97 protein-coding genes, 1 tRNA gene and 1 pseudogene are annotated in these 105423 nt (G+C 71.9%); 34 read left to right on the top strand and 65 right to left on the bottom strand.

Annotated features, from left to right (window positions below):
* Window positions 1–823 precede the first annotated feature (823 nt).
* Window positions 824–1120 (top strand): DUF1540 domain-containing protein, encoded by a 297-nt coding sequence (locus ABZ272_RS27815; protein WP_355052875.1) that lies wholly within the window; start codon window positions 824–826, stop codon window positions 1118–1120.
* 18 nt (window positions 1121–1138) lie between these two features.
* Here ABZ272_RS27815 and ABZ272_RS27810 read toward each other — a convergent pair whose 3' ends face one another.
* Window positions 1139–3139 carry a protein meaA gene (locus ABZ272_RS27810; protein ID WP_355052874.1) on the bottom strand — a complete coding sequence of 667 codons (2001 nt, stop codon included), beginning with the start codon at window positions 3137–3139 and terminating at the stop codon, window positions 1139–1141.
* A gap of 151 nt (window positions 3140–3290) precedes the next feature.
* Between ABZ272_RS27810 and ABZ272_RS27805 the strand changes: the two genes are divergently transcribed.
* Window positions 3291–4142, top strand: a complete 852-nt coding sequence (locus tag ABZ272_RS27805) for an ABC transporter ATP-binding protein (RefSeq protein WP_355052873.1) — start codon at window positions 3291–3293, stop codon at window positions 4140–4142.
* Entirely contained in the window at window positions 4139–4984 is an 846-nt protein-coding gene (locus ABZ272_RS27800) for an ABC transporter permease (RefSeq protein WP_355052872.1), read from the top strand. The genes ABZ272_RS27805 and ABZ272_RS27800 overlap by 4 nt, the downstream gene beginning before the upstream one ends.
* A 44-nt stretch (window positions 4985–5028) precedes the next feature.
* On the opposite strand, the gene ABZ272_RS27795 is transcribed toward ABZ272_RS27800, so the two are convergent.
* The gene (locus ABZ272_RS27795; RefSeq protein ID WP_355052871.1) at window positions 5029–5877 is read right to left on the bottom strand and encodes a 3-hydroxyacyl-CoA dehydrogenase family protein; all 849 of its coding nucleotides are present in this window, start codon (window positions 5875–5877) and stop codon (window positions 5029–5031) included.
* Window positions 5878–6044: 167 nt separating this feature from the next.
* On the opposite strand from ABZ272_RS27795, the gene ABZ272_RS27790 reads away from it, so the two are divergent.
* The gene (locus ABZ272_RS27790; RefSeq protein ID WP_355052870.1) at window positions 6045–6671 is read left to right on the top strand and encodes a hypothetical protein; all 627 of its coding nucleotides are present in this window, start codon (window positions 6045–6047) and stop codon (window positions 6669–6671) included.
* Here the strand turns inward: ABZ272_RS27790 and ABZ272_RS27785 are convergent.
* Window positions 6662–8107, bottom strand: coding sequence for a serine/threonine-protein kinase (locus ABZ272_RS27785; protein ID WP_355052869.1), 1446 nt, complete (start codon window positions 8105–8107; stop codon window positions 6662–6664). The two genes, ABZ272_RS27790 and ABZ272_RS27785, sit on opposite strands and share 10 nt — an antisense overlap.
* 44 nt (window positions 8108–8151) lie before the next feature.
* On the opposite strand from ABZ272_RS27785, the gene ABZ272_RS27780 reads away from it, so the two are divergent.
* A complete protein-coding gene (locus tag ABZ272_RS27780; protein ID WP_355052868.1) occupies window positions 8152–8700 on the top strand; it encodes an RNA polymerase sigma factor in 549 nt (182 codons plus the stop codon).
* 24 nt (window positions 8701–8724) lie between these two features.
* Here ABZ272_RS27780 and murA read toward each other — a convergent pair whose 3' ends face one another.
* Window positions 8725–10167, bottom strand: a complete 1443-nt coding sequence (gene murA / locus ABZ272_RS27775; protein ID WP_355052867.1) for a UDP-N-acetylglucosamine 1-carboxyvinyltransferase — start codon at window positions 10165–10167, stop codon at window positions 8725–8727.
* On the opposite strand from murA, the gene ABZ272_RS27770 reads away from it, so the two are divergent.
* Window positions 10166–10738, top strand: coding sequence for a cob(I)yrinic acid a,c-diamide adenosyltransferase (locus ABZ272_RS27770; RefSeq protein ID WP_355052866.1), 573 nt, complete (start codon window positions 10166–10168; stop codon window positions 10736–10738). The two genes, murA and ABZ272_RS27770, sit on opposite strands and share 2 nt — an antisense overlap.
* A gap of 370 nt (window positions 10739–11108) precedes the next feature.
* On the opposite strand, the gene ABZ272_RS27765 is transcribed toward ABZ272_RS27770, so the two are convergent.
* The 13 genes from ABZ272_RS27765 to glyA form a co-directional block, all read right to left on the bottom strand.
* Window positions 11109–11564 (bottom strand): DUF2550 domain-containing protein, encoded by a 456-nt coding sequence (locus tag ABZ272_RS27765; RefSeq protein ID WP_355052865.1) that lies wholly within the window; start codon window positions 11562–11564, stop codon window positions 11109–11111.
* A 12-nt stretch (window positions 11565–11576) separates the two neighbouring features.
* Window positions 11577–11858 (bottom strand): F0F1 ATP synthase subunit epsilon, encoded by a 282-nt coding sequence (locus ABZ272_RS27760; RefSeq protein ID WP_355052864.1) that lies wholly within the window; start codon window positions 11856–11858, stop codon window positions 11577–11579.
* An 89-nt stretch (window positions 11859–11947) separates the two neighbouring features.
* Complete coding sequence (locus tag ABZ272_RS27755) at window positions 11948–13048, bottom strand: LCP family protein (protein ID WP_355052884.1); 1101 nt, start codon at window positions 13046–13048, stop codon at window positions 11948–11950.
* Window positions 13049–13312: 264 nt separating this feature from the next.
* On the bottom strand, window positions 13313–14749 hold the full coding sequence (gene atpD, locus ABZ272_RS27750) for a F0F1 ATP synthase subunit beta (RefSeq protein ID WP_355052863.1): 1437 nt from the start codon (window positions 14747–14749) through the stop codon (window positions 13313–13315).
* The gene (locus tag ABZ272_RS27745; protein WP_355052862.1) at window positions 14749–15678 is read right to left on the bottom strand and encodes a F0F1 ATP synthase subunit gamma; all 930 of its coding nucleotides are present in this window, start codon (window positions 15676–15678) and stop codon (window positions 14749–14751) included. The genes atpD and ABZ272_RS27745 overlap by 1 nt, the downstream gene beginning before the upstream one ends.
* A 4-nt stretch (window positions 15679–15682) precedes the next feature.
* A complete protein-coding gene (gene atpA / locus ABZ272_RS27740) occupies window positions 15683–17335 on the bottom strand; it encodes a F0F1 ATP synthase subunit alpha (RefSeq protein ID WP_355052861.1) in 1653 nt (550 codons plus the stop codon).
* A 142-nt stretch (window positions 17336–17477) separates the two neighbouring features.
* The gene (locus ABZ272_RS27735; protein WP_355052860.1) at window positions 17478–18299 is read right to left on the bottom strand and encodes a F0F1 ATP synthase subunit delta; all 822 of its coding nucleotides are present in this window, start codon (window positions 18297–18299) and stop codon (window positions 17478–17480) included.
* Window positions 18299–18838 carry a F0F1 ATP synthase subunit B gene (locus ABZ272_RS27730; protein ID WP_112584053.1) on the bottom strand — a complete coding sequence of 180 codons (540 nt, stop codon included), beginning with the start codon at window positions 18836–18838 and terminating at the stop codon, window positions 18299–18301. The genes ABZ272_RS27735 and ABZ272_RS27730 overlap by 1 nt, the downstream gene beginning before the upstream one ends.
* Before the next feature lie 32 nt (window positions 18839–18870).
* A complete protein-coding gene (locus ABZ272_RS27725; RefSeq protein WP_074314047.1) occupies window positions 18871–19098 on the bottom strand; it encodes an ATP synthase F0 subunit C in 228 nt (75 codons plus the stop codon).
* 63 nt (window positions 19099–19161) lie between these two features.
* Window positions 19162–19959: a F0F1 ATP synthase subunit A gene (gene atpB / locus ABZ272_RS27720; RefSeq protein ID WP_355052859.1), complete on the bottom strand. Its 798-nt coding sequence runs from the start codon at window positions 19957–19959 to the stop codon at window positions 19162–19164.
* A gap of 11 nt (window positions 19960–19970) precedes the next feature.
* Window positions 19971–20207: a hypothetical protein gene (locus ABZ272_RS27715; RefSeq protein ID WP_355052858.1), complete on the bottom strand. Its 237-nt coding sequence runs from the start codon at window positions 20205–20207 to the stop codon at window positions 19971–19973.
* Between the two features lie 190 nt (window positions 20208–20397).
* Window positions 20398–20820 carry a hypothetical protein gene (locus ABZ272_RS27710; RefSeq protein WP_355052857.1) on the bottom strand — a complete coding sequence of 141 codons (423 nt, stop codon included), beginning with the start codon at window positions 20818–20820 and terminating at the stop codon, window positions 20398–20400.
* On the bottom strand, window positions 20813–22102 hold the full coding sequence (gene glyA, locus ABZ272_RS27705; protein ID WP_355052856.1) for a serine hydroxymethyltransferase: 1290 nt from the start codon (window positions 22100–22102) through the stop codon (window positions 20813–20815). Before glyA ends, ABZ272_RS27710 begins: the two co-directional genes overlap by 8 nt.
* A 35-nt stretch (window positions 22103–22137) precedes the next feature.
* Between glyA and ABZ272_RS27700 the strand changes: the two genes are divergently transcribed.
* Window positions 22138–23601, top strand: coding sequence for an SDR family oxidoreductase (locus tag ABZ272_RS27700; RefSeq protein ID WP_355052855.1), 1464 nt, complete (start codon window positions 22138–22140; stop codon window positions 23599–23601).
* A 274-nt stretch (window positions 23602–23875) separates the two neighbouring features.
* Here the strand turns inward: ABZ272_RS27700 and ABZ272_RS27695 are convergent, their stop codons facing one another.
* The 4 genes from ABZ272_RS27695 to prmC form a co-directional block, all read right to left on the bottom strand.
* Window positions 23876–25990 carry a transglycosylase domain-containing protein gene (locus ABZ272_RS27695; protein WP_355052854.1) on the bottom strand — a complete coding sequence of 705 codons (2115 nt, stop codon included), beginning with the start codon at window positions 25988–25990 and terminating at the stop codon, window positions 23876–23878.
* A gap of 106 nt (window positions 25991–26096) precedes the next feature.
* Window positions 26097–26708, bottom strand: coding sequence for a phosphotyrosine protein phosphatase (locus tag ABZ272_RS27690; RefSeq protein WP_355052853.1), 612 nt, complete (start codon window positions 26706–26708; stop codon window positions 26097–26099).
* Window positions 26709–27359: an L-threonylcarbamoyladenylate synthase gene (locus tag ABZ272_RS27685; protein ID WP_355052883.1), complete on the bottom strand. Its 651-nt coding sequence runs from the start codon at window positions 27357–27359 to the stop codon at window positions 26709–26711.
* Entirely contained in the window at window positions 27359–28306 is a 948-nt protein-coding gene (prmC, locus tag ABZ272_RS27680; RefSeq protein ID WP_355052852.1) for a peptide chain release factor N(5)-glutamine methyltransferase, read from the bottom strand. Before prmC ends, ABZ272_RS27685 begins: the two co-directional genes overlap by 1 nt.
* Before the next feature lie 73 nt (window positions 28307–28379).
* Here prmC and ABZ272_RS27675 point away from each other — a divergent pair, with 73 nt between their 5' ends.
* Window positions 28380–29927 carry a GGDEF domain-containing protein gene (locus tag ABZ272_RS27675; RefSeq protein ID WP_355052851.1) on the top strand — a complete coding sequence of 516 codons (1548 nt, stop codon included), beginning with the start codon at window positions 28380–28382 and terminating at the stop codon, window positions 29925–29927.
* Window positions 29928–30066: 139 nt separating this feature from the next.
* Here the strand turns inward: ABZ272_RS27675 and prfA are convergent, their stop codons facing one another.
* The 11 genes from prfA to argS all read right to left on the bottom strand — a co-directional run bounded on the left by prfA (window position 30067) and on the right by argS (window position 46582).
* Window positions 30067–31155, bottom strand: coding sequence for a peptide chain release factor 1 (gene prfA, locus ABZ272_RS27670; RefSeq protein WP_355052850.1), 1089 nt, complete (start codon window positions 31153–31155; stop codon window positions 30067–30069).
* Window positions 31156–31269: 114 nt separating this feature from the next.
* Window positions 31270–31494 carry a 50S ribosomal protein L31 gene (gene rpmE / locus ABZ272_RS27665; protein ID WP_007464546.1) on the bottom strand — a complete coding sequence of 75 codons (225 nt, stop codon included), beginning with the start codon at window positions 31492–31494 and terminating at the stop codon, window positions 31270–31272.
* Window positions 31495–31959: 465 nt separating this feature from the next.
* Complete coding sequence (rho, locus tag ABZ272_RS27660; protein WP_355052849.1) at window positions 31960–34095, bottom strand: transcription termination factor Rho; 2136 nt, start codon at window positions 34093–34095, stop codon at window positions 31960–31962.
* A gap of 295 nt (window positions 34096–34390) precedes the next feature.
* Window positions 34391–35335 (bottom strand): homoserine kinase, encoded by a 945-nt coding sequence (gene thrB / locus ABZ272_RS27655; protein WP_355052848.1) that lies wholly within the window; start codon window positions 35333–35335, stop codon window positions 34391–34393.
* Between the two features lie 66 nt (window positions 35336–35401).
* The gene (locus ABZ272_RS27650; RefSeq protein ID WP_355052847.1) at window positions 35402–36646 is read right to left on the bottom strand and encodes an MFS transporter; all 1245 of its coding nucleotides are present in this window, start codon (window positions 36644–36646) and stop codon (window positions 35402–35404) included.
* 11 nt (window positions 36647–36657) lie between these two features.
* Window positions 36658–37473 (bottom strand): polysaccharide deacetylase family protein, encoded by an 816-nt coding sequence (locus ABZ272_RS27645; protein ID WP_355052846.1) that lies wholly within the window; start codon window positions 37471–37473, stop codon window positions 36658–36660.
* Window positions 37474–37624: 151 nt separating this feature from the next.
* Window positions 37625–40906: an efflux RND transporter permease subunit gene (locus ABZ272_RS27640; RefSeq protein ID WP_355052845.1), complete on the bottom strand. Its 3282-nt coding sequence runs from the start codon at window positions 40904–40906 to the stop codon at window positions 37625–37627.
* A gap of 118 nt (window positions 40907–41024) precedes the next feature.
* Window positions 41025–42074 carry a threonine synthase gene (thrC, locus tag ABZ272_RS27635; protein WP_355052844.1) on the bottom strand — a complete coding sequence of 350 codons (1050 nt, stop codon included), beginning with the start codon at window positions 42072–42074 and terminating at the stop codon, window positions 41025–41027.
* 134 nt (window positions 42075–42208) lie between these two features.
* The gene (locus tag ABZ272_RS27630; RefSeq protein ID WP_355052882.1) at window positions 42209–43519 is read right to left on the bottom strand and encodes a homoserine dehydrogenase; all 1311 of its coding nucleotides are present in this window, start codon (window positions 43517–43519) and stop codon (window positions 42209–42211) included.
* A gap of 8 nt (window positions 43520–43527) precedes the next feature.
* The gene (gene lysA / locus ABZ272_RS27625) at window positions 43528–44913 is read right to left on the bottom strand and encodes a diaminopimelate decarboxylase (RefSeq protein ID WP_355052843.1); all 1386 of its coding nucleotides are present in this window, start codon (window positions 44911–44913) and stop codon (window positions 43528–43530) included.
* A 1-nt stretch (window position 44914) separates the two neighbouring features.
* Entirely contained in the window at window positions 44915–46582 is a 1668-nt protein-coding gene (gene argS / locus ABZ272_RS27620; RefSeq protein ID WP_355052842.1) for an arginine--tRNA ligase, read from the bottom strand.
* Between the two features lie 98 nt (window positions 46583–46680).
* Between argS and ABZ272_RS27615 the strand changes: the two genes are divergently transcribed.
* The 5 genes from ABZ272_RS27615 (at window position 46681) to ABZ272_RS27595 (ending at window position 49670) form a co-directional block, all read left to right on the top strand.
* Window positions 46681–47481 carry a DUF3105 domain-containing protein gene (locus ABZ272_RS27615; RefSeq protein ID WP_355052841.1) on the top strand — a complete coding sequence of 267 codons (801 nt, stop codon included), beginning with the start codon at window positions 46681–46683 and terminating at the stop codon, window positions 47479–47481.
* Window positions 47482–47489: 8 nt separating this feature from the next.
* Window positions 47490–48158, top strand: coding sequence for a DUF305 domain-containing protein (locus tag ABZ272_RS27610; protein ID WP_355052840.1), 669 nt, complete (start codon window positions 47490–47492; stop codon window positions 48156–48158).
* Window positions 48159–48458: 300 nt separating this feature from the next.
* Complete coding sequence (locus tag ABZ272_RS27605) at window positions 48459–48782, top strand: hypothetical protein (protein WP_355052839.1); 324 nt, start codon at window positions 48459–48461, stop codon at window positions 48780–48782.
* 31 nt (window positions 48783–48813) lie between these two features.
* Window positions 48814–49506 (top strand): winged helix-turn-helix domain-containing protein, encoded by a 693-nt coding sequence (locus ABZ272_RS27600; protein ID WP_355052838.1) that lies wholly within the window; start codon window positions 48814–48816, stop codon window positions 49504–49506.
* Between the two features lie 92 nt (window positions 49507–49598).
* Window positions 49599–49670, top strand: a tRNA-Arg gene (locus ABZ272_RS27595).
* Window positions 49671–50184: 514 nt separating this feature from the next.
* On the opposite strand, the gene ABZ272_RS27590 is transcribed toward ABZ272_RS27595, so the two are convergent.
* The 4 genes from ABZ272_RS27590 to ABZ272_RS27575 form a co-directional block, all read right to left on the bottom strand.
* A complete protein-coding gene (locus ABZ272_RS27590) occupies window positions 50185–52566 on the bottom strand; it encodes an excinuclease ABC subunit UvrA (protein WP_355052837.1) in 2382 nt (793 codons plus the stop codon).
* A 35-nt stretch (window positions 52567–52601) separates the two neighbouring features.
* Complete coding sequence (locus ABZ272_RS27585; protein ID WP_355052836.1) at window positions 52602–53051, bottom strand: helix-turn-helix transcriptional regulator; 450 nt, start codon at window positions 53049–53051, stop codon at window positions 52602–52604.
* Between the two features lie 103 nt (window positions 53052–53154).
* A complete protein-coding gene (locus tag ABZ272_RS27580) occupies window positions 53155–54114 on the bottom strand; it encodes an ATP-dependent DNA ligase (RefSeq protein ID WP_355052835.1) in 960 nt (319 codons plus the stop codon).
* Window positions 54111–55607 carry an MFS transporter gene (locus ABZ272_RS27575; RefSeq protein WP_355052834.1) on the bottom strand — a complete coding sequence of 499 codons (1497 nt, stop codon included), beginning with the start codon at window positions 55605–55607 and terminating at the stop codon, window positions 54111–54113. The genes ABZ272_RS27580 and ABZ272_RS27575 overlap by 4 nt, the downstream gene beginning before the upstream one ends.
* A gap of 122 nt (window positions 55608–55729) precedes the next feature.
* Between ABZ272_RS27575 and ABZ272_RS27570 the strand changes: the two genes are divergently transcribed.
* From ABZ272_RS27570 to ABZ272_RS27560, 3 genes are all read left to right on the top strand, one after another.
* Window positions 55730–56116, top strand: a complete 387-nt coding sequence (locus tag ABZ272_RS27570; RefSeq protein WP_355052881.1) for a helix-turn-helix domain-containing protein — start codon at window positions 55730–55732, stop codon at window positions 56114–56116.
* Window positions 56117–56216: 100 nt separating this feature from the next.
* A complete protein-coding gene (locus tag ABZ272_RS27565; protein WP_355052833.1) occupies window positions 56217–56774 on the top strand; it encodes a helix-turn-helix domain-containing protein in 558 nt (185 codons plus the stop codon).
* A gap of 29 nt (window positions 56775–56803) precedes the next feature.
* A complete protein-coding gene (locus ABZ272_RS27560) occupies window positions 56804–59008 on the top strand; it encodes an MMPL family transporter (RefSeq protein ID WP_355052832.1) in 2205 nt (734 codons plus the stop codon).
* A 96-nt stretch (window positions 59009–59104) separates the two neighbouring features.
* Here ABZ272_RS27560 and ABZ272_RS27555 read toward each other — a convergent pair whose 3' ends face one another.
* On the bottom strand, window positions 59105–60361 hold the full coding sequence (locus ABZ272_RS27555; RefSeq protein ID WP_355052831.1) for an erythromycin esterase family protein: 1257 nt from the start codon (window positions 60359–60361) through the stop codon (window positions 59105–59107).
* A 100-nt stretch (window positions 60362–60461) separates the two neighbouring features.
* On the opposite strand from ABZ272_RS27555, the gene ABZ272_RS27550 reads away from it, so the two are divergent.
* Window positions 60462–60653, top strand: a complete 192-nt coding sequence (locus ABZ272_RS27550) for a DUF2795 domain-containing protein (protein WP_355052830.1) — start codon at window positions 60462–60464, stop codon at window positions 60651–60653.
* 65 nt (window positions 60654–60718) lie between these two features.
* On the opposite strand, the gene ABZ272_RS27545 is transcribed toward ABZ272_RS27550, so the two are convergent.
* Entirely contained in the window at window positions 60719–61621 is a 903-nt protein-coding gene (locus ABZ272_RS27545; protein WP_355052880.1) for a Gfo/Idh/MocA family oxidoreductase, read from the bottom strand.
* A 380-nt stretch (window positions 61622–62001) separates the two neighbouring features.
* Between ABZ272_RS27545 and ABZ272_RS27540 the strand changes: the two are divergent.
* Window positions 62002–62429: pseudogene (locus ABZ272_RS27540) on the top strand (hypothetical protein).
* Complete coding sequence (locus ABZ272_RS27535) at window positions 62422–62838, top strand: hypothetical protein (RefSeq protein ID WP_355052829.1); 417 nt, start codon at window positions 62422–62424, stop codon at window positions 62836–62838. The pseudogene ABZ272_RS27540 and the gene ABZ272_RS27535 overlap by 8 nt, the downstream one beginning before the upstream one ends.
* A gap of 31 nt (window positions 62839–62869) precedes the next feature.
* Here ABZ272_RS27535 and fabG read toward each other — a convergent pair whose 3' ends face one another.
* Entirely contained in the window at window positions 62870–63628 is a 759-nt protein-coding gene (gene fabG / locus ABZ272_RS27530; RefSeq protein WP_355052828.1) for a 3-oxoacyl-ACP reductase FabG, read from the bottom strand.
* A gap of 43 nt (window positions 63629–63671) precedes the next feature.
* Window positions 63672–65324, bottom strand: a complete 1653-nt coding sequence (locus tag ABZ272_RS27525; protein WP_355052827.1) for an alpha-amylase family protein — start codon at window positions 65322–65324, stop codon at window positions 63672–63674.
* 71 nt (window positions 65325–65395) lie between these two features.
* On the opposite strand from ABZ272_RS27525, the gene ABZ272_RS27520 reads away from it, so the two are divergent.
* Entirely contained in the window at window positions 65396–66010 is a 615-nt protein-coding gene (locus ABZ272_RS27520; protein WP_355052826.1) for a DUF1349 domain-containing protein, read from the top strand.
* Window positions 66011–66104: 94 nt separating this feature from the next.
* Window positions 66105–66776 (top strand): DedA family protein, encoded by a 672-nt coding sequence (locus ABZ272_RS27515; protein ID WP_355052825.1) that lies wholly within the window; start codon window positions 66105–66107, stop codon window positions 66774–66776.
* An 18-nt stretch (window positions 66777–66794) separates the two neighbouring features.
* Here ABZ272_RS27515 and yidC read toward each other — a convergent pair whose 3' ends face one another.
* Complete coding sequence (yidC, locus tag ABZ272_RS27510) at window positions 66795–67553, bottom strand: membrane protein insertase YidC (protein ID WP_355052824.1); 759 nt, start codon at window positions 67551–67553, stop codon at window positions 66795–66797.
* Between the two features lie 96 nt (window positions 67554–67649).
* The gene (locus ABZ272_RS27505) at window positions 67650–67943 is read right to left on the bottom strand and encodes a DUF6412 domain-containing protein (protein WP_355052823.1); all 294 of its coding nucleotides are present in this window, start codon (window positions 67941–67943) and stop codon (window positions 67650–67652) included.
* A 170-nt stretch (window positions 67944–68113) separates the two neighbouring features.
* Here ABZ272_RS27505 and ABZ272_RS27500 point away from each other — a divergent pair, with 170 nt between their 5' ends.
* From ABZ272_RS27500 to ABZ272_RS27490, 3 genes are all read left to right on the top strand, one after another.
* Window positions 68114–69247, top strand: a complete 1134-nt coding sequence (locus ABZ272_RS27500; RefSeq protein WP_355052822.1) for a glutamate--cysteine ligase — start codon at window positions 68114–68116, stop codon at window positions 69245–69247.
* Between the two features lie 23 nt (window positions 69248–69270).
* Window positions 69271–70650, top strand: a complete 1380-nt coding sequence (locus tag ABZ272_RS27495; protein ID WP_355052821.1) for an FAD-dependent oxidoreductase — start codon at window positions 69271–69273, stop codon at window positions 70648–70650.
* A 72-nt stretch (window positions 70651–70722) separates the two neighbouring features.
* Window positions 70723–71691: a LacI family DNA-binding transcriptional regulator gene (locus tag ABZ272_RS27490; protein WP_355052879.1), complete on the top strand. Its 969-nt coding sequence runs from the start codon at window positions 70723–70725 to the stop codon at window positions 71689–71691.
* Window positions 71692–71983: 292 nt separating this feature from the next.
* On the opposite strand, the gene ABZ272_RS27485 is transcribed toward ABZ272_RS27490, so the two are convergent.
* The 4 genes from ABZ272_RS27485 to ABZ272_RS27470 form a co-directional block, all read right to left on the bottom strand.
* Window positions 71984–72937 (bottom strand): carbohydrate kinase, encoded by a 954-nt coding sequence (locus tag ABZ272_RS27485; RefSeq protein WP_355052820.1) that lies wholly within the window; start codon window positions 72935–72937, stop codon window positions 71984–71986.
* Window positions 72934–74199, bottom strand: coding sequence for an AGE family epimerase/isomerase (locus ABZ272_RS27480; RefSeq protein ID WP_355052819.1), 1266 nt, complete (start codon window positions 74197–74199; stop codon window positions 72934–72936). Before ABZ272_RS27480 ends, ABZ272_RS27485 begins: the two co-directional genes overlap by 4 nt.
* A gap of 225 nt (window positions 74200–74424) precedes the next feature.
* Entirely contained in the window at window positions 74425–74850 is a 426-nt protein-coding gene (locus ABZ272_RS27475) for a nucleoside deaminase (protein WP_355052818.1), read from the bottom strand.
* 13 nt (window positions 74851–74863) lie between these two features.
* Window positions 74864–75700 (bottom strand): fructosamine kinase family protein, encoded by an 837-nt coding sequence (locus ABZ272_RS27470; RefSeq protein WP_355052817.1) that lies wholly within the window; start codon window positions 75698–75700, stop codon window positions 74864–74866.
* A 121-nt stretch (window positions 75701–75821) separates the two neighbouring features.
* Between ABZ272_RS27470 and ABZ272_RS27465 the strand changes: the two genes are divergently transcribed.
* Window positions 75822–76688, top strand: coding sequence for an aminoglycoside phosphotransferase family protein (locus ABZ272_RS27465; protein ID WP_355052816.1), 867 nt, complete (start codon window positions 75822–75824; stop codon window positions 76686–76688).
* Between the two features lie 9 nt (window positions 76689–76697).
* On the opposite strand, the gene ABZ272_RS27460 is transcribed toward ABZ272_RS27465, so the two are convergent.
* From ABZ272_RS27460 to ABZ272_RS27450, 3 genes are read right to left on the bottom strand one after another with little or no spacing between them, the layout of a single operon-like run.
* Window positions 76698–77507 carry a DNA-formamidopyrimidine glycosylase family protein gene (locus tag ABZ272_RS27460; RefSeq protein WP_355052815.1) on the bottom strand — a complete coding sequence of 270 codons (810 nt, stop codon included), beginning with the start codon at window positions 77505–77507 and terminating at the stop codon, window positions 76698–76700.
* 39 nt (window positions 77508–77546) lie between these two features.
* The gene (locus tag ABZ272_RS27455; protein WP_355052814.1) at window positions 77547–77747 is read right to left on the bottom strand and encodes a DUF397 domain-containing protein; all 201 of its coding nucleotides are present in this window, start codon (window positions 77745–77747) and stop codon (window positions 77547–77549) included.
* The gene (locus ABZ272_RS27450; RefSeq protein ID WP_355052813.1) at window positions 77740–78627 is read right to left on the bottom strand and encodes a helix-turn-helix transcriptional regulator; all 888 of its coding nucleotides are present in this window, start codon (window positions 78625–78627) and stop codon (window positions 77740–77742) included. The genes ABZ272_RS27455 and ABZ272_RS27450 overlap by 8 nt, the downstream gene beginning before the upstream one ends.
* Window positions 78628–78817: 190 nt before the next feature.
* Between ABZ272_RS27450 and ABZ272_RS27445 the strand changes: the two genes are divergently transcribed.
* The 5 genes from ABZ272_RS27445 (at window position 78818) to rocD (ending at window position 82955) form a co-directional block, all read left to right on the top strand.
* A complete protein-coding gene (locus ABZ272_RS27445; RefSeq protein WP_355052812.1) occupies window positions 78818–78982 on the top strand; it encodes a hypothetical protein in 165 nt (54 codons plus the stop codon).
* Entirely contained in the window at window positions 78979–79224 is a 246-nt protein-coding gene (locus tag ABZ272_RS27440; RefSeq protein WP_355052811.1) for a hypothetical protein, read from the top strand. The genes ABZ272_RS27445 and ABZ272_RS27440 overlap by 4 nt, the downstream gene beginning before the upstream one ends.
* 118 nt (window positions 79225–79342) lie before the next feature.
* Entirely contained in the window at window positions 79343–80188 is an 846-nt protein-coding gene (locus ABZ272_RS27435) for a DUF4190 domain-containing protein (RefSeq protein WP_355052810.1), read from the top strand.
* Window positions 80189–80925: 737 nt separating this feature from the next.
* Window positions 80926–81741 carry a dimethylargininase gene (gene ddaH, locus ABZ272_RS27430; protein WP_355052878.1) on the top strand — a complete coding sequence of 272 codons (816 nt, stop codon included), beginning with the start codon at window positions 80926–80928 and terminating at the stop codon, window positions 81739–81741.
* Window positions 81741–82955, top strand: a complete 1215-nt coding sequence (gene rocD / locus ABZ272_RS27425) for an ornithine--oxo-acid transaminase (protein ID WP_355052877.1) — start codon at window positions 81741–81743, stop codon at window positions 82953–82955. Before ddaH ends, rocD begins: the two co-directional genes overlap by 1 nt.
* A gap of 49 nt (window positions 82956–83004) precedes the next feature.
* Here rocD and ABZ272_RS27420 read toward each other — a convergent pair whose 3' ends face one another.
* The 7 genes from ABZ272_RS27420 to ABZ272_RS27390 form a co-directional block, all read right to left on the bottom strand.
* Window positions 83005–84159, bottom strand: a complete 1155-nt coding sequence (locus ABZ272_RS27420; RefSeq protein ID WP_355052809.1) for an FHA domain-containing protein — start codon at window positions 84157–84159, stop codon at window positions 83005–83007.
* Window positions 84156–84449, bottom strand: a complete 294-nt coding sequence (locus ABZ272_RS27415) for a 4a-hydroxytetrahydrobiopterin dehydratase (RefSeq protein WP_355052808.1) — start codon at window positions 84447–84449, stop codon at window positions 84156–84158. The genes ABZ272_RS27420 and ABZ272_RS27415 overlap by 4 nt, the downstream gene beginning before the upstream one ends.
* Window positions 84450–84476: 27 nt before the next feature.
* On the bottom strand, window positions 84477–85529 hold the full coding sequence (locus tag ABZ272_RS27410) for an acyl-CoA desaturase (protein WP_355052807.1): 1053 nt from the start codon (window positions 85527–85529) through the stop codon (window positions 84477–84479).
* Between the two features lie 134 nt (window positions 85530–85663).
* Complete coding sequence (locus ABZ272_RS27405; protein ID WP_355052806.1) at window positions 85664–89140, bottom strand: hypothetical protein; 3477 nt, start codon at window positions 89138–89140, stop codon at window positions 85664–85666.
* Between the two features lie 48 nt (window positions 89141–89188).
* Complete coding sequence (gene cutA, locus ABZ272_RS27400) at window positions 89189–89509, bottom strand: divalent-cation tolerance protein CutA (RefSeq protein ID WP_355052805.1); 321 nt, start codon at window positions 89507–89509, stop codon at window positions 89189–89191.
* 9 nt (window positions 89510–89518) lie between these two features.
* Window positions 89519–90535: a 1-acyl-sn-glycerol-3-phosphate acyltransferase gene (locus ABZ272_RS27395; RefSeq protein ID WP_355052804.1), complete on the bottom strand. Its 1017-nt coding sequence runs from the start codon at window positions 90533–90535 to the stop codon at window positions 89519–89521.
* Window positions 90535–91368 (bottom strand): patatin-like phospholipase family protein, encoded by an 834-nt coding sequence (locus ABZ272_RS27390; RefSeq protein ID WP_355052803.1) that lies wholly within the window; start codon window positions 91366–91368, stop codon window positions 90535–90537. The genes ABZ272_RS27395 and ABZ272_RS27390 overlap by 1 nt, the downstream gene beginning before the upstream one ends.
* Before the next feature lie 164 nt (window positions 91369–91532).
* Here ABZ272_RS27390 and ABZ272_RS27385 point away from each other — a divergent pair, with 164 nt between their 5' ends.
* The gene (locus tag ABZ272_RS27385) at window positions 91533–93032 is read left to right on the top strand and encodes a protein kinase (RefSeq protein WP_355052802.1); all 1500 of its coding nucleotides are present in this window, start codon (window positions 91533–91535) and stop codon (window positions 93030–93032) included.
* Window positions 93033–93047: 15 nt separating this feature from the next.
* On the opposite strand, the gene ABZ272_RS27380 is transcribed toward ABZ272_RS27385, so the two are convergent.
* The 9 genes from ABZ272_RS27380 to ABZ272_RS27340 all read right to left on the bottom strand — a co-directional run bounded on the left by ABZ272_RS27380 (window position 93048) and on the right by ABZ272_RS27340 (window position 102615).
* Window positions 93048–94103, bottom strand: a complete 1056-nt coding sequence (locus ABZ272_RS27380) for a glycosyltransferase family 4 protein (protein WP_355052876.1) — start codon at window positions 94101–94103, stop codon at window positions 93048–93050.
* Window positions 94104–94244: 141 nt separating this feature from the next.
* Window positions 94245–94913 carry a BON domain-containing protein gene (locus ABZ272_RS27375; protein WP_355052801.1) on the bottom strand — a complete coding sequence of 223 codons (669 nt, stop codon included), beginning with the start codon at window positions 94911–94913 and terminating at the stop codon, window positions 94245–94247.
* A gap of 170 nt (window positions 94914–95083) precedes the next feature.
* Window positions 95084–96760 (bottom strand): trypsin-like peptidase domain-containing protein, encoded by a 1677-nt coding sequence (locus ABZ272_RS27370; protein WP_355052800.1) that lies wholly within the window; start codon window positions 96758–96760, stop codon window positions 95084–95086.
* Window positions 96761–96822: 62 nt separating this feature from the next.
* Complete coding sequence (locus ABZ272_RS27365) at window positions 96823–98379, bottom strand: ATP-binding protein (RefSeq protein WP_355052799.1); 1557 nt, start codon at window positions 98377–98379, stop codon at window positions 96823–96825.
* Window positions 98376–99077, bottom strand: coding sequence for a response regulator transcription factor (locus ABZ272_RS27360; protein WP_355052798.1), 702 nt, complete (start codon window positions 99075–99077; stop codon window positions 98376–98378). The genes ABZ272_RS27365 and ABZ272_RS27360 overlap by 4 nt, the downstream gene beginning before the upstream one ends.
* 74 nt (window positions 99078–99151) lie before the next feature.
* Complete coding sequence (locus ABZ272_RS27355) at window positions 99152–99763, bottom strand: PadR family transcriptional regulator (RefSeq protein WP_355052797.1); 612 nt, start codon at window positions 99761–99763, stop codon at window positions 99152–99154.
* Window positions 99760–100584, bottom strand: a complete 825-nt coding sequence (locus ABZ272_RS27350) for a DUF4097 family beta strand repeat-containing protein (RefSeq protein WP_355052796.1) — start codon at window positions 100582–100584, stop codon at window positions 99760–99762. Before ABZ272_RS27350 ends, ABZ272_RS27355 begins: the two co-directional genes overlap by 4 nt.
* 328 nt (window positions 100585–100912) lie before the next feature.
* On the bottom strand, window positions 100913–101845 hold the full coding sequence (locus ABZ272_RS27345) for a lysophospholipid acyltransferase family protein (RefSeq protein ID WP_355052795.1): 933 nt from the start codon (window positions 101843–101845) through the stop codon (window positions 100913–100915).
* Window positions 101842–102615, bottom strand: coding sequence for a GNAT family N-acyltransferase (locus ABZ272_RS27340; RefSeq protein WP_355052794.1), 774 nt, complete (start codon window positions 102613–102615; stop codon window positions 101842–101844). Before ABZ272_RS27340 ends, ABZ272_RS27345 begins: the two co-directional genes overlap by 4 nt.
* A 151-nt stretch (window positions 102616–102766) precedes the next feature.
* Between ABZ272_RS27340 and ABZ272_RS27335 the strand changes: the two genes are divergently transcribed.
* The 3 genes from ABZ272_RS27335 to ABZ272_RS27325 all read left to right on the top strand — a co-directional run bounded on the left by ABZ272_RS27335 (window position 102767) and on the right by ABZ272_RS27325 (window position 105294).
* Complete coding sequence (locus ABZ272_RS27335) at window positions 102767–103411, top strand: hypothetical protein (protein WP_355052793.1); 645 nt, start codon at window positions 102767–102769, stop codon at window positions 103409–103411.
* A 129-nt stretch (window positions 103412–103540) separates the two neighbouring features.
* Window positions 103541–104476 carry an ABC transporter ATP-binding protein gene (locus tag ABZ272_RS27330; protein ID WP_355052792.1) on the top strand — a complete coding sequence of 312 codons (936 nt, stop codon included), beginning with the start codon at window positions 103541–103543 and terminating at the stop codon, window positions 104474–104476.
* On the top strand, window positions 104473–105294 hold the full coding sequence (locus ABZ272_RS27325) for an ABC transporter permease (protein WP_355052791.1): 822 nt from the start codon (window positions 104473–104475) through the stop codon (window positions 105292–105294). Before ABZ272_RS27330 ends, ABZ272_RS27325 begins: the two co-directional genes overlap by 4 nt.
* Window positions 105295–105423 lie beyond the last annotated feature (129 nt).

The following is a 105423-nucleotide window of genomic DNA, read 5'->3' as shown; positions in this document are numbered from 1 at the left end:
GGGTGTCAGCACCTCGTCCGGGCGCTCAAAGTCTTTGGGGGGCGGCCTGCGAGCGGGGGGCTCGTGGCGGCCGGTCCGTGTGTAACGACCCGGGGCTCGAGGCCATTCCCGGGGGGCTTGGCGCCTGCGGGCGGGTTGCTCGTGGCGGCCGGTCCCTGTGTAACGACCCGGGGGGCGGGGTCATTCCCGGGGGCTGACGATCCGCGGTGAGCGGGGCTCGTCGCGCCGGGACCGTGTGTAACGACCGGCGGTGCGGGGTCATTCCCGGGGGCTGGCGATCCGCGGTGAGCGGGGCTCGTCGCGCCGGGACCGTGTGTAACGACCGGCGGTGCGGGGTCATTCCCGGGGGCCGGGGGGCGGTGACCCGCCTTTGCTCTGCTTCAACCGAGGAAACACCTGCCGTCCGATAATCGGACACCGGGTGTTTCCTGGGTTGAAGCAGAGCAAAGGACGCGAGGTGATGGGGCCCGACCCGACGGGCGGCGGGCGGCGGGCGGTGACCTGAGCTTCTGGCGATCGTCCGGGGGCCACGACCGCCGACGCGCCACCGACTCCCCGCCCACGGGGCACCGGGTCACCTCGTGAAGACACCCATAGCCGGACATACCACCGGGCGGCGCGATCGACGGGGGCGCAACCGAGGGATGATCCGACTCGACATCGCCGAAGTTGGGGTGTCCGGGGTCGGTTGACGGCGCGGTATCGGCGATCTCGTGTCGATCGCGCCGGCATGGCCGGTAGGGCTGATGGCCAGACGGGCGTATCGGGTCAGCGCAGGCTGGCAAATGCCTAATATCGGGGCAGGAGCCTAGAGGAGGTTGGCATGACCACGGCAATGGAGATGCCCCGAGTCCAGGAATGTGTCGTCGCGGCATGCGCGTACAACCAAGGCGGCGACTGCCACGCCTTCGCGATCACCATCGGCAGCATGGACCACGCGCACTGCCACACCTTCGTCGAGTCACCCGTCCGGGGCGGGGTGGACGGCCTCACGGCGCAGGTCGGCGCCTGCCAGCGTTCCGACTGCCGGCACAACGAGCAGCTGGAGTGCCACGCCTCGTCGATCAAGGTGGGGCCGGACAACGACCTGGCCGACTGCATGACGTACGCCGGCCGCTGATCCCTCCGACGGAACCGGTCATGGCAGGTCGTTGGCCTGCCGGATGACCGTCACCAGGTCGTCGACGATCCCGGTGAGGGCGAAGTCCTTCGGGGTGAAGACCCGGGCCACCCCGGCGGCGAGCAGGGTGTCGGCGTCATTGGCGGGGATGATGCCGCCCACCACCACGGGCAGGTCCGCCCGGCCGGCGGCACGCAGCCCGTCGAGCACCGCGGGCACGGCCGCCAGGTGTGAGCCGGACAGCACGGACAGCCCGACCAGGTCGACGTCCTCCTCGACGGCGGCGGCGATGATCTGGCCGGCGGTCAGCCGGATGCCCTGGTAGACGACCTCGAAGCCGGCGTCGCGGGCGCGTACCGCGATCTGCTCCGCGCCGTTCGAGTGCCCGTCCAGGCCGGGCTTGCCAACGAGCAACCGCAGCCGTCCGCTGCCCAGCTCGCGGGCGGTGGCGGCAACCCGCTCGCGGACCGCCGCGAGACCCGCGTCGCCGCCGCTGCCGGTGGCGCCGGACAGGCCGGTCGGCGCCCGGTACTCACCGAAGACCCCGCGCAGCACGCCGGCCCACTCCCCGGTGGTCACCCCGACCCGCACACACTCCAGGGTCGCCGGCATCAGGTTGGCGGTGGTCGCGGCGTCCGCGCGGAGCCGGGCCAGTGCCGCGTCGACCGCCGCGCCGTCCCGCCCGGCACGCCACTCGCGTACGGAGGCCACGGCTGCCGCCTCGACCAGGGGATCGACCTGTTCGACGGCCTCGGCGCCCGCCGCCGTCAACGGGGATGATTCGGTCTCGGCGAAGCGGTTGACGCCGACCACCACGTCGAGTCCGGACTCCATCCGGCGGCGGCGCTCGGCCAGCGAGGCGACCAGCGCGCTCTTGAGATAGCCCGTCTCCACGGCGGCCACCACACCGCCCATCTCCAACACGGCGTCCAGCTCGACGCGCGCCCCGACGCCGATCTCCTCGACGAGTGCGGTCATCACGTGCGAACCGGCGAAGAGGTCGGGGTATTCGAGCAGGTCCGACTCGTACGCCAGAACCTGCTGCATCCGGAGCGACCACTGCTGGTCCCAGGGCCGGGGAAGACCGAGCGCCTCGTTCCAGGCCGGCAGTTGCACGGCACGGGCGCGCGCGTCGCGGGACATCGTCACGCCGAGCATCTCCAGCACGATGCGCTGGATGTTGTTCTCCGGCTGCGCCTCGGTGAGGCCGAGCGAGTTGACCTGTACGCCGTAGCGGAACCGCCGCTGCCGGGCCTCGGTGACGCCGTACCGCTCCCGGGTGATCTCGTCCCACAGCACGCCAAACGCGCGCATCTTGGCGGTCTCCTCGACGAAACGCACCCCGGCGTTGACGAAGAACGAGACGCGCTGCACCACGTCACCCATCCGCTCGGCGGGCACCTGACCGGAGTCGCGGACCGCGTCGAGGACGGCGACGGCGGTGGCCAGCGCGAAGCCGACCTCCTGCACGGGCGTCGCGCCAGCCTCCTGGAGGTGGTACGAGCAGATGTTGACCGGGTTCCACCTCGGCATCGTCGTCAGGGTGTGCGCGATGACGTCCGCCGTCAGCCGCAGCGAGGCCGCCGGCGGAAAGATGTAGGTCCCCCGGGACAGGTACTCCTTGATGATGTCGTTCTGGGTGGTGCCGGAGAGCAGGTCGGCGCTCGATCCCTGCTCGGTGGCCACGGCCGCGTAGAGGGCGAGCAGCCACATCGCCGGGGCGTTGATGGTCATCGAGGTGTTCATCCCGGCGAGCGGGATGCCGTCGAAGAGAGCCCGCATGTCGCCGAGGTGGGCCACCGGCACGCCGACCCGGCCCACCTCACCGGCGGCCAGCTCGTGGTCGGGGTCGTAGCCGGTCTGGGTGGGCAGGTCGAAGGCGACCGACAGGCCGGTCTGCCCCTTGGCGAGGTTGCGGCGGAAGAGCGCGTTGGTCGCGGCGGCCGACGAGTGGCCGGCGTACGTGCGCATGACCCACGGGCGGTCCCGCTCGGGCAGCCGGCTCGGCGTCTCATCCATGGCCGGAGTCTAAGTTACCGTTCAGTAGAAGAGGTTGTGGAAAACCACACAGGTCCATGTCGAGGACGGCCGGGTGCGAAGCGCCCGCTGTGTCGCGGACCGCCACACCCCGGGCACCCGCGGATCGCCGCCAGGACGCACACTGGACGGCATGGATGACGAGCTGGCCATCTCCGTCCGAGGGCTGCGCAAGGCGTACGGCGACAACGTGGCGGTGGCGGGCGTGGACCTCGACGTCCACCGGGGCGAGGTTTTCGCGTTGCTCGGCCCGAACGGCGCGGGCAAGACCACGACCGTGGAGATCCTGGAGGGCTACCGGCACCGGGACGCCGGCGAGGTGACCGTGCTCGGCGCGGACCCGGCCCGACCGGACGCCGGCTGGCGCTCCCGGGTCGGCATCGTGCTCCAGGGCACCGGCGAGTTCGACGAGCTGACCGTGGCCGAGGTGGTTCGGCACTTCTCCGGGTTCTATCCCGACGCGGACGACCCCGCCAAGGTGATCGAACGGGTCGGGCTGGCGGCGAAGGCGAAGGCTCGTACGCACACCCTCTCCGGCGGGCAGAAGCGCCGCCTCGACGTGGCGCTGGGCATCATCGGCCGCCCCGAGCTGCTCTTCCTCGACGAGCCGACCACCGGCTTCGACCCGGAGGCCCGCCGGGAGTTCTGGGAGCTGATCCGCGACCTCGCCGCGGCCGGCACCACGATCGTGCTCACCACCCATTACCTGGACGAGGCGGAGGCGCTCGCCGACCGGGTCGGCGTGATCGCCGGCGGCCGGCTGGTCGAGGTGGCCGCGCCCAACCGGCTGGGCAACCGCCAGGATGCGCTCGCGACGGTCTCCTGGCGTACCCCGGAAGGGACGTGGGAGAGGGCGCAGAGCGCGACGCCGACGGCCCTCGTGGCCGACCTGGCCGCGCGCTACGGCGGCGAGGTCCCCGGGCTCACGGTGACCCGGCCGACCCTGGAGGACGTCTACCTCACGATGATCGGACACGCGCGATGACGACCACGACGAAGCCGGCGACGCCGGTCGCCGCGACCTCGGGCCGACGGCCGGGCGTCGGCACGCTCGCCCTACGACAGGGCCGACTGGAGATCACCCAGTTCCTGCGCAGCCGGGAGTCCGTGGTGTTCACGATGGGCTTCCCCATCATCATGATCCTGATCTTCGCGTCGATCTTCGACGGGACGATCGGCGGCGGCGTCAAGTTCACCCAGTACTTCATCACCGGCATGATCGCGACCGGCCTGATGACGGTGAGCTTCCAGAACCTCGGCATCTGGATCCCGATCGAGCGGGACCGGGGGGTGCTCAAGCGCTACCGGGGCACGCCGATGCCGAAGTGGGTCTGGTTCGCCGGCAAGGTGATCATGGTGGTGGCGATCGGGATCGCCGAGACCGCGCTGCTGCTGGCCGTCGCGGTGGCGCTGTTCGATCTCGACCTGCCCGGCACCGCCGCGAAGTGGTTCACCTTCGGCTGGGTGTCCGTGCTCGGGGTGACCGCCTGCACCCTGTGCGGCATCGCCATCTCGTCGCTGGCCCGCACCGCCCGCAGCGGTTCGGCCGTGGTGACCCCGGTCGCGCTGGTGCTCCAGTTCATCTCCGGGGTGTTCTTCGTCTTCACCGACCTGCCCACCTGGATGCAGCAGGTGGCGGCGTTCTTCCCGCTCAAGTGGATGTGCCAGGGGCTGCGGGCGGTCTTCCTGCCCGAGAGCTTCGGGGCGCAGGAACCGGGCGGCTCCTTCGAGCTGGGGCGGGTCGCGCTGGTACTGGCCCTGTGGTGCGTGATCGGGCTCGTGCTCTGCCTGACCACCTTCCGCTGGACCACCAAGCGCGACGGCTGACCGGACGACCGGGGCGGGCATCCCGCCCCGGTCGCGCCACCAAGTCAGTACGTGTAGAAGCCCTTGCCGGTCTTACGGCCCAGGTCACCGGCGGTGACCATGCGCTGGAGCAGCTCCGGCGGGAAGAACTTCTCGTCGGCCGTGTCGGTGTAGATGTTCTTCGAGGCGTGCAGCAGCACGTCCACGCCGGTCAGGTCGGTGGTGGCCAGCGGACCCATGGCGTGCCCGAAGCCGAGCCGGCAGGCGGTGTCCAGGTCCTCGGCGGACACCACGCCCGACTCGACCAGCTTGACCGCCTCCATGACCAGGGCGGAGATCAGCCGCGTGGTGACGAAGCCGGCGATGTCCCGGTTGACCACGACGACGGTCTTGCCGATCTCCTCGGCGAAGGCGCGCGCCGTGTCGAGCGTGGCGTCGCTGGTCTTGTAGCCGCGTACCAGTTCACAGAGCTGCATCATCGGCACCGGGGAGAAGAAGTGGGTGCCGACGACGGCCTCCGGCCGCTCGGTGACCGCCGCGATCTGGGTGACCGGAATGGCCGACGTGTTGGTGGCGAGCACCGCGTCGGACCGGCAGATCTTGTCCAGCGCCCGGAACACCTCGTGCTTGATCTCCAGCCGTTCGAAGACCGCCTCGACCACGATGTCCGCGTCCGCCGCGGCCTCCAGGTCGGTGGTCGGCGTGATCCGCGCGAGGGTCGCCTCGACGTCGGACGCCTCGATCTTGCCCTTCTCGGCGAACTTCTCCAGCGACTTCCGGATGCCGCCGAGCCCCCGGGTGGTGGCCGCGTCGTCCAGGTCGCGCAGCGTCACCTGCCAGCCCTCCTGCGCCGCCACCTGGGCGATGCCGGAGCCCATCAGCCCGGCCCCGACGACCGCGAGTCGACCCGCCATCTGCTTCTCCCTCGCTGCGATTGAGTGCCTGCCTGCACCCTAGTCGGCGAGCTGAACGACGACTAAGGGCAGGTGACGGATCCACGACTCGCCGGAGCGAACAAACTCCCGAGTGGGTGCATCGAACCCTACGACAACCAACAAGTGGCAACAGCCAGGAGCTCATGATGCGCGCAACGTCCATGGTCGGAACCCTCACCTGCCTCCTGCTCGTAGCGGCGTGCTCGTCGCCCGCGCACCAGGACGGCAACGCCGCGCCGGCCGGCTCGCCCGACCCGACCACCAGCGCGGCCGCCACCGGCAGCCCCACTTTTCCGACCCCTTCCGCCTCGTCGACGCCGTCCGCCCGGCCGTCCAGCGACGCGACCCGCCCCACGTCGCTCGTCCTGGGTCCGAACGGCATCGGTTCACTCAAGCTCGGCATGACCCGTCAGCAGGCCACCGGGACGGGACTGCTACGGGCGTTCGGAAACAACGGGGGCGGCTGCGCGCCGGCGCAGCTGCGCGCCGCTCCGAGCGATGATGCTGTCGTCCTCCTCTCGCCGACGCTGGGTATCGCCACCATCGACGCGTACGAGGGGATCAAGACGCCCGAGGGTGTGCGCATCGGCATGTCGAGCGCCGAGATGCTGCGGATCTACCCGGACTGGACGAGGGCCGACGGAGACGCGACGAACGGCCGCGGTTTCGCGAAGACCCCCGGCAACAGCAAGGCCGTCTACCGCATCGAGATGAACAAGGGCAAGGTCAGGCAGCTGACCCTCCAGTACGCGAACCAGGACTGCTACGAGTAGACGGACCCGAAACGGCCGGCCTGCGGCGCCAGCGCGCTGGACAACCGCAGGCCGGCCAGGATCTCGTCGGTCAGGTCCGCGTCGCCGACCTGCTTGATCTGCAGGTAGACGCCGTAGCGACGCTGCGGCACGGCGATCACGACCTCGCTGAACGAGACGGAGGCGGCACACGAGGTCCACCGCCGTACCAACGCCCGGTCGCCGCCCACGTCCACGGTCCGGTCGGGCTGCTGGACGCAGGAGGCGTGGCTGGGTAACGCCGGCGCCGGGTCGCCGCCGAGCAGGGCCCTGCTCACCCCGACGAACACACCGGGCATCCCACTCGCCGGATCCGGCCAGACGGCGAGATCCGGGGCGACCACGAGGCCCGGCGCCTGGCCGGCCGCGAGGCGCAGCACCGAAGGGTCCCAGCCGGCGTCCTTCACCTGGCCGGCCCAGTTCGCCGGCACCGCGACCGAGAGGGCGCCGGAGACATCGTGTACGCGAACCCACCCGGACCGTTCCGACAAGGTGGAGCTGGAACCGGTCGTCGCCAGCAGGGCGCCCAGGGCGACCCCGACGCCGACGACCCTCCCCAACTGCCGCACGAACCGACCACGGCCGGCCTCCCGCTCCGTCGACGCGATGACCCGCTGGAGTTCCTCGAGCATCACCGCGGCGGACGCCCAGCGTTGCCGCGGGTCGGGATGCAGCGCACGCCGCACCAGCTCGTCCACTTCGGAGGGGACTCCGGGCCGAAGCTGGGACGGACGGGGGAGAGCGCGCCCGGCCCGGCCCGATCGGCTGCCGCCGGACCGTGCCGGGTCGGGCGGCCGGCCGGTCAACATGTGGTAGGTCGTCGCGCCGATCGCGTACACGTCCGCGCGGATGTCCAGACCGCCACCGGCGGTGGCCTGCTCGGGCGGCATGTAGCCGGGCGTGCCGGCCGCGATCGTGAAACCGGACGCGTTGGCGAGCGCCTTGGCCAGGCCGAGGTCGGCGACGAGCACCCGATCCCGGCCCGCGGCCGGCTGAAACAACACATTGGACGGCTTGAGATCCCGGTGCAGCACGCCGGCCTCGTGCAGCACCATGACGGCGCGGGTGATGTCGGCCGCGACGAGCAGCGCCTCCCGGACCGGCATCGGTCCCGAGGCGAGTCGATCCGCGAGAGTGCCACCGGCCGCGTACGGCATCACCAGGTACGGGCGTCCGTCCGGCAGCTCACCGACGTCGAGCACCCGCACGAGCAGGCTCGAATCCGTCCGCCGCATGATCCGCGCCTCCTGCTCGAACCGCTCCCGCAGATCGGAGTGGTACGACCAGTTGTCGGCCAGCACCTTGATCGCGACTGAGGCGTCCAGAGCATCGTCGGCGCCGAGCCACACGGTGGCGAACGCTCCGGATCCGATACGCCCTACAACGCGGTATCGGCCGATCTTGCCGGGTACTGACACGCCCGTATTATGGCCGACTAAACGCTGAGGAACGGGGCCTGAGCATGCCAGACGATCTTGATATCGAGGAGCTGGCGGATCGTGCCGCCAAGGGGGACGCCGCCGCACTCGACGCGTTGCTGATCAGGATCGGCCCGCAGGTCATGCGGCAGTGCCTACGCCTCCTGCCCTGCCGGCAGGACGCCGAGGAGGCGTGCCAGGACGCCCTTCTGCAGGTCGCCCGCAAGATTGACAGCTTCGCCGGCCGGTCGAAGTTCTCCACCTGGCTGCACATCGTCACCGCCAACTGCGCCCGACAGACGTATCGGAGCCTCAAGCGCCGGGCCGAGGAGCAGTCCATGCCCGTGCTCCCGCTCGACACCGCTGACCCCCGCACCACGAGCGTGATCGCCGGTTCCCGGCTCGACCTGCTCGACGCGCTGGAACGGCTGGAGGCGCACCGACCCGAACTGGTCGCCCCGCTCGTACTGCGTGACCTGTGCCAGTTGACCTACGACCAGATCGCCGACCACCTCTCCATCCCGGTCGGCACCCTGAAGTCACGCATCCACGACGCACGACGGCACGTGCGCGCCTCCCTGCAAGCCACCTGAGACCGGGAGAGGCGCAGCGGCGCCTCAGATCTCCAGCGACGGCTCCTCGGGCGCGGTCCCCCGCTCCACCGCCACGCCGAGCGCACGCAGGTCGGCCACGAAGTCCGGGTACCCCCGGTCGACGTGGTGGACGTGCGAGACCTCAGTGGGTCCGTCCGCACAGAGCGCGGCGATGATCAGTCCGGCGCCGGCGCGGATGTCGGTGGCGCGTACCGGCGCCCCGGACAGCCGCTCCCGGCCCCGGACCACGGCGTGGTGCCCGTCGGTCTTGATGTCCGCGCCGAGCCGCATCATCTCGTTCGCGAACATGAACCGGCCGTCGAAGATGTTCTCCGTGATCAGGGATGCTCCGTCGCTGACCGAGGCCAGCCCGATCGCCATCGGCAGCAGATCGGTGGCGAAGCCGGGGTACGGCAGGGTCACCACGTCCACCGCGCGGGGCCGGTCGTCCATGCGTACCCGGAAGCCGTCGCCCCGCGTCTCGACCAGGCCGCCGGCCGCGACGACCTTGTCCAGCGCGACCTCCAGGTAGGCCGGGTCGAGGCCGGTGACCGTCACGTCGCCGCGCGTCATCGCGGCGCCGAACGCCCAGGTGCCGGCGACGATCCGGTCCCCCACGGTGGCGTGCCGCACCGGCCGCAGACCAGGCACGCCGGTGATCCGCAGGGTGGACGTGCCCGCGCCGGAGATCCGCGCGCCCATCTGGTTGAGCATCGTGCAGATGTCGACGATCTCCGGCTCCCGGGCCGCGTTGTCGATCGTCGTGGCGCCCTGGGCCAGCACCGCTGCCATGACCAGGTTCTCGGTCGCGCCCACGCTGGGGAAGTCCAGCACGATGTCGGCGCCGCGCAGCCCGTGCGGGGCCTCGGCGATGACGAACCCGTGCTCACCGGAGATCTCCGCACCCATCCGGGTCAGCCCGGAGATGTGCATGTCCAGGCCACGTGAGCCGATCGCGTCACCGCCCGGGTGGGCCACCCGCACGTAGCCCCGACGGGCCAGCAGGGGGCCGAGCACGCAGATCGACGCGCGCAGCCGCCGGACCAGGTCATAGTCGGCCTCCGCGCCCGGCTGCTCGGGTACGTCGATGGTGACCGAGCGGGACCGGGCGACGCCGCCCCGCGCCACCATCGGATCGACGGGGTCGTCCGCGTCGAACCGGACGTCACAGCCCAGCCGCCGCAGCACCTCCCCCATGATCGCGATATCGGTGATCCGCGGAACGTTGGTGATCACGCTGCGTCCGGGAGCGAGAAGCGCGGCGGCCATCAACTTCAGCGCCGAGTTCTTGGCGCCGACGACGTGCACGGTGCCCGCCAGTCGGGCCGCACCGCAGACCCGGATGACGTCGACGTCGTTGACCGCCGTGTCACCGGCGTCCCCCGGACCCACCACCGCAGGCCAGCCGGCAGTCGTGTCCGGCCGAGCGGGGATCGTCAGTTCCGGTATCCGTAGGCTGTGCGTCATGGCCGTCCACCTCACGCGCATCTACACCAAGGCCGGCGACGCCGGCATGACCAGGCTGAGCAACAACGAGCAGGTCCCGAAGACCGATCCAAGGATCGCCGCGTACGCGGACGTCGACGAGTGCAACGCGGCGATCGGTGTCGCACTCGCCCTGGGCCAGCTCGACGAGGAGCTGCGAGTCGTCCTGGCGTCGGTGCAGAACGACCTGTTCGATGTCGGCGCCGACCTGTCCACGCCCGTCGAGCCGGAGCCGAAGTACCCGCCGCTGCGGGTGACCGAGGAGTACGTCGAGCGCCTGGAGGGCTGGTGCGACGAGTACAACGCGCGCCTGAGCAAGCTCGACTCCTTCATCCTCCCGGGCGGCACCGCGGGCGCGGCGCTGCTGCACGTGGCGCGGACCATCGCCCGGCGAGCCGAGCGGGCGGCGTGGGCGCTGGTCAGCCACGATCCGGACCGGACCAGCTCGCTCCCGGCAAAGTATCTCAACCGGCTCTCCGATCTGCTCTTTATCCTGTCAAGAACGGCAAATCCGGCAGGCGATGTGCTATGGGTCCCCGGCGGCAAGCGCTGACGATGGGCGAGTTCCCGCTCTAGCCGCCCTCACGCGTCCCGGCGGCCGGCACCTCGCCCAGTCAGCCTCGATCGACTCGAGTTCCATGAAGTCGGGTCATTAGCGTCGCCCGAACACCCGGAGTTCAAGGAAGCCGAGTCGATCACCCCCCGGGCGACGCATGAAGGCGAGACCCAGCGAACCCGGTAACGGCAGGTGGTCAAAGAACCGGACCGGACCGACGCACCGAGCCGCGGACGGGTTTCCGGGGCAGCCCGCCCGGCGCAGGGATCAAGCCTGACCGCCCGGAGCCGGGCGGGCTGCCCCGGAAACCCCGAAGAGCAACCACCGACGGCCGACAGGGAAACCCCGAAGGCACCAGGAGCAGCCCTCAGGCGGCCGGCCAGTCCTGGGAGGCCAGACGCGGCGAGACCGCCCCCGGAGGGGCGGCCTCGAGCCAGGAGAGGAAACCGGTAACGGTCGATCGCGCCATGGCGATCTCCACCGGTGCGTGGTGACTCGTACAGCGGAGGATCACCCAGTCGGCCGGCATGGAGAGCCGTTCCTGCCCTTCGGGCAACCGCCGGCGCTCGACCGCGAGATCCTTGCGGGAGAGAACCCGCTTGGGGCGGATCGCGAAGCTGAACATTCGATACCAGCGCAGCTCGTCAGCGGCGAACCGGCCGAAGCCGGGTGACCAGCCACGCCCGTCGAGCACGGTGGTGACCCGGACGCTGAGCCGGATGATGCCACCGCTGCGGGTCACGAGAGCCCGCCGGACGAAGAGTACGAGAAGTGCGACGAGGATGACGGCGACGCCGATCCCGATCCCTTCGACGATCTCCATCCCCGGTGTGACTCAGCGGCTCTGCGCGGAAACCGGGGTCGCGCTCTCGGCCAGCACGGTGACGCCCTCGGCGCTCACCGAGAGGAAACCGCCGGCCACCTCGTACGAGACCTGCTCGCCGCCGGCCAGCTTGATGCGGACCTGGCCGGGCTCGGCGAGCTGGCCGAGCAGCGGCGCGTGACCCGGCAGGACACCGAGCTCGCCCTCGGTGGTCCGGGCGACGACCATCTCGGCCTCACCGGACCAGACCTTCTCCTCGACGGCGACGAGCTCGACGTGAAGCTGCTTTGCCACGCTGTCTCCTTGCTGCGGCGGCGGATTGCCGAAAGTCTAGTCGTGCCGCCGCGCCGCCCCCAACGCGGGTGGCGAGAGCTGCGCCACGGCTACTTGGTCTTGTTCTGGAATTCCGGGTGCTCGAGAAGGAACGGGTCCAGTTGTTCATTCTGCAGGGCGGTGAAGAAGTCCGGGACGCCTGCCTGGAACTGCTCACCCAGGTATTTCTTACCCTCGTAGACCCCGCCACCGGGGAGCTTGATCATCTGGATGGTGTTCGGGCGGATGTTCTTCAGGGCGAGCCCGAAGTCGACAACGCTGTTGCCGCGGCCGTTGAAGATCAGCGACTGGCCGGCGGCGCGCAGCACCTTGTCCAGCTTGATCGGGTTGGCCACCACGTCGGCGCTGAACGCCTGACCGACCATCGCCTTGACGAACTGCTGCTGGTGGCGCTGCCGGCCATAGTCCGAGTCGGGGACGCCGTTCTTCGGGTACCGCTGCCGGACGTAGTCCAGCGCCTGCCACCCCTTGAGGTGGTGGGTGCCCTTCGTGTAGACCGCCTGCGGCCCGACGTAACCCTCTCCGTAGGTCTTGCCCGGCCGCGGGGTGCCGTCCGGCTGCTTGTGCTCGGACCGCACCTCCCGCTCGACGTACATGTCGACGCCGCCCATCGCGTCGACGATCTTCTGGAAGCCGGTGAAGTTGATGATCGCTCCGCCGTCGAACCGCTTGATGCCTGTCACGTTCTGCACGGTGGTGGCCAGCAACTCGAACCCCCGCGCCGCGTCGGGATTCTTGCCGGGCACCTGACTACCGAACGACATCGCAGCGTTGATCTTGGTCTTCTCGCCGGAGAAGTTGGCCTTCTTGAAGGCCGGGATCTGCACGTAGAGGTCCCGCGGCACCGAGAACAGGTAGGCCCGGTCCATCGAGGCGGGCACGTGCAGCACCATGATCGAGTCGGCCAGCGGCGCCGCCGTCGGCGTGCGCGGGTCGATGCCCACCAGCAGGAGGTTGAGCGGGCCCTTGATGTCGCTCTTCTTCTCCTTGGCGCCCGCCGCCTGGTCACCGAAGAGGTCGGCCTTGCCGACGGCGCCCTCGTAGCGGGCCATCAGCACCTCGGTGCCGACCAGCACCCCGCCGCTGAGCATGGTCAGCACCAGGCCGAACACGGTGCACACCTTGGCCCAGCGCGGCACGCCCCGCCACATGGACGACTTGCGGCCCTTCTTGCCGGCCTTACCCACGTCATCTCCGTTCGCTACGCCCACGCAGAGGAGACGGGCTCACGTCGTCGAAAGGTTGCACTCGTCCGCGCTCGTGAAGGTGAACGCGCGGACCGACCGTATCTCGGCTGCCACGTGAGTGACGACCACGAGTAACGGACCGCGACGATGGTAAGACGTGAAGATGAACAAAAGACTGCCCCGACATTGCCGGGGCAGTCTTTTGCGGTACGGGTACGACAAAGGCTGTCAGGCCTTCATCAGCTCCTCAGCCTTGGCTTCCAGGTCCTCGAGTCCGCCGCACATGAAGAACGCCTGCTCGGGGAAGTGATCGTACTCACCCTCGCTGATCTTGCGGAACGCCTCGATGGTCTCCTTGATCGGGACCGTCGAGCCCGGCACGCCGGTGAACTGCTCTGCCGCGTAGGTGTTCTGCGAGAGGAAGCGCTCGATCCGCCGGGCCCGGGCCACGGTGATCTTGTCTTCCTCGGAGAGCTCCTCGATACCGAGGATGGCGATGATGTCCTGCAGGTCCTTGTAGCGCTGCAGGATCCGCTTCACCTCGGTGGCGACCTGGAAGTGCTCCTGGCCGACGAACTCCGGGGCGAGGATCCGGGACGAGGACGCCAGCGGGTCCACGGCCGGGTAGATGCCCTTGTCGGAGATCGACCGCTCCAGGTTGGTGGTCGCGTCGAGGTGGGCGAACGTGGTGGCCGGGGCGGGGTCGGTGTAGTCGTCCGCCGGCACGTAGATCGCCTGCATCGAGGTGATGGCCTGGCCCCGGACGGAGGTGATCCGCTCCTGGAGCTCGCCCATCTCGTCGGCCAGGGTCGGCTGGTAACCCACCGCGCTCGGCATCCGGCCGAGCAGGGTGGAGACCTCGGACCCGGCCTGGGTGAAGCGGAAGATGTTGTCGATGAAGAGCAGCACCTCCTGCTTCTTCACGTCGCGGAAGTACTCCGCCATGGTCAGCGCGGAGAGCGCCACCCGCAGACGCGTGCCCGGCGGCTCGTCCATCTGGCCGTAGACCAGCGCGGTCTTGTCGATGACGCCGGACTCGGTCATCTCGGCGATCAGGTCGTTGCCCTCACGGGTGCGCTCACCCACGCCGGCGAAGACCGAGGTACCACCGAAGTTACGGGCGACCCGGGTGATCATCTCCTGGATGAGCACCGTCTTGCCCACGCCCGCGCCGCCGAACAGACCGATCTTGCCGCCCTTGACGTACGGGGCGAGCAGGTCGATGACCTTGATGCCGGTCTCCAGCATCTCGGTCTTCGGCTCCAGGTCCGCGAAGGCCGGAGCCTTGCGGTGGATACCCCAGTGGTCGTCCGGGGTGAGGGTCTCGCCCTCCTTGAGGTTGAGCACCTCGCCGATCGCGTTGAACACGTGGCCCTTGACCGCGTCGCCCACCGGAACGGTGATCGGCTTACCGGAGTCACGAACCTCGGCGCCGCGAACCAGACCGTCCGTCGGCTGCATCGAGATCGCACGGACCAGGTTGTCACCCAGGTGCTGGGCGACCTCCAGGGTCAGCGTCTTCTCACCGCCGGACAGGCTCACGTTGACGTTCAGGGCGTTGAACAGGGCCGGCATGCCGTCGCGCGGGAACTCGGCGTCGACGACCGGGCCGATGACCCGGACCACGCGACCCGTGGCCGTCTTGGTCTCTACTGGTGCAGTCATCACACTTCACTTCCCGACGCGGCCAGCGCGTTGGCGCCGCCGACGATCTCGCTGATCTCCTGGGTGATCCCGGCCTGACGGGCCGAGTTCATCTCACGCGTGTACTTCTCGATCATCTCTTCGGCGTTGTCGGTGGCGCTCTTCATCGCCCGCCGCCGTGCCGCCGACTCACTCGCCGCCGACTCGAGCAACGCCGCGTAGATCCGCGTGTTGATGTACCTCGGCAGGAGCGCGTCGAGCAGCGCCTCCGCCTCCGGCTCGAACTCGTACGCCGGCAGCAGCCCCTCGGAGCGCGGCCGGTCCTCCACCTGCATCGGACCGATGACCTTGGTGACCGGGTTCTGCGTCATCAGCGAGTGGAACTCGGTGTAGACGATGTGCAACTCGTCGACGCCGAGTACCCCGTCCGCGCCAGCGTTACCGTCGACGTCGTCCGCACCGGCGGTGAACGCCTTGATCAGCGTCTCGCCGACGGTGCGGGCGTCCTCGAACGACGGCTGCTCGCTGAACCCGGTCCAGTTCGCCTCGATCGGCCGGTCACGGAACCGGTAGAACCCGACGCCCTTACGCCCGATGACGTAGAGCACCGGCTCCTTGCCGTCCGCCCTGAGCCGCGCGATGAGCGACTCGGCCATCCTGATCGCGTTGGAGCTGTAGCCGCCGGCCAGGCCGCGGTCGCTGGTGACCAACAGGACGCCGGCCCGCCGCACCCGCTCGCGCGGGGTGAGCAGCGGGTGGTCGATCCGCGCGTTGGACGCCAGCGCCGTGAGCACACCGGTGATGGCCTGGGCGTACGGCAGGGACGCCTGCACCCGGGCCTGGGCCTTGGCGATCCGGCTCGTCGCCACGAGCTCCATCGCCTTGGTGATCTTCTTCATCGACTTCGCCGAGCGGATTCGTTGACGAAGAACGCGAACCTGGGCCGCCATGGGATCAGCTCTCGGCCGGGCGGTCGGTCGCGCTGTCGCGGAAGCGGGTCACCGTCTCGCGGTTCTCGTCGCCCTCGAGCGGAGCGGCGGGCGCGTCGTTGACGGTGCGCTCGTCGTCCTTGTTGAGGAAGACCTGCTTGAACTCGGCGATCGCCGAGTCGAGCGAGCCGGTGATGTCGTCGTTCCACTGGTTGTCGGCGATGCCGGCCAGCACACCCTCGTGCTTGTGCCGCAGGTACTGGAGGAACTCCGCCTCGAAGCGCCGGATGTCGCCCACCGGGACGTCGTCCAGCTTGCCCTCGGTGCCGGCCCAGACCGAGACGACCTCCTCCTGCACCGGGAACGGCGAGTAGTTGGCCTGCTTGAGCAGCTCGACCAGCCGGACGCCACGGTTGAGCTGGTTCTGCGAGGCCCGGTCCAGGTCGGAGGCGAAGGCGGCGAACGCCTCCAGCTCGCGGTACTGGGCCAGGTTGAGCCGCAGCGAACCAGAGACCTTCTTCATCGGCTTCACCTGGGCGGCGCCGCCGACCCGGGAGACCGAGGTGCCGACGTTGATCGCCGGACGAACGCCCTGGTTGAACAGGTCGGTCTCCAGGAAGATCTGGCCGTCGGTGATCGAGATGACGTTCGTCGGGATGAAGGCCGAGATGTCGTTCGCCTTCGTCTCGATGATCGGCAGACCGGTCATCGAACCGCCACCCAGCTCGTCGGAGAGCTTCGCGCAGCGCTCCAGCAGGCGGGAGTGCAGGTAGAAGACGTCACCCGGGTACGCCTCACGGCCCGGCGGGCGACGCAGCAGCAGCGACACGGCCCGGTACGCCTCGGCCTGCTTGCTCAGGTCGTCGAAGACGATCAGGACGTGCTTGCCGCCGTACATCCAGTGCTGCCCGATGGACGAGCCGGTGTACGGGGCCAGGTACTTGAAGCCGGCCGGGTCGGACGCCGGCGAGGCGACGATGGTGGTGTACTCCATCGCGCCCGCCTCCTCCAGCTGCCCCTTGATCGAGGCGATGGTGGAGGCCTTCTGGCCGATGGCGACGTAGATGCAGCGGACCTGCTTCTTCGGGTCGCCGGTGCGCCAGTTGTCCCGCTGGTTGAGGATGGCGTCCAGGGCGACGGTGGTCTTGCCCGTCTTGCGGTCGCCGATGATCAGCTGGCGCTGGCCACGGCCGATCGGGGTCATCGCGTCGATGGCCTTGATGCCGGTCTGCAGCGGCTCGAACACCGACTGCCGGGCCATCACGTTCGGAGCCTGCAGCTCCAGCTCGCGGTAACCCTCCTCGGCGATGTCGCCGAGGCCGTCGATCGGCTGGGCGAGCGCGTTGACCACGCGGCCGAGGAACGCGTCGCCGACCGGAACCGAGAGCACCCGGTCGGTGCGCTTGACGCGCTGCCCCTCCTCCAGCTTGGCGGAGTCACCCAGCACGACGACGCCGATCTCCCGGACGTCGAGGTTCAATGCCACGCCGAGCGTGCCGTCCTCGAACTCCAGGAGCTCGTTGGTCTTGGTCGAGGGCAGGCCCTCGACGTGGGCGATGCCGTCGCCGGTGTCGGCGACGGTGCCGACCTCCTCGCGGGAGACGTCGGACGAGTAGGAGGAGACGTAGCGCTCCAGAGCGCCGCGGATCTCCTCCGTCGAGATGGTCAGCTCGGCCATCCTCTGCTTCCTTAAAATTCAGGGGCCCGGGATACCTAGTACCAACCGGTCCGAATGGCGTCTGTCAATCCGGGCGCTGCGGCGGCGGAGCCGCCCCAACGGTGAGGCGGCGGAACCACCGCATTGCTGGCGGCGAAGCCGTTCAGCGCTTCGCGAGCGCGTTGCGGGTCTCGTTGAGGCGGCGCAGGATCGTGCCGTCGTACAGGTCTGAACCGACCCGGACGCTCACGCCACCGAGAACGGCGGGGTCGACCGTCTGCTTGACGGACACCTCCCGACCGTATATCGCGGCGAGGCTCGCACCCAGTCGACGCTCGTCCTCGTCACTCAACGGGGCCGCGACGGTCACGTACGCCACCTGCCGGTCCCGCCGGTCGGCGGCCAGCTCGACCAGCCGGGTGAGCGCTCCGGTGAAGGAACGCCCGCCGAACCCAGCGAGCGCGGCCTCGACGAGGCTGACGGTGACCGGCCGGGCCTTGCCGGCGAGCAGCTCGCGAGCCAGGGTGGCCCGCTGCTCGACCGGGGCGACCGGGTCGGCGAGAGCGTTGCTCAGCGCCGACTGACCGGACACGACCTGACCGAAGCGGAACAGCTCGTCCTCCACCTCGCCCAGCTCACCGGCGGAGTCGGCGCTGGCCAGCAGCGCCTCCACGCCGAGGCGCTCGGTGCCGTCGAGCAACTCCGACGGTGCCGACCAGCGGCCCGAGACCAGCGTGACGAGCAGGTCGAGCGCGTCCGCGCCGATCCGCCCACCCAGCATGTCACCGAGCAGCGCGCCGCGGTCCGCGCCGGGACGAGCCGGGTCGGAGAGCGCCCGACGCAGCCGCGGCTCACGCCGCAGCAGGGTCGCCACGGAGAGGATGGCGTCGGCGGTGGCGGCCACCGCCGACGGCTCCGCGCCGCGGACGTACGCGTCGAGGCCTTCGGCCGCGACCTTGTACGACTCCCGGCTGGCGGCCTGCATCAGCGGGCCCCCGTGCTCTCGAGACCGCTCAGGAACCGGTCGACGGTGCCCTTGCGCCGCGCCTCGTCGGCCAGCGACTCGCCGACGATCTTGCTGGCCAGGTCCACCGCGATGGTGCCGACCTCCGCGCGCAGCTCGCGCACGATGGTGGCCCGCTCGGCGGCGAGTGCGTCCTTGCCGGCCTGGATGACCCGGTCGGACTCCTCGCGCGCCTTGGCGAGGATGTCCTGGCGGATCCCCTCGGCGTCGGCCCGCGCGTCGTCACGGATCTTGGCGGCGTCGGTCCGCGCCTCGGCGAGCTGGGCGCGGTACTGCTCGAGCAGCTGGTTCGCCTCGGCCTGGGCGGCCTCGGCGCGCTTGATGCCGCCCTCGATCGCGTCGACCCGGGCCTGGAACGTCTGCTCCATCCGCGGGAAGACGAACTTCATCAGAACGAAGCACAGTACGGCGAAGGCGACCGTGCCGACCACGATCTCCTGCCAGATCGGAATGATCGGGTTGTGGTCTGACTCACCACCCTCGGCGGCGAGGAGGAACAACATGGGTGACCTCCCGGTCGGAAGGGGCGGAATCAGCCGGCCCAGATGAAGCCGAAGGCGATGCCGAACAGCGCGAGCGCCTCGATGACGGCGAAGCCGATCCAGACGTACGGCAGGGTCATGCGCGACGACTCGGGCTGCCGGGCGGTCGACTGGATGTAGGCGGCGAAGACCAGGCCAACGCCGATGCCCGGGCCGATGGCCGCGAGGCCGTAGCCGATGGCGGCGGTGCTGCCCTCTACCGCGGCGACGTAATCCATTAGTGGTTCCTCCTGGTTATCACGCGTGACTCTCACGCGGGACGACAACGGTTGGTGCGTGGATCAGTGCTCTTCGGCGAGCGCGCCCTGGATGTAGCTGGCGCTCAGGACCGTGAAGACGTAGGCCTGCAGGACGATGACCAGCGCCTCGAGGAGGGTCAGCGCCACGGTCATCACCCAGGAGACCACCGAGACCGGCGCCAACCAGGCGTTGGCGTTGAGCATCGCGAAGCCGCCGAGCGTGAAGACCAGCAGGAGCATGTGGCCGGCGAACATGTTCGCGAAGAGACGAACGGCCAGTGAGAACGGCCGGATGATGAAGGTCGAGAACGCCTCGATCGGGATCAGCAGCGGCAGGATGTACCAGGGTGCCGGCGGGATCAGGGCGTGCTTGAAGTACTTGCCGAAGCCGTGGTGCCGGATTCCGATGTAGTTGAACAGCACGTAGCTGATCACCGCGAGGATCGCCGGGAAGGCGATGTGCGAGTTCGGCGAGATCTGGAAGAACGGGATGATCGCGAAGGCGTTCGTCACCAGCACGAAGCAGAACAGCGTCGTGAAGTACGGGGCGAACCGCACGCCCTGGTGCCCGATCATGTCGACCGAGATGTTGTTGCGCACGAAGCCGTAGATCGACTCGGCGAACCACTGCTTCTTGGTCGGCACCAGCTGCGGGTTCCGATAGGTCGCCAGGAAGAAGATGATCAAGGCGCCGACCGCGATCCAGATCATCAAGGTGAACTTGGTGAACCACGGCGCGTTCTCCGCGCCCCAGGGCACGATCGCGGGCAGGTAGAAGTCGTCCACGCTGGGTGGGAATGCCGCCTGGCCCGCTGCCAGGACGTTCGCCTGTCCGAACACCGCGTCCCTTCCTAAGTAGGCGTGCCGAGTCGGCGGATGACCAGGATGACGCCCCCAGCCATGCCGAGCACGAAGCCGATCCCGGTGGCGACGCCACCGGTGTCGAGCCACTGGTCGACCAGCCAGCCGATGAAACCCCACACGAGCATGCCTCCGATGAGGTAGCTGAGCGCGGTCCAACCCTGACCGGCACCGGACGGATAGTCGTCCGGTTGACCGGCGGGACGGGGGGTTTGGTCATCAGCCATGACGGGGCGAACGATATCAGCCGGGAAGACGAGGCTGTGCCTCACCCCCCGCACAACCGTCGTTGTGTGGGCTTCTCGTGGGCGCCGTCGTCTGTGGGCACGCTACTCCCCTTCCGCCCGTCGGAAAATGACCGGAGGCCGACACATTGCCGCGCGTCCGATAGGTGGGACACCCGTGTCGACGACCAGGTCAGCCGGAGCGGCGGGCGTGCACCGTGGTCAGCCACCAGAGGTGCGCCGCTGTCCACACTGCCACCCCGGCGACGATGCCGAGGCAGAGCGGAATTAACCCCGCCCAACCGGTCGACGCCACCGCCACCAGGACGACACCCAGAAGGGTGAACTTCAGCACGTACAGCCCCAGACCGAGCGGCAGCAGCAACTGCGGGTTGACCTGATCGGCCCGCGCCAGCACCACCGTCGTAAGGGTGTAGCTGAGCACCGTCACGCCCACCCCGGCCGCCGCGCCGAGCGCGGCGGCCGCACCACCGGTCACCCCGCCCACCACGGCCGCGACCACGGCCAGCGCCGCCGACGCGGCAAGCAGCACCGGCAGGTGCCGCAGCCGCCACCGTCCGTCGCTCGCGGGTTCGACCACCCCGGGCTCAGCCACGGGGGTACGCCGGGAAGGCCGCGACCAGGTCGGCCACCTCGGCGCCGATCGTGCTCAGCGCGTCGGCGCCACCCGGTTCACCCGGGTTCGTGCGTACCGCGCGGGCGATCAGGGCGGCCACCTGCCGCAGCTCACCCTCGCGCATGCCCTGCGTGGTGACGCTCGGCGTGCCCACCCGGATACCCGAGGCCACCAGCGGCGGCTGCGGGTCGTACGGAATGGCGTTCTTGTTCAGCGTGATCGACGCGGCGTCGCAGCGACGCTCGGCCTCGGTGCCGGTCACCCCCAGCTCACGCAGGTCGATGAGCGCGAGGTGGGTGTCGGTGCCACCGGACACCGGGCGCATGCCCTCGTCGGCCAGCCCGGCGGCGAGCGCCTGCGCGTTGCGCACCACCTGGGCGGCGTACGTCTGGAACTCGGGCTGGGCCGCCTCGCGCAGCGCGACCGCCTTGGCCGCGACCGCGTGCATCAGCGGGCCGCCCTGGGTGAACGGGAAGACCGCCTTGTCGATCCGCTGGGCCAGCGACTCGCGGCAGAGGATCATGCCGCCTCGGGGACCGCGCAGCACCTTGTGGGTGGTGGCGCAGACGACGTCGGCGTACGGCACCGGCGACGGGATCGCCCGACCGGCCACCAGGCCGATGAAGTGCGCGGCGTCCACCATCAGGTACGCCCCGACCTCGTCGGCGATCTCCCGGAACCGCGCGAAGTCGATCAGCCGGGGGTACGCGGTGGCCCCACAGATGATCAGCTTGGGCCGGTGCGCGCGGGCCAGGTCGCGTACCTCGTCGTAGTCGATCAGCTCGGTGTCCGGCCGGACCGGGTAGCCCACCGGGTGGAACCACTTGCCGGAGAAGTTCACCCGGCTGCCGTGGGTGAGGTGCCCGCCGTGCGGCAGGTCCATCGCCAGCACCGTGTCCCCCGGCTGCACCAGCGCGGCGTACGCGGCCAGGTTGGCGCTCGCCCCGGAGTGCGGCTGGAGGTTGGCGTGCTCGGCCCCGAACAGCTCCTTGGCCCGGGCGATGCCGATCTCCTCGGCCCGGTCCACCTCGGCGCAGCCGCCGTAGTAACGCCGGCCCGGGTACCCCTCGGCGTACTTGTTGGTCAACGTCGAGCCGAGCGCGGCCAGCACCGCCGGTGAGGTCAGGTTCTCGCTCGCGATCAGTTGCAGGCCACCCCGCAGCCGGTCCAGCTCGCCGAGGACCACCCCGGCGATCTCCGGATCGGTGGCCCTGAGCTGGGCGAAATCCGGCCCCCAGAAGGTGCTCGTCTCGGTCTCCACAGCGAACGAGTCTAGGGGGCCGCACACTGGGACTCGTGAGATGCCTCGTCACCGGAGCCACCGGATACATCGGCGGGCGACTGACGCCGCTGCTGCTCGCCGACGGGCACACCGTGCGCTGCCTCGCCCGCAAGGCAGGACGCCTGCGCGATGTGCCGTGGGCGGCGGCGGCCGAGATCGTCGAGGGTGACCTGAGCCGGCCGGAGACACTGCCCGCCGCCTTCGCCGACGTGGACGTCGCGTACTTCCTGGTGCACTCGCTGGGCCGGGCGGACTTCGAGGCGGCCGACCGGACGGCGGCGACGAACTTCGCGGCGGCGGCCCGCGCGGCCGGCGTACGCCGGATCGTCTACCTCGGTGGTCCGGAGCCGGCGGCCGACGCGGAGGTCCCGTCGCCGCACCTGCGGTCCCGGGCCGAAGTGGGCCGGATCCTGCTCGCCAGCGGCGTGCCCACGGCGGTGCTCCGCGCTGCGGTGATCATCGGCTCCGGCTCGGCGTCGTTCGAGATGCTGCGCTACCTGACCGAGCGGCTGCCGGCCATGGTCACGCCACGGTGGGTCCGCAACCGGATCCAGCCGATCGCGGTCCGCGACGTGCTGCGCTACCTGGCCGGCTGCGCCACCCTGCCGCCCGACGTCAACCGCGGCTTCGACATCGGCGGACCGGACGTGCTGACCTTCCGCGACATGATGAACCGCTACGCCCGGGTGGCCGGGTTACGACGACGGATCATCGTGCCGGTCCGGCCCCTCACCCCGTCGCTCTCGTCGCACTGGGTCGGCCTCATCACCCCGGTACCGAACAAGATCGCCCGGCCGCTGGTGGAGAGCCTGATCCACGAGGCCGTGGCCCACGAACACGACATCGCCCGGTACGTGCCCGATCCGCCCGGCGGCCTCACCGGCTTCGACGAGGCCGTGCGGTTGGCGCTGGCCAAGGTGCGCGACGCCCAGGTGGAGACGCGCTGGTCCACCGCGAGCGGCACCGACGCGCCCGCCGAGCCGCTGCCCAGCGACCCGGACTGGTCCGGTGGAACGGTGTACACGGACGTACGGGAACGGGCGGTGGACGCGTCGCCGGCCGCGCTCTGGCGGGTCATCGAGGGCGTGGGCGGCGAGCACGGCTGGTACTCGTTCCCCCTCGCCTGGTCGGTACGCGGCTGGCTGGACCGGCTGGTCGGCGGCGTGGGGCTGCGCCGGGGCCGGCGCGACCCGCACCGCCTCCAGGTCGGCGAGGCGCTGGATTTCTGGCGGGTCGAGGAGATCGTTCCGGGCGAGCTGTTGCGGCTGCGCGCGGAGATGCGGCTGCCCGGCCGCGCCTGGCTGGAGATGCGGGCGCTGCCGGCCGAGAACGGCCACAGCCGTTACCAGCAACGTGCCGTCTTCCTCCCCCGCGGCCTCGCCGGGCACGCCTACTGGGGCTCCGTGACCCCGTTCCACGCCGTGATCTTCGGCGGAATGGCCCGCAACATAGCCCGCAACGCCGAACAAACCCCCTAACCCACCCCCACCCCCCACCGGCCCCGCCCCGCCCCGCCCCGCCCCGCCCCGCCCCGCCCCGCCCCGCCGATCTTGCACTTCCTGCTGCCGTTTTGCCGTCTTGGCACCTTAAGTCGCCACCGAAAATGCAAGATCGCCGAGCCCTCACGCGCCCACCCACCTGACCACGTCGATCATGGAGTTGTGGTGGCCCACAAAAGGGGCACTGGCGGCTCTAACGTCCACCACAACTCCGTGATCGGCGCGGTCAGGGCCGGGCGGGGGGCCGCGGGGGTTAGTTTGTGGTGCGGGCGCCGGTTACCTGGAAGGCGGCGCGTTCGCTTGGCGGGACGAAGTCGCGTACCGGCTGGTCGTGCAGGGCACGGGAGAGGATCTCGCCCACCCCGGTCACCATCCGGGCCTGCACGGCCTGACCGACCGCGTCGCGTGGGTCGTCGGGGTTGGCCGCCATCGAGGCGACCACCAACTGCGGGGTGAAGGCCACCACCGTCTCCGTCTCGTACCGCTCGGAACTGCCGGTCTTGCCGGCCACCGGGCGGCCCAGCCGGGATCGCAGATCGGGAGCCGTGGCGCCGTCGCACCGCCCGTACATCGACTGGTCGCCCACCGGGCAGCGGGCCGCGTCCGCCGCCGCCCGGGCCACGTCGGTGTCGAGTACCTGCCGACAGTCCGGCTTCGCGGCATCCACCGGCCGGCCGGCCGAGTCGTTGATCGAGACCACCGGCAGCGGTGCGCACCACGTCCCCTCCGCGGCCACCGTGGCGTACGCCGTCGCCAGGTCCAGCGGGGTCGTCGCGGCAACGCCAAGCGTGAACGGGCCCCAGTCCTTCGCGCCGTAGCGCGCCAGCCGCTCGTCGGAGTCGGCCCGCAGCACGATGCCCAGCCGCTCGGCCATCTCGACCACCCGGTCGGCGCCGACCCGTTCGGTGAGCCAGGCGAAGTAGGTGTTCACCGACCGGCCGAACCCGGTCCACATCGTGCGGGGGCCGTCCATCGCCGACGGACTGGCGTTCGCCGGGCACCAGCGGCCGTCACAGCTACCCGCACCGGTCGCCGGGAAGCGGGTGAGCAATTGCGTCGGCGCCGTGAACTCGGTCGACAGCGGCATGCCGGATTCCAGCGCGGCCAGCATGGTGAAGAGCTTGAACGTCGAACCGGCCTGATACCCGTCGATGGCCCCACCACCGGCCACGAGCTGGTTGACCGTGTTCGGGTGGTTCTTTTGCCCGACCGGGTTGTCCTCGACGCTGTAGTTACGGTTCACCGACATCGCCAGCACCCGGCCGGTGCCGGGCTGCACCACGGCGGTGGGTACGGCCCGCGCCTCGGTGGGTCGGTAGATGCGCAGGACCTGCTCGGTGGTGGCCTGCTGCACGGCCGGATCCAGCGACGAGACGATGGAGAACCCGCCCCGGCGCAGCGTGCGCTGTCGCTCGTCGGCGCTCGAACCGAACGCCGACTGGCTGCTCCACCAGCGGGTGAACCAGTCGCAGAAGAAACCCCAGTCCGAGTGCCCGTCGGGCACCCCCGTGCAGTCGTTCGGCGTCTCGCTGGGCCGCAACTGCAACGGCTCGGCCTGTGCCGCCGCCGCCGCGTCGGCGGGAACCTGATCCGTCTCGACCAGGCGTTCCAACACGTACGTCCGCCGGTGCAGGGCGCTGTCGGCGTCCCCGTTGATCGGGTCGTCACTGTCCGGCGACCGGACCAGACCGGCCAACAGCGCGGCCTGGGGCAGGGTCAACTCAGCCGGCGAGACCGAGAAGTAGCGTTTGCTGGCCGCCCCGATCCCGTACGCCCCGGCGCCGAAGTAGGCGATGTTGAGGTAGCGGGTGAGGATGTCCTCCTTGCTGAGCTCCCGCTCCAGCGCCAGCGCGTACCGCATCTCCTGGAGCTTGCGGGCGGTGGTGATCTCGGTGGCCGCCTGGCGCTGCCGCTCGGTGAGCCGGGGGTCGCTGCCGAGCACGTTGCGGACGTACTGCATGGTCAGGGTGGAGGCGCCCTGCCGGGTCTTGCCGTCGCGCTTGTTCACCGTGAAGGCGCGCACCACACCGCGCAGGTCCACCCCGCTGTGCTGGTAGAACCGGACGTCCTCGGCGGCCACGATGGCCTGGCGCATCACCGGGGCGACCTCGTGCAGCGGAACGTCCACCCGGTCCTCCTGGTAGAAGGAGGTGATCAGGGTGGTGCCGTCGTTGGCGTAGAGGTTGGAGCGCTGCGCGGTGGGCGGCGTGCGGAGCGTGTTGGGCAGCTCCGAGTACGGCGTGCTGAGGGCGCTGAAGCCGATCCCGAAGACCAGGGCGGCGGGCAGGGCGGCCCCGGCCAGCACCAGTCCGGCCAGCACGCCGGCGATCACCACGGTCAGCAGTTTGTCGAGTCGGGCCCGGATCATCAGCTCTCCCCGCAGGAGCCGGTCACACTAGGACCCGTTCAGAATGACCCTGAACACCCCTTTCGCCCCTGCTTTTCCCCAAACCCGGAGAAAACTCGCACGGCGCTCAGGGCAGCAGCGCGGCGGCCAGCGGGTGGACCGTCTCCTCGATCTCGTCCGCGACCCGGGTGAAACACTGGTCGCCGCGACCCCAGGGATCGTCGAGATCGTCGGTGGGCAGCGCCGAGGCGCCCAGTCGTTCGTCGTGCGCCGCCGCCACGAGGGCCACGCCACGCGCGTACACCGCCTCCGGGGTCGCCTCGGCCGCCGGCAGCGCGGTGCCGTCCACCGCGGCCAGCAGCCGGCCGAACTCACCCAGCACGAAGGTACGGGCCGCCGCGTCCGGGCGGAGCGCCACCACGTACTCCTGCTGGTCGGCCGTCGCCGTCAGGACCAGGTCGGCGGCGTCGATGTGGTCCGAGCGCAGCTTGCGCGCCGCGAACCCGTCGACGTCACCGCCACGGTCGATGACCTGCCGCGCCGCCGGCGGGTTCATCTCCTCGCCCGCGTGCCAGCCGCCGGTGCCGGCGCTGTGGCTGTGCAGCAGCTCCTCGGCGCCGGCCGGATCCTGCGAACGCCGCGCCAACCGCTCCCGTACCGCGAGGGCCAGCAGTCGCTCGGCCATCGGTGAGCGGCAGATGTTGCCCATGCAGACGTGCAGGACGGTGAACGGGGGCACTCAGGCCCCCTGGTGGACGTCGAGGAGGTCCGGTACGACGTCGCGCAGCTTCTCCAGCGGGATCGCCCCGGCCCGCAGCAACTGCGGCACCTCGCCGGTCAGGTCGACGATCGTGCTCGGCACCGGGTCGGGACAGGGCCCGGCCTCCAGGTACGCACGCACCGAGTAGCTGAGCTGGTCGCGCGCCTCCTCGGCGGTCACCGCCGCCGGCTGGCCCGTCTTGTTGGCCGAGGAGACCGCCATCGGGCCGGTCTCGCGCAGCACCTCCAGGGCCACCGGGTGCAGCGGCATCCGCACCGCCACCGTGCCGGTCTTGTCGCCCAGGTCCCACTGGAGGCTCGGCGAGTGCTCGACCACGATCGTCAGCGCACCCGGCCAGAACGCCTCCACCAGGTCCCGCGCCGCCGAGGGCAGCGAGAAGACCAGGCCATCCAGGGTGTGCCGCGAACCGATCAGCACCGGCGGGGGCATCTGCCGACCCCGGCCCTTCGCGTCCAGCAGCGCCTTGACCGCGTACGGCGTGAACGCGTCCGCGCCGATCCCGTAGACGGTGTCCGTCGGAAGGACGACCAGTTCGCCGTTCTTGACCGCCTCGATGGCCGCAGCGATGCCGCGGTCCCGATCGGCGGGCGATCGGCAGTCGTAGAGCATCACGAGGAGTCAGTCTGCCACGCCCGCCCGGGCACGGTGTGCTGGCCGTCCGCCCGTCGGGACGCGGTGGCGTACCGGGGGCGGCCGGTGAGGTCCGGATGCTCCGTGACGGCATCGAACCGGCCGTCGCGGGCGAACAACTCCGGCACCGCCACGCCGTGCGTGTCGTCGTGCTCGACCCCGATCACGCCCCCGGGTCGCAGCAGCGCCGCTGCCCGGTCGATCACCGGTCGGATCACCGCCAGGCCATCGGCGCCCCCGAAGACCGCCTCCGCCGGATCGTGCGCGGCCACCTCCGGCGGCACCACCACGTCGACCGGCACGTACGGCGGATTGCAGAGCAGCACGTCCACCCGACCCACCAGGTCGCTGAGCAGGTCGGGCGCGGTCACGTCGGCCTCGACCACCTCGATCGGCCGGTCCCCCGCCGCCGCCCGCTCGGCCGCGTTGCGGCGTAACCACGCCAGCGCCGCCAACGACCGCTCCACCGCGACCACCCGCGCCCCGGGCAGCTCCTGCGCCACCGCCAACGCGATGGCGCCGGTGCCGCTGCACAGGTCCACCACGAGCGGTTCGGATCTGCCCCGGCCCTGCTCGACACCCCATCCGGCCAGCAACTCCGTCTCCGGGCGGGGCACGAAGACACCCGGACCGACCGCCAGCTCCAGGTGCCGGAAACCCGCCCGACCGGTCAGATGCTGCAGCGGCTCCCGGCCGGCGCGACGCCCGACCAGCTCGTCCAGGCGGGCCAGTTGGGCGTCGTCCAGATCGTCGGCGAGGGCCAGCCGACCCCGGGGGACGTCCAGCACGTACGCCGTCAGCAGTTCGGCCTCCACGCGCGCCGGGCCCACACCGGCCGCGGCGAGTACGCGGGCCGCGCGGGCAACCGCGGCGGACAGACGGGTGCGGCCTGTCCCTTCGGGGGGGTGTTGCGGCAGAGTGGTCACACGATAATCATGGGGCGTCGCGGGGCGACGCCATGAACGGGTGCGTCGAGGCGCACACGACAGGAGGTTGTGGGTGGGCTGGCTCGACCGGGTCCATGACCAGGTTGACACTCTCTCGCACGCCCGCGCTTTGCAGGAAGCAAGTCGCTCCGCGGAGTCGTACACCCTTCTGGAGCGTGTGATCCGCACCACGTCGGACCCGGCGGCTCGCGCGGACGCCATGGTCCAGCGCCTCTCCGCCTTGATCAATCTCGGTCGGACGGCGGAGTTCACCCGCGCCATCGAGGAGGCGTCGGCGGCCGTCCGCGACCTCGCCGAGCCCTACCTGCACGGGCACCTCAACGCGCTGGCCGCGCTCGCCGCCCACCACCAGGGCGCGCTGGACCGGTGCGTCACCCACCTCGTCAAGGCAGCGCGGGCCCTGAACGCCGTGGACGACCCGGACCGGGACACCGCCTGGGGCTGGCACGACCTGGCGATGGCCTACAGCTACCTCAGCTTCCACGGGTACGCCCTGGGCGCGATCGAACGCGCACGGCAGCTCGGGTTGACCGCCGGGATCCCGGAGGAGACGTTCGCCGCGCCGGGCATCCGGCTGCGCAACGCCGTGGCGCTGGACCACAACGGTGACAGCGACGGTTGCCTGCGCGTGCTGCGGGACGTGGCGACCGACCTGGCCCAGTTCGTCCAGACCGGGCGGGCCGGGCGGCTCCGTCCCAGCAGCCTCGCCGCGTACGGGTACTCGGCGGCCCGGCAGGCCGCGCTCGGCGACACCCTGGAACCGACCGGGGATGCCGTCCCGTCCCGGCTGCTCACCCACGGCGGTGACAGCGCCCGCGCGCGTGACCTGCGGCAACTCGGCATGGTCTGCCTCGCCGTCGCGGACGGTCGGCCCATCGAGGCGGTCGCCCGACTGGACACCATCCGGGTGTCCACCGAGACGCTCGGGGCGGCCGAGCCGGCCCGGCTACGCAGCATCGCGCTCGCCCGCGCCGGCGACCATTCCGCGGCCCACCGGGCGGACCGGCTGGCGTTCCGACTCGCCGCCCAGCGCAACGACCGGCTGCGCGACGTCTACATCGACGGCATCGCCGCCCGGATCGACCACGAGGAGATGCGTCGCGAGGCGGCACGGTACGAGGGTGAGGCGTTGACCGACCCGCTCACCGGCCTGCCGAACCGGCGTCGCCTGGAGCGGTACATCACCGCCGTCGTGACCCGGGGCGAGCGGGTCGTCATCGGCGTCTGCGACCTGGACGGCTTCAAGGCGGTCAACACCCGGCACGGCCACCACTCCGGTGACCTGGTCCTGCAACGGATCGCCGGGGTGATCAACCGGGTGATGCGCCGGGGAGACTTCGTGGCCCGCTACGGCGGCGACGAGTTCGTCGTGGTGCTCCCGGACACGGGCATGACCGAGGCCGCCGAGGTGGCCCGCCGGATCGAGGCGGCGGTACGCAACGAGGACTGGGAGTCGCTGGTGCCCGGCACCCCCGTCGGGGTGAGCATCGGCTTCGCCGAGGTCTCCGGCGGTAGTGGGCTGCGGGACGCGCTCAGCGTCGCCTTCGAGCAGGCCGACCGGGAGATGCTGCGCGCGAAATCCCGCCCCCGAGCGAGCTGACGACCCCACCCCCACCCCCGCTCCCTCCCCCTCCCCCTCCGTCGGGGTCGATCAAGGACTTGTGGTGCCCCACAAAAGGCTCGCGACGGAATGATCCGCCCACCACGACTCCATGATCGGCGGGGCGGGGCGGGGGCAGTTAGCGGCGGGTCAGTTCCGTGTCGCCGGCCAGGCGGGCGGCGCGGTCGGCCTCGGCCAGGGCGTCCAGGACGCCGTCGAGGTCGCCGGCGAGCGCCAGGTCCAGGTTGTACGCGGTGTAGCCGATCCGGTGGTCGGTGATCCGGTTCTGCGGGAAGTTGTAGGTGCGGATGCGCTCCGAGCGGTCCACGGTGCGTACCTGCGCCTTCCGGGCGTCCGAAGCGGCGGCGTCGGCCTGCTCCTGAGCGGCGGCGAGCAGCCGGGCCCGCAGGATCCGCATGGCCTGCTCCCGGTTCTGCAACTGGGACTTCTCGTTCTGGCAGGACACGACGATGCCGGTCGGCACGTGCGTGATCCGTACCGCCGAGTCGGTCGTGTTCACCGACTGGCCGCCCGGGCCGGACGAACGGAACACGTCGATGCGCAGGTCGTTCTGGTCGATGGTGACGTCGACGTCCTCGGCCTCCGGCAGCACCAGCACCCCGGCCGCGCTGGTGTGGATCCGGCCCTGCGACTCGGTCACCGGGACGCGCTGCACCCGGTGCACGCCGCCCTCCCACTTGAGCCGCGACCAGACACCGTTGCCGCCGTCCGGCACACCCTTGGTCTTGATCGACAGCGAGACGTCCTTGACCCCGCCGAGGTCGGAATCCTGAGCGTCGATCACCTCGGTGATCCAGCCGTGCCGCTCGGCGTACCGGGTGTACATCCGCAGCAGGTCGCCGGCGAACAGTGCCGACTCCTCGCCGCCCTCACCGGCCTTGATCTCGACGATCACGTCCTTGGCGTCGTGCGGGTCGCGCGGGATGAGCAACTCGGCGAGGCGCTCCTCCAGGGCCGGCAGGGACGCCGCGATGGAGTCCGCCTCAGCGGCGAAGGACGGGTCCTCGTCGACCAGCTCACGGGCCGCGGCCAGGTCGGAGCGGGCCTGCTCCAGCTCGCTGGCGGCCTTGTGCAGCGGCACCAGCTCGGCGTACCGGCGACCCACCCGGCGCGCGGTGGCCTGGTCGGCGTGGATGGCCGGGTCGGCCAGCCGCTTCTCCAGCTCCGCGTACTCGTCGAGGAGTCCGGCCAGACGCTCGCTGCTCATGCTGCGGATGCTCCTTCGACGATGCGGCACCGGGAGGGCCAAGGGTGTTGACGGGCGAAACGCGGACGGCGCCCGTGTCCGGTACAAAACCGGACACGGGCGCCGAACGGGGAGTTACTTGGCCTTCTTGGCCTGAACCTTGGCGTACTTCTGCTGGAACTTCGCGACCCGACCGGCGGTGTCGAGAACGCGCTGCTTACCGGTGTAGAACGGGTGGCAGGCGCTGCAGGTCTCGACGTGGATCGCCCCGCCCTTGGCGGTGCTGCGGGTCGTGAACGTGTTACCGCAGGAGCAGCTGACCTCGGTGGTCACGTACTCCGGGTGGATGTTTGCCTTCATCTCGCCTCGGTCCTCTCGTTGGTGGTCGCCGGGTCGCCGTCATCACTCGTCGCGCCGTACGCGACGGGCTCGGGCGTGAACCGGAACCGGTGTGGCCGATTGACCAGTGTGCCATGGGCCTGAGCCAGCCCGGCAAGCGGGCCGCACACCTCGTCCGGGATCGTCAACACGTGCCTCCCCGTCCGCATTCCCGCCGCCCGGCCGGGCATTCGCTCCGCCGTCGGGTACCCCGCCGGGGGTACGGCGCCGCCCCTCACCCGCCCCCTCCGGCGTCCCCCTCCGCCACCTTTGCTCTGCTTCAGCGGACGCAACAGTTAGCGGCGCTAACTGTTGCGTCCGCTGAAGCAGAGCAAAGGACGTGTGGAGCACAGGTGGGGTCGAACGGCGTGACTTGAGGCGGGAACGAAGAGAGGCGCGGCCATTACGGCCCGCGCCTCTCTTCGTCGGTCGGTCACCGAGGGAGGGTCACTCCCCCGGCGTCGACTTCGCGATCTGCATCAGGAACTCGATGTTGGTGCGGGACTGCTTGAGACGGTCCAGCAGCAGGTCCATCGCCGCCTGCGAGTCCAGCGAGTGCAGCACCTTGCGGAGCTTGTGGATGATGGCCAGCTCCTCGGGCGCGAGCAGAACCTCTTCCTTACGGGTGCCGGACGGGTTGATGTCGATGGCCGGGAAGGTCCGCTTGTCGGCGATCTTCCGGTCCAGCTTCAGCTCCGCGTTACCGGTGCCCTTGAACTCCTCGAAGATGACCGTGTCCGCCATCGAACCGGTCTCCACCAGCGCCGTGGCGATGATGGTCAGGGAGCCGCCGTTCTCGATGTTGCGGGCCGCGCCGAGGAAACGCTTCGGCGGGTAGAGCGCGGTGGAGTCGATACCACCCGACATGATCCGGCCGCTGGCCGGCGCCGCCAGGTTGTACGACCGACCGAGCCGGGTCACCGAGTCGAGCAGCACGACGACGTCGTGCCCCAGCTCGACCAGACGCTTGGCCCGCTCGATGGCCAGCTCCGCCACCGTGGTGTGGTCCTGCGGCGGACGGTCGAACGTGGCCGCGATGACCTCGCCCTTGATCGACCGCTGCATGTCGGTGACCTCTTCGGGCCGCTCGTCGACCAGCACCACCATGAGGTGGCACTCCGGGTTGTTGCGGGTGATCGCGTTGGCGATCGCCTGCAGCACCATCGTCTTACCCGCCTTGGGCGGAGACTGGATGAGTGCCCGCTGGCCCTTGCCGATCGGCATGACCAGGTCGATGACCCGGGTGGTCAGGATGTGCGGCTCGGTCTCCAGCCGCAGGCGCTCCTGCGGGTAGAGCGGCGTGAGCTTGTAGAACTCGGGCCGACGCCGCGCCTCCTCCGGCTCCATCCCGTTGATCGTGTCCAGCCGCATCAGCGGGTTGTACTTGTCCCGCCGCTGGTCGCCGCTGTTGCCGCCCTCGCGGGCCGCCCGCACGGCGCCGGTGATCGCGTCACCACGACGCAGGCCGTACTTCTTGATCTGGGACATCGACACGTACACGTCGTTCGGGCCGGCCAGGTAGCCGGTCGTCCGTACGAAGGCGTAGTTGTCGAGCACGTCGATGATGCCGGCCACGGGGACGAGCACCTCGTCCTCGCCGACCTGCGGCTCACGGCCGCCGCCGGTGTCCCCGCCGGTCTCGCCGCGCTCGCCACGACCACGCCGACGGTCCCGGAAGCGGCTGCGCCGGCCACGCCGACCGCCGCCCTCGCCGTCGTCGTCGTCGCTGTCGCGCTCGACGCGCTGACCACGGTCGTTGCGGTCGGCGCGCTCCGAACGGTCGTTGCGCTCGCCCCGATCGTTGCGCTCGTTGCGCTCGCCCCGCTCGGCACGATCGCTGCGGTCGTTGCGCTCGGCACGCTCACCCCGATCGGAGCGCTCGCCCCGATCGTTGCGCTCGGCACGCTCGCCCCGATCGTTACGGTCGCCCCGCTCAGCACGGTCGCCCCGCTCAGCACGCTCGCCCCGATCGTTGCGGTCGCCCCGCTCGGCACGGTCGCCCCGGTCGTTGCGCTCGGCACGCTCGCCCCGCTCGGCACGCTCGCCCCGGTCGGAGCGGTCGTTGCGCTCGGCACGGTCACGGCGGTTCTCGCCACGCTCGGAACGCTCGCCGCTCTCGACCTCGTCGGTGCGCGCCTCGGCGCCACGCGGCTCGGAGGTGCCGACCTCGGAGGTACGGGCCTCCGCGGCAGCGGTCCGGCTGCGCCGCGAACGACTGCGGCTCTCGGTCTCGGTGGCCGGCTCGGCCGGCGCCTGGTCGGTGCTGCGACCCTCGGCCGCCGGGCGGTCCACGGTCTCCCGCACCTCCTCACGGGCCGGAGCGGCCGCCGCGGCGACCTCGGCCCGCGGTCGAGGGGTTCCGGCGGCGTTGCCGCCCTGCCGCTCGGAGATCGCGGCGATCAGCTCACCCTTGCGCATGCGAGCAGTGCCGGAGATGCCGAGCGACGCGGCCAGGCTCTGCAGCTCTGGCAGCAGCATCGCCGACAGACCGGTACCGCTGCGCCGACGACGGGCGGGAGCGGCAGCGGTGGCATCGCCAGCGACGTTGGAAACATCCGACGTCACGTCGGTGGTGTCGCTCAATGGATTCCTTCCCTCGATAAGGCCGGGACTGCCCGGAGTCGGAGCTCAGGTGGCCGGGCGGCCTCGGTTCACCCGCCTCGCAAGGACGCGTCGCGGGAGTCTGTGACACAGCAGCCGGTGGTTTCCCGACCCACCAAACGTCGGTGGGTAGGTCTCGCCGTCTGCGGCGACCTGTGGAAACTGCGGTGCGGCGTGGGCCTTGGCAGGGGTGACGGGCTGACCGCCGAGAGCTTCGGGGGTGCGCCGCCCCGCAGGAGATCGCGTGCTTCGCGGCTGTGCTAGGTCTAGAGCGTAATCAACTCTTCCGACCTGCGGCAACAGGGTCCCGCTCGGCGTGTCCAAGTCTACCCCGGGCGACCCGGGCGCCGCTGACGTCTATCGGTAACTTCCAGATCTGCCAGTCTGTTCCCGCGTCGAAGCCCACTGGCGGCTCGCCGAACGCCAGCACGCTGGGCCCGGCCCCGGAGACCACAGCCGCCACACCCGCCTCTCGCAGCGCGCTGACCAGCGACGACGTGCCCGGCATCCCGGCCGCGCGGTAATCCTGGTGCAGCCGGTCGACGGTCGCCGGCATCAGCAGCGCCGGGTCCGTGGTGAGCGCGTGCACCAGCAACGCCGCCCGTCCCGCGTTCAACGCGGCGTCGGCGTGGGGCACGGTGGCCGGCAGGGCCGCCCGCGCGGTCGCGGTCAGGCCGCGCTCGGAGGGCACGAAGACAGTCGGTCGTACGGCGTCGGCGACCGGGAGGGACACCGCACGAGCGCCGTCCGTCCCGGTCCAGGCCAGCGTGAAGCCGCCGAGCAGGCACGGCGCGACATTGTCCGGATGGCCCTCGATCTCGGCGGCCAGCCGGAGGAGAGCGGGCTCGTCCAGCCGCTCTCCGCCGTCGGCGACCAGGGCACGGGCCAGCAGCACCCCGGCCACGATGGCGGCCGACGACGAGCCGAGGCCGCGCGCCTGCGGTATCCGGTTGACGCACTCCACGCTCAGGCCCGTGGGCTGCGCGCCGAGGACGTCGAACGTGGCACGCATGGCCCGCACCACCAGGTGCTGGTCGTCGGCCGGCAGCTCACCGGCGCCCTGACCGGTCACCGTCACCTGGACCCCGCCCGACGACACCTCGGCGGCCAGGTCGTCGTAGAGCCCGAGGGCGAGCCCCAGCGCGTCGAAGCCCGGACCCAGGTTGGCACTCGTCGCGGGAACCCGGACCCGGACCGGCCCAGCGATGAAGTTCGTCGGCACGCGCTCATGCTAGGACCCGACACCGACGATCCGGCCGCTCGCCCGCACCGTGGGACCGGCCGGGTGTCAGCCGGCGGCGTCGGAGACGGGTTCGGCGGACGGGTCGGTCAACGAGAGACGGCGGGTGGCGATCCGCCAGCCGACCGCGTACACGACGGTGACCAGCCCGCAGCCGGCCAGCACCACCCGCTCGTCCACCACGTCCACGACCAGGGCCACCGCCAGTTGACTCACCGAGATGGCCAGCGTCGCGAGCATCATGTCGGTGGCGAACACCCGTCCGCGCAGCCGGTCCGGCACCTCGCCCTGGAGTGCGAAGTTCGACATCACCCAGTTGCTGCCGCCCGCGAAGTGCGCCACGAACACCAGCAGCAGCACCAGCGGGAACCAGCGGACGACCGACACCCCCAGATAGGACAGACCGTAGAGCGACATGGACAGCGCGAGCCCGGGCAGCAGCCAGGCCCGGTTGGTCAACACCCGACGCATCAGGATGGGCCCGACCAACGCTCCCGCGCCGCGTACCGCGAAGAGCAGACCGGCACCCAACGAACCGACCCCGTACACGCCGGCGAGCAGCGGAAACACGGTCAGCACCCCGTTGCCCAGGCCGACCGCCGACTTGACCGTCACCAGCGCCAGCACCCGAGGTCGGTGCCCGATGTAGCCGAGCGCCTCGCGGACCGCCGACCAGGTCCGCTGCGCCGGCAACAACGGGTCGCGGGCCACCTGCAACGGCCGGCGGATCCGCGTGGCGAGGCCCGCGGCAACGGCCAGGCCCGCCGCCGCCACCCAGAAGCAGGCGTACGGGCCGGCGGCCGAGCTGAGCACTCCACCCAGCGAGGCGCCCACCACCGTCATGGTGCCCCAGGCCGAGCCGGCCACGGCGTTACCGGCGGCCAGCTCGTGCGGCTCCAGCACGTTGGGCAGCGCGGCCTGTGCGGCGGGCGAGTAGAACGCCTTGGCGACCGCGACGGCCCCGATCGCCACCAGCGCCAACCAGGCCGTGCCACGGTCTCGGACACCGAGCAGCAGCAACACGCCGGCCAGCGCGGCCACGTTGGCGACAATCATGATCTTGCGTCGGTCGAACCGGTCGGCGATGGTGCCGGTGTACGGCAGCAGCAGCGCCACGATGCCGGTGTCCACCGCCAGCACCAGGGCGCCCCAGACGCCGCTTCCCGTCAGGTGGGGCAGCAGCACCAGCAGCGGCACCATGACGAACCAGTCGGCCCCGAAGACCACCAGCTCGGCGAGGAAGAGGTTGCGGAAACTCCGATTGCCGGTAAGGACCGAAAGGGTGGACGCCACGGACCGGCACCCTACCCGGTGGGCGTGGGGGCTACACCCGCTCCCAGCAGCGACGAGACGGTGACGAAGGTGTATCCGCGCTCCCGGAGCCCGCGAATCATGTCGGGGAGGCCGCGCAGCGCGACCAGCCGCCGCCGCTGACCGACGTCGTGCCCGAGCAGAATCGTCCCGGGCCGGACGCCGTCCACGATCCGACGGGCATGACCGGCCGGGTCGTCGGGAAACTCCCGCTCCACCATCTGCGACGACCAGAGCACCAGCCGGTAGTTCAACCGGGCGGCCGCGTGCAGCACCGCCCCGCCCAGGTGACCGTACGGCGGGCGGACCAGGCGGGGGGCCCGGCCCGTCACGTCGGTGATCACGTCGTGGGTGCGGCTCAGGTCGTCGTACGCCTCGGCGGCGTCCAGCTGGGCGAGGTCCCGGTGCGCCCAACTGTGATTGCCGACCTCGTGCTCGCCGAGCCGGTCGCGTACGAGATCGGGGTGCTTACGGACCTGGCTGCCGACCAGGAAGAACGTGGCGGGCACCCGGTGCTGGGCGAGGGTGTCCAGCACCATGGGCGTCCACTGTGGCGCCGGGCCGTCGTCGAAGGTGAGCGCGACCAGCCGCTGGGTGGTCGATCCCGACCAGACGACCGGCAGGACGCCCGCGCCGACGTCCTGCGCCCCGTTGCCGACGGTGGCGCTGGCCGGGCCGCCGCCGAGCGGCAGCCGCCGGTGGGTCAACCAGACGTCCGTGACACCCGCCCCGGCGGCCGCTCCGGTCACCACCAGGGCGCTTCGGCGCAGCAGGTCGCGCCGGGACCACCCGCGCGCGCCCTCGGTCATCCGCCTGCCCCGCTCGTCACCGCCGACATCTACCAGGAGTATGCAAGAAGTGACGCAAGGCTGAGGTCAGGTCGTTCGATCGGTGTGCGCACAACGAGCAGCGCCCCCGACAGGAAATCCTGCCGGGGGCGCTGCCCGCGATGTCGGTCGACTACTCGGTCGGCTCCGACGGGGGCAGCGGCGACCTGCGGCTGCGGGGCAGCCGCAGCACCTCGAACTGGTCCGTGCCGTCCACCAGCGCACCGGACGGCGCGGGGCGCGCCGCCGACGGCTGCGCGCTCTCGTCCGACGCCGCCGCCGGTGCGCCCGTCGGCACCGCCACCTGGTTCGGGCCGTCCGGCTCGACGGTCTCCGGCCCGCTCGGCACGGCGTCGCCGGAGCGCCGCCGTTGACGCCGCTCCCGCAGCGACTCCTTGGTGTGCTCCACCATCGAGTAGAGCGTCGGCACCAGGACCAGCGTCAGCAGCGTCGAGCTGAGCAGGCCGCCGATCACCACGACCGCCAGCGGCTGGGAGATGAAGCCGCCCTCGCCGGTCAACCCGAAGGCCATCGGCAGCAGCGCGAAGATCGTCGCGACCGCGGTCATCAGGATCGGTCGCAGCCGACGCCGGCCGCCCTCGACCACCGCCTCCTGGACTCCCATGCCCCGCGCCCGGTACTGGTTGATCAGGTCGAGCAGCACGATCGCGTTGGTCACCACGATGCCGACCAGCATCAGCACACCGATCAAAGCCGGCACGCCCAGCGGCGTACCGGTGATCAGCAGCAGACCGATCGCGCCGGTGGACGCGAACGGGATGGAGATCAGCAGGATCAACGCCTGGGTGAGGCTGCGGAACGTGGCCACCATGATCAGGAACACGATCGCGATGGCGACGAGCACCGCCAGGCCCAGGTCGCCGAAGGCGTCCGACTGGTCGGCGCTGACTCCACCGATGGTGAAGGTCGCTCCCGGGACGTCGATGCCGTCGAGCCGCTTCTGCAGCTCTTTCGTGGTCGCGCCCAGGTTGGATCCGGTCGCCGCGCCGGTCACCGAGACGCTGCGCTCACCGTCGATCCGGGTCACCTGCTGCGGCCCCTCGGCCTGCGTGACGTCCGCGATGTCGTCGAGCTTCACCGGCCCGACCGGAAGGGCACGCAGCTCCTCCACCGACACCGGAGCGGTCGCGCTCAGCCGCAGCACCACGTCCTGCTGACGCCCGTCGAGCGCCACCTGACCCAGCGGAGCGCCACGGAACGCCTGCGACACGAGCTGGCCCACGGCGGCCTCGGTGAGGCCGACCCGACCGGCCGCGACCCGGTCGACGGTCACGTCCACCCGCGGCACGCGCGCGGCGAGGCTCGTGGTGACGTCCTCGACGTCCGGGACGTCGTCCATCGCCGTACGGGCCGCCTCGGTGGCGCGGGTCAGCACCTCCGGGTCGCTGGCCTGGACGATCACCTCCAGCTGACTGGTCGACGCGTCCTGGCCACCCCCGAAGCTGACCTCGCCCACGCTGGTGCCGAGCTTGTCGAACTCCCGGCGCAGCTCCTCGCGTACCTGCTTGGCGTCCTTGTCGCCGCCGAGCGCCAACGACCAGTTCGCGACGTTGTTGCCGCCGCCGCCCGCCCACGGGTTGTCGCCGCCACCGGCGGTCACCTGGTACGTCTCGACCCCGTCGATCCGGCCGAGGACCGCCTCGACCTGCTTGGCCGCCGCGTCGGTCGCGGCCAGACCGCTGCCCGCCGGCAGCTCCTGCCGGAAGCTGAGCGTGTCCTGGCCGGAGTCGTCCAGGAAGTTCGTCTCCAGCTTCTGCGCCAGCCCGAAGGTGGCGAAGAGCACCAGCAGGCCGAGCCCGACGGTGATCCAGCGGGTCGACCGCTTACGGGTGGCGAAGCCGATCACCGGCAGGTACGCCCGCTGCAACGGGTTGTGCAGCTCCTTCTCCTCCGCGTCACGACGCACCGCCTCGTCGTCGACGGTGCCGCCACGCGGCTTGAGGAACCAGTACGCCAGCACCGGGATCACCGTCAGCGAGACCAGCAGCGAGGCGAGCAGGGCCACCGTCACGGTGATCGCGAACGGCGCGAAGAGCTGCCCCACGAACCCACCGACCAGCGCGATCGGGGCGAACACCGCGACCGTGGTGAGGGTGGACGCGGTCACCGCGCCGGCCACCTCACGGACGCCGGTGATGATCGCGTGCTGCTTCTCCTCGCCGTACTCCAGATGGCGTTTGATGTTTTCCAGCACGACGATCGAGTCGTCCACCACCCGGCCCACCGCGATCGTCAGCGCGCCGAGGGTGAGCAGGTTGAGCGAGTAGTCGCCGATCCAGAGGGCGATCAGCGCGACCAGCACGGAGAGCGGGATGGAGACCGCGGTGACCACGGTCGAGCGCACCGACAGCAGGAAGACCAGGATGACGATGACCGCCATCACGAGGCCCAGCAGACCCTCGGTGGTCAACGACTCGATCGACTTCTCCACGAATGGCGCCTGGTCGAACACCACCGTCAGGTCCGCGCCGGAGGCGTCCTTCAGGTCGGCCAGCCGGTCGCGGATCTCGTGGGAGATCTCCACCGCGTTGCCGTCCGGCGAAGCGGTGACGGCGATACCGAGGCTGTCCTTGCCGTTGGTCCGGGTGATCGCGGTGGCCGGGGCGAGCTGCTGCTCGACCGTTGCCACGTCACCGAGGCGCACCGGCGCCGCGCCGGGCGCGACGACGATGCCGCGTAGGTCGTCCACGGTGGCGACCGGCGTTCCGACCTGCACGGGCAGGGCCAGCCCCCCGGAGGTCACCGCGCCGGCCGGGATGGAGACGCCGTTGGTCTTCAGGGCGGCGCCGATCGCGGTCGGCGCGAGCTTCGCCGCAGCCAGTTTCGCCGGGTCCGGGGTGACCACCACGACGTCGTCGCGGGTGCCGGTCACCTCGACCGTACGGACGCCCTCGATGCCCTCCAGCTCCGGCACCACCGTCGCGCGCAGCTTCTCGGCGAGCGCCCGCTCGTCCGCGCCGCCGGCCGCGGCCAGCACCACCGCCGGCAGGTCGTCGGTGCTGCCCGCGATGACCTGCGGGTCGACGCTGTCCGGCAACTGGGCGTCGATCCGGCTCAGCGCGGTCTGCATCTTGTTGACCACGTCGTCCAGGTCGGTGCCGAACTCGTACTCGACCTGGACCGTGGCCGACCCCTCGCGGGACGTGGAGGTGACCTTGTCCAGCCCCGGAATGCCCTGCAGGGCGTTCTCGATCGGCTCGGTCACCTGCGACTCGACGATCTCGGGTCCGGCGCCGGGGTAGGCGGCCACGATGAACGCGGCCGGGAACTCGAGCGACGGCAGCAGTTGCTGCTTCAGCGACGGCACGGCGAACGCTCCGAACGCCGTGGTCACCACCGCGATGAGGGCAACCAGCCCTCGGTTGGCGAGGCTGAATCTGGCGAGCAGCGACATCGGCCTGGCTCACTCCTGAAAGAGAATGCGGGCGGGGATACCTGAAAGTGTGCCGGACTCGATCACCGGAACCCCCGCCGCCCCCGGGGGCGGCCCACCGCCGGCGGCGGCGACGCTCTCAGGCCAGGTCGAGGGCCCGGGCCGCGGCCATCGGATCGTTGCCGATGGTGAGCGGGGCGGGCGCGGTGGAGATCGCCCACTCGGGGTCCTTCAGACCGTGACCGGTCACCGTGCAGACCACCGTCGAACCGGCCGGCACCGCGCCCGCCGCGGCCTGCTGGAGCAGGCCGGCCACGCTGGCCGCGCTGCCCAGCTCGACGAACACGCCCACCTCACGGGCGAGCAGTCGGTACGCCGACAGGATCTCCCGGTCGGTCACCGCCGCGATGAGGCCGCCGGAGGCTTCCCGCGCGTCGAGCGCCTTCGTCCAGCTCGCCGGGTTGCCGATCCGGATCGCGGTGGCGATGGTGGACGGCTCCGGCACCACCTGGCCGGTCACGATCGGCGCCGCGCCGGACGCCTGGAAGCCGTACATCTTGGGCGCGCGGGTGGTGACCCCGGCGGCCTGCTCCTCCGAATACCCCATCCAGTACGCGGAGATGTTGCCGGCGTTGCCGACCGGCAGGCAGTGGATGTCCGGCGCGTCGCCGAGCGCCTCGACGATCTCGAACGCGGCCGTCTTCTGCCCGTGCAGGCGGTCGATGTTGACCGAGTTGACCAGCGCGACCGGGTGGTCCTGGGCGAGCTTGGCGGCGAGCGCCAGGCAGTCGTCGAAGTTGCCGCTGACCTGGAGCAGCTTCGCCCCGTGCACCAGCGCCTGGGCCAGCTTGCCCAGCGCGATCTTGCCCTGCGGCACCAGCACCGCGCAGGTGAGGCCGGCCCGGGCCGCGTACGCCGCGGCGGAGGCGCTGGTGTTGCCGGTGGAGGCGCAGATGATCGCCTTGTTGCCGGCCTCGACCGCCTTGGACACCGCGAGGGTCATCCCCCGGTCCTTGAAGGAGCCGGTCGGATTGGCCCCCTCCACCTTCAGGTAGACGTCACAACCCAGCCGGGCCGAGAGCACGGGCGCCGGCAGCAGCGGGGTGTTCCCCTCGTGCAACGTGACGACCGGCGTGGCCGCGGTGACGGGCAGCCGATCCCGGTACGCCTCGATCAGACCCCGCCACATGTCAATCTCCTCGCTTTACCGCAGCTCCGACCCGAGCACCAGGTCACCCTGGACCACCCTGCCGGAGCCATCGATGGCACACCCCGGGTTACCCACCTGGCGGGACGCCCGAGCCGCCCTGATGGTCCAACGAGTCAGGCGCCGCCCTCGACCCGCAGCACACTCGTCACCGACCGGACGATGTCCAGACCGCGCAGCTCGCCGACGGTCGCGGCGAGCGCGGCGTCCGGTGCCACGTGGGTGACGATCACCAGCTCGGCGTCGCCGTCGCGGCCGGGAGCGCCACCGGCCGAGCCCTGGCGTACGGTCGCGATCGACACATCGTGCCGGGCGAACACGCTCGCCACGGCGGCCAGCACACCCGACCGGTCCGCCACGTCCAGGCTGACGTGGTAGCGGGTCAGCGCCTCGCCCATCGGCCGCACCGACAGGTCGGCGTACGCGCTCTCGCTGGCCGCGCGGACACCGGCGAGCCGGTTGCGGGACACCGCCACCACGTCGCCGAGCACCGCGCTGGCGGTCGGCGCGCCGCCCGCGCCCCGGCCGTAGAACATGAGCTGACCGGCCGCGTCCGCCTCGACGAATACCGCGTTGAACGCGTCGCCGACGCTGGCCAGCGGGTGGCTACGCGGGATCATCGCCGGGTGCACCCGGACGCTGACCGTCTCCTGACCGGTCGTGTCGACGCCCCGGGCCGCGATGCAGAGCAGCTTGATCGTGCAGCCCATCGCCTGGGCGCTGGCCATGTCCGCGGCGGTCACCTCGGTGATGCCCTCGCGGTGCACGTCGGCGGCGCCGACCCGGGTGTGGAACGCCAGCGAGGCGAGGATCGCGGCCTTCGCCGCGGCGTCGAAGCCCTCCACGTCGGCGGTGGGGTCGGCCTCGGCGTACCCCAGCTCGGTGGCCTCTTCCAGGGCCTCGGCGAAGCCGGCGCCGGTGGCGTCCATCGCGGAGAGGATGAAGTTGGTCGTGCCGTTGACGATGCCGGTGACCCGGTTGATCCGGTCGCCGTGCAGCGACTCGCGCAGCGGGCGCAGCAACGGGATGGCGCCGGCCACGGACGCCTCGTAGTAGAGGTCCCCGCCGCCCTCGGCGGCCGCCTCGTGCAGCGCGACGCCGTCCTCGGCGAGCAGCGCCTTGTTGGCGGTGACCACGCTCTTGCCGGCGCGCAGCGCCTCGACCAGCCAGGTCCGGGCCGGCTCGATCCCGCCGACCACCTCGATGACCACGTCCACGTCGTCGCGCTTGATCAGCCCGAGCGCGTCGGTGGTGAACAGGCTCTCGTCGATCGGCAGGTCACCGCGGTCGCGGCCGAGTCGGCGGACGGCGATGCCGGCGATCTCCAGTGGAGCGCCGATGCGGGCGGCCAGGTCGGCCGACTGCTCGTGCAGCAGCCGGACCACCTCCTGGCCGACCGTGCCGCAGCCGAGCAGAGCCAAGCGCACAGGTGACGTCATCCCACATCCAATGCCAGCAGGTCCTCTTCGGTCTCCCGCCGGACGATCAGGCGCGCCTGGCCGTCACGTACCGCGACGACCGGCGGCCGGGGCACATGGTTGTAGTTGCTGGCCATGCTCCGGCAGTACGCGCCGGTGCCGGGCACCGCGACAAGATCTCCGGGCTGCACGTCGGCGGGCAGGAATTCATCCTTCACCACGATGTCCCCGGACTCACAGTGCTTTCCCACCACGCGGGCGAGCAACGGCGCCGCGTCCGAGGCGCGCGAGGCCAGGGTCGCCGAGTACGAGGCGTCGTAGAGCGCGGTACGGATGTTGTCGCTCATCCCGCCGTCCACGCTCACGTACGTCCGGATGCCGTCGAGGTCCTTGACCGTGCCGACCTCGTAGAGGGTGAACACGGCCGGCCCGACGATGGCCCGGCCCGGCTCGATCGAGAGGTGCGGGACGGCCAGGTTCTCGGCCGCGCACTCCGAGTCGACGATCTTGCGCAGCCGCTTGGCCAGGTCCTGTGGGGCCGCCGGGTCGTCCTGGGTGGTGTACGCGATACCGAAGCCGCCGCCCAGGTCCAGCTCGGGAAGCTCCACCCCCCGGGCGTCACGGATCTGCGCCTGCAGGGCGAGCACCCGACGGGCCGACACCTCGAAGCCGCTGGCGTCGAAGATCTGCGACCCGATGTGCGAGTGCAGGCCGCGCAGCTCCAGCACGTCCTCGTCGAGGATCTTGAACGCGGCGTTGGCCGCCGCTCCCCCGGCCAGGGAGAAGCCGAACTTCTGGTCCTCGTGGGCGGTCGCGATGAACTCGTGGGTGTGCGCCTCGACGCCGACCGTCACCCGGACCAGCACCCGGGGCCGGACGCCGCGCTCGCGGGCCAGCGCGGTCAGCCGGTCGATCTCGGTGAACGAGTCGACGATGATGCGGCCCACCCCGGCGTCGAGCGCCCGGTCCAGCTCGGCGACCGACTTGTTGTTGCCGTGGAAGCCGATGCGCTCCGGCGGCATCCCGGCCGACAGCGCGGTGGCCAGCTCGCCGCCGGTGCAGACGTCCAGGTGCAGGCCCTCCTCGGCGATCATCCGGACCACCGCCCGGCAGAGGAACGCCTTGCCCGCGTAGTAGACGTCCTCGGTCGGGAAGGCCGCCCGGAAGTCGCGGCAGCGCGAGCGCAGGTCGGCCTCGTCGAGGACGTACACCGGGGTGCCGAACTCGGCCGCGATGTCGCGGACGCTCAGGCCCGCGACGGTGACCGCGCCGTCCGCGCCGCGGGCCACCGACCGCGGCCACAGCGCCGGCACGAGGGCGTTGACGTCGGCCGGGGTACGCAGCCAGGCCGGCCCCTGGTTGCTGATGTCGGCGTGCAGCGCGCCGGCCTCGTGAGCCCGCATGTCACATCCTCTCGGGGGCGGAGACGCCGAGCAGGTGCAGACCGTTGGCGATCACCGTGCGGGTGGCGTTGTTGAGCCAGAGCCGGGCGCGGTGCAGGTCGGTGACCTCCTCGTCGCCCAGCGGCAGCACCCGGCAGTTGTCGTAGAACCGGTGGTAGGAGGCGGCGACGCTCTCCTCCAGGTAGCGGGCCACCCGGTGCGGCTCACGCAGCTCGGCGGCCGTGGCCACCACCGCCGGGAACTCGGCGAGCGCCTTGAGCAGCTCGTTCTCCTTCTCGTGCTCGAGCAGCTCGGGGCGGAACGCGTCGGCGTCGCCCGGAACCAGGCCCACCTCGGCGGCGTTGCGGGCCACGCCCGCCGTCCGCGCGGCCACGTACTGCACGTAGTAGACCGGGTTGTCGCGGGTCGCCCGCGTCCACAGCTCGATGTCGATGTCGATCGGGGAATCGCTGGAGTAGCGGGCCAGCGCGTACCGCGAGGCGTCCACGCCGATCGCCTCGACCAGGTCCTCCAGCGTGATCACCGTGCCGGCGCGCTTGCTCATCCGCATCGGGGCGCCGTCGCGCAGCAGGTTGACCAGCTGCCCGATGAGGATCTCCAGGTTGCGCTCCGGGTCGTCGCCGAAGCAGGCGGCCATCGCCTTCATCCGGCCGATGTAGCCGTGGTGGTCGGCGCCCAGCATGATCACGACCCGCTCGAAGCCGCGCTCCCGCTTGTCCAGGTAGTAGGCGCAGTCCGCGGCGAAGTACGTCCACTCGCCGTTGGACTTGCGCAGCACCCGGTCCTTGTCGTCACCGAAGTCGGTGGTCCGCAACCAGGTCGCGCCCTCGGACTCGTACAGGTGGCCCTGCTCGCGCAGCCGCGCCAGCGCGAGGTCCAGCTCGCCCCGGTCGTGCAGGTCCTTCTCGTTGAAGTAGGTGTCGAACTCCACGCCGAAGTCCCGCAGGGACGAGCGGATCTCGTCGAACATCAGCGCGACACCCTCGACCCGGAACACCTCTTGGGCGGCTGCGTCGTCCAGGTCGAGCACGTCGGGCCGGCGGGCCCGCACCTCGCCGGCGATCTCCGCGATGTACGCGCCGCCGTAGCCGTTCTCCGGCACGGCCTCGCCCTTCGCGGCGGCCAGCAGCGACTGGGCGAACCGGTCGATCTGCGAACCGGCGTCGTTGAAGTAGTACTCCGTGCCGACGTCGGCGCCGGTGGCCCGCAGCAGCCGGCTCAGCGCGTCGCCGACGGCCGCCCAGCGGACGCCGCCGATGTGCACCGGGCCGGTGGGGTTGGCCGACACGAACTCCAGGTTGATCTTCTCGCCCGCGAGCCGGTCGCTGCGGCCGTACTCCGCGCCGGCCTCGACGATCACCCGGGCGAGCTGGCCGGCGGCGGCGGCGTCCAGCCGGATGTTGAGAAAGCCCGGCCCGGCGATCTCCACCGACTTGATCCCGGGCGCCCGACCCAGCTCGTCGGCGAGGGCGCTGGCCAGCTCACGCGGCGGGACGCCCACCTTCTTGCTCAACTGCAGAGCGAGCGTGGAGGCGTAGTCGCCGTGCTCGGGGTTGCGCGGTCGCTCCACCACCGTGCGCTCCGGCAGCGCGGCGTGATCCAGGCCACGGTCGGTGAAGACGGCGTGGGCGGCGGTGAGGACGACCGAGGCGAGTTCTGCAGGAGTCACCCAACCATGTTATCGGGGGTAGACTCGGGCACTCGGCGGCTACCCTGCGCGTCAACCGGCCCGCCATCTCCCCTGACCGACCGACTTGACGAGGCACGATGAGCATCAGCACCCCGGGTGGCCCAGAGCGCCGCCCGACCGTGGTCAGCACCGGCAAGAAGCCGGCCGCGGGCCGGCCGGCGCCCGGCGCCAAGGCCGGTTCCGGCAAGCCGACGGGCTCCCCCCGGGCCGGTGGCAAGGGCCCGCGCAAGCCGGTCGCACCGGTCAAGGTGAGCCAGGGCCGGGCGTGGGGTCCCATCGCGCTCTTCGTCGCGGTGGGCGTGCTCGCCGCCGGCATCATCGGGTACGGCGCCTGGGCGGCGGTCCAGGGCTCCAAGCCGTGGGACAAGCGGGCCAACGCCATCGACGGCATCAGCAACATCCGCAAGTCCGACCCGGAAAGCCTCAAGTACGAGGCGCACAAGGCCGGCCCGCTGACCTACAAGTACTCGCCGCCGGTGGGTGGTGTGCACAACGCCGCCTGGCAGAACTGCATGGGTGACGTGTACGACGCTCCGATCGCCAGCGAGCACGCCGTACACAGCCTGGAGCACGGCGCGGTGTGGATCACCTACCGCCCGGACCTGCCCAAGGACCAGGTCGACAAGCTCGCCGGCAAGGTGCGTGGCGTCGAGAAGATGCTGATGAGCCCGTACGAGGGCCTGGACAAGCCGATCTCGCTCCAGGCGTGGGGCTACCAGCTCAAGGTCGACAACGCCGACGACAAGCGGATCGACGACTTCATCAAGGACCTGCGGGTGAACGCCTCGGTCGAGGGCCCCACGGCGCTCTGCAACCAGGGCGTCACCGCCACCGGCACCACGCCGCGTGAGCTCCAGCAGCAGCCGCCCACCCAGTAAGGACCGCGATGACAGCCCCCACCACCACGGACAGCGAGTACGACGAGACCCAGGCCGCCCCGGACGAGGACGGTCGGGCGCCGGCACGGCGCTACGGGGTGCTCGCGTTGGCCGCCCTGCTGGTGGTGGGGCTGTTGCTCGGGTACGCCGGCGGTCTGCTCACCCCCCGACTCACCCGCCCCGGTGACGCCTCGGTCGAGGCGGGTTTCGCCCGGGACATGACGACCCACCACACCCAGGCCGTAGAGATGAGCCTGATCGCGTACCGGTCGGCGACGCTGCCCGAGGTCCGCCAGATCGCCGTCGACATCGCCACCGGCCAGCAGGGTGAGATCGGCGCCATGCAGACCTGGCTTCGCGAGTGGGGGCTGAGCCCGACCGGCTCGCAGCCGCCGATGTCGTGGATGTCCGACGGCGCGGCGGTCAAGGACGGGCTGATGCCGGGCATGGCCACGCCGCAGCAGATGGCCGCCCTGCGCGACGCCAAGGGCATCGAGGTCGACCGGCAGTTCCTGACCCTCATGTACAACCACCACCTGGGCGGGATCCACATGATCGACGCGGCGCTCGCCGAGACCGACAACGCCGAGGTGGTACGCGTGGCGGAGACCATGAAGTCCACCCAGCAGTCCGAGCTGAACAACCTCCGGCAGCTCCAGGCGCAGGCCAAGGGCTGATCCACTCCACGGGCGCACCCGGGCCCGCGTCACCGCCGCACCGAGGCGGGACGCGGGCCCGTCCCGTATCCGGCCGCCACCCCGGCCAGGACGGGTGAGGCGCGCGGGGCGGGCGCGGCGGCCGTGGCGGCGGCGCGGGGCGGGGGCGGCGGGCGCGGGCTCGATGATCGACTCGGGTTCCTGCAAAGAGGGCTGTCGGCGCGACCGGGACACCCCGGCTTTCAAGAAGCCGAGTCGATCACGGCATCCCACGCCGTCGGGTGCCCATGATCCACACGAGGTCGGCGATGTTGCGGTGTTGTGGCGTGCGGATACCGCCAAATCGGCGAGCTGGCGACGGATCGCGTCAAGCCCGTCGAGCTGGCGACGGATCACGTCCGGCCCGTCGAGCTGATCGAGCTGAACGAGCTGCTGATCGAGCTGATTGAGCACCGCGGCGCGTCGACGCCGATCCGCGCTGCCTGCCGAGCCGCGCTGCCTGCCGAGCCCGCAGCGCCCACCCGTCGGCCGCAGCGCCCACCCGAAGGCCACCATGTCCCATATTTCACGGTTCGTCATTTATGGGCGTTTGGCGCTGGACGGGCGATTACGTTGCTTAGAGAGTTTTCTCCGCACATATCGTGACCAGTTGTGATTCGGGCTCGTTGCCCAAGACGTGGGGGTTGCACTCAGAGACGCACGGCGCTCGGTCACCAGTTGGTGCCGACGCCACACCATCGGCGGTGACGGGGCGGTGGCAGCCGTCCGTCGCGGACAGCGGCAGGGCGAGCCGGGAATGCTCAGCCGCGAGCAGGAACTCGAACTGATCGACACACTCCGGGGCGTCCACCCCGACGAGTTCGGCCTGGACGAGGAGCTGTGGACGCGGCAGAGCCTCACCACGCTCATCCAGCGCCGGTTCGACCTTCCGCTGGACGTGGGCGCCGTCGGGGCGTACCTGCGAGCCTGGGGGTTGGGTCCCCGCGAGCCGCGCGAGCGGGCCTGCGGGCTCTGCGTCAGCGCGGTCGAACGGTGGGTCCGCAGCGAGTACCCGGCGATCACGCGGACAGCCCAGGAGCACCTCGCCGAGGTCTACTGGATCGGGCGGGTACGGCTGCGCGGCACGATGCCGGCCGCCGACGTGATCTCCGCCGTGTCGTCCCGGGGCCGGGTGCGCTTCATGATCACGACGCCGACGGTCGACCCGCCGCTCCCCCGCGACTTCGTACTGCGACTCAGTGGCGAGGAACAGCGCACCGTGCACCTGATCGTGGACGGGTCCTGGCCCCGCAACGAGTGGCCGCGTCGGCTGCCCCGGCGGATCGTCCTGCACCCGCTGCCCAGTTGCGGACGGGCGGTCGCGGCCTGAGTATCGGGTGGGCCGGTCGCCGACACGATCGGCCCGCCCGATACCGATTCGGCGTACGCGGAGGAGGTTTGCTAGTCTTCTCCAGTCGCTGAGCCCCCGTAGCTCAGGGGATAGAGCACCGCCCTCCGGAGGCGGGGGCGCAGGTTCGAATCCTGCCGGGGGCACAAGCTTTCGCGCTCCATGTCCGCTGAGAAGCGCGGACCTGGGGCGCTTGTCATTTCTGTCCCGGGGCCGAGCCCCGGACCCCACGCTTCCGCCGCCGCCGGCTCGCGTCGAACCGTGCACGCCCCGGACCCACGCCCCCGCCGCCGGCTCGCGTCCAACCGTGCACGCCCCGGACCCACACCCCGCCGGCCGGCTCGCGTCCAACCGCCCCCGGCCCCGGACCCACACCCCCGCCGCCGGCTCGCGTCCAACCGCGCCCGCCCGGACCCACCTCCCGCCGCCGGCTCGCCTCGAACCGCCCCCGCCCCGCCCCAGGCTCGAACCCCTCGACTCCGCGATCTTGCAGTTTCGGTTGTCTTTTTGGGTGGGATACGCCGTTTGTCGCCACAGAAAGTGCAAGATCGCGGGGGCCGAGGGGTTCGGGGCCGAGGGGTTCGGGGCCGCGGGGCTGGGCTGGGCTGGGCTGGGCTGGGCTGGGCTGGGCTGGGCTGGGCTGGGCTGGGCTGGGAGAGATTAGGCGTTGACGTACTCCGCCAGGTGTTCTCCGGTTAGGGTGCTGCGCGCCTCTACCAGGTCGGCCGGGGTGCCCTCGAAGACGATCTGGCCGCCGTCGTGGCCGGCGCCGGGGCCGAGGTCGATGATCCAGTCGGCGTGCGCCATGACGGCCTGGTGGTGCTCGACGACGATCACCGACGTGCCGGAGTCGACGAGCCGGTCCAGCAGGCCGAGCAGTTGCTCCACGTCGGCGAGGTGCAGGCCGGTGGTCGGCTCGTCGAGGACGTAGATGCCGCCCTTCTCGGCCATCCGGGTGGCCAGCTTGAGCCGCTGCCGCTCGCCGCCGGACAGGGTGGTCAGCGGCTGGCCGAGGCTGAGGTAGCCGAGCCCGACGTCGACGAGTCGGTCGAGGATGGCGTGCGCGGCCGGCGTACGCGCCTCGCCCCTGCCGAAGAACGCCTCCGCCTCGGTCACCGACATGGCGAGCACCTCGCTGATGTCGCGGCCGCCGAACCGGTACTCCAGTACGGACGCCTGGAAACGCCGCCCCTCGCACTCCTCGCAGGTGGCGGCGACGCCGGCCATCATCCCCAGGTCGGTGTAGATGACGCCGGCGCCGTTACAGCCGGGGCAGGCACCCTCGGAGTTGGCGCTGAACAGCGCGGGCTTCACACCGTTGGCCTTGGCGAACGCCTTGCGGATCGGTTCGAGCAGACCCGTGTACGTCGCGGGGTTGCTCCGCCGGGAGCCGCGGATCGCGCTCTGGTCGACCGACACCACGCCGTCGGTGCTGGACACCGAGCCGTGGATGAGCGAGCTCTTGCCCGAACCGGCCACGCCGGTCACCACCACGAGCACGCCGAGCGGGATGTCGACGTCGACGTCCCGCAGGTTGTGGGTGTTCGCGCCCCGTACGGCGAGCGTGCCGGACGGTGTACGCACCGACGACTTCAGCGCGGCCCGGTCGTCCAGGTGCCGCCCGGTCAGGGTGTCACTGGCGCGCAGCCCTTCGACGGTGCCCTCGAACACCACCTCACCACCGCCGGTGCCGGCGCCCGGACCGAGGTCGACGACGTGGTCGGCGATGGCGATGGCCTCGGGCTTGTGCTCCACGACGAGGACGGTGTTGCCCTTGTCGCGCAGGCGCAGCAGCAGGCCGTTCATGCGGGCGATGTCGTGCGGGTGCAGCCCGATCGTCGGTTCGTCGAAGACGTACGTGACGTCGGTGAGCGACGACCCGAGGTGGCGGATCATCTTGGTGCGCTGTGCCTCGCCACCGGAGAGCGTGCCGGACGGCCGGTCGAGCGACAGATAGCCCAGCCCAATCTCCTCGAAGGAGTCGAGGAGATGTTGCAACCCGCTGAGCAGCGGCGCGACCGACGGGTCCTGGACGCCCCGGATCCAGGCCGCGAGGTCGCTGATCTGCATGGCGCAGACGTCGGCGATGTTCTTGCCGGCGATCTTCGACGAGCGGGCCTCGGCGCTGAGCCGGGTGCCGTCGCAGTCGGGGCAGGTCGTGAACGTGACCGCCCGGTCCACGAAGGCACGGATGTGCGGCTGCAACGTGTCGATGTCCTTGGCGAGGAACGACTTCTGGATCTGCGGGATCAGGCCCGAGTACGTCAGGTTGATGCCCTCAACCTTGATCTTCGTCGGTTCCCGGTGGAGCAGGTCCTGCAGCTCCCGCTTCGTGTACTTGCTGATCGGCTTGTCCGGGTCGAAGTAGCCGCAGCCCCGGAAGATCCGCCCGTACCAGCCCTCCATGCTGTAGCCGGGGATCGTGATCGCGCCCTCGTTGAGCGACTTGCTGTCGTCGTACAGCGCGGAGAGGTCGAAGTCGGTGACCGCGCCCATGCCCTCACAGCGCGGGCACATGCCGCCCAGGCGGTTGAAGGTCGCCTTCTCGGTCTTCGTCTTGCCCGCGCCGCGTTCCACGGTGATCGCGCCACTGGCCCGGACCGACGGGACGTTGAAGGAGAAGGCGTTCGGCGAGCCGATGTGCGGCTGCCCGAGCCGGCTGAACAGGATGCGCAGCATCGCGTTGGCGTCGGTGGCGGTGCCGACGGTGGAGCGGGCGTTGGCCCCCATCCGCTCCTGGTCGACGATGATCGCGGTGGTGAGCCCGGCCAGCACGTCGACCTCGGGCCGGGTCAGCGTCGGCATGAAGCCCTGGAGGAAGGCGCTGTAGGTCTCGTTGATCATCCGCTGCGACTCGGCGGCGATGGTGCCGAACACCAGCGAGCTCTTGCCCGAGCCGGAGACACCGGTGAACACCGTGAGGCGACGTTTCGGCAGCTCGACCGTGACGTCCTTGAGGTTGTTGACGCGAGCGCCCTGCACCCGGATCAGGTCGTGGCGGTCGGCGACGTGTGCCGCGGGCGAGTCCGTGGCCTTGCTCATCGTCTCTCCATCTGCTCGGGTGGGCGGGGCCCCGGTCACGCTAGAGGTGGCCGCGTGACCTGCGCTTCTCGATTCCTGATGGGTCTGGTGACCTGCTTCGCCGTACAGGACGGCAGCCCGGCGGTCGACAGCGCCGCCTCCCGGCGGTAGGTGCTGGGGGGCATACCGACCAGCTCGGTGAAGCGGGTGCTGAACGTGCCGAGCGACGAGCAGCCGACCGCGAAACATACATCGGTGACGCTCAGGTCGCCACGACGCAGCAGGGCCATCGCGCGCTCGACGCGCCGGGTCATGAGATAGCTGTACGGAGACTCACCGTAGGCGAGCCGGAACTCCCGGCTGAGGTGGCCCGCCGACATGTGGACGCCCCGGGCGAGCGCCTCGACGTCCAGCGGCTGTGCGTACTCCCGGTCGATGCGGTCGCGGACGCGACGCAGCCGCGCGAGGTCGCTGAGGCGCTGGCTCTCCGTGGATCGGCTGGTCACCCGGAAAATCGTGCCACAGAACCCCGACAAGAAAGGCCCGCCGGACGGCCGAGCCGGACCCGAGCCGCGCGGCGGCGGGCGGGGCAGTCGTCGGGGCGTACCCTCAAGTGGTTTCGCGGCGGGCGCGGGCCCGGCGCTTGCCCTCGTGCATGGCCTGGACGCGGGCAACCGGGATGGCGCGGCCCTCGGTGACCAGGTCGGCGGGGATCTGCTGGGGTTCCGGCAGCAACGCGAGCCACGGGTCGGTCCCGGCGAGCAGCGCCGGGACCGTCCGGATGGTGAAGTCCGCCGGGGTCACCTCGGTCAGGTCGGCCCAGTCGACCGGGAAGGAGACTGGCATCCCGGGCCGTAGTCGCGGACTGTACGCGGCGACGACCGTCGCCCCGCCGGAGCGGGTGGCGTCCACGAACACCTTCCCGCCCCGGTCCTCGCGGATGTACGCCGTGGTGGCGAGCGCCGGGTCGAGCCGTTCGGCGCGGACGGCGAGCGCCCTGGTGGCGGCCGCCAGCTCCTCGGCGGTGGCGTCGCCCGTGACCGGGACGAAGACGTGTACGCCCTTGGCGCCGCTGGTCTTGACCGCTCCGACCAGGCCGGCGTCGGCGAGCGCCTGGCGGACGAGCAGGGCCGCGTCGACCGCCGCCCGGAACCTGTCGCCCTCGGGCGGGTCCAGGTCGAGCACCAGGTGGGTCGGTCGGTGCAGGTCGGCAACCGTGGCCAGGGTCGGGTGGTACTCGACGGCCCGCTGGTTGGCGAACCAGAGCAGGGTCCGCCGGTCGTCGCAGAGGGCGTACGAGATCTCCCGGTGCGATGCCTCGGCCCAGACCCCCGTCCGACGTACCCAGTCCGGGGTGTAGCGGGGCAGGTTCTTCTGCATGAACGGCGGCTGGCCGGGGCGGACCCGGATCACCGACAGCGGCCGGTCCCGGAGTTGCCCGATGATCGGCTCCCGGACCGCGTCGAGGTAGTCGACGAGGTCGCGCTTGGTCGCGTCGTCACGGTCGGACAGCGGCTGGTCCAGGTTGGTCAGGGCCACGCCGTCGCGGGTCTCGTCAGCCTCACTCACCCGATCACCCTCGCGGCCTCGACGTCCTCGGTCAACCGGACGCGGCGCTTCGACCCCGAATGATCGCGAGGCCCGCCGTCGCCGGACCGCCCGGCGGCCGACCGCGGCCCGGTGACCAGCGCCACCAGCAGCGCGGCGAGCACCAGGGCGGCGGCCACCGCGTACGCGACCCGGTAACCGCCGGCCAGCGCGGCCACCTCGGCCTGACCGGCGTCCCGCAGGCCGTCGCTGCGGGCCGCCGCGAGGGTCGCCAGCGTCGCCAGGCCGACCGCCCCGCCGACCTGCTGGGTCGTGTTGGCCAGACCGGAGGCGAGCCCGGCGTCGGCGTCGGTCGCGCCGGCCATGGCCAGCGTGGTGACCGCCGGCAGGGTCAGGCCGCCGGCCACCCCGAAGATCAACATCGCCGGGAGTACGTCGCCGACGTAACTCCCGTCGGCGGACAGCCGGGCCAGCAGCAGGAAACCGACGGCGGCCAGGCCGAGCCCGGTCACCAACACGGCTCGGGCGCCCCAACGGGCGATCAGCCTGCCGGCCAGGCCGAGCGACACCACCGCGATCACCACGGGGGTGGGCAGGAACGCCCAGCCGGTCGCCGCCGCGTCCAGCCCGAGCACCAGTTGCAGCTCCACGGCGAGCAGGAACTGGAAGCCGAAGAACGCGGCCACCATGAGGAACTGCACGCTGTTCGCCGCGAGCAGGCCGGGCACACGCAGCAGCCGGGCCGGCAGCAGCGGGGTGGAGGCCACGCGCTGGCGGACCGCGAAGCCGCCGAGCAGCAGCGCGGCGAGCGCCACCGCGCCGAGGGTTCGCGGGCTGGTCCAGCCGTGCTCACCCGTACCCACGATGCCCAGCACGGCCGCCATCAGGCCGGCGGTGGCGAGCACGGCGCCCGGCACGTCGAGGCCGGCCCGCAGGCCGACGCCCCGTTCGGCGGGGAGCCGGCGGACGGCGGCGAGCAGGATCGCCGCCCCGATCGGGAGGTTCACCAGGAAGATCGAGCGCCAGCCGGCCAGCTCGGTCAGCACTCCCCCGGCCACCGTGCCGACGGACGCGCCGGCCGCCCCGGTGAAGCTGTAGACGGCGATGGCGCGGGCCCGCTCGGCCGGCTCGGGGTAGAGCCGGACGATCATGCCGAGGCTGACCGCCATGGCCAGCGCGCCGCCGACGCCCTGGCCGAACCGCGCGCCGACGAGCAGGGCTGGATTGCCGGCCGCCGCGCAGGCCACCGAGGCCACGGTGAACAGCACGACGCCGGCCAGGAATACCCGGCGTCGGCCGAGCAGGTCACCGAGGCGGCCGGCGAGCAGCAGCAGCCCGCCGAACGCCACCAGGTAGGCGTTGACCACCCAGGCCAGCCCGGCGGCGGTGAAGCCCAGGTCGCGTTGCACGGCGGGCAGAGCCACCGACACGACACTGCCATCCAAAATGATCATGAGACTGCCGGCGCACAGCACCAGCAGCGCCGGCCAGCGGGACGGGGTCGCTCGATCCACGGAATCCTCCTTGGTGCACGGTTTGTTACCGACGCCATCGTCTGTGACCATGAGCGGGAGCGGAAGGAGGCACTGTCGTGTCCCAGAGGAACAGCGATGTGTCCGCCCTGGTGGAGGCCGAGCTGACCTGCTCACCCGGGAACGTGCCCTTCACTCCGGGGCAGGCGCGCGCCTGCACGGTCCGCGAGGTGCTCGACCGGGTCGGCGGCAAGTGGAGCATCGGCATCCTGGTGGCGGCCTCGCACGGACCGGTGCGCTTCACCGAGCTGGAACGGCACATCGAGGGCATCAGTCGCCGGATGCTCACGCTGACCCTGCGCAACCTGGAACGCGACGGCCTGCTGCACCGCACGGTCTATCCGACCGTGCCGCCCAAGGTCGAGTACGTGGCCACCCCGATGGCGCTGGAGCTGTACGAGTCGCTGGTGGCCCTGACGAGTTGGGCCGAACGGCACCGCCGGGCGATCGCCGAGGCGCGGACCAGGTACGACGCGGAGCACGCGGACTAGACGGAAACCGGGTGTGGGGAACGCCACCCGGTTCGTCTGACCGATCGGTCAGGGTCTGACCGATCGGTCAGGCATGCTGGTTCACGGAGGTGGACCGGTGATGGCGAGAGCGGTGTCCGAGACGCACGGCGAGATCCTGGCGGCAGCGGCGCGACGGTTCGCGGTGACCGGCTACCGGGGCACCTCGTTGCAGGACATCGCCCGCGAGGTCGGCTGCTCCAAGGCCACCGTGCTCTACCACTTCGCCAACAAGGAAGCCCTGCTCGCCGAGCTGATGGCACCGGCCATCACGGTGCTGACCGACCTCGACGACCAGCTCAGCGGCCTGACCGGCGCGGCCGCCCAGGACGTCGCCGCGGTCGGCTTCGTCGACCTCGCGGTCCGGTTCCGGCGGGAGATCGCCGTCCTGCGCGGCGAGTTCCCGGAGCTGCTGTGCCAGCCGGCCTTCGCCCACATCCAGCAGATCTCCGAACGGCTGCGCGACGCGCTGGCCGGCCACTCCGACCGTCCCGGCGCCCGGATCGCCGCGCTGGTGCTGCTGGCCGGCATCTCCGAGGCGTGCGCCGAGTTCGTCGACATCCCCGACGACGAGCTGCGCCCCGCCCTGCTCACCCTCGCCCGGCGGGCCGTCGAACCCGTCGGGACACCCCAGCCCTAACCACCCACGACCGAGGACAAGGACTCCTGATGGCCACCCTGCTCTACCGGCTCGGCCGGGGCGCGTTGCGCCGGCGACGGCTCGTCGTCGCGCTCTGGCTCGTCGTACTCGTCGGTGCCGGCCTCGCCGCGGCGACCCTGCGCGGCCCGACGGCGAGCAACTTCACCATGCCCGGAACCGAGAGCCAGCGCGCGCTGGACCTGCTCAGCGAGCAGTTCCCCGCAGCCAGCGGCGCCACCGGCACGATCACTCTCAAGGCGCCCGGGGACGGCCAACTGGCCACCCCGGAGGGCCAGGCCGTGGTGCAGGAGCTGGTCCAGCAGGCCGGGACGCTGCCCGGCGTCGTCGGCGCGGTCAACCCGCTCCAGGTCGGCGCCGTCTCACCCAACGGCCGGTACGCGCTGGTGCAGGTCCAGTTCGCCACCGGGGCGGACGAGGTGACCGACGCGCAGAAGACCGCGTACGAGGAGGTCGGCGCGGCCGCCAAGGCCAAGGGCTGGCAGGTCGCACCGGGCGGTGAGGTGCTGGGCGGGGAGCCGGAGATCGGCTCGACCGAGGCGCTCGGCGTCCTGGTCGCCGCGATCGTCCTGATCATCACGTTCGGCTCGCTGGTGGCCGCCGGCATGACCATGCTCAACGCGCTGATCGGCGTGGGCGTCGGCATGGCCGGCCTGTTCGCGCTGAGCGGCGTCATCGAGTTGACCAGCACCGCGCCGATCCTCGCGCTGATGCTCGGCCTCGCCGTGGGCATCGACTACTCGCTGTTCATCACCTCCCGGCACCGGCAGAACCTGCTCGACGGCCTGCCGCCGGACGAGGCGGTCGGCCGGGCCGTCGGCACCGCCGGCTCCGCCGTGGTCTTCGCGGGCGCCACCGTCGTCATCGCGCTCGCCGGACTGGCCGTGGTGGACATCCCGTTCCTCACCGTCATGGGTCTCGCCGCCGCCGGCACCGTCACCGTCGCCGTCCTCGTCGCCATCACCCTGCAGCCGGCGCTGCTCGGCTTCGCCGGTCGCCGGGTGCTCCCCCGCCGGCTGCGGGCGCTCGCCAACGAGGGCACGCCGGGCACCGACGCGGACCTCGACCGGCCGGCCCCGGCCGAGGACCGCACCCGGTTCGGCTTCCGCTGGGCCCGGTTCGTCACCCGTTTCCGCGTACCCGTCATCCTGGTCGGGCTGCTCGGCCTGGGGCTGCTCGCGCTGCCCACGCCCGACATGCGGCTGGCGTTGCCGGGCGCGGCGACGGCCGCCGTCGGCTCTCCCGCCCGGATGGCGAACGATTTGACCGTCGAGGGCTTCGGCCCGGGCTTCACGGGCCGACTCGCGGTGGTCGTGGCCGGCGACGACGCCCAGGCGACCTCGGCCGCCGTACCGCAGGTCACCGCGCTGCTGCAACGTACCGAGAACGTCCTCGCGGTGGCGCCGCCGCAGCTCAGCCCGGACGGCCGGACGGCGCTGCTCGGCGTGGTGCCCAAGACCGGCCCGACCGACGAGGCCACCGAGACGCTGGTGCACGACATCCGTGGCTCGGTCAGCGGCATCCGCGGCGCGGACGTCCTGCTCACCGGCGTCACCGCGATCGGCATCGACGTCTCCGAGAAGCTCTCCGACGCGCTGCCGGTCTACCTGCTGCTGGTGGTCGGGCTGTCGGTCCTGCTGCTGATGCTGGTGTTCCGCTCGCTGCTGGTGCCGGTCAAGGCCGCGCTGGGCTTCCTGCTCACCGTCGCCGCCACGTTCGGCATCACGGTGGCGGTGTTCCAGCAGGGGCACCTCGCCGACCTGGTCGGCCTGGACACGCCCGGCCCGCTGATCAGCTTCCTGCCGATCCTGCTCATCGGCATCCTGTTCGGGCTCGCCATGGACTACGAGGTGTTCCTGGTGTCCCGGATGCGGGAGGACTTCGTACACGGCGAGAGCGCCCGGGCGGCCACGATCAGCGGCATGGGGCACGGCGCCCGGGTGGTCACCGCCGCCGCGCTGATCATGATGTCGGTGTTCGGGGGCTTCGTCTTCCTCGACGACCCGGTGATCAAGTCGATGGGCTTCGCGCTCGCCATCGGCGTGGCGATCGACGCCTTCGTGGTCCGCATGACCATCGTCCCGGCCGTGATGTCCCTGCTCGGTGACCGCGCCTGGTGGCTGCCCCGCTGGCTGAACCGCGCCCTGCCCAACGTCGACATCGAAGGCGAAGGCCTCCGCGACCACCTCACGGCGCAGGAACCCACAAGGGTCTAGCCCCCAGCCTGGTCGATCATGGAGTTGTGGTGCCCGTCGCGCCCTGACTTGGGCACTTCGTCCGGCACCACAACTCCATGATCGGCGCGGGCCCGGTCACACGCCGGCCGGGTACGTCTCCATCTCGCCGGGGACGGCGGGAACCGCCAGCGGGTGCAGGGCTGTCGTCTCGTCGCACCAGATCAACGCGTCGTAGCGCGCGGCCAGGCGCGTCGGCACATAGTTGCCCCAGGACTCGAACGACGGGTCGTAGACCACTCCGATCGCCCGGTGGTCCGCCGGCTCGGTGACCCAACCCGGCTGGTCGTCGCCGCCGAAGACGAGCACCGCCCGCTCGGGCATCAGCTCGTGCAGCCGCCGCTCCACCGAGCCCTCCCGTGCCGGCGGCACCACCATCGCCTCCGAGGGCGAGCCCCACCGCGGAGCGGCGATCACCGTGCCCCGGTAGGTGCCGAACCCGATCAGCGCCACCGCGTCGTCGCCGTGCCGTTCGCGGGCCAACTGACCAATGTTGACCATCCCGTCCGCCGCCATGTCGGTGGCCCGCGCGTCCCCCACGTGCGTGTTGTGCGCCCAGACGATCCCTCGGGCGTCCGGGCCGTAGCGCTCCAGCAGCCGGTCCAGAGTGTCCTGCATGTGGGTGTCGCGGATGTTCCACGAGTCCGGACCGCCGGCCACCATCGCCCGGTAGTAGCGCTCCGCGCCGGCCACCACCTCCGCGTTCTGCCAGGCCGAGAAGCGGTCCGGGCCGTCCGACATGGCCTGTTCCCGGGTACGCGCCAACAGCCGGACCACCTCCTCCTCGCACCGGGCGGAGACGAACCGGCTGGCCGCGCCGTACTCCTCGACCCGCTTGCCGTACGGCTCGAAGCACCGGTACGCGTCCTGCGCCGCCTCCAGCGAGGTCGGGTCCTCCTCCCCCAGGTAGTCGAAGATCGCCTGCATCGACTCCCAGAGGCTGTAGACGTCGAGCCCGTGGAACCCGGTCCGCTCACCCTCCGGCCGTTGCAGGTTCCACGCCCGCAGCCATCGGCAGAAGCGCGCCACCTCGGCGTTGGCCCACATCCAGGTCGGCCACCGCTCGAAGCGTTCCAGCGCGCTCTGCGGATCGAGGGCCCCGCCGGGCGCGGCGGTGACCGAGCGGTGCACCCGGTCACAGTCCGGCCAGTCGCCCTCCACAGCCACGAACGAGAAGCCGCACTCCGCGATCAGCCGACGGGTCAACTGCTCACGGAGCCGGTAGTAGTCGTAACTGCCGTGCGTGGACTCGCCGATCATCACCACCCGGGCGTCCCGAACGCGCTCCAGCAACGGGTCGAAGTCGCTCGGTGCGCCGAGCCGCTGAACCAGCATGGCAGCGGCTACCCGGCGCTCGCGCCGACAAACCGTCGGCGCGTCGCGAGCCGACACGCCGTCAGCGTGTACGCCTCACACGAGCGGGTAGCCAACCGACATGACCGTGTCAGGCGTGCAGTTGCAGGAGTACCTGGCCGGGCTCGACTACCCGGTCTCCCGCGAGGACCTCGTCCGCTGGGCGCAGGAGAACGGCGCCGACACGACCATGCTGCACCTGCTCCAGGCCCTACCACCCGAACAGTTCGACAACCCCGAAGAACTAACCGACGCCCTAACAACCCCCACCTAACACCCACCCCTCCGGCCGCCCAGATCCCAGACCGAGGGGGTCAGGGTGGGGAGGGTGGGACGGGTTCAGGGGAGGGGGATCGTGCGGGATTGTTGGCGGGCCGACTCGGCGGCGGCGATGATCGTGACCACCTCACGGCCGAAGCGGACGTCGCAGCGATGGTCGCGGGCACCGGACTGGACCTGCTCGACGAGCTGGTCGATCGCCACGCCGAACGCCGTCGCGGCGTCGTTCTCGCCGTGCGGCACGGTCTCGATGCCGTTCTCGCCGTAGAACACGAACTCCCGGGCCATGGCCTCGGTCGGCGCGTCGAGGGAGAGCGAGGCGCTGCTGGTCGCGCCGCCCTCGTGGGTGAGCAGCAGGTGCACCATCCCGCTCGGGCCGTCCATCGCGGCCACCTGGGTCACCCTCCCCAGCACCGGCAGGAGGATCGAGAGCGCGTGCGGGGCGATGTCCCAGAGCGCGCCGTGCTCGCGACGCCACAGCGAGCCGCCGTACGGGCTGCCGTCCTGGAAGATCGACGCGAACGCCGTGGTGCGGCCGTGCTGCCAGCCACCGGCGGCGGCGGTCGACGCGAGGAACGCGGTGACGTTCGGCTGGAACCGCTGGGTGAAGAACACCACGGAGGCCACTCCAGACGCCTCGGCGGCGGCGACCACCCGGTCGGCGTCGTCCACGCTGAGCGCCAACGGCTTGTCGAGCAGCAGATGCCGGCCGGCGTTGGCGGCCCGGACCGCGATGTCGGCCTGCACGTCCGGCGGCAGCGCGACGGCGACGGCCTCGCACTGCTCAATGAGGGCGTCGACGTCGGCGTACGCGGGCACGCCGTACCGCTCGGCCAGCGCGGAGGCCCGCTCCGGGTTACGCCCCCACACCCCGACCAGTTCCGCGTCCGGGTGTGCGTGCAGCGCCTTCCCGTGCGTCTCGATCGCCCAGTGACCGGTGCCGAACAAGCCGAACCGCAGCACGTGTACCTCCGCCGTCTCCCTCACCGTGGCGACGCCACGGACCTGATCCACGCTAGTCGCCCCGCAGGCCACGCCGATGGCGGGTCGCCAACCGGAGGATCTGGTGCTCCGCGCCTCCCGCAGCCTCCCGCGCCTCCTGCGGCCTCCCGAGCGGGGGGCGCGGGGGTGGGTGACGTCCTTTGCTCTGCTTCAACCCAGGAAACACCCGACGTCCGATAATCGGACACCGGGTGTTTCCTGGAGTGAAGCAGAGCAAAGGACGTGCGGTGGGAGGTGCCCTGCTCGCGCGGCGGCCGAGGGCGTGCCGGGCGGGGAGCGTGCCGGGCGGGGAGCATGCCGGGCGGGGAGCCTGAGCTGCTTACTACGACGGTTAGTAGGCTGTGCCGGTGACCGAGGCGACGACCGGGTGGGCCCGATGACCAGCGCGGCGGCCGGCTCGCCGGTGGACGGGTTCCTCGCGACGGTGTCGATCGTGCTGTCGCTGCTCGTCGCCGGGTGGGCGCTGGTCGCGGCGGTACGCCACCGGCCGCCGGACCGGGTGCAGTTCGCTGGTCTGGCCGTACTCGAGTTGGTGTTGCTCGCGTTGGGGGTGCTGGCCCTGGTGGCGGTCGGCGGCGGCGACCGGCCGGGCGAGCCCGGGGCGTTCTTCGGCTACCTGGTCACGCTGGTCTGCCTGCCACCGCTGGCCTGGGTGCTGGCCCGGATGGAACCGACCCGGTGGGGGTCGGCGATCGTCTGCGCGGTCTGCCTGGTGACGCCGGTCGTGGTGGTGCGGTTGCAGCAGACCTGGGAGGTCCTCGGTGGTTGAGACTCGTCCGGCCCGGCAGCGCACGAACTCCGGCCCCGGCCGTCTGTTGATCGCGGTCTACCTGCTGTTCGCCATCGCGGCGACGAGCCGGGCGGGCCTACAGATCGCCACGAAGTTCGACGAGGCGCCGGTGGCGTACCTGCTCTCCGCCCTGGCCGCGCTCATCTACATCGTGGCCGCGGTGGGTCTGGCCCGGGCCGGGCACACCGGTCGACGGGTGGCGCTGGTGTGCTGTTCGGTGGAGCTGGTCGGTGTCGTCGCGGTCGGCATCCTGAGCCTGGCCGACAAGGCCCTCTTCCCCGACGAGACGGTGTGGTCGCAGTTCGGTAGCGGGTACGGCTACATCCCGCTCGTCCTGCCGGTGCTGGGCCTCTTCTGGCTCTGGCGCACCCGCCGCGACCCGGCCTGACCGGCCGGGCCGCGGGACGGAAGCGACGGGGTCAGGCCCGCGGGCCGCCGGCCACGTAGATGACCTGGCCGGAGACGAAGCCGGCGCCCTCGCTGGCCAGGAACGAGATGGTGTGGGCGACGTCCTCCGGGCGTCCCGGCCGGCGCACCGGGATCTCGGCGGCGGCGTGCTTCTGGAGGTCCTCGAAGTCGACCTTCATACGAGCGGCGGTGGCCGCCGTCATGTCGGTGACGATGAAGCCGGGCGCGACGGCGTTGACGGTCACCCCGAACGGCCCCAGCTCGATGGCGAGCGTCTTGGTGAAGCCCTGGAGGCCCGCCTTGGCGGCGGCGTAGTTCGCCTGCCCCCGGTTGCCCAGCGCGGAGGTGCTGGACAGGTTGACGATCCGCCCCCACTTGCGGTCGACCATGTGCTTCTGAGCGGCCTGGCTGAACAGGAACGCCCCGCGCAGGTGTACGCCCATGACCGTGTCCCAGTCGGCGTTGGTCATCTTGAACAGCAGGTTGTCGCGCAGCACGCCGGCGTTGTTGACCAGGACGGTGGGAGCGCCCAGTTCGGCGGCGACCCGCTCGACGGCGGCCCCGACCTGGTCGCGGTCGGACACGTCGGCGCCCACGCCGAGCGCACGACCGCCCGCGCCGGCGATGGCGTCCACCGTCTCCTTGGTGGCGGCCTCGTCGATGTCGACGACCGCCACCGCCATTCCGTCGGCGGCCAGCCGCCGGGCGGTGGCGGCACCGATACCGCGTGCGGCTCCGGTGACGATGGCGACGCGCTGCTCCTCCGACATGATTACCTCCGGGTAACTTTGGGGTGATCGGAGGAGCTTAGCCTCAGAACCCCCGACCCCGGCATAGGCGAATCCACCGGTATCCGTACCCGGAGACCTTCACCGCGCCGAGCTTGCCCAGCTCGCCGTAGCCACGGTCGGTGAGCACGTCGATCGGCAGGTCAGCCTCCGCTTCGAGGCTGCTCAGGTCCACCTCGACGTCGTCGGTGCCCAGGTTGTGCAGGAAGACCATCGTGCCGGTCGGCCCGTCCGCCCGGTGCGCCAGCACCCCCGCTGGCACGGCCACGTCGATGTGCGTGGTCGAGCCGGAGCCGATCTCGGGGGCTTCCCGAAGGGTACGGATCATGCGCTCGAACCAGGCGAGCAGCGACTTCGGGTCGCCACGCTGGGCGGTGACGTTGACGTTCTGGTAGCCGAACTCGCCCTTGTCGATCACCGGGCGGACCAGCTTCTCCGCATCCGCCGTGGAGAAGCCGGCATTCGGCTTGTACGACCACTGCATCGGCGTACGGATCGCCTCCCGTCCGGGCAGCGACAGGTCCTCGCCCATCCCGATCTCCTCGCCGTAGCGCAGCACCGGAGTGCCACGCAGGGAGAACTGCAGGGCGTACGCCAGCTCGATGCGCCGCCGGTCGTTGCCGAGCATCGGGGCGAGCCGACGGCGGATGCCCCGGTCGTAGATGCGCATGTTCTCGTCCGGGCCGAACTCGGCGTACACCTGGTTGCGCTGTTCGGTCGTCAACCGGGACAGGTCGATCTCGTCGTGGTTGCGCAGGAAGGTGGCCCACTGCCCACCAACCGGGAGCTTCGGCGTGTCACGCAACGCCTCGATCAGCGACTCCGGGTCCTGCCGCGCGAGGGCGAGCACGAGCCGGCCGTTGAGCATGAAGTCGAAGAGCATGTGGATACGGTTGCCGGAGCCGCTGGCGTCGCCGAAGAACGTCGGGAGCTGGTCCGGTTCGACGTTCGCCTCGGCGAGCAGGACGGCGTCCCCGCGCCGCCACTGCACGTGCTGGCGCATCTCGGTGAGGAACTCGAAGTCCTTCGGGGAGTCCGGGTTGCCCGGCTCGGTCAGCTCGATGATGAACGGCACCGCGTCCATCCGGAAGCCGGAGACCCCGAGCTGGAGCCAGAACGACATGATCTTCTTGACCTCGGCCCGGACCTCCGGGTTGGCGAAGTTCAGGTCCGGCTGGAACTTGTAGAAGCGGTGGTAGAACCACGCCTTCGCGGTGCGGTCGTAGCTCCACGTCTCCTTCTGCTCCCCGGGGAAGACCATGCCCTGGTGGCGGTCGTCCGGCTCGGTGTCGGACCAGACGAACCAGTCCCGGTACGGCGAGTCGGGCGAGGAACGGGCGGACTGGAACCAGGGGTGCTCGTCCGAGGTGTGGTTGACCACCAGGTCGATGATCACGCGGATACCCCGGTTCTGCGCCTGGTGCAGCAACTCGGCGAAGTCACCGAGGGTGCCGAAGCGGGGGTCCACGTTGTAGAAGTCGGTGACGTCGTACCCGTCGTCGCGGTTCGGCGACGGGTGGATCGGGTGCAGCCACAGGCACGTCACGCCCAGCCGGGCCAGGTAGTCCAACCGGCCGATCAGACCACGGATGTCGCCCACACCGTCGCCGTCGGAGTCGGCGTACGTGTCGATGTCGAGGCAGTAGACGACGGCTTCGGAGTACCAACGGTCACCCATGCCGCGAAAATCTCTCCAGTTGATCTCCACGGCAAACCTGACGGACGGCGACGGTCGGTACCCTGCCCGGCATGGAGACCGACCTCGTACCGCCGAGCGATGAGTTGGACTGGTCCCGGGGCCGGTGGTTGCACCCGCCGGTGCGCGCCGAACACGGTCCGGCCGGTGAGCTGCTCGTCGAAGCCGGGGCGGAGACCGACTTCTGGCGGCGGACCAGCTACGGCTTCGTCCACGACAACGGACCGGCGCTGCTCGCGCCGCTACCCGTCGGTGCGGCCATGGAGGTGAGCTTCCGGCTCGACTTCTCCGCGCAGTTCGACCAGGCCGGCGTGCTGGTCCGGGTGGACGAGCGGACGTGGGTCAAGGCGGGTGTCGAGGTGAGCGACGGCGAGTCGCAGCTCGGTGCCGTGGTGACCCGGGAGTTCTCCGACTGGTCGGTGGCCCCGGTGCCGGGGTGGGCGGGTCAGGAGGTGACCGTGCGGGTCAGTCGGGCCGGTGACGCGCTGACCGTAAGGGCGCGGGTGGCCGACGCGCCGTGGCGGCTGGTCCGACTCGCCCCGCTGGACCCGGAGGCCGAGGCGGTGGCCGGTCCGTTCTGCTGCGCGCCGACGCGCGGCGGCCTCACGGTGGCTTTCACCGCCTGGCGACAGGGCCCGGCCGACACCGCGCTGCACCCGGAGGGCTGAACCCGTCCGTGGCGCCGATCACCCGCAGGTGTGCCGCGCCGATCATTGGGTATCACAACCCGATCCCCCCGTAGGCCCGTCGGAAGGATGACCAATGGCGTACGCCCAGACTGGTGACCCCTCCGAGTTCACCGGCCTGACCGGATGGGTGGCGTCCGTCATCGAGGCGATGGGTCCGGTCGGCGTGGCCCTGCTGGTCGCGTTGGAGAGCATCGTCCCGCCGATCCCCAGCGAGATCGTCCTGGCGATGGCGGGTTTCCTGGCCCACGAGGGTCAGTTCAACGTCGTCCTCGTCATTGTCGCCGCGACGGTCGGCTCGCTGGTCGGCGCGCTGGTGCTCTACTGGCTCGGCGCGGCGCTCGGCGAGGAACGACTCAAGCGCTGGCTGGACCGCATCCCCCTGGTGGACCGCGACGACCTGGAGAGGGCCGACCGCTGGTTCGAGCGGCACGGTCGTTGGGCGGTACTGATCGGCCGGGTGGTGCCGGTGGTCCGCAGCCTGGTCTCCGTCCCGGCCGGGGCGAACCGGATGCCGCTGGGCCAGTTCGTCCTGCTCACCACGATCGGCAGCGGCGTGTGGAACGCCCTCATCGTCGGTTCCGGTTACGCGCTGGGCAGCCGGTGGCAGAACGTCGAGCGGTACAGCGACTGGTTCAACTACGCCATCGGCGCGGTCTTCGTCGTCATGGTGGTCAGCTGGGTGGCTCGCAAGATCCGCCGTCGCCGGCAACGCGACGACCGGCGGTCGGTGACCGCCGGTCGCTGATCCGCGTCCTCGCCGCGATCAGGGCACCTGATGCCCTACGGCGGGCGCCGGCGCTGCCTGCGGCCGGCGCAGCACCACCTGCTCCAGCGCCGACCATGCCGTCGTCGTCACCAGGTAGATCACCGCGGCGAGCGGCAGCACCAGCGCCACCACCACGGTCGTGAACGGCAGCAGGGGCAGCAGCCGACCGAGGGTGGCCGCCCCCGGCCCCTCGGTGGGCGTGCCGGCCACCGTGCCGACCGCGGCCGACGCACGTCGCGCCCGGCGTGACGACCACCAGGCCAGCGCCAGCAGCAGGACCAGCAGGCCGGCGAAGAGCGGTCCGGCCGCGCCGGCCAACCCGTCGCTGAGGTGATGACCCAGCGGTACGCCGGCCAGCCGCTCGTCGAGCAGTCCCGTGCCACCCTCGTCGGTGGCGAACAGCCGGTACAGGACCAGCAGGAACGGCGCCTGGATCAGCAGCGGCAGGCAGCCGGCGACCGGATTCGCGCCGGCCGAGCGGTACAGCGCGAACACCTCGCGCTGGAGGGTCGCCGGGTCGTCGACGTACCGCTGCTGTAGCTCGCGGACCTGCGGGGCGAGCGCCGCGCGGCGTCGCTCCCCGCGGACCTGCGCGACGGTCAGCGGTGTGATCAGCAGCCGGACGGCGACGGTGAGCAGCACGATGGCGGCGACGGTCGCCGTGCCGTCGGCCAGCGGTTCGAGCAGATCGGTGAGCCAGGACAACGCGCTGCCGGCGACGCCGACGACGGTGGAGAGTGGTGCGAAGGCGAGCATGGGAAACCCCTCGGTCCGATTCCGGTGGGTCCTGGAGCCGTCCTGGACGGCACGTAGGACCGATGACGGTGGGATCGGCCGCGCGGCGAGGTGTCGCTACGCGGCGCGGGGGCGTCCGGGTGCGCGGGGGCGGGGTCGTCCGGCGGCGTCCGGATCGATCTGGCGGGGTGTCCGCCGGCTGCGGGCCCGGGCCCGCAGCCCGGCCCAGCGTCGCGCGACACCGGGTGCGCGGGACGGGCCGAGCGGGCGCGCGGCGAGCAGCGCGGCGACGAGGACCAGGGCGGTCAGGGCGGCCCCGGCGAGCAGGTCGGCCGGACGATCGGCGAGCATGCCGAGCTGGGCGAACGCGGACATCCACGCGGCCCAGAGGAATCCCAGCAGCACCGGCACGGGCTCAGCATAGGACCCGGTGTCACGCCCCCCGGGCGGATCACCGACGGTCCGGCCGACACGCCGGAGACGCCGTGCCGTCACCACGTTTCCGGGCGTTACCACCGTGGGTAACCCTCGTCCGACCGGCGCGGACGGACCGCGGGCGGCAGAACGGACGGTGGTGCGCGATGACGGGGCAGGTGGCGGAGGCGCACGGGACGACTGCGGGGACCGATGTGCTCACCGTTGGCGTCGAGGAGGAGTTCCTGCTCGTCGACCCACACACCGGCGCCGCGGTGCCCGCCGTCGACCTCGTGCTGGAGCAGGTCCCGGCGGAGCTACGCGGTCAGGTCGAGCGCGAGTTCCAGACCAGCCAGATCGAGATCGGCTCGCCGCCCGGGCTGGAGCTGTCCTCGATCCGGCACTCCCTCGGCGTACTCCGTAAGGCCCTTGCCGACGCGGCCGAGCGGGCCGGCGTACGGCTGCTGGCCATCGGCACCGGCCCGGTGGACGGCCCGGTGCCGCCGGTCGTGGACAAGCCCCGCTTCGACCGGATGATCGAGCGGTTCCGGCTGCTCGTACCCGGTCCCGGCAACAACGGCATGCACGTGCACGTGGGCGTCCCCGATCCGGAGACCGGCGTGCAGGTGCTCAACCACGTCCGGCCGTGGCTGCCGACGCTGCACGCCGTCACCACCAACTCGCCGTTCTCCCGTGGCGAGGACACCGGCTACGCGAGCTGGCGGTCGGTGGAGTGGGAGCGCTGGCCGTCGGTCGCGCCCACGCCCTTCCTGGAGTCGCACGAGCACTACCAGCGGCTGATCCGCCAGTTGATCTCCAGCGGGGTGATGCTGGACGAGGGGATGCTCTACTGGTACGCCCGGCTGTCGGCGAAGTACCCGACCGTCGAGCTGCGGATCGGCGACGTCTGCCCGACCGTGGACGACGCGGTGCTGGTCGCCGCGCTGGTCCGCGCGCTCGTGGCCACCGCCATGGACGACGTCGAGGCCGGCCGGCCCGCGCTGCGGACCGACCACCACCTGCTGGTCGGCGCGCACTGGCGGGCCGCCCACGACGGCCTGGAAGGCGAGGGCGTCGACGTCACCACCGGCGAGTTGCGTCCCGCGTGGGAGTTGCTGGACGAGTTCGTGGAACGGCTGCGGCCGGCGTTGGAGCGGCACGGCGACTGGGCCGAGGTGTCCGACCTGCTGGGTGGGCTGCGCCGCCATGGCACCGGCGCGGCCCGGCAGCGGGCCGTGTACGCCCGTACCGGACGGCTCGTCGACGTCGTGCAGGACGTGGCGCGACAGACCCGCGGCTGAGCGCCGCGTGACAGGATGATCCTGTGGCGCAACGATTGATCGTCATCGGCGGGGACGCCGCCGGCATGTCGGCGGCGTCCCAGGCACGCCGCCGCCGCGACCGGGACGACCTGGAGATCGTGGTCTTCGAGCGGGGCCACTTCACCTCCTACTCGGCCTGCGGCATCCCGTACTGGATCAGCGGCGTGGTGTCCGGCCCGGAGGAGTTGATCGCGCGCGCGCCGGAGACGTTCCGTACGAAGTTCGACATCGACGTACGGATGCGCCACGAGGTGACGGCCATCGACCTCGAACGCCGCGAGGTGGTCGCACGGGACCTGGACCACGGCGGCGAGATTCGGGAACGCTTCGACGAGCTGATGTACGCGGCCGGTGCGACACCGACCAAGCCGGCGTGGGCGCGCTCGGACATCGCCGGCGTGTTCGGGGTGCAGACCCTCGACGACGGCGCGGCGCTGCGCGACTGGTTGGACGCCGACCCGCAGCCGCGCCGGGCGGTGGTGGTGGGCGGTGGCTACATCGGCGTGGAGATGGCCGAGGCGATGATCCAGCGGGGCCTGTCCGTCACGCTCGTCGAGCAGGCCGCGCAACCCATGTCGACGGTGGACGAGGACATGGCCGAACTCGTCGCCGAGGCCATGCGCGGCCTCGGCATCACCATCCGCAGCGGCCTGCCGGTGACCGACCTCGAAGAGCGGGACGGCCGGGTGTCCGCCGTGGTCACCGCCGAGGGCCCGATCCCGACCGACGTCGTGGTCCTGGGTCTGGGCGTACGCCCCAATGTCGGGCTCGCGGAGGCCGCCGGGCTGCCGCTCGGACCGACCGGCGCGATCCGGGTGGACCGGCGGATGCGGGTCCCCGGCTTTCCCGGGGTCTGGGCGGCCGGCGACTGCGTGGAGACCCTGCACCGGGTCAGCGGGATGCCGGTCTACATCCCGCTCGGCACCCACGCCAACAAGCAGGGCCGGGTCGCTGGCATCAACATCGGCGGCGGGTACGCCACCTTTACCGGCGTGATCGGCACGGCCGTGACCAAGGTCTGCGACCTGGAGGTCGGTCGGACGGGTCTGCGGGAGCGGGACGCCTCGGCGGCCGGCTTCGACTTCATCTCGGTGATCGCCGAGTCGACCAACCGGGCCGGCTACTACCCCGGCGCACGACCGATGACCGTCAAGCTGATCGCCGAGCGACCCAGCGGCCGTCTGCTCGGCGCGCAGATCGTCGGCTGGTCCGAGGCGGCCAAGCGGATCGACACTCTGGCCGTCGCGTTGTGGAACGGCATGACCGTGGACGACATGACCGCACTGGACCTGGGCTACGCTCCGCCGTACGCGCCGGTCTGGGATCCGGTGCTGATCGCCGCCCGAAAGGCGGTCGACGCGCTCGCCGCGCTCGATCGCTGACCCGCGCCCGCCGTGGAGGTCCACCCCGTGACCCAGACCCCGACCAGGTCCGCCGCGCGCCGACGTCCGACCATGGTCGATGTCGCCCGGCACGCCGGAGTAAGCCTGAAGACGGTCTCCCGGGTGGTCAACGACGAGCCGGTGGGTCAGGAGCTGCTCGGCCGGGTGCTCGCCGCCATCACCGAGTTGGGCTTCCGGCGCAACGACATCGCGCGCAACCTGCGCTCACGGCAGCTCAACGCCACCGTCGGGCTGTTGATCGAGGAGATCGCCAACCCGTTCTACGCCACGATCGCGAGCGTGGCCGCCGAGATCGCCGCCGCGCACGGGACGATGCTGATCACCGCCTCCTCCGAGGAGGATCCCGAGCGCGAACGCGCCGTCCTGCAGGACTTCACCCAGCGCCGCGTCGACGGGCTGTTGGTCGTACCGGCCGGCCCGGACCACTCGTTCCTGCGCCGCGAGGTCGAGCTGGGCATGCCGGTGGTCTTCCTGGACCGGCCACCGCAGGGGCTGCTCGCCGACACCGTGCTGCTGGACAACTCCGGCGGCGGCCGGGCTGGGGTCGAGGCCCTGCTCGACGAGGGGCACCGGCGGGTGGCTCTCCTGCTCGGCGCGCCGAGCGTGCCCACCATGCGCGAGCGGCTGGTCGGCGCGCGTACGGCCCTGACGGCAGCCGGCATCGAGTCGGACGAGTCACTGGTCCGCGACCGCCTGATCGCCCCCGAGGACGCCGGGCGGGCGGTCGGCGCGCTGCTCGACTCCCCGAACCCGCCCACCGCCTTCTTCTGCGGCAACAACCGGCTGACGGTCGGCGCGTTGCAGGAGTTGCACCGCCGCGGCAGCGACGCGGCGCTGGTCGGCTTCGACGACTTCGAACTGGCCCACCTGATGCCCCGACCGCTGACCGTCGTCGCCTACGACACGCGCGAACTGGCCCGGGTGGCCACCGAGCGCCTCTTCGAGCGGATCGCCGGAGACGACTCCCCACCGTCGACGACAGTCCTCCCCACCCGCCTCCTACACCGAGGCCTCCCCTAGCCCTCAGGCTGGCCCTCGCCCCCGCCCTCGCCCTCGCCCTCGCCCTCGCCCTCGCCCTCGCCGATCTTGCAGTTTCTGTCGCCGTTTTGCGCAGGTCTAGGGGTCTTGTCGGGACAGAAAGTGCAAGATCGCGGAGGTCTCGGAGTTCTGGCTGCGTCGATCATGGGGTTGTGGTGCCTCGCGTAAGCCGCAAAGCACCACGGAACGCCCACCACAAGTCCATGATCGACCGGGCGGGGCGGGGCGGGGCGGGGGCGGCGGGGCGGGCGGGGTGGTGGGTGGGGTGGTGGGTTTAGTGCGGGGCTGCCAGGAGGGCTTTGACTTCGGCTTGGGTTGGGGGGTTGGCGCCTCGGCGGGCGCAGGTCAGGGCGGCCACCGTGGCCGCCTGGCGCAGCACCGTCGTCCACTGCTGCTCGGTCACGGCGGCTAGCCGTTCGGTCGGCCGGTCGCCGAGAGCGTCGATGTCGGCCAACGCGGCGAGCAGGCCACCGGTGAACGAGTCGCCCGCGCCGACGGTGTCCACCACCGTGGTGCGTACGGCCGGCTGCTCGTGCAGCACCCCGTTCGGGGCGAGCAGCCATACGCCCTCACCACCGCGGGTCACCACCGCGCAGGACACTCCGGCCTCGCGCCACTCGGCCATCACGTCGGCGATCGACCGGTCCGGGTAGAGCCAGGCCAGGTCCTCGTCGCTGGCCTTGACCAGGTGCGCGAGGGGCACCTGCCGGCGTACCCGCTCCTGCTCGGCGGCCCGGTCCGTGACGATGCTCGGGCGCAGGTTGAGGTCGATCGAGAGGGTGAGCCCGCCGCGGTCGCGTTCGTGGGCGAGCAGCCCTTCCAGCGCCTGCGCGCCGGGGGCGAGCGCGAGGGCGAGCGACCCGGTGTGCAGGGCCGTCGCCGAGGAGTCGGCGAGGTCGGGTAGTTCCTGCGGCGTCCACTGCCAGTCCGCCGCACCGTCGAGCCGGAACTCGTAGCTGGCCTGTCCGGTGGCGTCCAGGGTGGCGACCGCCACCGAGGTGGGCTCGGGCGCGCGGACGGCCCAGCGCAGGTCCACGTGGTTGGCCGCCAGGTAGTCGGCGATCTGCCGGCCGTACTCGTCGGGGCCGAGGCGGGCCAGCAGCCGTACCGGCTGGTCGAGCCGGGCCAGGGTGACCGCCACGTTCGCCGGCGAACCGCCCGGGACCGCCCGCTCCCCGTCGGCGGTGACCACCAGGTCGATGAGGGCCTCCCCCGCCACGACGATCATGCGGTCACCGTGCCCGGGGCGAGCGGGCCGGGGCCACCGAGGCCGTCGGCCGAGCGGGACAGCAGCACCGCCTGGTACGCGTGGTACACGTCGGGTCGACCGTGCCAGACCGTGTCGGCGGGCAGGTTCCGCGCGTCCAGCTCGTGCCGCCAGCCGGTGCCGTCGATGAGGTAGCGGCACGCGTACGCCCAGAAGACCCGGTACCAGTCGGCGTAGACGGCGTCTCCGGTGCGGCGGTGCAGGGTGACCGCCGCGCCGATGGCCTCGGCCAGCACCCAGTGCATCCGGGAGCGGACCACGGGCCGGTCGTCCCAGTCGATCGTGTAGACGAAGCCGTCCGCGCCGTCGACCGCCCAGCCACGTCGCAGGGCGGCGGCGAAGAGGGTACGGGCGTCGGCGAGCAGCCAGCCCGGCGGTTCGGGCAGGACGGCTTCCAGTTCGAGCAGCAGCCGTGCCCATTCCAGCCAGTGGCCCATCGTCGAGCCGTACGGCCGGAACGGGTCGGCGGGCTGGTCCCGGTTGTAGTCGAGCAGTGGCGTCCAGTCGGCCGTAAAGTGCTCGGGCAGCCGCCAGTCGTGCCGGGCGGCCTCCGTGTGCACGAGGTGGGTGGCGATCCGTAGCGCCCGGTCGGTCCAGCTCGTGTCCCCGGTGGCGGCGGCAGCGGCGAGGAACGCCTCGACCATGTGCATGCTGCTGTTCGCGCCCCGGTAGTCCTCGGTGACCGTCCAGTCCCGGTTCCACGACTCGCGGACCGCGCCCGCCTCGTCGTCCCAGAACCGGTCCAGGACAACGCTGAGCGCGTCGGCGAGCAGCCGGTCCGCGCCGGGTCGTCCGGCCCGGGCGGCGCTCGACGCGGCGAGCAGCACGAATGCGTGGTCGTACCCGGCCTTGCGCTCGTCGATCGGCGCGCCCTGCTGGTCGACCGCGTTGAACCAGCCGCCGTACCGGTCGTCGCGCAGCAGCGTGTCGAGCGCGGCGACGCCGTGGTCGACAATGGCGGCGGCATCCGGGTCGCCGTTGCGGTGGGCGAGCGCGGCCACGTGGGTCATCCGGCAGGTGATCCAGGTGTAGACGGCTTCACCCCGGTCCGGGGTGCGGTCGTCGGTCAGCCACCAGAAGCCACCCTCGGGTCGGACCGAGCGGCGGGCCGTGTCGAGCAGCGTGCGGGTCTGGTCGGCGAGGAACCCGCCCAGGTCGGGCAGGTCGGGCACCCCTGCCGGGGCAGGGGTCGGTTCGGCGTCGAAGCGGGGCGCGTCGGTCATCTCAGCTGGTCACCGTCGAGGTGCGAAGGGGCATACGGCAAGGATCGGCGGACGGACCGGGTCCGCGCCGGCAAACCCGCTAACGGTACGCCCGGAGCTGGTCGACCGAAGGGGGTACGGCGCAACAAGGATCATGAGGAACATCATCCCGTTTGCCCGTTGACATCGTTGTCACCCCTCAACCCTGCTCCGACCGCCGGCTCACTGTCAATTCGCGTCCCGTGCCTAGTAGTGGTCGTCGATCGGTCGACGCGCCTCCTCGAACAGCGCCGGCCCCTCGTAGCGCACCGGAGGCAGCGCCGGGGTGGCCGGCTTGACCTCCTCGAACTGCTCGCTGGAGAGCGCGTACACGACCCGGCCGAGGCCGGAGCGGTCGATCGCCGTCGCGCACATCGGGCAGGGCTGGCAACTCGTGAACATGGTGGTGCCGGCGGCCACCTCGGCGGACAGTTCCCGGGCGGCCCAGCGGGCCAACTTCAACTCCGGGTGGGCGGTGATGTCCGAATCCGAGACCACGGTGTTGTGGTCCTCGATGAGGACGACACCGTCCGCGTCGACCAGCAACGAGCCGAACGGCCGTTCGCCGGACGCCCCGGCCCGGCTGGCGATCTCCACGGCGCGGCGGAGGAACTTCTCGTCGTCGGGTGTCACACGGCCTCCCGGGTCATGTCCTGCTGCGGAACGGGGCGAGTGTGGCGCGAATCTGGTCGCCCGCGCCCCAATCGTCGTCGAACTGGGCCAGCACCGCGAGGTGCTGTCGCAATTGGACGATCGCCATCCGGGCCCGCCAATCAGCATCGAGCGACGTCAGCTCGGCGTAGACGTCGAAGAACCGCCGCGCCTCGGGCGGGGGTGACGTCGTCCAGACGTGGGCGAGGTCGACCTCGGCCCACAGGTAGGACACCGCCGGGTCGATCAGCGCCGGCTCCCCGTCCGGCATGGACAGGATGTTCTGCGCCCACAGGTCGCCGTGCGTGAGGCACGCGGGCCGGTCCGGCAGCAACTCCGGCAGCCGCGAACAGAGCCGTTCCAGCGCCACCCGGTCCTGCCGGTCGAGCGCGGCGTCGACACGGGGCTCGCCGAGCCACCGGAGCAGCCGGTGCTGCGCGAAGAACGCGAACCCGTCGTCGTTCCAGGTGTTGACCTGTCGGCGACGCCCCAGCCAGTTGTCCCGGTGCCAACCGAAGCTCGGATGCGTCGTGCTCAGATGCAGGTGGGCCAACTGTTGGGCGAACCGCTCCCAGAACGCCTCGGTGCTCGGCCGGGGCCGCAGCAGCGACAGCACCAGCACGTCCCGGTCCGCGAGGATCACCTCGGGCGTCGGCACGCCGCCCAGGTCGCGCAGCGCGGCCAACCCGTCGGCCTCGGCGGGGAAGACGTCGTCGGCCGGCGGCTCGGCGAACGCCTTGACGAACACCGGCGGCGCGTCCCGGCGGGTGGCGATGCCCGCGAGCGCCGCGAGCCCGCCCGCCGCCGGCTCGACGGCGACGACATCGCTCATCCCGGCGCGCCGCAGGCTCTCCCGTAAGAACGGCCCCGGTCGCATCACGACAGGCTCCCGGATGTCCGATCCGGTGTCCACCCGGTATGTCACCCACCCAGGGCGCGGGCAGGATGGCGGGATGGAACTGCCCGAGGGGCTTGGTTGGGTACGAGCGTCAGCGGTGGGCCGGGCCTGGCTGACCGCGCTGCCGACGCTGGTGGCCGAGTGCGCCGAGCGGTGGTCGCTGCGGCTCGGTCCGCCGTTCCGGTACGCGTACGCCTCGGTGGCGCTCCCCGCCGATCTGCCCGACGGTACGGCGGCCGTGCTCAAGGTCCAGTTCCCGGACGAGGACAGCCGGTACGAGGCCCACGCGCTCGCCCACTGGGCCGGCGACGGCGCGATCCGGCTGCTCGCCCACGACGTCGATCGGCGCGCGCTGCTGGTGGAGCGCTGCCGACCCGGTACGCCCCTGCACGAGCTGCCGATGGACCGGGCGCTGGACGCGGCGGTCGACCTGCTCCCCCGACTCTGGCGACCGGCCGGCACGCCGTTCACCCCGCTCGCCGAGGAGGCCGCCGGCTGGCTCGACCGGATGCCGCGCAGTTGGGAACGGGCCGGCCGGCCGTACGAGCGGCGACTCCTGGACGCGGCGCTCGCCCTGCTGGTCGACCTGTCGGCGAGCCAGGGCGAGCAGGTACTCGTCAACCAGGACCTGCACGCCGGCAACGTGCTCGCCGCCGAGCGCGCCCCCTGGCTGGCGATCGACCCGAAGCCGCTGATCGGCGAGCGGGAGTTCTCGGTGGTGCCCCTCGTACGCGGTCCGGAGCTGGGTCACTCGCCGGCCGCCGTCCGGCACCGGCTCGACCGGCTCAGCGCCGACCTGGGGCTGGACGTCGACCGGGTCCGGGGTTGGACGGTCGGCCACTGCCTGGCCTGGAGCATCGCCGACCAGGTCGTCTTCGCGCACCAGGTCGAGGTGGTCCGCTGGCTGCTCGGAAACGACTGACGCCGAGGGTCAGCCGGCCTGGCAGGTACGGCACCAGTAGAGGTTGCGGCCGACCAGCTCGCCGCGACTGACCTCGGTGCCGCAGATGTGGCAGGGCGCGCCGGCGCGGCGGTAGACGTACACCTCGCCGCCGTGGCGGTCGACGCGCGCCGGTCGACCCATCGCCTCGGGCAGGTGGGCGTCGCGGACGGTGTCGATCCGACCGTGGTCCAGGGCGAGCCGCATCAGCGCGACCAGGTCGTCCCAGAGGGCGTCCCAGCCGGTCCGGGTCAGCGTCCGACCGGGCATCGTGGGCGGCAGCCCGGCCCGGAACAGCGCCTCGGTCACGAAGATCAACCCCGTGCCGGCCACCACCGACTGGTCCAGCAGCAGCGCCGCGAGGGGCGTCGGGCTCCGGGAGATCCGGGCGTACGCCCGCTCGGGGTCGGCGTCGGCGCGCAGCGGATCCGGGCCGAGCCGGGCCCGCAGGGCGTCGACCTCGGGCGGGGTGAGCAGTTCGCAGGCGGTCGGACCGCGCAGATCCAACCAGTGCCGGTCACTGGCCAGTCGCAGCCGCAGCTGGCCGACGGGTTCGGGGGGCGTCCCTGATCCGTCGGTGAACTTGCCGTACAGCCCCAGGTGCACGTGCAGGGTCACCTCGTCGGCGAAGTGGTGCAGCAGGTGCTTGCCGTACGCCTCGGTGCTGTCCAGGACGGTGCCGGAGAGCCGCGCGGCGCCGTCGGCGAAGCGGCCCTGCGGGCTGGCGGCGTGCAGCTTGTCACCGGCGAACAGCTCGGCGTGCCGGGCCGCCAGGCGGTGGATCGTGTGTCCCTCTGGCACGGGTGCCAAGGATAGCCAGCCGTGCCGGGAAGGGCCTGGTCAGGCTTGGCGCTGCTCCTTCACGCCGTTGACGAACGTCGCCCAGGTGGCCGGGGTGAAGGTGAGCGCCGGGCCGGTCGGGTCCTTGCTGTCGCGTACGCCCACCACGCCGGGGAGGTTGTCGGCCACCTCGACGCAGTTGCCGCCGCTCCCGCCGCTGCGGGTGCTCTTGCGCCAGCGGGCCCGGGCGAGGTCAGTCATGATGCTCCTCGATGATCGATGTGATCGTTTTCTCTGATTCTGCCTCAGTGGACGCGAGCGTCTCCAGGTCCGACCAGACCTGTTCGAAGGCGGTCACCTCGGCCGGCTTGTCCAGGTAGAGCGCGCCGGTGATGTTCTCCAGGTAGACGGTGGTCGGCTCGGTCGACGCCCGCCCAAGGGGCTGCGGGAAGCCCAGCAGCACGAAGGTGCCGGTCTCGCTGGCCAGGGGTGGGCCGGCGGCGAACGGCAGCACTCGCAGGCTCACGTTCGGCAGCGTGGCCACGGCGAGGAGGTGGCGCAACTGCCCCACCATCGCCCGCCGGTCGGGGATCGTGCGCCGTAGCACCGCTTCGGACAGGACGACCCGCAGGACGGGCGCGGCGGGCAGTCGGCGCACGAGGATGCTCTGCCGCTGCAATCTCAGCTCCACCAGCTTATCCCGATCCTGTGCGCTCATGGTCGGGTTCTTGCGGCGGAACAACTCGCTGGCGTACTCGCGGGTTTGCAGGAGGCCCGGGATCAGCTCCGAGTCATATTGCCGCAGAGTCGAAGCGGACGATTCCAGGCCGACGTAGAGCGAGAACCACGACGGGACGACATCGCCGTAGGAATGCCACCACCCCTTGGCGCGCGTCTCCTTGGCGAGCGCCGCCACAATGTCTCTCATTTCTTCCGGAACCTGGTAGAGAGCGCACATCGCGCGGGCATCCACGACCCGCACCGGAACCAGCCCCTTCTCGATACGCCACACCTTCTGCCGCGAGCAGTCCAGCGCCTGGGCAGCGGCGTCCAACGTCACCGCGGCGTCCTCGCGGAGCTGGGTGAGCAGCCGCCCGAGCTGCCGCCGAGGGACCGTCGACCCCACTGTTGCATCCGTCATGCAACATCACCTCGCCCTTCCTGCAACATTTATCGTTGCGCCTCGCACGCATTTGTTGCGCATTCCGCGTGCGTCGATACGAATCGAGGCTATGGGGGCGGGTGACGTTGCACAAGGGGGCCAGCATGGAACACCCTGTCCCTTATTCGAGTCACCAACAAATGGGGCGGCATTGGTCAAGGAGCAGCGCGTGTCGTACAACGAATATCTGTTGGTCACCGCGCTGACCCTCGCCCGCCGGCATCGACCTGTCTGGAGTTGGGCACGCTGGCGCAGGGTGTGCCGCTGCGGCGCGGACCTGCCCTGCCGGGCCCGCCACCGCATCCCGATCAACCGTGGGCACTGGCCGACGTGACCGAGCTGAAAACCGGCGACCTCCTGCTGATCGGCGCGGCCTGCTCGGTGCAGTTCTCCGGCGACCGCGCGCTGCGCCTGCGACTGGTGAGCGTGGACCCGCGACCGACGTACGAGGGGTGGGTCTGGCTGACCGGCTACGTCCTGAGCGACAAGGGCCTGGCCGTCGACAAGCGGGAGGTGTACGTGCGACGCGCCGGGCTGCGGGTGCTGCGGGCCATCGACCGGCCGATCCGCGCCTGATCGGCGGGCCGTACCCGGAATCGGTGTCAGGAAACGCCGAGGTGGGTATTTCGGGGGTCGTAGCGCGTGGGTGCCACCCCTGAACGTCGGCCACCACGCATTCAACAGGAGGTGTGTAGTGGTCAGGATTCCTTCGCTGTCCCGGCGGTCCGAGCAGACGCCGACGCGGGACGAGAGCCTTGACGGTCCCGATACCCCGGTCACCGAGACGGGCCGGACCGACGACAGCCGACCGGTCGTGACCGACCGGGACGCCGACCAGACGACGTACCGCAGCACCACGGCGACCGGCGACGCCACCGCGACCGCCGGACGGACCGGGCGCGCCGGCGAGGCCGAGCGACGGGCCGCGGAGCGCGCGGCCGTGGCCCGCGCCGCCACCGCCCGGCCGGCGGAGACCGACACCGCTCGCACGACGGAGGGTGAGAGCCGGTCCGACGTTGCCCGCTCGGGTGCCGCCGCCGCGACCGTCGCGGCTCCGACCATCGAGCGCGACAAGGACCTCGACGGTACGACCCGACGGCCGGAGCGCGACACGGACCTCGGCCGGACGACGACCCGGCGGCCCGACGTGACCGACCGTCCGGTCGACACGACCCCCGCTCGCGACACCGAGCCGGAGCCGGTGACGCGCGGCCCGAAGCCGCGGGCCAGCCTGCTCGCCACCCTCGGCCTGATCGTCTCCGTCGTCGGCGCGCTGTTCGTGCTGAGCGGCACCCTGGCCGGGTACGGCATCGGGCTCGGCGCGTTCGGCGCGGTGCTGTCGGTGCTCGGCCTGATGGCGACCCGCCGCCGGCACGTCGCCGGCAAGACCGACGCGCTGTTCGGCATCCTCATCGGCCTGGCGGCCGTGGTGGTCGGCGTGCTGGCGATGACCGGTCAGTTCGTCTGGCCGACCACGGACGGCGACTGGGTGCAGCGCCTCCGCGAGTGGCTTGACTCACAGTTTGTGGATCGTTTCTAGCGGGCACTGTTCCGCTCGCCGGTGGTGCACCGGCGAAGAGCCGGCGGTTCGCCGGCAGCCCGACGGTGGTTCACCAGCAGGGCGACACCCTTTCAGGGGCGGCGATTCGCCGCCCCTGAAGTGTGTCCGGGGCCCGCGCCGGCCGTCTCCAGCGAGGGACATCGCCCGTACCCGCGCCCCTCCCCCTCCCTCAACTCCCGCATTGCGGTCCCTCCCCGCCTCTTCCTGCCCTTCCCCACTCCTCCCCCTCCCCCCTCCTTTCGTCCTTTGCTCTGCCTCCCCCCTCCCCCCTCCTTTCGTCCTTTGCTCTGCCTCCCCCCTCCCCCCTCCTTTCGTCCTTTGCTCTGCTTCAACCCAGGCAACACCGTGTGTCCGATTACCGGACAGCGGGTGTTGCCTCCGCTGAAGCAGAGCAAAGGACGCGCTCAGTACCCTCGCCCCCCGGGGCCACGCCGGCCCGCGCACGGACGGTGTCGCGCCCACGGGCGACGTCACGGGCATGCGGACGGTGTCGTCGCACAGCGGTGGCGCGGCTGACCCGGAGCACCGGCCAGCACTGGCCGGCCCATCCACGCAACGAATCGCAGCTGAACAGCCATCAGACGCAACGGATCTACGGCCTGCGCAACTCTCGGTGGTGGATCCTTTCACTGACGCCGCATAACGTTGAGCAACGGCGCCAGCCCGTGGGCCACGGTGGCCGGGCGCGCCCGACCCCTGGGAGCAGGACAATGACGATGGACGCCACCAGCCAGCGCCTGTTGATGTGCCGGCCGACGTACTTCGCCGTCGACTACGCCATCAACCCCTGGATGGACCCGAGCGCGCCGGTCGACGCCGCGCTGGCCGTCCGGCAGTGGGAGCAGCTTCGCCAGACGTACCTTGACCTGGGCCACACCGTCGAGGAGATCACTCCGGTGCCCGGCCTGCCCGACATGGTCTTCGCCGCCAACGGCGGCACCGTGATCGACGGCAGGGCCATGGCCGTGCAGTTCCGCGACCCGCAGCGCGCCGACGAGGCGCCGGCCTACCGGGCCTGGTTCGAGGCCGCCGGCTTCGAGATGTACGACCCGAAGCACGTCAACGAGGGTGAGGGCGACGTCCTGCTGGCCGGCGACCACCTGCTGGCCGGCACCGGCTTCCGGACCGCCCACGCCGCGCACGCCCAGTTGCAGGAGGTCTTCGGCTACCCGGTGATCACCATGCAGCTCGTCGACCCGCGCTTCTACCACCTGGACACCGCGCTGACCGTCCTCGACGAGCGGACCGTGGCGTACCTGCCGGAGGCCTTCTCCCCCGGCAGCCAGGCCGTGCTGCGCCGGCTCTTCCCCGACGCCGTACACGCCACCATGGCCGACGCCGAGGTGCTGGGCCTGAACGCGGTCAGCGACGGACGGCACGTCGTGCTGCCCGCGCAGGCCACCGACCTGGCCGCCAAGCTGCGCGACCGGGGTTACGAAACCATCGGTGTCGACCTGTCCGAGCTGCGTAAGGCCGGCGGCGGACCGAAGTGTTGCACGCTGCGACTCCGTCAGGGAAAGGCAAGCAAGTGATCGTGGACGACAAGCTGCGTACGCCGGGAGCGGTCCGGGACGCCGAGCGCTGGACGGCGCACAACTACCACCCGCTGCCGGTGGTGATCTCGTCGGCCGAGGGCGCGTGGCTCACCGACGTGGACGGCAAGCGCTACCTGGACTGCCTGGCCGGCTACTCGGCGCTGAACTTCGGCCACCGGCACCCGCAGCTCATCGCCGCCGCGCACGCCCAACTCGACCGGCTGACGCTGACCAGCCGCGCGTTCATCCACGACCAGTTCGCCGACTTCTGTCGGGAGCTGGCCGAGCTGTGCGGCAAGGACCTCGTGCTCCCGATGAACACCGGGGCCGAGGCCGTGGAGACCGGGATCAAGGTGGCCCGCAAGTGGGGCTACCAGGTCAAGGGCGTGGCGGCAGGTCAGGCGAACATCGTGGTGGCCGAGGGCAACTTCCACGGCCGGACGACAACCATCGTCAGCTTCTCCACCGACGAGGACGCCCGCGCCGACTTCGGGCCGTACACCCCGGGGTTCACGGTCGTGCCGTACGGCGACCTGGACGCCCTCGCCGCCGCGATCGACGAGAACACCGTCGCCGTGCTGCTGGAGCCGATCCAGGGCGAGCAGGGCGTGGTGGTGCCGCCGGAGGGTTACCTGCCGGGCGTCCGCCAGGTCTGCACCGAGCGGAACGTGCTGTTCATCGCCGACGAGATCCAGTCGGGTCTGGGGCGTACCGGCCGGACCTTCGCCTGTGACCACGAGGGCGTCGTGCCCGACATGTACCTGCTGGGCAAGGCGCTGGGCGGCGGCATCGTGCCGGTCTCCGCGGTGGCCGCGAACACCGACGTGCTGGGCGTGCTCAAGCCCGGCCAGCACGGCTCCACCTTCGGCGGCAACCCCCTGGCCTGCGCGGTGGCCACCGAGGTCGTACGGCTGCTGGCGACCGGCGAGTTCCAGCGCCGCTCGGCCGAGCTGGGCGAGCGGCTGCGGGCCGGCCTGGAAGGGCTGGTCGGCAAGGGCCTCGTCGGCGTACGTGTCCGAGGCCTGTGGGCCGGTCTGGACATCGACCCGGCGCTGATGAGCGGACGCGAGGCGTGCGAGCGCCTGATGGAGCGCGGCATCCTCGCCAAGGACACCCACGGCTCCACGATCCGGCTAGCCCCGCCCCTGGTCATCACCGAAGAGGAGATCGACCAGGCCATCACGACGCTAGCGGAGGTACTGGCCGCGTAGCCCGGAACGTGTGTGAGGCGGGCGTCGGCGACGACGCCCGCCTCGCGCTTCAGGGGCGGGGTAGGCGCATCGCCATGGTGGGGGCCTCGGCCATTACCGAGGTGGGGGTGAACGGGGCGCCGGTGGGCAACTCCTCGGCGCGGCCGATCTGCACGCCTGGATACAGCTCGATCATGTCGTTCTCGCCCAGGACCCGGGACTGCTGCGGCGCGAGCGGGATCCGGTCCGACTCGGCCATCGAGCCGGCCGGTCGGATGCCCGAGCCGTTGGTACTGATGTCGGTCACGATGACCTCGCCGACCCGCAGCTCGAAGTGGACGTGACCACGGCTGATCCACCGCCGGGCCTCGTCGTTGAGCCACTGCCCGAGCATGATCCCGCCCTCCTGCTCGGGTGCCCGGCCGGCCACCACCGGCTGCTCCTCGCTGAGCACGAACCGCCGCCGGACCAGGCCGCCGACGCGTACCGCGAGCACCTCCGTACGAGGACGCGGGCCCACGTCACCGAGCCGCGCGCCGTGCCGGGGGCAGGTCGGTACGCCGTTGCGCAGCGAGGGCGGCGGCTGCGCGGCCGGACTGCGGTCCGCGCCGCCGGCGAGGTCGGCGAACGCGCCACCCCCACCACCGCCGCCGAACAGCGCGCACCCCGACTCCGGGCACCGCCACTCACGGGCCAGCAGCTTCGCTCCGGTGGGCGAGCGCTTGCCGGCGACCGGGGCGTGCCCGCCGCCGACGTGCGCGATGAACGCCGGGCCACCCGCGCCCGGCACCGGGGCGACCACCCGACCCGGCTGCTCGACCAGCCACGGGAACCGTCCACGCAGCCCGTCGAAACGGACCCGGGTGAGCACCGGCACGCCCAGCAGGTCGGCCACCTCCAGCATCCGGTCACCGGGATTGTCGAGCACCTCGACCAGCCCGTCGTCCGCCCAGCGGCGGACCACCATCCGCTCGTTGGACGTCAGGTCGGCGTCGGAGAGCAGCGCGCGGTGCACCACCGCGTACACCTGGACGCTGTCCTCCTCCAGCTCGCGGGAGAGCGCGTCGATGACCATGCCGAGGCGCAGCAGGCTCGCCGGCCGACCGCCGTCGATGTCCTGGTAGCGGATGATCTCGGCCAGGTCGAGCACCGCCCGGGCCAGCGACGGGTCCGTGCAGACCCGCCCCTCGATGGCGTCGAGCACCTTGCTGATCTCGAATCTCATGCCGCGCTCCGGACGATGTCGTCAATCCGCCTGGCCAGCTCGATGTCCCGGAGGGTGACCCCGCCGGCCGAGTGCGTGACACAGCGGAAGGTCAGGGTCCGCCATCGGATGTCGATGTCGGGATGGTGGTCGAGTTCCTCGGCCACCGCCGCCACCCGGTCCACCACCGCGATGGCGTCCGGGAAACTGCCAAGCTGGGCGGTACGGCCGATGCCGGTCGGGTCGCCCGACCAGTCGGACAACCCGCCCAGCTCTTTCCGCACCGCGTCCGCGGTGAGCAGGTCTGCCATGACCAGACCCTACCGGCCGTCGCCCGGTCAGCCGCGTAGCGGCCGGCCCACCTCGTGCAGGTGGCCGAGTGCCTGCCGGTACGACTCGACCAGCCCGGTCTCCGCGTACGAGATGCCCTGCTCGGCGCAGTAGGCGCGCACGATCGGCTGCGCCCGGCGCAGGTTGGCCCGGGGCATGTTCGGGAACAGGTGGTGCTCGATCTGGTAGTTGAGCCCACCCAGCGCGGTGTCGACCAGCCGGCTGCCCCGCACGTTGCGCGAGGTCAACACCTGCTTACGCAGGAAGTCCAGCTCGTCCCCGGCGGTCGGCATCGGCATGCCCTTGTGGTTCGGCGCGAACGCGCAGCCCATGTAGAGGCCCCACAGCGCCTGGTGCACGGCGGCGAACAGCAGCGCCTTGCCCGGCGACATGACCGCCAGCAGCAGCGCCACGTAGCCGACCGTGTGCGCCACGAGCAGTGCCGCCTCGACCGCGCGGTGCCGCATCGGTGTCGCGTACCGGCCGTTCTGCTCCCGGCCGATGATCGCGCGGATGCTCGCCACGTGCAGGCTCAGACCCTCCAGCAGCAGCATCGGAAAGAAGAAGTACGCCTGCCGCTGGGCCAGCCACCGGCCGAAGCCCCGGGTCTCCACCGCCTGCTCGTACGTCCACACCAGAGCACCCGCGCCGACGTCCGGGTCCTCGTCCTCGTGGTTCGGGTTGGCGTGGTGCCGGTTGTGCTTGTCGACCCACCAGCCGTAGCTGAGCCCCACCGCGGCGTTGCCGGCGACCAGTCCGACCAGCTCGCTCGGGAAGCGCCGACGGAACATCTGGCGGTGCCCCGCGTCGTGGCCGAGGAACGCGACCTGGGTGGTGGCCACCGCCATGACGGCCGCGAGCGCCACCTGCCACCAGGAGTCACCGACGAGGACCACGGCCACCCAGCCGGCCACGAACGCGCCGAGGGTGAGCACGAGGCGGGCGACGTACGAGGCAGGGCGCCGCTCCAGGAGGCCGGCCTGACTGATCCGTCGGGACAACTGTGCGTAGTCACTACCTCGCCGCCGTACTGGCGGTTCTGCCACCGCTCCGAGCGCCATCGCTGCTCCCGTTCCCAGTTGGCCGGCACCTGGTGGTCCGGACTCACCGTCAACTCTCCTCGCAACGGTTGCGCTGAGTAACCCTGAAGACCCCCGGATAGGGGGTAGGGCGGGCCCTACCCCCGGCCTTCGGTTCAGCCCAGCCGGGCCACCACGCCGCGCAGTCGGGCCAGGTCACGCCGCCGCCGCTCGTAGGTGGCCGCCAGCCCGATCAACGCCAACCCGCCGACGCCCAGGTAGATCCACCGGGGCAGCAGGTCCCAGCCACGGGCCAGCTCGTGCAGCGCCAGGGCCGCCAGCACGCCGCCCCCCAGCAGCACCGGCGCCTGCCAGCGACGGCGGGCGCCGGCCAGCACGATTCCCAGCGCCGCCGCCCCGAGCAGCAACCGCCGCCACGGCTGCGGGTCCGGCCCGGTCAGCACCGACACCAGGCTCGGCACCAGCGCCGCGACCAGCCCCGGACCGAGCGCCGGCCAACTGGTCAGCCCCGACCGGGTCCGCATCGCCAGCAGCCCCGCCCCGACGGCGAGCGCCGCCGCCGGCAGGGTGTACGCCTCCGGCACGGTCACCCCGCCCGCCGCCAGCAGCACCCACGCCCCGAGCAGCTCGCTGCCGGCGGCGACGGCCGCGAACCGCCACCGTCGACCGGCCGGCTCGCCCCGTCGCAGCAGCCGCATCGCCACAGCCACCCCCCACAGCACGCAGACGGTCGCGAGTTGCCGGGCCGACTCGACGGCGAGCACCGCCGCCACCAGCGCCACCGCCTGCGCGGCGGCGTCCAGCACCCGGCCGACGACCACCCGCCGGCCGCTCGCGGCGGCAACGGCGAGGACCAGCACGGCCACCCCCAGCAGCGGGTACGCCGCCGCCCGCACCGGCAGCCCGCCGGCGAGCGGTGCCGTCACCGCCAACGCGCACGCCGCCCCCACCGCCGCCACGCTGCCGGCGACGCGTACCCCGGCCAGCCGCGCCCCGACGCCGACGACCACTGCTGCCACGACGAGCGTGCTCTCCGCCACGAGCGTGCCGGACCGGGTGGCCAGGAAGCCCGTCACCCCGGACACGGCCAGCACCGCCCCCGTCGGTGCGACGAGCGACGCGAGCGCCCGTCGAGGCGTCCGCAGCGCGGCGAGGAGCAGCGCGGACACCCCGGCGAGCAGGGTGGCCGCCGGCAACACCGGCCAGGGCGCACCCACCGCGACGAGCAGCACCGGCAGCGCGGCACCGGCGAACGGCACGGCGGCCAGCACGGGTGGGCGTACCCGCCGACCGGCCAGCACCGCCGCCACCGCCAGCGTGACGAGCGCCAGCCCGGCGGGGAGCAGCCCACGGTCGGCGACGACGGTCGGCGCGCCGGACCAGACCGGCCCGGGGATGCCGTACGGCGCGAACAGCGCCCCCCACACCCCCGGCAACGCGGCCAGCACCGCGACCCCCGCCAGTACGGCACCCGCCGCCACCAGCACACCCGACGCGCCGACCACCGACGACCCGGTGACCGCCGGCCGCCCGACCGGCAGCGGCTCCCCGACCGCGGGGTCCCCGGCCCCGGAGGCTCCGACCCCGGCCGGCTGGTCACCGGTCGTCGACCGGTCGCCCCAACGGGCGACGAACGCGACACCGAGCGCCGCCAGCGCGGCGTACAGCGTCACCGGCTCGTCCCCCGCCGCCAACAGCGGCGCGACGCCGGCCGCCAGCGCGGCGACCACCGAGCCCGTCACCGCGTACCCGAGCAGGTCGGTCCGGCGGCGACGCACCGCGAGCGCCGCGACCAGCGAGAGCCCGGCGGCGGCCAGGGCCGCCCGGGCCTGCCACCACGGCGGCGCGCCGGCCGCGAACACCGCCGTCGCGGCGACGCCGGGCAGCGCGAGCTGCGCGACCAGCACACCCCCACCCGCCACCCGGCGGTACGCCCCGACCCCCCGCCGCGACGCGACCGCCACCCCGAGCACCCCGGCGGCGCCCAACGCCACCGTCACGCCGACCGGATCGGCGAGCGCCACCAGCAGCGCGTGCCCGAGCAGGACCGCGCCGCCGGACGCCCAGCCGAGCAGGATCGCCGGTCGGATCGCCGGCCGGGCCAGCACGGCGAGCAGCAGCACGGACCCACCCACCAGGTCCACGGCCACCACCGTCGCCCACGACGCCGTCCAGCCGGCCGGGACGGCGAGCAGCACCGCCACCGCGCCGGCCGAGGCGAGGACCGCCCACATGCGTCGGGGCAGCAGCGACACGGTCGCGGCCAGCGCCAGTGCCACGGCGGGCGCCACCTGCCAACCCCAACTCAGGTCCGGCCCCCAGCCGGCCCCGTGCCACGGCGGCAGCGACCGGGCGACGGCGGCCACCGCCAACGCGCCGGTGATCAGCACGGTGAGCTGCGCCGTGCCGGCGGCGACCAGCAGCGCGCCGGCACGCGGCCCGGCACGCCAACCGGTCGGCAGCAACCGCACCACCCCCGCCAGGACGAGCGCCACCGTCGACGCCGCGAGCAGCAGCAGCGACGGACGCAGCTCACCCACCGGACGCAGCAGCGCGGCGGCGAGCACCGGAACCAGCAGCCCCCCGGCCACCGCCCGCAGCGCCGCGCCGCCGACCAGCCACGCCGCGCCGACCCCCGTCACCGCGACCAGCAGCAACGGCGCCCCGGCCAGCAGCGGCGTACCCGCCGCCCGCCCCAGCAGCAACGGCACCAGCGCACCCGCGGCGGCGGCGACCAGCGAACCGACGTGACCCACCCCGGCGAGCACCCGACCGGCGAGCCGGGCGCCCGCCACGCCGTCGCGCAGCGCGACCAGCACCCCCAGGTCGAGCAGGGCCACCCCGAGCAACACCAGCGCCCAGCCGTCGGCGCCCACCTCGGCCTCCACCGCGAGCAGCGGCAGCACCGGCTGGGCCGCCACCAGCGCGGCGAACCAGGGCCCGGCCAACCCGCTGAGCCGTCCGTACGCGACGGCGACCACCGCGCTGGCCCCCCCGACCAGCGCGGCGTAGCGGGTGCCCGGCCAACCGGACACCCCGGCCAGGTCCACCGACCAGGCGGCGTACCCGTCGAGCAGCACCAGCAGCAGGCCCACCGCGGCGAACGTCTCCGCCGTCCCCCGTAGACCCCGCCGGACCACCAGCAGCGGGACGGCCAGGACCAGGGCCGTGACCGCCGCCAGGATCAGCGACCGGCCACCGACCCCCACGGCCGCCCAGGCCACCGCCGTGAAGACCACCGCCGCCGTGCCGAGCAGCAGTCCACCCAGGACGAACAGCAGCCCCTGGACGGTCCGCGTCGAGGTCTCCGCCACACCGGGTGCCGGCGTGGCCACCGCTGGCGTCGACGCGGCGAGCGGCGTCGCCGGCACCACCGGAGTCCCCGCCGCCCGCTGGGCCCGCACGACGGCGGCCAGCTCGGCACGCCGCCGCGAGGTCGCCGCCAGCAGGCCCGCCAACTCGGTGTACGTCCGGCGGGCCCGCTCGACCTCGGGTTCGAGTCGAGCCACCTCGCGGCCGAGTCGGACCACCTCGGCCGCTGTCGGGTCCGGTGGGCGGTGGCAGCCGGCGCAACCGGCGCTCAGGTCGGCCGGGCCGCCACAGGCGGGGCAGGGGTAGCGGGTGTCGTCCACCCGGTCATCATCGAGAAGCCGGTGGGGTACGGCCCAGAGTAGGCGTACCTAGGGTCGGGTGTGGTCGTGCACCCAGGCCGCGTAGGCGGGGTCCCCGCTCTCCACCCTGGACACGAGGATCTCCGGAACCTCGTACGGGTGGCTGGCCCGGATCTGGTCCACCAGCGCGGCCAACCGGTCCGGCGCGGTCTTGAACTGCACGGACCACTCGGTGCTGGTCTCCACCCCGGAACGCCACCAGTAGGTGCTGTCCACCTGACCGCCGACCTGGGCACAGGCGGCGAGCCGCCCGGCGACGGCCGCGGCCGCCAACACGTCCGCGACCGAACGCGCATCCACCACCGTCGTCACCACGCAGATCTGCTCCACGAGCGCACCCTACGCGGAGACCTCACGGTTGGCGGCGATCCACGTGTCGATCTGCGCCCACCAGTCGAAGAGCCAGTCGATGCGCTGCTGTCGCTCGGTCGGCACCTCCTCCGGCGGCACCGACCAGAACCGCATCACGATTCGCTTGTCCATGGGCAGTTCCCGCCACACGTCGCCGATGCTGAGCATCTGGTCCAGACCGGTGTGGGCGACGAAGATGACCCCGGCATCCGGTGCGGCGTCCAACGCGGCGAGCACCCCACCGGGCTGCGGGGCGAGCACATGGCGCATCCGTTCGGCACGCCTCGCCATGCGTTCCAGGCCGAGCGAGCGGAGCCGGGCGATGGCGCGCAGTCGCCGCCTCGGGGTGAAGTTGCCGCCCTCCGGGAAGATCACGAAGGCGTCGTTGTCGTCCAGGCCGGTGGCCAGGTGCCCGACCTGGCGTACGGTCTCCTCGCCACGCTGTGCCGTGGGCGCGATGAACCGGTTGGGCAACCGGTTGAGCAGCACGTCGATCGCCGGATCCCACTGCAGGCTGTCCTTGAGGACGATCCGCGGCTCCCGCTTGAACCAGTTGACCAGCCCGTGGATCAGGATGAACGAGTCGCCCGGCCCGGCGTGCCGGCACAGCACCAGCTCGGGCCGGCCGGGCAGGGCAGTGTCCGGGTCGGTGCCGACCACGTCGATGCTCAGCCGCAGCGACCAGCGGGCCTGCCAGAACAGCACCCGCAGGAACCAGCCGGCCAGCACGTAGTGCGCGCGCTGGAAGGCCGGCGACCGGCTACGCCAACCGAAGCCGGAGGCCAGCCAGAGGACGAACAGGGCGAGCAGCGCCGCGGCGTCCCAGACCAGGTAGACACAGCCGATCCAGAGCAGCCGCAGGGGACGCAGCCGGCCCGGGACCAGCGGTGAGGCCGCTGCGGCCAGCAGCGCCCAGACCGGCAGCGTGGTGACCACGACGACCGCGAGCAGCACCACGCCGGGAGCGATCAGCAGCCGCCGCAACCACCTGGGAGGAAGCGGCATCAACGTTCCACGTGGGTGGCGAGGTAGCGGCGGGAAGCGGTGTACGCCCGGCTGATCCGGCGGCCCACCGCCGCCATGTCCCGGTACGCCCACGGCGTGTCGTCGCGCGGATTCAGCCCACCGGTCGGAAGGACGTGCACCTCCACCCCCTCGGGCAGCGCGGCCATCTCGCGGAAGAAGCGGTGCCGGCGGGAGATCTCGAACGCCACCTGCGCGATCTCCCACGGCCGCCGGGGCGGCGTCAGCTCCCGTTCGATCCGGCCCACCTGGAGGACGAAGACCTGACTCGCGCCCGCGGCCACCGCCTCGCCGATCGGGATGGAGTTGACGATGCCGCCGTCGATGTAGTGCGCGCCGTCGATCTCCGTGGGCGGGAGCAGACCCGGCACCGACGCCGACGCCAGGACGGCCGGCACGACCGGGCCGCTGGTGAACCAGTGCTCGGCGGCCCGCTCGATGTGGGCGGCGCAGCAACGGAACGGCACCCGCAGGTCGGCGAAGGTGGTGTCCACGCCCAGCTCGGATTCGAGCAGCCGGCGCAGCGGTCGGGGCGAGTGCAGATGGGTACGGGCGGCGAAGCGGCGCAGTTGCCGGGCGACCGAGTCGCCGTACACCTCGCTGGCCTCGGGTGACGCCCAGAGCCGGACCAGCCGGTCGGTCACCGCCTCGGACGGGTCGGCGGCGACCAGCGCGCCGTTGACCGCGCCGATCGACGTGCCGAGCACCATGTCGGGCTGGATGCCGGCGCGGAACAGGGCGCGCAGCATGCCCACCTCGACGGCGCCGAGCACCCCGCCGCCGCCGAGTACGAACGCCACCGGTCCCGGAGCCATGTCCTCATCCTGGCACGGGCCCGCCGCCCACCCACGAGCCGCCGCCACCGGACGGTCGGCGCACCCCAGCCACCGTCCGCCGACGATCCGTACCGTCGGCGTTGACAGGGTGGACACATTCGCGCAACCTGATACCGCTCCCACCCCGAGGGCAGGTGCGATCCGTGAAGGCAGCATTGCATCCGGGCCGCTTGCTGGCCCGCAGGTACCGACTCATCGACCAGATCGGTGCCGGCGGCATGTCGGTCATCTGGCGCGCGCGGGACGAGGTGCTCGACCGCTTCGTGGCGCTCAAGGTGCTCGCCGCCTCGCTGGCCGCCGACGCGCGGTTCCGCGACATGGTGCGGGAGGAGGCGCGCGCCGCCGCCCAGTTGGTGCACCCGCACGTGACGTCGGTGCACGACTACGGCGAGACGGTCGACCCGGACGGCTCCATCACCTCGTTCGTCGTGATGGAGCTGCTCAGCGGCGAGGAGTTGGAGCTACGGCTCACCGAGGGGCCACTGCCATGGGCCGAGGCCGTTGAGGTGGGCGCCCAGGTCGCCGACGCGCTGGCCGCCGCGCACCGGCTGGGCATCGTGCACCGGGACATCACCCCGGCCAACGTCATGATGACGGCGATGGGGGTGAAGGTCCTCGACTTCGGCATCGCCACCCGGATCGGCGCACCGGACGAGGACGAGGACGGCGGCACGTTCGGCACCCCGGCGTACGTCGCCCCGGAACGCCTCGACGGCGCGCCCGCCCAGCCGGCCACCGACGTCTACTCGCTCGGCGTCCTGCTGTACGAGGCGTTGACCGGGCGGGTGCCGTACCCGGCGGACACCTGGGAACAGCTCAGCGCCGCGCTCGCCGGCGGCCCCGCGCCGACGCTGGCCGGCGTGCCGGAACTGCCCACCGAGGTCGCCCGGATCTGCCTGCGCAGCCTCGCCCGCGACCCGGCCGACCGGCCGACGGCCCGGCAGGTCGCCACCGTGCTACGCGGTCACCTGCTGACGCCCGACCCGCCGAACGCCACCATCGCGGTACCGGTTCCGACCCCGTCGGGTTCGTTGCCGCAGCCGAGCGTTGCTCCGGCCGCGCGGGCGGGCGTCGTGACGGTGGTACGCGCCGACGACGTGGCCCGGCCGCTGACATTGCCCGGCGACGGTCCCGGCCGGTCGTTCCGACGTCCGGCGCTGCTCCTGATCCCGGTGGTCCTGGCCGTCGCCGTGGCGCTCGCCGGGGTTGCCCTGCTCCCCGACGACCAGCCGCGTCGCCAGGTGCGGCCCAGTGCCGGCCCGACCACGCCCGCACCCAGCGAGCCGCCGACCGATCCGCCCGCCACCGCACCGTTCCAACCGGCGCCGGCGAGGTCGTCGGCGCCGCCCAGCGCCGCGTCCACCGCCGGGCCGGGCACCCTCGCCGAGGCTGGCATCCGCGTCAACGCGCTTGTCGACGCCGGAGTACGCGACGGGGAGATCCGTAGCGATGTCGGCCTCGACCTCCGCCAGTCGCTGGGCAACCTGCTCGTCGCCGTCAGCTCCGGTCAGGACGAACTGGCACCATCGGTGGCGCGGCTGCGGGCGAAGGTCGCCGTCCGGCTCGGCGAGGGAGGGATCAGCCCGGCGTACGCGCAGCGGCTCGACGCCGCCATCGCCGAACTGGGCGCGGCACGTGTCTGATCCGGGGCGAGGCGGTCAGCGCACCGCGACGGTGGCCGTACGCCGCACGTCGGCCCGGCCGAGGGCGAAGCGCTGGTAGACCTCCTCGTAGCCGTACGCCATCCGCTCGACCGAGAAGTTCTCGGCGACGTGCTCGACACAGTCGCGTGGGTCCAGCTCCCGGGCGGCCAGCAGCGCGGCGGGCAACTCCTCAGGCCTGCGGCAGACCAGCCCGGTACGTCCCGGACGCACCAGTTCCGGCACCGCGCCCCGGTCCAGGGCGACCACTGGCGTACCGGTCGCCATCGCCTCCAGCATCACCATGCCGAACGGCTCGTCCCACTGGATCGGCATGATCAGGCAGCGGGCGTCGACGAGCATCCGCAGGGTCTCGGCACGGTCGGCGTTGAGGACGACTGTCACGTCCTCGTCGAGAAGCGGCTCGACGACCTGCTCGTAGTAGCGCCGCTCGGCCGGCTCGTTGCACTTGCCGGCCAACAGCAGCGGTAGGCCCGCCTCCCGGCAGGCGCGGATGGCGACGTCCGGGCCCTTGTCCGGGCTGAACCGGGCCAGCCACAGCACCGGCCCGGGGCCCGGCTCGGTCTTCCGCGGAAAGCCCCGCAGGTCCAGCGCGTTGTGCACGGTGCCGGCCCAGGGCAGACCCGTGTTGAGTCGACGCTGAGCGTGCGAGATGGCCACCAGGGCGACGTTCTCGTCGGCGTCGCCGAGCACGTCGCCGTACTCCCCCACCGGGTTGCCGTGCACGGTCGCCACCGTCGGCACCGACCGGCGACCGGCCACCAGCGGGCCGATCGTGCTGTGGTCGTGGATCACGTCGAAGTCGGCCGGCGTGATCAGGCGGTTCACCCGGGCCAGATGCGCCAGCTCCGGCAGCGACTCGCCGAGCCGTTCGTACTGCACCTCCGCCACGGTGGAGACGAAGCCGCTGGCCGCGGTGCCATGGTGATCGCCGGCGCCGAACAGCGTCAGCGCGTGACCGTGCGCGGTCAACGCGTCCACCAGGCCCGCCACCACCTGTTCCAGGCCGCCGTAGCCGGGCGGCGGCACGGAGAGCCAGGGCGGTACCACCATCGCGATGCGCAACGACCGCTCCGGCGGGCGGTCGGCGGGCGGGTGGTTCACGGCCACGAGTCCTCCCCGTTGGTCCCCCGGTCGGCATGGTTCGCGGCGGGTTCCCCCCGCGACCACCGATAAACCGGACAAGACGGACGCTCACCCGCCGACCAGGAGTTGGTCGTGCACGACCCGCACACCCGGCGTGGACCACGCCACCCGCTCCACCTGGTCCCGTTCCCACCACGAGCGGACCACCCCGGCGAGGACCAGCGTGTCACCGTCCACCTCCACCGTCACCCGTTCGCCGCCGAGCGTCCGCGCCAGCGCGCGCTGGACGTCCTGCCGTGTCCGCTCGTCCGGCGGCGGCGTCGACGGTCGCACCTCGACGAGGTTCGTGACACCCCGTACGCCGTCCAGGCGGCGCAGCTCCCCCTCGGCGGCGCGGCGCTGCCAGCCGAACTCAACCTCGCCGCGCAGCATCAACCAGCCGTTGGCCACGCTGACGTCCAACCGCTCGGCGGGCACGAAACTGTCCCATTCGAGGGCGCGGGACGCCGCGAGGGCGATGTCACCGTCGGTACGCCCCGGCGTCCCCGGTAGCCGTACCTCGATCTCGTCGGCCACCGCGCGTACGCCCCGGACCCGCTGGGCGCACCGGGTGGCCGCCCAGCCGCGGGCAGCGCCGTCGACGTACCCGGTGAGGGTGACCACCCCCTGGTCGACGGTCACCCCGATCTCGTTCGGCAGCACCTGCGGATCCCAGGCCAGCTCGGCCAGGACGTCCCGCTGGATCCGCTGGTCGTCCTCGACATCCACCGTGCTCATCGGCCCACCCCCGTACGCTCGCCGGCTCGCCCGCCGAGCCTTCCGGGCACACGGGTGACGGCGGTTCACCCGAACCGGGTGAACCGCCGTGGAAAAAGCGGCGGGTGGCGGAGCCAACCCCCTTGGCTCCGCCACCCGCCGCCGGAGGGAGGCAGGTTCTGTGGTGTCGGTCAGGACGTCTCGGTGAGCGTCACCGTCGCGGTCTTCTCGGCCCCGTTGCGCTTGAAGTGCAGCTCGACCCGGTCGCCGACCTTGCCGGCCTGCACCGCGCCGACCAGGTCGTCGGAGTCGTTGATCGCCTTGTCGCCGAAGCGGGTGACCACGTCGCCCTGCTGGAGGCCGGCCTTCTCGGCGGGGCTGCCCGGGGTGACCGAGGCGACCAGCGCGCCGCCGCCCTCGGCCTGGTTGACACCGACCCCGAGCGACGGGTGGCTGACCTTCTCGCCGCGCTGGAGCTTGCCCGCCACGTCCTTGGCCTTGTTGCTCGGGATGGCGAAGCCGACGCCGATGTTGCCGGTGCTCTGCCCGGAGGTGGCGATTGCGGTGTTGACGCCGATCACCTCGCCCCGGGTGTTGACCAGTGCGCCACCGGAGTTGCCGGGGTTGATCGGCGCGTCGGTCTGCAGCAGCCCGGAGATCGAGCTGACCGCCTGGCCCTGCTGCCTCGGGTCCTGCTGCTGGCCCTCGCCGGCCCGGATGGTGCGGTCCCGGGCGCTGAGGATGCCGGCGGTCACCGAGCCCTGGAGGCCGAGCGGGCTACCCAGCGCGAGGACCTGGTCGCCGACCTGCATGGCGTCGCTGTCGCCGAACTTTGCCGGCTTGAGGTCGCTCACGCCGTTGGCCTTGACCACGGCCAGGTCGGTCTTCGGGTCGGTGCCGACGATCTTCGCCTGGACATTCCTGCCGTCGGCGAAGACGACCTGCACGGTGTCCCCGCTCGCGGAGGCGACCACATGGTTGTTGGTGAGCACGTAGCCGTCGGCGGTGAGCACCACGCCGGAGCCCTCACCGCTGTCGGTGGCGATGGAGACGACGCTGTCCTGTACGGCGGCGGCGATCTTCGGCAGGTCCGCGCTGTTGAGCACCGGCGCTGCCGTGTAGGTGCGGGTGACGCCGCCACGGTCGCCGTCGAGGGCGAGCGCGAGCGCCCCACCGGCCACGCCGGAGCCGAGCATCAGGGCGAACACCGCCACACCGGCGCCCGCGAACTTGGCGATCCGGCCCGGTCGGGGCCCGGAACCGGGCGGCGTGGCCTGCGGGCCCCAGGGCGGCACGGGCTGTCCGGGGTGCTGCGCGTGCTGTCCGAGGTGCTGCGGGTGCTGGGCGTGCTGACCGGGGTGCTGCGGGTGCTGGGCGTGCTGTCCGGGGTGCTGCGGGTAGGCCCCGCCCGGCTGGCCCCCGCCGGCCCAGCCGGACTGCTGGCCCGCGTACCAGGGGGCACCCGGGTAGCGACCGTCGGTCGGCTGCGGGTAGCCGTGCTGGCCGGGCGTCGGGTGGCCGGAGACCGGGTACGGCGGCGCGGACGCGCCGGCGGTCGGCGGCTCGTACCCGGTGGGCTGGCCGGCGGCCGGCTGGTACCCGGAGGTCGAGGGCTCGTACCCGGTGGGCTGCGCGGCGGTCGGCGGCTCGTACCCGGTGGGCTGGCCGACCGGCGCGGTCGGCGCGTCGTCGGCGGCCGGGGTGGCGGCGGCCGGGGTGGCAGTCCCGTCGGCCGAAACGACCGGAACGGGCGTGGTGGGAGAGTCGGACTGCGCGCGCTCGTCGCGCGGCAGCTCGGCGGTGGGGTGCGACGGCTCGGCGTCGGTGGGGGCCGGCCGGCGCTGCGGGTCGGACTCAAACTCGGTCATGTCCCTACCTTCTCCCCCGGCACTGCGACCAAGCTGGAACCGTCCTGGAAGTTGGCTGAAAGTCACTCGCCGCTCTCCTCGGTCGACGGCAGCAGCGGCAGCCGGACCCGGAAGGTCGCCCCACCACCCGGCGTCTCCGCCACCTCGACCGAACCGTGGTGGGCGGTCACCAGAGCCGCCACGATGGCCAGGCCGAGGCCCGTACCGGTGTTGCCGTCGGCGCGTCGGGTCCGCGCCGCGTCGGCACGGTAGAACCGCTCGAACACCCGCTCCGACTGCTCCGGGGAGAGCCCCGGGCCGGTGTCCGCCACCTCGATGACGGCGAGGTTGCCGGTCTCGGCGCGCAGTCGCAGGCGGATCTCGGCGTCCGGTGGGGTGTGGGTGAGGGCGTTGGTGACGAGGTTGCCAATGACCTGGCGCAGGCGCGCATCGTCGGCGAAGACGACGAGCGGACCCGATCCGGGCTCGATGTCCAGGTCGATCCGCCGGTCCGGGGCCATCGCGCGGGCCGCCTGCACCGCGTCGGAGGCGAGCACCGGCAGCTCCACCGGGGCCAGCGAGAGCGGGCGTTCCCGGTCCAGCCGGGCCAGCAGCAGCAGGTCCTCCACCAGCAGACCCATCCGGGCCGCCTCGTCCTCGATCCGGCGCAGCAGGCCGGCGGTCTGCTCCGGCGCACGGGCCGCGCCCTGCCGGTACAGCTCGGCGAAGCCGCGGATGGTGGTCAGCGGGGTCCGCAGCTCGTGCGAGGCGTCCGCCACGAACTGCCGCATCCGCTCCTCGGAGCGCCGGGCCCGCGCCTCGGACGTCTGGGCCGCGGCGGCCGCGTCCCGGGCGCTGCTCTCCGCCGAACGGGCGGCTGTCTCGGACGCCGCGCGAGCGGTGAACGCCGCCTCGATCTGGGTGAGCATCGCGTTCAAAGCGCGGGACAACCGTCCCAGCTCGGAGGTGGGATGCTCCTGGCCCTGTTCGGGGTCGGGCACCCGGCGGGTGAGGTCGCCACCGGCGATGGCGGCGGCGGTCTGTTCGATCTCGACGAGGGGCTTGAGGCTGGTCCGGACGATCGCCGCGCCGACCGACGCCAGCATGATCAGCACCGCGCCACCGACCAGGAGGTCTATCCAGACGAGCTGCTTGACCGCCCGGTCCACGTCGGTCAGCGGCTGACCCACGGCCAGCACGGAGCCGTCCGGCTGGGGGGCGTAGTACACCCGCCAGCGGGTGTAGCCGTTGTGGGCCAGGACGGTCTGCGGCTCGCCCTCCTCCGCCTCGAAACCCGCGCGGCTGGTGGGGAACGCGGGCAGTTGGTCGGGGTCGTAGCTGAGACGGTCGTATTTGGGCTGGTACACCTGCTGCTCGTCGGCCACGATGACGACGTAGTCGCTGGGCAGCATCGCGCCGACCTCACCGCTGCGCAGCTTCGGGAGCAACTGGCCGAGGCCCTGGGCGGTCGACCTGACCTGCCCGTCGACCTGGCCCTGCAGGTAGTTGCGCAGGAAGTAGGCGGTCAGCGAGCTGATCACCAGCAGCGCGACGGCGACGAGCGTGAGCACCGAGGTGACCAGCTTGAGCCGCAGCGGCACGCTGCGGACCCACACCTTCGCCTGCTGGACCGGGTTCACGCCGCCGGCTTGCGCAGCACGTACCCCACGCCCCGGAGGGTGTGGATCAACCGGGGCTGCCCGGTGTCCACCTTGCGGCGCAGGTAGGAGATGTAGGACTCGACGATGTTGTCGTCGCCCCGGAAGTCGTAGTTCCAGACGTGGTCGAGGATCTGTGCCTTGCTCAGCACCCGGTTGGCGTTGAGCATCAGGTAGCGCAACAGCTTGAACTCGGTCGGGGAGAGCTGGACCCGCTGCCCGGCGCGGTGCACCTCGTGGGTCTCCTCGTCCAGCTCCAGATCGGCGAAGGTGAGCCGGGACGGTGCCTGCTCGCCGGTGGTGGTGCGACGCAGCACGGCGCGGATCCGGGCGGTCAACTCCTCCAGACTGAACGGCTTGGTGACGTAGTCGTCGCCGCCCAGGGTGAGCCCGCGGATCTTGTCGTCGGTGGCGTCCCGCGCGGTCAAGAAGACCACCGGGGTACGCGTACCGCCCTCGCGCAGCATCCGGATGACCTCGAAGCCGTCCAGGTCCGGCAGCATCACGTCGAGCACGACGAGGTCGGGCCGGTGGTCCTTGGCGGCGTTCAGGGCCGCGCTGCCGCTGGTCGCGGTGGCCACGTCGAAGCCCGCGAAGCGCAGGCTCGCGGAGAGCAGTTCGAGGATGTTCGGGTCGTCCTCGACGACGAGAAGTCGCGCCTCGGTCTGGGTAGCGGGCATGGGCCCAATCATCGGTGAACTCACTGCACCGGCGCTGGACGCTTCCTGGAAAAATCCTGTGAGTCGCCGAACGGTCAGCGCAGCAGCCGGCGCAGCCCGTCCAGGGCCCCGTCGAGCAGCCGGATCGCCGTGCGCAGTTGAGTGTCGCTGAACTGCCGCCCGCGCGCCAGGCGGCTCACCTCGCCGGTGAACGAGGCCAGCCGCTCGTCGAACTCGTCGAGCAGGGCGGCGCGTGGCGCGTCGGGCGGTGGCGGTCGGTGCGACGACGCGGAGGGTGCCCACCGCGCCCGCCGGGTCTGCCGGGCGGCCTCGCTCAGCTCCCGCTTGAGGTCACGCGTCGAGCCGCGCACCTCGCTGCGGATCTCGCCGGCCAGGGTGGAGAGATCCGCCACCGAGGCCGCGATGTCCGCCTCCAACGCGGCCAGCTCACCGGCGCGTTGGCGCAGCTCGTCGAGGCCGGCGTCGGTGATGGAGTACGTCTTGCGACCGCCGGCGGCGGTGTGGCTGACCAGTCCTTCGGCCTCCAACCGTTGCAGCCGGGGATAGATGGTGCCGGCGCTGGGCGCGTAGAGCCCGAGGAACCGGTCCTCCAGGAGGCGGATCAGCTCGTAGCCGTGCTTGGGACCGTCGTCCAGGAGCTTGAGCAGGTAGAGCCGGAGCCGTCCGTGGCTGAACACGGCGGTCACGGCAGCTCCTCGGAATCGTCGTCGACCGCTCGGGCGAGCAGGGCGATGCTGCCCGAGGTCGCGGAGGCCCAGAGCTTACCGTCACCGCTGCCGAGCACCCCCTCGCTGTTCGGCAGCGGGAAGGTCGAGCTGCGGACCTGCGGGAAGCCGCTGGTGATCCGGCCGGCGGCGGTGTGCAGCCGGACGGAGAGGTCGCTGTCCTCGCGGACCCGGACGGTGATGCTGCCGGAGATCGTGGTGAGCCGGATGTCGCTGCCGCGGCGACCACCGAGATCGCAGGTGATCGCGCCGGAGACGGTCTGCGCCCGCACCCGCTCGGCGGCGCTGTCGGCGAGGATCACCTCCCCGGAGACGGTCTCCAGGGTGAGGTCGCCGCGCACCCCGAGCGCCTCCACCGGCCCCGAGGTGAGCTTCGCGAAGGTGGTGCCGCGCAGCCCCATGAGAGTGATCTGGCCGGCGGCGAGGTCGACGGTGGTCTGCCGGCGCAACCCGGAGACGACCACCGAGCCGGCGCCCAGGCCCAGGTCGGCGAGGACGTCGGCGGGTACGGCCACCGAGACGTCCACCCGGGGGAAGCGGTGGATCGCCCGAAGGCCGCGCAGGAAGTTCGGCCAGCCCCAGTCCCGCTCCTGGCGGATGCTGAGGCGACCGTCGGAGTGGTCGATCAGGACGGGTCGACGGCCAACCTCGGTGATGTCGATCCGGGCCGGCCCGTCGGCGGCGACCACGTTGAGCCGTCCGCTCACGAGGCGGACGTCCAGCCGGGTGACCGGACCGTCCAGGGTGAGCCGCTGCGGCGTCTCGACCGTCCATCCGGCCATGGCTGTGCTCCTCTCGAGGGCACGGAGGGTGCCTCCCGAGAAGACAGTAACGCGATACATCGCGATATGACAAGACTGTCGCGAGATCTGGGCAGCGGTCGCCAAGATCCGCGCAGTTTCCCGGATGTTGCTGCCTCCGGCGCGCGGGAAGCAGCAACATCCCTGTTGTTGCGCGGATCTTGACAGGCCTCTCGGACGCCGACGAACGCGGCCCGCGGGCAGGGCCGGGACAGCGGGACGGGAGGGCCGGGACAGCGGGCGGGTGCCGGGACAGCGGGCGGGGAGCCGGGACAGTGGGCGGGTGCCGGGACAGTGGGCGGGTGGCGGGTCAGGCGGCCAGGTCGAGCTCCCGAGCGGGGTTGGGCGTCGGCGTCGGGACCGCCGGGGGCAGGGTGCCGACCGGCCGCAGCCGGGTCCGCGCCGGCAGAGGGGCCACCAGGTGTACGGCCGACTCGGCGGCCCGGGCCAGCAACCGCCGGTCGGCGTCCTGCCCCGGGTGCAGCGCGGCGGCGATCGTCACCGACACCACCAGGTGCCGGGCCGCGACCACCCGGGCCACCGAGCGCAGCAGGGTGTCCGCGCCGAGGAACGCGGCGACCGTGGTGCCCGCCCCGGTGTCCGCGATCCGGTACCCGAGACGCAGCGGCACCACCGGAGCGCCCGCGTCGATCGCCGCCTGGAACATGGCCGGACGGAAGCCGCCCCCGGGGCGACACTCGGCCGCGCCGTTCCCGGCACACCAGGTCGTACCCTCGGGAAAGACCGCGACCGACCGGCCGGCACGCAGCGTGTCGGCGAGCCGGCGCACGGTGGCCGGCAGCGCGCGCGGGCGCGACCGGTCCACGAAGACGGTGCCCGCGGCGGCGGCCAGCAACCCCACCACCGGCCACGACCGGATCTCCCGCTTCGCCACCATCCGGGTGGGCGCGACCGCCAGCACGGCGAGGATGTCCAGCCACGACACGTGGTTGGCGACCAGCAGCGCGCGCCGCCGGGGCAGCCGCCCCTTGATCACCAGCCGGACGCCGAAGGCGCGCACGGTGCCACGGGCCCAGGCGCGCAGCAGGGCCTGCCGCTCCGACGCCGGCAGTACGGGCAGCAGCACCGCCACGCCCACCCCGGCCAGCAACATGCCGCCCGCCGCGACCAGCCGGAGCACCCGGCGGGCCACCGACACCGTGGGCACCTCGCCGGTCGCCGGCAGGCAGTCGTCGTCGCAGCCCGACGAGGGCCGCCACAGGTCGTGCGCCGCGACGCTCACCGCTCGTCCCCGCCCAGGAAGTGCCGCAGGTAGCGCGGGTTCATCCGGTCGAGGGAGAAGAGCACGTAGAAGTCGGCGCACCCGAAGTCGGGGTCGTACGACGGCTCACCGCAGATCCACGCGCCGAGTCGCAGGTAACCGCGCAGCAGCGGCGGGACCGCCACCCGAGCGGCCGGCTCGGCGGCGGGAGTCAGGGCGGCGGCCGGCTCGGCGAACCACGGACGCAGCGGCCGGACCCGCAGCGGCGGCGGCGACAGGTGCCGGGCCTGGGCCTGGGCCCAGACCCCGGCGACCGTACGACCGCCGTCGTCGACCGGCACCGAGGCGCAGCCGCCGAGCCAGCGGGAGCCGCGCAGGTGCAGGTAGCGGGTGAGACCGGCCCACATCAGGTTGATCACCGCGCCGGAGCGGTGGTCCGGGTGCACGCAGGACCGGCCCGTCTCGACGAGGTCGTCGCGCAGTGGGTCCAGCGCGGCGAGGTCGAACTCGCCCTCGGCGTACCGCCGGTCGGTACGCCCCGGCGGCAGCAGCCGGTACGTGCCGACCACCTGCCCGGTGCTGTCCTCCCGGACGATGAGGTGGTCGCAGTGGGCGTCGAAGGGGTCCACGTCCAACCCGGCCGCGCCGGGTGCGAGGGTGGCGCCCAACTCGGTGGCGAACACCTCGTGGCGCAGGCGTTGCGCGGCCGCGACCTGGGTGGGGTCGTCGGCGATCAGCAGGGTGTATCCGCTGGTCGTCAGTGGCGTGCCAGCGACATGCAGAACGGCCATGGGATCTGTGTAAGGGCCCCGGGTGCCATCGGCGGGCACCGCTGGTGTCGGACGGATGAACGCCGGCCGGCGGATGCCTGCGGGATGCCGTCGTGCGAGGCTGCGGGACGGACCGGCGACGATGCCGGTCCACGCTTCACGGAGGTCACCCATGCGCGTCGAGTCCCGCTACAACGGGCCCACCGGCTCTGGCAACGGCGGGTGGAGCGCCGGGCTCTTCGCCACCGCGGCGGGGCCCGGACCGGTCGAGGTGACGCTGCGTCGGCCACCGCCGCTGGAGACGGAGCTGACCCTCGTCGACGGCGAGGTGCGGGACCCGTCCGGCGACCTGGTGGCCGAGGTCCGCCCGACCGGTGTCGTGGACGCCGTCGTACCACCTGTCGACGCCGGGACGGCGGCGGAGGCGGCGACCCGCTACCCCGGGTTCGTCGCGCATCCGTACCCCGGGTGTTTCGTCTGTGGTCCGGGCCGGACCGACGGCTTGCGGATCTTCCCCGGACGACTGCCGGACGGCCGGACGGCCGCGCCGTTCCGCGCGCCCGCGCAGGTCGACGACGCCACCGTCTGGGCCGCGCTGGACTGCCCCGGCGGCTGGACGGTGCTCGCACCGGACCGCCCGTACCTGCTCGGCCGGATCGCCGCCGTGGTCACGGCCCGGCCGGCGCCCGGCGACGAGTGCGTGGTGACCGGCGCGCTGGTCGGTGTCGACGGCCGCAAGGCGCTGGTGCACACCAGCCTGTACGGACCGGACGGCGCGCTGCTCGGCGCGGCGCGGGCCACCTGGATCGCCCGCTGAGGTCCGTCGTCGTCCCGGACGTCCTTCCTGAGGAGGACCACGCCGTAGGTACTCGGGCTGATTGACCTTGTTGCTCGGTACCGTCACGCTGTGCCACGGCGTACCTCGACGCCACACGGGAGGAGAACGATGACTGACGGGCAGCGAAGCCCCACCAGCGACGGTCAGATCGTGGTGTCCGGTCTGACGAAGCAGTACAAGAACGTGCGGGCGGTGAACAACCTGTCCTTCACCGTGGCACCGGGGCGGGTGACCGGCTTCCTCGGCCCGAACGGCGCCGGTAAGACCACCACGCTGCGCATGCTGCTGAACCTGGTCACGCCGACCGGGGGCACGGCCACCATCAGCGGCCACCGCTACGCCGACCTGAACGATCCGCTGCGGCACGTCGGCGCGATCCTGGAGGCGTCCAGCGCGCACAAGGGCCGCACCGGCATCAACCACCTGCGGGTGATCTGCGCGGCGGCCGGTCTGCCCCGCACGCGGGCCGACGAGGTGCTGGAGTTGGTCGGGCTGACCCCGGCCGCGAAGCGCAAGTTCAAGGGCTACTCGCTGGGCATGAAGCAGCGGCTCGGTATCGCCGCCGCGATGCTCGGTGATCCCCGGGTGCTGATCCTCGACGAGCCGGCGAACGGCCTGGACCCGGAGGGCATCCGGTGGATGCGCGGGTTCCTCAAGAACCTCGCCCACGAGGGCCGTACGGTGCTGGTCTCCAGCCACCTGCTGTCCGAGATGCAGCTCCTCGCCGACGACGTGGTGATCATCGCGGCCGGCCAGCTCGTCCGGCAGGGACCGGTCGAGCAGGTGCTCGGGTCGATGGCGCAGGGCGCCCAGGTCCGGGTCCGCACCCCGCAGGCCGAGGCGCTGACCACCGCGCTGAAGGCGCAGTCGGCCACCGTCACGACCGACGAGCAGGGCGTGCTGCTGGTCTCCGGGGTGGACGCCCCGACGATCGGCCGGGCCGCCCTGGCCGCCGGCGTGGAACTGCACGAACTGTCCACCGAACGACCCGACCTGGAACGGGTCTTCCTGGAGCTGACGGCCGGAAAGGCGGGCATCCGATGAACCTGGTCCGATCCGAGCTGCTCAAGATCCGTACCACCAACACCTGGTGGATCTTCGCGCTGATCAGCCTGCCGCTGTGGGCGCTCACGCTGCTCATCAACTGGTTGCAGGCCGACGCCCTCACCAGCACCAACCCCGCCGAGGTGGGCGATCAGGCGGACCAGTTCGCCGCGGCGGCCACTCCGGACGCCCTCTCGTCGAACCTGTTCACCACCGGGCAGTTCTTCGGGCTGCTGATCATCATGCTGCTCGGCATCATCGTGGTGACCAGCGAGTTCTTCCACCAGACAGTCACCACCACGTTCCTCACGAGCCCGCACCGCACCGCGGTGATGCTCGCCAAATTGGTCGCGGCGGGCGTGCTGGCCCTGCTGTTCTGGCTGGTCACCACCGTGCTCAACCTGATCGCCGGGTCGGCGGTGCTGAGCGCGGTCGGGGTGGACTCGCAACTGGGCAACGACGCGGCCTGGCGGGCCATCGGGCTCAACCTGCTCGCGTACCTGCTGTGGGCGGTGTTCGGCGTCGGCATCGGCGTACTGATCCGCAGCCAGATCGGCGCGACCGTGACCGGCATCCTGCTCTACCTGGGCGGCTCGATCGGCGCCATCTTCGTCATCGCCATCCTGGCCGACCGCTGGGGTGACTGGATCAACAACCTGCAACTGCTGGTGCCGTCGCTCGCCTCGGCGCTGATGGTCACCGGGGCGGAGATCCCCGGCAACCCGCCGCGGTGGGCCGGCGCGGCCGTGCTGATCGGCTACGCGGTGGTCACCGGCGTGGCCGGCTCCCTGCTGATCCGTCGGCGCGACATCTCCTGACCGAGAGGTTTTCCGAAGGAAGGGCCCCCTACTAGGCGGTTTCAAGGGGTCGTTGCAACACGTTGGCTAGTCATTGACGGCTAGGAGCTTAGCGAGGCGCTCGGCTGGGGTGTCCCAGCCGAGCGTTTT

Origin of the sequence: Micromonospora sp. NPDC005979 (genome assembly GCF_040614415.1) — a bacterium.
GTDB lineage: Bacteria > Actinomycetota > Actinomycetes > Mycobacteriales > Micromonosporaceae > Micromonospora.
This window is presented reverse-complemented; position numbering and strand designations above follow the sequence as displayed.

What these genes read in the sequence shown, in the direction of transcription:
- ABZ272_RS27795 (WP_355052871.1), bottom strand. Translation starts at nt 5,877, where the DNA reads ATGGCGGGTCGACTCGCGGTCGTCGGGGCCGGGCTGATGGGCTCCGGC.
- ABZ272_RS27420 (WP_355052809.1), bottom strand. Translation starts at nt 84,159, where the DNA reads ATGAGATTCGAGATCAGCAAGGTGCTCGACGCCATCGAGGGGCGGGTC.
- ABZ272_RS27640 (WP_355052845.1), bottom strand. Translation starts at nt 40,906, where the DNA reads ATGTCGCTGCTCGCCAGATTCAGCCTCGCCAACCGAGGGCTGGTTGCC.
- ABZ272_RS27520 (WP_355052826.1), top strand. Translation starts at nt 65,396, where the DNA reads ATGGAGACCGACCTCGTACCGCCGAGCGATGAGTTGGACTGGTCCCGG.
- ABZ272_RS27610 (WP_355052840.1), top strand. Translation starts at nt 47,490, where the DNA reads ATGACAGCCCCCACCACCACGGACAGCGAGTACGACGAGACCCAGGCC.
- ABZ272_RS27395 (WP_355052804.1), bottom strand. Translation starts at nt 90,535, where the DNA reads ATGCCGCTTCCTCCCAGGTGGTTGCGGCGGCTGCTGATCGCTCCCGGC.
- ABZ272_RS27805 (WP_355052873.1), top strand. Translation starts at nt 3,291, where the DNA reads ATGGATGACGAGCTGGCCATCTCCGTCCGAGGGCTGCGCAAGGCGTAC.
- ABZ272_RS27800 (WP_355052872.1), top strand. Translation starts at nt 4,139, where the DNA reads ATGACGACCACGACGAAGCCGGCGACGCCGGTCGCCGCGACCTCGGGC.
- ABZ272_RS27380 (WP_355052876.1), bottom strand. Translation starts at nt 94,103, where the DNA reads ATGGTGGTACCGCCCTGGCTCTCCGTGCCGCCGCCCGGCTACGGCGGC.
- ABZ272_RS27515 (WP_355052825.1), top strand. Translation starts at nt 66,105, where the DNA reads ATGGCGTACGCCCAGACTGGTGACCCCTCCGAGTTCACCGGCCTGACC.
- ABZ272_RS27390 (WP_355052803.1), bottom strand. Translation starts at nt 91,368, where the DNA reads ATGGCTCCGGGACCGGTGGCGTTCGTACTCGGCGGCGGCGGGGTGCTC.
- ABZ272_RS27550 (WP_355052830.1), top strand. Translation starts at nt 60,462, where the DNA reads ATGACCGTGTCAGGCGTGCAGTTGCAGGAGTACCTGGCCGGGCTCGAC.
- ABZ272_RS27790 (WP_355052870.1), top strand. Translation starts at nt 6,045, where the DNA reads ATGCGCGCAACGTCCATGGTCGGAACCCTCACCTGCCTCCTGCTCGTA.
- ABZ272_RS27360 (WP_355052798.1), bottom strand. Translation starts at nt 99,077, where the DNA reads ATGCCCGCTACCCAGACCGAGGCGCGACTTCTCGTCGTCGAGGACGAC.
- ABZ272_RS27555 (WP_355052831.1), bottom strand. Translation starts at nt 60,361, where the DNA reads ATGCTGGTTCAGCGGCTCGGCGCACCGAGCGACTTCGACCCGTTGCTG.
- fabG (WP_355052828.1), bottom strand. Translation starts at nt 63,628, where the DNA reads ATGTCGGAGGAGCAGCGCGTCGCCATCGTCACCGGAGCCGCACGCGGT.
- ABZ272_RS27525 (WP_355052827.1), bottom strand. Translation starts at nt 65,324, where the DNA reads ATGGGTGACCGTTGGTACTCCGAAGCCGTCGTCTACTGCCTCGACATC.
- ABZ272_RS27415 (WP_355052808.1), bottom strand. Translation starts at nt 84,449, where the DNA reads ATGGCAGACCTGCTCACCGCGGACGCGGTGCGGAAAGAGCTGGGCGGG.
- ABZ272_RS27735 (WP_355052860.1), bottom strand. Translation starts at nt 18,299, where the DNA reads ATGCAGGCCGCCAGCCGGGAGTCGTACAAGGTCGCGGCCGAAGGCCTC.
- ABZ272_RS27765 (WP_355052865.1), bottom strand. Translation starts at nt 11,564, where the DNA reads ATGGAGATCGTCGAAGGGATCGGGATCGGCGTCGCCGTCATCCTCGTC.
- ABZ272_RS27375 (WP_355052801.1), bottom strand. Translation starts at nt 94,913, where the DNA reads ATGAGCACGGTGGATGTCGAGGACGACCAGCGGATCCAGCGGGACGTC.
- ABZ272_RS27715 (WP_355052858.1), bottom strand. Translation starts at nt 20,207, where the DNA reads ATGGCTGATGACCAAACCCCCCGTCCCGCCGGTCAACCGGACGACTAT.
- ABZ272_RS27350 (WP_355052796.1), bottom strand. Translation starts at nt 100,584, where the DNA reads ATGGCCGGATGGACGGTCGAGACGCCGCAGCGGCTCACCCTGGACGGT.
- ABZ272_RS27745 (WP_355052862.1), bottom strand. Translation starts at nt 15,678, where the DNA reads ATGGCGGCCCAGGTTCGCGTTCTTCGTCAACGAATCCGCTCGGCGAAG.
- ABZ272_RS27725 (WP_074314047.1), bottom strand. Translation starts at nt 19,098, where the DNA reads ATGGATTACGTCGCCGCGGTAGAGGGCAGCACCGCCGCCATCGGCTAC.
- ABZ272_RS27470 (WP_355052817.1), bottom strand. Translation starts at nt 75,700, where the DNA reads ATGAGCGATGTCGTCGCCGTCGAGCCGGCGGCGGGCGGGCTCGCGGCG.
- ABZ272_RS27455 (WP_355052814.1), bottom strand. Translation starts at nt 77,747, where the DNA reads ATGACTGACCTCGCCCGGGCCCGCTGGCGCAAGAGCACCCGCAGCGGC.
- prfA (WP_355052850.1), bottom strand. Translation starts at nt 31,155, where the DNA reads ATGAGCAGCGAGCGTCTGGCCGGACTCCTCGACGAGTACGCGGAGCTG.
- ABZ272_RS27560 (WP_355052832.1), top strand. Translation starts at nt 56,804, where the DNA reads ATGGCCACCCTGCTCTACCGGCTCGGCCGGGGCGCGTTGCGCCGGCGA.
- atpA (WP_355052861.1), bottom strand. Translation starts at nt 17,335, where the DNA reads ATGGCCGAGCTGACCATCTCGACGGAGGAGATCCGCGGCGCTCTGGAG.
- ABZ272_RS27565 (WP_355052833.1), top strand. Translation starts at nt 56,217, where the DNA reads ATGGCGAGAGCGGTGTCCGAGACGCACGGCGAGATCCTGGCGGCAGCG.
- ABZ272_RS27325 (WP_355052791.1), top strand. Translation starts at nt 104,473, where the DNA reads ATGAACCTGGTCCGATCCGAGCTGCTCAAGATCCGTACCACCAACACC.
- ABZ272_RS27335 (WP_355052793.1), top strand. Translation starts at nt 102,767, where the DNA reads ATGCGCGTCGAGTCCCGCTACAACGGGCCCACCGGCTCTGGCAACGGC.
- ABZ272_RS27485 (WP_355052820.1), bottom strand. Translation starts at nt 72,937, where the DNA reads ATGATCGTCGTGGCGGGGGAGGCCCTCATCGACCTGGTGGTCACCGCC.
- ABZ272_RS27480 (WP_355052819.1), bottom strand. Translation starts at nt 74,199, where the DNA reads ATGACCGACGCGCCCCGCTTCGACGCCGAACCGACCCCTGCCCCGGCA.
- ABZ272_RS27685 (WP_355052883.1), bottom strand. Translation starts at nt 27,359, where the DNA reads ATGCTCTACGACTGCCGATCGCCCGCCGATCGGGACCGCGGCATCGCT.
- ABZ272_RS27770 (WP_355052866.1), top strand. Translation starts at nt 10,166, where the DNA reads ATGGCCGTCCACCTCACGCGCATCTACACCAAGGCCGGCGACGCCGGC.
- ABZ272_RS27615 (WP_355052841.1), top strand. Translation starts at nt 46,681, where the DNA reads ATGAGCATCAGCACCCCGGGTGGCCCAGAGCGCCGCCCGACCGTGGTC.
- ABZ272_RS27450 (WP_355052813.1), bottom strand. Translation starts at nt 78,627, where the DNA reads ATGACGGATGCAACAGTGGGGTCGACGGTCCCTCGGCGGCAGCTCGGG.
- ABZ272_RS27810 (WP_355052874.1), bottom strand. Translation starts at nt 3,139, where the DNA reads ATGGATGAGACGCCGAGCCGGCTGCCCGAGCGGGACCGCCCGTGGGTC.
- ABZ272_RS27815 (WP_355052875.1), top strand. Translation starts at nt 824, where the DNA reads ATGACCACGGCAATGGAGATGCCCCGAGTCCAGGAATGTGTCGTCGCG.
- murA (WP_355052867.1), bottom strand. Translation starts at nt 10,167, where the DNA reads ATGACGCACAGCCTACGGATACCGGAACTGACGATCCCCGCTCGGCCG.
- rpmE (WP_007464546.1), bottom strand. Translation starts at nt 31,494, where the DNA reads ATGAAGGCAAACATCCACCCGGAGTACGTGACCACCGAGGTCAGCTGC.
- ddaH (WP_355052878.1), top strand. Translation starts at nt 80,926, where the DNA reads ATGGACGCCACCAGCCAGCGCCTGTTGATGTGCCGGCCGACGTACTTC.
- atpD (WP_355052863.1), bottom strand. Translation starts at nt 14,749, where the DNA reads ATGACTGCACCAGTAGAGACCAAGACGGCCACGGGTCGCGTGGTCCGG.
- ABZ272_RS27465 (WP_355052816.1), top strand. Translation starts at nt 75,822, where the DNA reads ATGGAACTGCCCGAGGGGCTTGGTTGGGTACGAGCGTCAGCGGTGGGC.
- ABZ272_RS27645 (WP_355052846.1), bottom strand. Translation starts at nt 37,473, where the DNA reads ATGACCGAGGGCGCGCGCGGGTGGTCCCGGCGCGACCTGCTGCGCCGA.
- ABZ272_RS27330 (WP_355052792.1), top strand. Translation starts at nt 103,541, where the DNA reads ATGACTGACGGGCAGCGAAGCCCCACCAGCGACGGTCAGATCGTGGTG.
- ABZ272_RS27755 (WP_355052884.1), bottom strand. Translation starts at nt 13,048, where the DNA reads ATGTGGCGGGGCGTGCCGCGCTGGGCCAAGGTGTGCACCGTGTTCGGC.
- ABZ272_RS27370 (WP_355052800.1), bottom strand. Translation starts at nt 96,760, where the DNA reads ATGACCGAGTTTGAGTCCGACCCGCAGCGCCGGCCGGCCCCCACCGAC.
- ABZ272_RS27590 (WP_355052837.1), bottom strand. Translation starts at nt 52,566, where the DNA reads ATGAGCAAGGCCACGGACTCGCCCGCGGCACACGTCGCCGACCGCCAC.
- ABZ272_RS27695 (WP_355052854.1), bottom strand. Translation starts at nt 25,990, where the DNA reads ATGATCCGGGCCCGACTCGACAAACTGCTGACCGTGGTGATCGCCGGC.
- ABZ272_RS27500 (WP_355052822.1), top strand. Translation starts at nt 68,114, where the DNA reads ATGACGGGGCAGGTGGCGGAGGCGCACGGGACGACTGCGGGGACCGAT.
- lysA (WP_355052843.1), bottom strand. Translation starts at nt 44,913, where the DNA reads ATGCGGGCTCACGAGGCCGGCGCGCTGCACGCCGACATCAGCAACCAG.
- ABZ272_RS27490 (WP_355052879.1), top strand. Translation starts at nt 70,723, where the DNA reads ATGGTCGATGTCGCCCGGCACGCCGGAGTAAGCCTGAAGACGGTCTCC.
- ABZ272_RS27340 (WP_355052794.1), bottom strand. Translation starts at nt 102,615, where the DNA reads ATGGCCGTTCTGCATGTCGCTGGCACGCCACTGACGACCAGCGGATAC.
- yidC (WP_355052824.1), bottom strand. Translation starts at nt 67,553, where the DNA reads ATGCTCGCCTTCGCACCACTCTCCACCGTCGTCGGCGTCGCCGGCAGC.
- ABZ272_RS27780 (WP_355052868.1), top strand. Translation starts at nt 8,152, where the DNA reads ATGCCAGACGATCTTGATATCGAGGAGCTGGCGGATCGTGCCGCCAAG.
- thrC (WP_355052844.1), bottom strand. Translation starts at nt 42,074, where the DNA reads ATGTGGCGGGGTCTGATCGAGGCGTACCGGGATCGGCTGCCCGTCACC.
- ABZ272_RS27410 (WP_355052807.1), bottom strand. Translation starts at nt 85,529, where the DNA reads ATGGCGCTCGGAGCGGTGGCAGAACCGCCAGTACGGCGGCGAGGTAGT.